The sequence below is a fragment of the Chitinophaga dinghuensis genome (assembly GCF_003259435.1).
GTDB lineage: Bacteria > Bacteroidota > Bacteroidia > Chitinophagales > Chitinophagaceae > Chitinophaga > Chitinophaga dinghuensis.
The window spans coordinates 1-115,343 of the sequence record NZ_QLMA01000011.1 but is presented as its reverse complement, the minus strand read 5'-3'; the positions used below and the strand labels follow the sequence as shown (position 1 = coordinate 115,343).

Genomic DNA, 115,343 nt, shown 5'->3' with positions numbered 1-115,343 from the left:
CAGCCACTGGGCTTCCTTATCTTCCTGATCTGCGCGTTCGCTGAATGTAACCGTACTCCATTCGACTTACCAGAAGCGGAGAATGAGCTCAATGGTGGTTATCACCTGGAATACTCTTCCATGAAACTGGGCTTCTTCCTGTTCGCGGAGTATATCAATATGTTTATCAGCTCGGCTCTGATTGCTACCTTGTATTTCGGAGGTTATTCCTTCCCTTGGATGGATAGCCTGGGATGGGGGGAGAATGCCATCGCACTGTTAGGCTTCTTCATCTTCTTCCTGAAAATATTGTTCTTCATATTCGTATTCATGTGGGTACGTTGGACAATCCCGAGATTCCGTTATGATCAGCTGATGCGTTTGGGTTGGAGAATTCTGATTCCACTGGCATTAGCAAATATGCTGATCACAGGCGCTTTGGTATTATTACGTCAACATTAATCATGTATTTTACCTGCCATTGGCAACAATGGCAGGACTTAAATAGCATTCATTATGCAAACTTTAACTAATAGGGCAAAACCAGTTGATCGCAGTCCCATGACTTTCATGGAGAAGATGTATCTCCCTGCTATCTTCACAGGGATGGGTATTACCCTGAAACACCTTTTCAGAAGAAAGGCTACCGTTGCCTTTCCGGAACAGAAACGTCAGTTCAGCCCTGTATTCCGTGGATTACATGTACTGAACAGAGATGAAGAAGGTCGTGAAAGATGTACTGCATGCGGACTCTGTGCTGTTGCCTGCCCAGCTGAAGCGATCACTATGGAAGCAGCAGAAAGAAAACCAGGTGAAGAACACCTGTACCGTGAAGAGAAATATGCTGCCCGCTATGAGATCAATATGCTGCGTTGCATATTCTGTGGTTTTTGTGAAGAAGCATGTCCTAAAGACGCTGTTTACATGTCTGAAACCTTCGCGCCAGCGAACTATCAGCGTAAAGGCTTTATCTATGGGAAACAAGATCTCCTGATCCCTAATCCTAAAGCTGATAAATAATTTCTTCCAAAAAAACACAATACAATAGTCAAACATAGCAGAGATGGGAATGAGTATACAACAAATAATTTTCATGGTGCTGTCGTTCGTTGCGCTGGTATCAGCGTTGGGCGTAGTATTGAGTAAAAATCCCGTTACAAGTGTATTATGTCTGATCGTGACATTCTTCGCGATAGCCGGACATTACATCATGCTGAATGCACAGTTCCTGGCAGTGGTTCATATCATCGTATATGCCGGTGCCATCATGGTATTGTTCCTTTATGTAATGATGCTGATGAACCTGAACTCAGACATTGAGCCTCATAAACGCAACTGGCTGAAATATGCCGGCGCTATCAGTGGCGGCGCGCTACTGGTAGTATTGGTAGCAGCATTGCGTGATGCAAGCGTACCTGCACTGAGCGAAACTGCCACTGAAATTGGTCTGATCCATAACTTGGGTAAACTCCTGTTTACACAGTATGTGGTACCTTTTGAAATCAGCAGCATTCTGTTCCTGAGTGCAATGGTAGGTGCAGTAGTAATTGGTAAAAAAGACTGATCCTTTCAGGTCAGTGTAATTCGTAAATCGTAATTCATTTATATGCCTGTTCAATATTACATATTCCTGAGTATCGCCCTGTTTTGCATTGGTGTTATGGGAGTGCTGATGCGCAGAAATGCCATCATCATTTTTATGTGCATAGAACTGATGTTAAATGCAGTAAACCTGTTGCTGGTTGCCTTCTCCAAGATGTGGGCAGATGCCGGAAAAGTAGATGCCGGATCAGCGCAGTTATTCGTATTCTTCATCATGGTTGTAGCAGCTGCTGAAGTAGCAGTGGGCCTGGCCATCATCACAATGGTCTACAGAAATACAAAATCCGTAGATATTAACATTCTTAACAGGCTGAAAAATTAATAATTCTCATCCTTCATAATTATTAATTTCTTCGACGTCGTAAATAGAATTGATAAATGATTAATCTAGTTTGGCTGGTACCATTTTTACCATTATTAGGTTTCCTGGTGAATGGATTGGGACGCAGATTTTTATCCAAGTCCATCGTAGGGTTTGTTGGAAGCAGTACGGTGTTGGCTGCCTTTGTGGTGAGCTTATTGATTTTTTTCCAGGTAAAAACGCCTGGATTTACTGCACAGGTAGTTAGCCTGTTCGACTTCATCTCTGTAGGATCGCTTCATATCCCCTTCGCTTTCCAGGTAGATCAGCTGAGTGCACTGTTCCTCCTGATTATTACCGGTGTAGGTACCCTGATCCATATCTACTCAACTTCTTACATGCATGAGGAAAGTAACGAGAGCTTCGCAAGATATTTTGCGTACCTCAACCTCTTCGTGTTCTCTATGCTGATCCTGGTTTTAGGAGCCAACTATGTGATGATGTTCATCGGTTGGGAAGGCGTAGGTTTATGTTCTTATCTCCTGATTGGTTTCTGGTTTAAAAATACCAGTTATAATAATGCTGCCAAGAAAGCATTTATCATGAACCGCATTGGTGACCTTGGTTTCCTGATCGGTATTTTCTTCATGATCATGCAATTTGGTACTGTTACTTTCCCTGAAGTATTTGCAAAGGCAGCGCCACTGGGCATGAACAGCCCTGTACTGGCGGCTATCGCTATCTTCCTCTTTGTAGGAGCTACTGGTAAATCAGCACAGATTCCGCTGTATACCTGGTTACCAGATGCGATGGCGGGTCCTACTCCTGTATCTGCCCTGATCCACGCTGCAACGATGGTGACTGCCGGTATCTACATGATTGCCCGCAGTAACGTGATTTACACACTGGCGCCTTGCGTACAGACCATCGTAGCGATTATTGGTGTGGCTACTGCACTTTTTGCAGCTACCATCGCCCTTAAACAAAATGATATCAAAAAAGTACTGGCCTATTCTACTGTAAGCCAGCTGGGTTATATGTTCCTCGCACTCGGCGTTGGCGCTTATGGTGCAGCAGTTTTCCACGTAATGACACACGCTTTCTTTAAAGCGCTGTTGTTCCTCGGCTCCGGTTCCGTCATCCACGCAATGGGCGGCGAACAGGATATCCGCAAAATGGGAGGACTGAAGAAATACATGCCCGCTACACATATTACATTCCTGATAGGCTGCCTGGCAATTGCAGGTATTCCTGGATTCTCCGGTTTCTTCTCCAAAGATGAAATCCTCGCGAGTGCATTCGGTGTAAATATTTCCTACTATGCGTTTGGACTTTTAGGCGCGCTGATGACAGCCTTCTACATGTTCCGACTGTATTATATCACTTTCTGCGGTCAGTTCCGTGGTACCCACGAACAAGAACATCACCTGCATGAAAGTCCTGCTGCTATTACTATTCCACTGATCATCCTCGCTGTACTGTCTGTTTTGGGCGGTTATGTAGGTATGCCGGAAGTATTTGGTACAAAGAATCTGCTGGCAGAATACCTGGAGCCGATCTTTGCACCTTCTGCTCCATTCGCAGTAGCGCATCATCTGAGCCACAGCACAGAATGGTTGCTGATGGGCCTGAGCAGTGCGTTGGTAATAGTAATGATCTTCGTAGCACGTTCCCGTTTTGTCAACTACCAGGATACTGGCGCCGAAAGCACAGGCTTAGGAAAAGTACTGGAAAACAAATGGTATGTTGATGAGATATATGATGCCGTAATTGTAAAACCTCTCTATGAACTGAGTCGTTTCTTCCGTGATACCATTGAAAAATCCGGAATCGACAGACTGGTAAATGGCGTAGGTCGTGGCGTGAAATGGGGTAGTCAGCAGTTCCGTCTGTTACAGAGCGGAAATGTTGGTTTCTACATCTTTGCCATGGTAATCGGTATGATCGTATTATTTGTGATCGGATTCTTATTATAAACCAAAAGCAGAAGTTACAAGCGCAGATAAATTATGTTGACAGTTTTATTAATATTGATTCCTTTCATAGCGGGCCTTATCGCATTTGGCCTGAAGGGGTCCGGGCCTAAAAAGCTGGCGATGGTAGCATCCCTGGCAACGGTGGCAACAGCAATCGGCGCATGGTGCCGCCTCGGTACTGCACCAGCAGATTTGAGCTTTGCAGCCAACTGGATTCCTCAGCTGGGCAGTCAATTCAAAGTAGGGTTAGATGGAATGGGCATGATGCTGTGTTTACTTACAGCCATTGCTTTTCTGCTTGTTTTCATCAACATTAACAACCGCGAATACGAATCTTCCAGTAGTTTCTACGGATTGATGTTGTTATCGCAGGCGGGTCTGACCGGCGTATTCACCGCGTTCGACGCCCTGCAGTTCTACATCTTCTGGGAACTGGCACTGATTCCTGTTTACTTCCTCTGCTCACTCTGGGGAGGTGAAAAACGTATAGCCGTTACCTTTAAGTTCTTCGTTTATACATTCCTGGGTTCACTGCTGATGCTGGTAGGTATTATCTACCTGTATTCTCAGACTCCGGATCATTCCTTCAGCTGGGAAAGCTTCACTACGCTGCATCTTGGCGCTGATCAACAAAACTGGCTCTTCTGGCTGTTCTTTGTTGCATTCGCCATCAAAATGCCGATCTTTCCTTTCCATACCTGGCAGCCAGATACTTACGAACAATCTCCGACTCCTGTAACCATGATCCTTTCCGGTGTTATGGTGAAAATGGGTCTGTTTGGTCTGATCCGCTGGTTGCTCCCGGTATTGCCAGAAGGCGCCAGCATGTGGACAGACGTCGCCATCGTATTATCTATCATCGGTATCATCTATGCTTCCTGCATCGCAATGGTACAGAGTGATCTGAAACGACTGATTGCTTATTCTTCCATTGCGCACATCGGTTTGATGAGTGCCGCTATCTTCTCCAAAACGGAGCAGGGTATGCAAGGTGCGTTGCTGCAAATGTTCAACCACGGTATTAACATTATCGGATTGTGGATAATCGTTGAAATTATCCAACAACGTCTGAAAGTGAAGAATATGGACGATCTGGGCGGTATCGCGCAGAAGGCTCCTCGTATGGCTATCTTCCTGGTAATTATCAGTCTTGCCAATATCGGCCTGCCACTGACCAACGGTTTTGTGGGTGAGTTCCTGATGTTTAGCGGACTTTTCCACTATAATCACTGGTTTATGGCTATTGCCGGACTGGGTATCATACTGGCAGCAGTATATACGCTGAATATGATTCAGAAAGTAATTTTCGGCAATACGAATGCATTAACAGAAACTACTACTGACCTGCAGCCTGGTGAAACACTGGCGCTGAGCGTGGTGGTTGCTATCATCCTGATCCTGGGTGTTTATCCAAAACCAATCCTGGATCTGGTTAGCAGCACAACAGCAGCGGTTCTTAAATTTTAAACGGGGTTTTGTAACGCAAAAATATGAATGCACTAATTTCTACTGCTTTATCGGGCGTTGTACTGATGTTTGTTGGTTTATTTGCACGAAATAAGCAGACCATTAAATTTTTTGCCATAGCGGCCATTATTATAGCTTTTATAGCCAACCTCGTACAGTATCCTTCTGTTGAGCTGGGCAGCTATATTATGTTTGGCATGATTGAAGTGTCTAAATTCAGTGTGATCTTCAATGCAGTAGCATTGGGGGCTACATTGCTATATTTCCTGCTGTCGGGTAGTGATTTTGAAAAAGTAGGAGAACATGTCGGAGATTATTTTGCGCTGATATTCTTCATTTTGGCTGGTATCTCCCTGGCAGCTACTTTCAACAATCTGTTGATGTTGTTCCTTGCCATCGAGATTATGTCCATTCCACAGTATATCCTGGCAGGTAGCGATAAAAAGAATCAGAAAAGCAATGAAGCTGCCCTGAAATATTTCCTGATGGGCTGTTTCTCTACCGGCGTACTCCTGATGGGTATTACCCTGATCTACGGTTCTGCAGGTACTTTCGAAATCAGCGCCCTCGGACTGGGAGCTGACAACGTTTCTCCACTCGCATTATGTGGTATCATCCTGGTGGCTTTTGCACTGTCTTTCAAAGTATCGGCAGCGCCATTCCACTTCTGGACTCCAGACGTATATGACGGCTCTCCAACCGTATTCACCTCTTTCATGGCTACTGTTGTAAAAGCAGGTGGTTTCATCGCTTTTGTAAGATTGTTCCATGTAGGTTTTAGTGGCGGTACGATTAGTCAGCACTGGATGCTGATTCTTTCCATCATCACTGCACTGACTTTGGTACTCGGTAACTTTACCGCAGTATTCCAGCAGAGCGTAAAACGTATGCTGGCTTACTCCAGTATTGCGCAAGCAGGTTTCATGCTGTTTGCGGTAATCGCCATGAATCAGACTGCCGCTCAAGGTATTATCCTGTATGCAGCCGCTTACAGCGTAGCTACCATCGGCGTTTTTGCAGTACTGATGCGGATGCACGACTATACCTTCGAAGGCTTCAATGGCCTGGCTAAGAAAGAGCCGCTGCTGGCTTTTGCAGTAACCGTTTTCCTGTTCTCTCTGGCAGGTATCCCAGTTACGGCAGGTTTCTTCGCGAAATACTTCGTACTGGCGGCAGCCATCCAGCAAGGACACCTCCTCTGGTTGGTAATTCTGGCGGTGCTGTGTGCTGCTATCAGCGTTTACTACTACTTCAAAGTGATTATCGCTATGTACTTCAAACAGGGTAGCCCTGTACTGGAGCCAGTTTCCAGCGGTTTTAAAGCTGGTCTGATCCTGACAGTAATCATCGTCCTGGCGCTGGGTATCTTCCCGCACGTGTTGATAGGTTGCCTCTAAACACATAGTAATACGATATAAGATGAGGGCCCGCGCTACCTGCGCGGGCCCTCTTGCTTTTAAGGAACCATTCATCCCAAATAAGCGAGTTTCGAATGTATTATTATATTAACTTTACTATTAACCCGTAATTATGCAATCCCGAGATATATTTTCACTGGCATATCGTTCCGTTACCGGTAATAAACTACGTACCGGGCTTACTGTAGCAATTATCGCTTTAGGTATCACCGTTCTGGTAGGTATTCTCACCGCTATTGATAGTATGAAAAGCAGCATTTATAGCAGCTTTGCTATGATGGGCGCCAATAGCTTCAGTATCAGGAACAGGGATATACAAGTGCGTATTGGGGATGATGGGGGAGATAAAGCCTCAAAAGGGAACAAAAACATCAAAAAAGTAAAGAAATCGAACAGTAATAAGGTGATTTCCTACCAGGATGCCATGGCTTTCAAGGAAAGATTCCATTTCCCTGCTGATGTAAGCATCAATGTCAGAGCCTCCGGGATAGCCACTGTTTATAAGGATGATAAGAAAACCAACCCCAATGTGACCGTGTTGGGAGGCGATGAGAATTATCTCCTCATATCCAATTATGAAATTGCCCAGGGACGAAACTTTAACTCCCTGGATGTTTCCTCTGGTAGAAATGTCGCAATTTTAGGAAAGGATGTTGCCGAAAAACTGTTTGGCAAGAAAATGAAGAACGTGGTAAACAACACCATCAGAGTAGGGGACGTGCGTTACAGAGTGATCGGTGTGCTTGCTTCAAAAGGTAGTAGTAGCCTGATGAGCGCAGATAATGTGGTCATTACTACGGTCAACAATACACGAAGAATCTTCAACAGACCCAATATTTCCTACCAGATCGGTATTGCCGTAAAAGATGTGAATCATATGGAACCCGCACAAGGAGAAGCTACAGGGCTTTTCCGTATTGTACGCGGACTGGCAGTGAATGAAGAAGATAACTTCGTGATCAGTAAGAGCGACAGCATAGCAGAAATGCTCTTTAAAAGTCTGAGCCAGGTGAACCTGTTTGCCGTAGCTATCGCCTTTATCACCCTCTTTGGCTCTGCGATCGGCCTGATGAACATCATGTTGGTATCTGTGGCAGAACGTACCCGCGAAATCGGCGTTACCAAAGCGCTCGGCGCCACCAGTAATGTTATCCGCAAACAATTCCTTTATGAAGCCATTATCATCAGCGTGATGGGAGGCCTGATAGGGGTAATAGCGGGTATGCTGCTGGGCAATATTATGTCCATTCTTCTCAGTTCTCCTTTCTATATTCCTTGGTTCTGGATCTTCATAGGCGTGAGCATTTGCGCGCTGGTGGGACTTATCTCCGGTCTTTACCCGGCTTTTAAGGCTTCCAAACTAGATCCAATCATTGCGCTGCGTTACGAATAACCAGCTTTACTTTACATCCGTTTTTTTATATCTTGTTCATTACCTAAAAAATGAGCAAGTATGCCATTACTCATTGTTATTGCTGCTATTCTGCTGCTGGTAATATTAGTTACCTGGTGCAAGCTGAATACCTTCCTCTCTTTCCTGATTGTTTCCCTGCTAATGGGATTGTCCCTGCAAATGAAAATGCCGGATGTAATCCAGTCTATCCAGACAGGTATCGGGAAGACACTAGGCTCTCTGATTGTAGTCATCGTTTTTGGCAGCATGTTAGGAAAGCTGGTGGCGGAAAGTGGGGCAGGCCAAAGAATAACGGGTGGATTAATGCAACTCCTGGGTCCTAAGTATGTACAGTGGTCGCTGATGATAACCGGTTTTGTAGTGGGGATTCCCCTTTTCTATAACATCGGATTTGTACTGATGGTGCCACTTATCTTTATGGTGGCAGCGCGAACAGGATTACCGGCTGTCTACCTGGGTATCCCTATGCTCGCTGCGCTCTCCGTTACACACGGCTATCTACCTCCTCATCCTTCTCCCTCTGCACTGGTTGAATATTTCCATGCCAGTATGGGACTGACTTTGCTATATGGTATACTGTTGGCTGTACCTGCTATTATTCTTGCAGGGCCGGTTTTTACCCGTTTGCTGAAAAACTATACCAATGCTCCTTCCAGGATGTTTGAGGCGAAAGAACTGCCTGAAAATGAGATCCCAGGTATGTTAGCCAGCATCCTTGCAGCTATGTTACCGGTATTGCTACTGGCGGTTACCGCGTTGGTGAAACTTCGGATGCCGGAAGGAAGTACCAGATACCAAATAGCGAGCTGGTTAGGAGAACCGCTGATAGTAATGCTGCTGGCGGTATTGAATGGCACATATCTCCTTGGATACCGCCGTAAAATGCCCGCGAAAAGAATATTAAGCATTATGGATGAGGCAGTGAAAGATGTAGCCGTGATCATATTGATTATAGGCGGTTCTGGCGCATTGACACAGTTGTTGCATGATAGTAAGGTGAGTATCTACATCGCTGATTCTTTACAACAGCTGCATTTACATCCGCTGGTACTGGCCTGGGGCATTGCGGCTATTATCAGGGTCTGCATAGGGTCCGCTACAGTAGCGGGACTTACTACTGCGGCCATTGTTGCGCCGATGATCCCCGCTTCAGGCGTGAATCCTAATCTGATGGTGCTCGCTACCGGGGCAGGCAGCCTGATGTTTTCCCATGTGAACGATGCCGGTTTCTGGATGTTCAAAGAATACTTTAACTTGTCTGTGAAAGATACGATCAAAACGTGGTCGGTAATGGAAACTATTGTGTCCATAACAGGACTGGCAGGCACTTTGGTGCTGAGCCTCTTCGTATAAACAATCAACTGAAAATCCGAGAACATGCATTGGTACGAATTAAGAAATGCAGCACAGGTAGACTCGCCTGCCATCGTAGTGTATAAAGACAGAATTATAGATAATATACGTCTGTTAAAAGGGATGATCGATGATGTACAACGGTTACGCCCACACGTAAAAACAAATAAGATTACGGAAGTAGTGCAGCTCATGCGGGATGCGCATATCGATAAATTCAAATGCGCCACCATTGCAGAGGCGGAGATGCTGGGAATTGCAGGCGCAAAAGATGTACTCATGGCTTATCAACCAGTGGGCCCTAAAGCTGTACGCTTGCTGGAGCTGGTGCAGAAGTATCATACTACTGTGTTCTCCTGCCTGGTTGATAATGTTGAGGCGGCTAATCAACTCAGTCATTTATTTGCTTCCATCGGCAGGAAATTGCCGGTGTATGTGGATTTGAATGTAGGTATGAATCGCACGGGTATACGTCCGGAAAAAGCGCTGGAACTATACGAATATCTGCATGCCTTACCAGGTATTATTCCGGTAGGATTACATGCCTACGACGGCCATCTGCATGATACGGATATGTATATACGTACCCAGCGTTGCGATGAGGCATATGCCCCTGTAGAACGGCTACAGGTGGCTATTGTGGCGGCAGGATTGAAAGCGCCTGTGATTGTTGCCGGCGGTTCTCCCACTTTTCCTGTTCATGCTCAGCGTAAAGACATTGAGTGTAGTCCGGGTACTTTTGTATTCTGGGATTTTGGATATGCCCGTAATCTGCCGGAGCAGCCATTTCAATATGCTGCATTGGTGTTGAGCAGGGTGATATCTGTGCTGGATGCGCAGCATATCTGTCTTGATTTAGGACACAAATCCGTTGCTGCTGAGAGTCCGCAGCCACGGGTAGAATTCCTGAATATTCCTGGTAAAATCATTTCGCAAAGTGAAGAGCATCTGGTGATGGAAGTAGAGGATGCGACTAAATATCCGGTGGGTACGCTCGGTTATGGCGTACCATTACATATTTGCCCTACAGTCGCACTCTATGAAAAGGCATATGTGGCAGAAAGCCATGATGTGATAGCTAATTGGAAAGTAATAGCGAGAGATCGACAGATCATTGTCTGATCCACAATAAAATTCGGTATCTTTATATGGCGCTGAATGGTGCGTATAAAGATACCGAATATGCATAGTGTAACCTCAAGAGTAATGACGTTCAACCAGGGGCGTATACCTGAGTTGCTGAATATGAAATATGCTGCTATGCGGGAAAACCCCTTTCGATTTTTTCGCGGCACCTGTCATCTCTTTTACGAAGATCTTCCTGCCAGAAGTCCTCTTTTAAAGTCGCCACTCACCTGGGTTTGCGGTGATCTCCATCTGGAAAATTTTGGTAGTTACAAAGCGGATAATCACATTCCATACTTTGATATCAATGATTTTGATGAATCGGTACTGGCCCCGTGCCTGGTAGATCCTACGCGGCTCCTTTGCAGTGTGCTGCTGGCCTCTGATGTATTAGGGATCAATAAAAAGGGTGCTAAGCAACTCTTTGATACTTTCCTGGATGCTTATGCCAATACGCTGGCTTCCGGATATATCCGTTCCCTGGAAAAGCAAGCCGCTACAGGTACTATCAAGCTTTTCCTGGATACCGTACGAAATAGAAAACACAAACCATTTATCATGAAACGCATGGAAATGCGTGATGGTAAACCTCGCCTGCTGATCGATAAAATTAAAACTTTAAAGGCGCCTAAGGAATCGAGGACAGCGATTAGAGAACAAGTACAAGCTTGGTTGTCTCAACATCCGCAAACCAAAGGCTATGTGATTATGGATCTGGCTTATCGTATAGCCGGTACCGGTAGTTTGGGCGGAACGAGATATGTGTTACTGGTCACGCATCCGGATGCACCTGGCGACTACTTTCTCCTGGATCTCAAGTTGGCGCTGCCTTCCTGCATATTAGATTATCATTCTTTTGCGCAGCCGGAATGGTCTGACGACGCATCCCGTGTAACAGAAGTACAGAAACGGTTTCAGGCGGCATCGCCTGCATTACTGCATCAGGTGGAAGTGGATGGTAAACATTATATCCTGAAAGTACTGCAACCTTCTGCGGATAAAATTAATTTTCAATCGTTCAACGGGAAAACGAGAAAACTGGAAGAGATTCTTTCTTCTATGGGACAGATATGCGCCTGGGATTGTTTGCGCTCCGGAGGTCGCCAGGGATCAGCGATTGCTGATGAGCTAATTGATTTTGCTGTCCAGGCTTCAAAATGGAAGGATACAGTATTTGAATATGCTTCTTCCTATGCGTTGCAGGTAACAAAAGATTTCAAAGCATATGCTACTGATTATGATACCGGCAAAGTAAAGGCTTGATATAAAATGAGTAAAAATCCCCACCCCGGTAGATCTCCGGAGTGGGGATTTTTTTATTTAGCGTAATTCAATACGCGGATATTATTGATTTCACCAGAGAATGCCTGACTATTGTCGCCAATATATTGCAATGGGAAGACGAGCGTCTGTATTTTTGCATTCTTGTCTTTCGTATTCGGGAATGTGATGAACTGTCCCTCCAGGCGCTCAATGAGCTGACCATTGACAAAAAGAGAAGTACCTTTGTTAGTGCCGGAAATCTCAACATGGGTCCAGGTATTGGCAGGAATGGCATAATTGAAATTGTAATGGTAACCTTCCCTGGAGAAGCCGAGTTTGCCAGTACTTTGCTGCAATAATTTTACTTGTGCATATGGCGAAGAAAAAATAACTGCATTGTTCTTATTGCCTGCATCCGGCTTAATATCGAAGCTGATCGTGTATCCGTAACCGATAGCTGTAACCGGCGTTTGGAAATAACTTTGACCTCCGTTCAAACGAAGATTTTGCCCAATAGCCGCGTTCTTCAGCTTGCCGGATGGCTTGTTTTTTCCAAATGATAAATGGTATAATATGGAATCCTTACTGTATAATTTGTGTTGGAGGTTAAGTCCTGGTCCTTCGCTGAGGCGTTGACTGTTTTTACTGTAAGTGTCGAAGTTGCTGGCATTGGTATGGCCGTTCCACATTTTTTCTGCGAGCACCTGCATGGCTGGGAATGCGCGGTCGTGCACATCATCAGCCGTGATGCCATTGCCCGGATGATCGTTCCAAACGGCAAATGCGCCGCCTTTGATTTTTGGATGTCCCATTGGAAACACCACTGCACCGATCACATTAGGCTCCCAGGTGTTGTATAATTTTTTGATGTTAAGATAGTCGTAATAATAACCTGCGGCAGGAACGATATATAACCAGCCATCCGGGGTGCTGATCAGGTCGTAGCCAAGTTTGATCATTTCCTTTGGTTCTGCGTAGCCATTGTACCAGGCATTCATGGTAATGCCTTCAGATTTCACCGGCGTTTTACCTTGAGCATGTGTCAGAGAGCCCCACATGCGCACTTTTTTCCCATAGCCTTCCACGAATCTGATTAAATGATCCGTAAAAGCCCTGAATTTCTCTGCTTCATGTTTATCATACTCATCTGTGCCTATATGTACTTCTGCGCCTTTAAAGACCGGATTAGGGCCTTCCAGGTACTCTTTAAAGATATTATCCACCATGGTCCAGGAGGCAGGATCAAGGTTCAGGTGATCGCGGCCATATTTGGCGCTGGCTACTTCCGGATTGGCTTTGCTGAGGGCCAGCGAGTGGGCAGGCACATCTATTTCAGGAATGATCCGAACGCCAAAGCTGTCGGCCATATCCTGCAATGCCATAAATTCTTTCTTAGAGTAGGAGCCATCTTTGGCGGTTAATCCGGGATAGGTATCATTTTCCAGCCGGAAAGCGGAGTAGGTGCTATCCCAGTTATCTCCGAAGAATTTGGCGAAGCCGTTATCATTCAGGTGAATATGAAAATCGTTCATTTTGTAGTAAGACATGAACTGCACGTAGTTCCGCAGAAACTCCATGGTAAAGAATTTCCTGCCATCGTCCAGTACAAAACTCCGCACCTCATATTTAGGATAATCCCGGGTGATTCCTTTTGGTAAATAGGAATGTGAGGAGTCCTGTTCAAGTATTTGAAGTATGGTGCGGGTGGCCCAGAATGCGCCTTGTTTTTGGGGCGCAGAGATGTTGGTGATATCGTTAATGTCTATACGATAACCTTCATTTCCTAAGCTGGTATCCGCTTTACTGATGTTTAGGAAGATGTCGCCTTTCGAAGGTTTCCCGGCGATGCTCTTGATACCGGCTTTGGGTATCACGAGGTTTAAGTCGGCCGCCAGCCGCGCAGCTACCGGTTCCAGGATAGCTTTATCAGCGGGGCTGAATACCACTTTTGTATTCGGAGATACTTTAAATCTGCCGTTAGCGCCATGCCATTCGCGTAATGCGGGAATAACAAAAGGTGCGGTATTATCGGGAGCGCCGTATTTGCCAGGGATTATCAGTTGCATGGGGGCGTCCATTTCTGCGCCATCTTGCTGACGTTTCAGTATGAAATAGAGGTTTACCGGAGCATCTGTCAGTGGCTGATGTATATTTCCCTGTGGATCGATCACAGGGTGCCTGTCGGTTCCTTTCAGCAGGAGTTCATAACCTTTAGGAGGAACGGGAATGGTAATTTTGGTTTGTCCGGGAGCATAACTGATGGCCGGAATGTTTTTCACCGCCTGTGCGAAACTGGCGGAGTCTGGAATTTGTTGTGCCTTTGCGATGGATACTGGGAGCAGGAATGCGGCCAGCAGCAAAGTACGGTTGTCTTTGAGCAGTTTCATTGCAAATAGATGTTCACTGTTTAAAAAAACGCTTCACTTGTAAGAAGTGAAGCGTTTATGGATAAATCCCAAAATAGGTATTTAAAATGAATTCTAATAGTATAGTTGTGTCAGCACGTTGGTAGCGTCTTCTGATGGTGGTTTCAGATGCATGAACTCGGTATACTGCGTGAGATTGAGCAGTGGTTTAAGTTTGGCGAGCATACCATTTTGCATGCTGTTTAATTTTGTCTTGTATGCTTTTTCGTTGGTACGTTGCAGTGATTGCATGTTTACTTTCTGCTGAAGGTAATTGGTGACAATACTGAGTAACCTTGGTTTTTGTTGTTCTGTAAGTATCAGTGATTTATCCAGTTTGCTGACAATGGAGGAGGCGGTGCCTTCTACATTCATGGTTGGATTTTGTGCATGAACGCACAACAGGATAAAACTGAAGCAAAAGAGCAGTAATGCAGGGATGGCCAGCTTTTTCATGTGACGTGGGATTAAGATTGAGTCTATCTAAATTCCTTATAAGTTACAAAAAAAAGCGACAGTCTGTCCACTATTGCATCACCAATTTTACATATTTCGACTGTGTATTTCCTTCTTCATCGATGGAAATATATTGGCAGAGAATTGTCTTTGGATCTACCCATTTTGTTTGGGTAGGTCCCCAGGTTTCCAGGTTGGCTTCTCCTACGTATTTAATCTTGTCTTTCTCAATATCATAGAGTTGGAATCCGTTGGGAAGGAATGCCGCAACGAGGTCCATGGAGGCGCAGAGGAAATGTTTTTTATCCGGAGAGAAGATAGGTTCTGTCCAGATATGCAGGGTATCGCCATTATGGTTATCTACCAGGAGGAAATCCTGTGATTCGTAATAGTAGACGATAACGCCTTTTTTGTTGATTTCCGGATAATTGGCAACGTACAGATAGTGGCCGAAGGTGGCTGCTGTGTCGTTGTCGTTATCAGTGAGCGTGAGTGTTTTCCCATTTTGCAGTTTGAACAGCAGGCTGCTACCATTGCGTTTAACGGTGGTATCTTTTGCAAGTGCCTGGGCTTCGCTGGTGTCTTGTGTTGGCAATTTAAATTTTTCGAATACAGCGGAATCGATAGTGTATACGAAGAAGGTTTTGTTGGCCAGGGAAATGGTATCGACAGGTGTTTCAGAAGTAGCTGGCACATCTGCCATTACAACGCCGGAGGAATCTTTTTCGCCCGACTTGTTGCCTTTCTGTTGTCCGCAGCTCCATAACAGGACAGCTACGGTCATCAGGTAAAACAGGTTTTTGTACATATTCATTTGAAAATTTCTGATCTACAAATGTAAGTAATTATGATATGGTCATTTCGTTTCGTCGGGAAGTTGGTTCCCGGCTGTATTGGATAATGTGAAATACAGGATATATCCTAACAGGATGCCGATACAAAATCCGGTCAGATGAGCAATATTATCGATTCCTCCGCTGAAAAAGGCCAGGATGATGTTGAGACCTACGAATAATGCGATAAACGCAAGTAATGGTTTCCGTATTGTGGGACGATATACCGTAGTTGTTAAAAGAGCCAGAAATGCGCCGTAAATCCCGAAAATTCCACCTGAAGCGCCGACGCTCAAAGTATCCTTGTGAAACCATATACTGGCAAAATCGGACATAATTCCTGTGCAGAAATAAACCAGGCACATCCTCGGTCCTCTGATAACTGGTTCCAGGAATAAACCAGCCATGAAGAGGCCCAGCATATTGGTAAACAAGTGCCACAGTCCTCCATGCAGAAACATACTGGTGAGCAGTCGCCAATATTGGTGAAGATCGATGGTATATGGCCAGTAATTGCCACCTGCATGTAATAGCGTGTCGGGATTTCCGGACCAGATATTTAGTCCGGAGAAGACCATCACAAAGAAAACAATGCAGTTGATTGCAATCAATGCGAGGGTGACAGGCATTTGTAGCAGATGCTTCTGGATTTGCATGCAAGATAAGTTACGACAATTCGCGCAATTCCGGCTAACAAATCGCTGTGAATCAGCTATTCGTAACTATAATCAACAGTGGTATTAGCTTCGGTGTCTAACTGCGTGTATCCTTGCGCGTGAAGGTATACTTTTGCCTTATTGGGATAGCCGTGACCGTTACAGGCGTACATATATTGTACGGTCGTCGAGCGGGATAGTTTAGCAATGCCCTTGACTGCATTGTTCTCCTGTTTATCTTCCAGTTTTATCCGGGAAGGGTTGTTGGTGCTGATATGAAGGAGGAGGCTGGTAATATCAGGCAGTAAGAAGGCAGGGTGGGCTTGAGGAATGGTGTCTGTCAGTAATAATTGATTGGCCATTTGTGCCATTGGATTATAGGTAGACATATCCCATTCGCAAACGGCTTTCGTGAAATAGGTGGTGTTATTGTCTGGAGAAGCGGTATCATGTAAGATATTCTTCCAGTCCGGGTTGCCTTCAATATAATTCCAGCTGGTAGCCTGACTGGCATTGGAATATTTGAGGGAGAGCGGTTTATTTCCTTGCCAGAGGACTTGTGCGGTGGTTACTTGTTGGTTCTGGTCAAAGAAATCAATTTTCCGGATGTTGCCGTTGATATCCCAATCAGTCACGGTTGCTTTTTTGGTGACTTTTACGGTATGATTGACATTGGATTCACAGATCATGCCGCTGAGGCGTTGGTAGGAATCGTAGACGAATTTGTAGGTGTTGGAGTCCTGCAGATTATTGAACCTGGTCATGGTGGTGAGTCGGCCGGCGGCATCATAACTGAAGGTGATACAGGGGGCTTTTTCTCCCTGGATGGTAAGGGCTTTAAGGCGGGGAACATTATATTTCCCTTTGTTGGAGCTGCAAGCCGTGATAAGGACAGGCAGAAGGAGTACATAGAGATATTTGAGCATACTTATGGCGGTAAGTTGCTATGAAAATACGTAATAAAAGTAAAAACCCCACGCTTTTAAGGCGTGGGGTTTTTACTTTTTCCAAGTAAGTTTGGATATTACTCAGCAACTACTTCGAATTCCATTTCAGTATCGTTTCCTTTACCGAAGTCGAGGCGTGCTTTGTAAGTGCCTAATTCTTTAACATCATCGAGGATGTGGATACGGCGACGATCGATTTCGTAACCTTTTTGTTCTTTAATTGCGCGAGCAATCTGAACACCGGTAACGCTACCGAAGATTTTACCGGAAGTACCGGTTTTAGCACCGATCTTAACAGGAGAAGCTTTCAGAACTTCTACTACTTTAGCGATTTCCGCCAGCAGTTTCTCTTCTTTCACTTTCTGTACTTTCAGGCGCTCCTGCAGCTGTTTCAGGTTAGAAGGGCTAGCTTCTACCGCAAACTTCTGAGGGATCAGGAAGTTCCTGGCGTAACCATTCTTTACGTTAACCAGTTCATTCTTCTGACCCAGGTTGTCTACGTCTTGTATTAAAATAACTTGCATAACTTCTTACTTTAAAAGGTCAGTAACATAAGGCAATAAAGCCATTTGACGAGCTTTCTTAATAGCCTGGGCTACTTTACGCTGAAATTTCAGAGAGTTACCTGTAATACGGCGAGGCAGCATTTTGCCCTGATCGTTCAGAAATTTCTTCAAAAACTCCGCGTCTTTGTAATCTACATACTTGATGCCCATTTTCTTAAAACGGCAGTATTTCTTCTGACGTTTTTCAGTTTTTACGGCTGTTAAGTATTTGATTTCTTGTTTCGGTTTAACTGCCATAATTTTAAGCTTCAGTGGTTTTAGATTCAGCATTAGCACCAAAGTTCTTACGGTTGTTATACGCTACAGCGTATTTATCAAGCGCAGTTACCATGTGGCGCAATACGTTTTCATCGCGGTTGAGCTGAATTTTCAGCTTCTCATTGAGGTCGGTTGGCGCAGTATATTCCAGAACCAGATACATTCCTGTAGTCTTTTTCCGGATAGGGTACGCCAGTGATCTTAATCCCCAGGGATTTTCGTGCGTTACATTTCCGCCGTTATCTTTAATGATATCAGCGAATTTTTTCTGAGCCGCTTTGTATTCGTCTTCAGAAAGCACAGGGGTAAAGATCACCATCAATTCGTAGTTCATAATTCCCTGTTTTTTGTATGGTTTAATAAAAAAAATTGGACCGCAAAGATAAAGAACTAATTCCAATTTCACGTGTTTGATGGGGTTTATTCTGTAATATTCTTTCGAATGATCATAAATTATTGATATTTAATTGATTATATATTTAACCCTTGTTTCAACCAGCGCCTTCGGCACTGGTTGAAACAAGGGTTTTCGTTCCGCGCCGGCGGCGCGGAACGAAAACTTTGACAGGGAATCTCTTCATTTCTGTTCGTTGGTAGCTTGGAACAAGGGGCTCCGTTGGGAGCTGCTGTGCAGGGTACCTGCTTAATTTCCGTGCGTTGGTGGTGGAGAACCCGCGCCTCCGTCAGGAAAACTGCTAACTACTCCATTTATGACCGGCCGCCAATGGGCGGCCGGTCATAAAAAAACACCCGAGCCGAAAATCACGCCGCAGGCGTGATTTTCGGCTCGGCAAAAACAATTCAACGCGCAGCAAAACCTAAAATGCAGTCAACTTGTCAGCCCACCACCACTGGCATAACCTTTGACTCCTTCCCTCCGAAATAAAAAATTAGTTTACCCATGCAAAAAGGTGCTATACGTGTACAAACGGAAAATATATTTCCGATCATTAAGAAATTCCTGTATTCCGATCACGAAATCTTTATCCGTGAATTGGTAAGTAATGCCGTGGATGCTACCCAGAAACTTAAAACCCTCGCCAGTGTTGGTGAATTTAAAGGAGACCTGGGTAATATCGATATTGAAGTACGCCTGGATAAAGAGAAAAAGACGATCACCATCGCGGATCATGGTGTGGGTATGTCCGCAGAAGAAGTAGATAAATACATTAACCAGGTTGCTTTCTCTGGTGCAGAGGAGTTCCTGAAAAAATATAAAGGCCAGGAAAATGGTACGAATATAATCGGTCACTTCGGACTTGGTTTCTATTCTTCCTTTATGGTGTCTAACCAGGTGGAAATCTTTACCAAATCCTGGAAAGAAAGCGCTCCTGCCGTTCGCTGGGAATGCGATGGCAGCCCTGAATATACCCTGGAAGAAACCACAAAAGAGGAACGCGGTACAGAAATCGTAATGCATGTAAATGAGGAGAGCGAAGAATTCCTCGACGAAGGACGTATCCGTTCTATCCTTACCAAATTCTGTAAATTCCTTCCTATCCCAGTGAAATTTGAAGGGGAGCAAATCAACAACCCTTCTCCAGCCTGGACAAAAAAACCAAGCGAACTCACTACAGAAGATTATCAGAACTTCTATAAAGAATTATATCCTTTCGCAGAAGCGCCACTCTTCTGGATTCACCTGAATGTAGATTATCCGTTTAACCTGACCGGTATTCTCTACTTCCCTAAAATCACGAAGAGCTACGAAATACAGAAAGATAAAATCAATCTGTACTCTAACCAGGTATACGTTACCGATGAGGTGAAAGATATCGTTCCTGAATTCCTGATGCTGCTGCATGGGGTAATCGATAGCCCGGATATTCCGCTGAACGTTAGCCGTAGCTACCTCCAGGGGGATCCAAACGTGAAGAAAATCAATGGCTATATCACCAAGAAAGTAGCGGATAAACTGGATGAAATGTTCCGGACAGACCGCAAAGGCTTTGAGGAAAAATGGGAATCCATTGGCCTCTTTGTGAAGTATGGCATGATGACAGACGATAAATTCCTGGATAAAGCCAATAAATTCCTGGTGCTGGAAGATGTAGATGGCGGTACTTTCTATACGCAGGAAGAATACCGTACTGCTGCTGCCGGTCTGCAAACCAATAAAGAAGGGAAACTGGTGGTGCTGTATGCTACCAATCCTGTTCAACAGGATAGCTATATCCAGGCTGCCAAAAAGAAAGGGTTTAAGATCATCAAGATGGAAACCCTTGTGGACGCTGCCTTTATTAACAATATCGAAATGAAATGGGAGAATGTTCAGTTTACCCGTGTCGATGCTGATATTGCGAATAATCTGATTGATAAAGATGAAAACGCAGATACCCTGCTTTCTAAAGATCAGGAACAAACCCTGAAAGATCTCTTCGGTAAAGAGGTAAATCAACCTAATATCAAAGTAGATATGAAAGGACTGACTGCTGACGTTCAACCTGTTATCGTTACCCGTCCTGAATTTATGCGTCGTATGAAAGATATGGCCAGCATGGGCGGCGGCGGAATGAACTGGTACGCCAATATGCCAGATGAAATCAACATGACGATCAACGCTAATCACCCGGTTTACCTGCAAATTCTGCGCGAAAAAGACAATTCGATTCAACAGAAACAAATCAAGAATCTGGCAGATCTGGCATTACTCTCGCAGAACCTGCTTACGGGCGCAGACCTCACCGCTTTTGTTTCCAGAAGCGTGGAACTGATGACCAAAGAAGAACAAGAAGCATAAATGAATATCTGTTACAGGTATCATCTGATATAGACGAATATTTATTCATAGTAAAAGGCGCCTTTCCGGCGCCTTTTCTATTTTTTTATGGCGGCGTTAAAAAAAATTATTCCACTCATTTTTAAACATTGGTAGCCTAGTATTCTGACGTCTAACAAAAAAAATATTTGTCTTTTTATTCACTTATAAAAAATTAAAATACATGCTGCTTTATGTGCTGAAATAAAATAGTTTAGGTCGCGTTATTGTACTTTATTTGCGTACCCCACTGCGGTCGTTTAACGCAGGAAATTATTGTAAAACCTGGTCTCGGCAATTGCCGGGACCTTTTTCATTTATAGGAGTTATATGAAAAAAAGAAGAATTAAAAATTTATGCCATGTCTTGGTGCTGTTAACAGCATTGTTTTCCTGCTCTAAAAAGGAAATGTCTACGCCTGACAAACCGGGAACCAATCCGCCCAAGGAGGATGTTTTTGATCCGCAAACGGAAGGTATGACGGCAAAGAAAGTAGTAAATGGTGGTGGTAACATTACCGATTATCTGCTCTATATCCCTGACGGATATAATACCAGAAAGGATTACAGATGGCCGTTGGTCATTTTCCTGCATGGGATTGGAGAAATAGGTACCAATGTGGATGTGCTCAGGAATGTGGCTTTACCGAGAGTGGTTAAAGGACAGCCATTTGTAATGATTGCGCCGCAATGTACCCGCAACTGGTGGAACGGGGAATCGTTACAGGCCTTGTATAAAGAGGTGTTGGCCAAATACCATGTGGATTCCAACAGGGTGATTCTGACAGGACTGAGTATGGGAGGAATGGCCACATGGGACTGGATCTGCGCGAATCCTAACAATTTTGCAGCAGCAGTGCCTATTTCCGGAAAAGGAGATCCTAATCAGGTATCCAAAATTAAGAAGATGCCGATATGGGCATTCCATTGTGCAGATGATCCAACTGTCAGCGTAGAAGGGTCAAGAGCGCCAGTAAAAGCGCTGCAGGCTATTGGTGGAAATATTAAATACACAGAATATCCGACGGGAGGCCATGATGCATGGACAAGAGCTTATGCAACACCGGAATTATATACCTGGATATTGAGTCAACATAAATAACCAACAAGTCTTTTCCTGCCATATCATGAACCTAATATCCGGAGCCCTTTAAAGCAAGGGCTCTATCCCTAAACCATAAAGGCTCCTAGCGGAGCCTTTATGTATTTTATATCATTTGTTTTATCGGATATCTATGACTTTCAGTTGTAATGTTGTCTGCCCATTCCACTCATTTTCATCCAGCGTAAATACCATATCAAAAGGTTTCTTACCACTGATGATTTCAAACTTCTCAGACATATAGAAGCCTATACCAGACATGGTTGGGCCGCCATTACCCTGACGCACAGAGAACTTAATATGCTCCTCTTTTACAAGTTTGGAATATCCTGTATCCCGGAGGTTTCTGGCCAGGAATACCGGACGTAGATTCTCTGGGCCTAAAGGTTCGAATTGTTTGAGAATATTATAAAATGCAGGGGTAATATCACTGAACATAATTTCAGTGTCTATCACTATTTCAGGCACCAGCATATCTGCGGAAATGGTGTTTGACACTACTTCTTCAAATTTATCCTGGAATGCTTTTACATTTTCAGGTTTCAGCGTCATACCTGCTGCATAGAAATGGCCACCATAATTCTCAAGCAGGTCTCTGCACTGGTGCACCGCTTCATATACATTGAATCCCATCACAGATCTGGCGGAACCGGCCACCATATCGTTGGATTGCGTAAGGATCACGGTAGGACGGTAATAAAACTTATCGATGAGTCGGGACGCAACGATTCCTACTACGCCTTTATGCCAGTGTGCCTGGAAAAGTACGGTTGATTTCCTGGCGGCCATGGAGGCATCATTTTCAATTAATGAAATGGCTTCCTGGGTGATGGTATTATCGATTTCCTTACGATCGAAATTATCTGCATGAAGCGCTTCAGCAATGGCTTTCGCTTTCTCAGGATCATTTTCTATGAATAGGTTCACCGCTTTGCGGGCGTCATCCATACGTCCTGCCGCATTTACCCTTGGGGCTATTACAAATACCAGGTTGGCAATAGTTAGCTTGTCGGGTTGCGCACTTAGCTGGATCAATGCTTTTATACCAGGGAGTGGATTATCGTTAACTTTTTTCAATCCATGATAAGCCAGCACTCTGTTTTCGCCTGTCATCGGAACGATATCCGCAGCGATGCTGGTGGCGACGAGGTCCAGGTATTTATTGGGAGCGCTGTCGGGAAGTCCTCTTTTCAGTGCAATGGCGCTGATGAGTTTATATCCGATGCCGCAACCGCTTAATTCCTTATAAGGGTAAGGGCAATCGTATTGCTTAGGATTCAGAATGGCGATTGCGGGAGGGAGGATAGCATCAGGGAGATGATGGTCACAAATGATAAAATCGATCCCTGCTTGCTTGGCCTCTGTAATCAAATCAACGGATTTAATACCACAGTCGAGTGCAATTACGAGGCTGAAATCATTTTCTTTTGCGTAGGCAATGCCTTGTGTGGAAATACCATATCCTTCGCGATAGCGGTGGGGGATATAATATTCTATATCTGCATAAAGCTGATGGAGGAAATCATATACGGTAGCTACTGCTGTAGTGCCATCCACATCATAATCGCCGTAGATAAGTATTTTTTCATGGCGAAAGAAGGCCAGTTCTATTCTGGCGATGGCTTTGTCCATATCTTTCATGAGCCAGGGATCGTGAAGATCGCCTGGAACGGGTCTGAAAAAAAGCCGGGCAGCCTCGTAGGTATGAACATTTCGTTGCACCAGCAGTCGGCATAGCAATGGATGTATGCGGAGGGATGATTGCAGCAGATGTTCCTGATTTGGTTGATAAGCTTTTACTGTCCAGCGTTTTTGCATTATAAGTTCAGGATTCTTTAAGCGTTATGTAGCATCCGGCGTAGGTATCAGGAGCTTATTGCAGTTTACATTTATTATTTTATATTTTTTGAAAATTCTTTTAGTAGGTGCGGTCAGTGGTATAACGGACCATGGCTTCGAGGCCTTTTCTGATATCGCTTTCCGGGAATTGGTGGAGGATTGCGAGGGCTTCATCCCTGTACTCGAACATTTTCTGGCGGGTATATTCAATACCGCCGGAGGCTTTTACCATTTCGATTACTTCTTCTACTTTGTCCTTATCTGTATTGTGATTTTTTACAATATAGATAATTCTGCGACGAACTTCCGGAGATGCATGTTGGAGGGTATAGATAAGTGGGAGGGTCATTTTTTTCTCCCGGATGTCTATTCCTGTTGGTTTTCCGATTTTTGCGGAGCCATAATCGAAGAGATCATCTTTAATTTGGAATGCAATTCCTACTTTTTCTCCGAACAACCTCATTTGTTCAGTTGTTGTTTCATCGTTGGTAGAGCTCCATGCGCCGGCGGAGCAGGCGGAGGCTAACAGGGATGCGGTTTTGCGTTTGATGATTTCGAAGTATATATCCTCTTTGATATTGAGTTTCCTGGTTTTCTCTATTTGGATCAGTTCACCTTCACTCATGGCCTGAACAGTGTCAGATATAATTTGCAAAGTTCTGAATTCGTTGTGGTTAAGGCAAAGGGAGAGGCCTTTGGATAGGAGATAGTCGCCCACCAGTACGGCGATTTTATTTTTCCATAGTGCATTGATAGAGAAGAAGCCTCTTCGTTCATTGGCATCGTCTACTACATCATCGTGTACGAGGGTTGCAGTATGGAGTAATTCCACAAATGCGGCAGCGCGGTAGGTACTTTCCTGGAGATCATCTCTGAAAAGTTTGGCTGACAATAACACGAACATGGGACGCATTTGCTTCCCTTTTCGCTTAACAATATAATGCATAACGCGGTCCAGTAGCGGAATATTGCTTTTTACTGAATCTGCGAATTTGCTCTCAAAATCTTGTAATTCCTTACCTATCAGGTGTTTAATATCATCCATGGCCTAAATCAAAAGGATTGCTAAGCTAGGTTTAAAATGTGAAACTTTAACATTTTGGCCTCTAATTTGTATAAGGAGTATAACAAACCTTTAACAGCAGCTAAAGGTTTTGTTAACACGAGGATGGCAATACTTTAACTTACGTGGATTTAAGGTATATAAATACTTTCGATTACGCACTGCTTTTTAAGCAGTTATCAATGAAAATAATATTGCAAGAAAAATTTGTATATTGATAAAGGATTTTTACCTTTGCTTGGTAAAAAACGGGTTATTAGTAAATTTTTAACAGTTTTTAAATAAAAAACAATTATGGCAAGCAAAAAGTACTTTTTACTGGCAGGCGCTGTGAGTTTATTAGCCGCGTCTTCTGGTTTTGCACAGGTTCAACCAACCGGCTATGATGCTTTGGATTCTTCCAAAGTGCCTAGCAAGAGAATGGTACAACAGAATAACTTCCAGAACCACACTTCCAATTTCCCTGCTAAACCTAGGGATATGTGGGAACTTGGTTTCCATGGCGGTCTTCACCTGATCGACGGAACTGTTCCTCCAAGACCAGGTTTCGGTGGTGGTGTTTCTATCAGAAAATCTCTGGGTCATACCTTCTCACTGAGAGCAGAATACACCGGTTCATTCGACTACGGTCAGGATTATAAACTGCGTCCGGTTCCTTATACTGCTGATGCGGTTAACCCTTGGGGTCCTACTGCAGCTAAGAACGGCGGTATGATCGTTCCTAACTACAAATCAGCGAACCATCAGCTGTCTTTGGACGTGCTGATGTCTCTGAGCAACATCATGTTCTACAAAGCTGAACCTAAAGCTAACTGGTACGTATTGGCTGGTTACTCTATCGTAATGGCTGACGTAGACGTTGACGCTCTGGATGGTAACGGTAACGGTTACGACTACTCCAGCGTTAACTTCGGTGGTAAACGTAAAGACATCATCAACCAGATCAGATCTATCCAGGATAAAAAATACGAATCCAATGCTCCTGCACAGGGTAACCGTATTGCTATCGGTCGTCACGATGACAACCAGCTCCTGCGTCACGCACTGGACCTGGGTACTGGTGTAGCGTTCAAAGTAACTAAACGCTTCAACATCGGTATTGAAGAAAAAATCACCATGCCATTTGATGCTTACCTGGATGGTTATGCAGGCCCTGGTGGTTCTACTAAAGATTTCTACTCTTACACTAACGTTCGTCTGAACTTCAACCTGGGTAATCCGAACAAACGCGTTCAGCCATTATGGTGGATCAACCCACTGGAATACGCTTACAGCGAACTGTCTAACCCACGTCACATGAAACTGCCAGTTCCAGTTTTACCTGATGCTGATGGCGACGGTGTAACTGATCAGTTCGACCGCGAACCTAACACTCCAGCAGGCGCACCAGTTGATTCTCACGGTGTTTCCCGCGATACTGACGGTGACGGCGTTCCTGATTACAAAGACAAACAACTGATCACTCCTACTTACTGCCAGCCAGTTGACGCTGACGGTGTTGGTAAATGCCCAGATCCTGAGTGCTGCAAGAATATAGCTCCAGCTAATACTTGCTCTAGCCTGGTTCTGCCTAGCGTTTCCTTCAAAGGCGCTGCTACTAAAGTTTCTAAAGATCAGGAATCTATCCTGTCTTCTGTAGCATCTACTCTGAAAGCTAACCCATCTTGCAACGTTCTGGTTACCGGCCACGCTGGTGCTAAAGGTAAAAAAGGTGGTGTTGATCTGAGCAGCCGTCGTGTTGACGCAGTTATCGACTACCTGGCTGATAAACAAGGTATCGATCGCGGCCGCTTCATCAAACAAAACACTCCTGGTGAGTCTGCTACTGTTGACTTAGCTCCTGCTAACTAATCAGTATCTCTCCCAAAGATGATAATGCTGAAAAGTCCTCCGGCCACAATCGGAGGACTTTTCCTTTTTATCCATTCTTTCCCTGTCCTCTCCCATAGTTGACACCTTAAGTCCATTTTTTCCTTTCCTTTGCTCCGTATTCCAAAATCATATAATTTTGGGGGCTTTTTTAACAAATTTTATTTTGTGGGTATAAACATTAACAGGGTCTCCCTGGCAGGTTTAGTAGTAGCGCTTGGTATTATCTACGGCGATATCGGAACCTCTCCGCTCTATGTGTTTAAAGCCATAGTCGGCGGAAATCCCATTAGCGACCTACTCGTTATAGGTGGTATTTCATGTATCATCTGGACACTGACACTGCAAACAACAGTTAAGTACGTTATCCTGACGCTCCGCGCAGATAATAAAGGGGAAGGAGGTATCTTTTCCCTATATGCCCTCGTCAGAAGACATGCCAAATGGACGGTAATATTTGGTATGATCGGAGGCGCCGCCCTCCTTGCCGACGGGATCATCACCCCGCCCATCACTGTAACCTCTGCCATTGAAGGCCTTCGAACGCTGGAAGTCTTTAAAGATCTTAGCCAGTTAACTATCGTCAAAATAGTACTGGCCATTATTACAGGACTGTTTATCATGCAACAATTCGGAACCGTATCCATTGGCCGTATGTTCGGCCCTATCATGGTACTCTGGTTCTCTATGCTCGGTATTCTCGGGATCACCCATATCGCCGACGATATGAGCATCTTTAAGGCATTCAGTCCCCATTATGCCATCGAATTATTAACCACCTACCCTAAAGGATTTTTAATCCTCGGCGCCGTCTTCCTCTGTACGACGGGAGCGGAAGCCCTATACTCGGACCTGGGCCACTGCGGTCGTGGAAATATCCGCGTATCCTGGATTTTTGTGAAATCCTGCCTCATCTTAAACTATCTCGGTCAAGGCGCCTGGCTCCTGACCCAGAAAGGACAAATCATCCCCAAAGATCAGAACCCATTCTTTACCATTATGCCAGAATGGTTCATCATCTTCGGGGTATTGATCGCTACAATGGCCTCTATCATCGCCAGCCAGGCGCTGATTTCTGGTTCGTTCACACTCATTGCAGAAGCGATGCGACTGAACCTCTGGCCTAAAATGAGAGTCAATTATCCTACAGAAATGAGAGGTCAGCTCTACATCCCAGGTATTAACGTAATGCTGTTTGTAGGTTGCTCGGCCATCGTACTGTTATTCCAGGAATCCTCCCATATGGAAGCTGCTTACGGGTTGTCTATTACTATATGTATGTTGATGACATCCTGTCTGTTCGCTTTCTATCTCTATACGCGGCGAGTGTGGATAGGCTGGATAATGTTGTATCTCGTCGTCTATTTCACCATAGAATTCTCCTTCCTCTTCGCTAACCTCGTGAAATTTGCACACGGCGGTTATGTGACAGTGGTAGTCGCAGGCGCCCTCTTCTTAGTGATGATGGTGTGGTTTAAATCCAGGAAAATCAAAAACCGCTATGTGGAATTTGTACGCCTGGAAGACTATCTCCCCATCATGCAGGAACTCAGTAATGATACTACTATTCCTAAATATGCCACTCACCTGGTGTATATGAGTAGTGCCGATAATCCTAAGGAGATTGAGCATAAAATCATCTATAGTATTCTGAATAAGAAACCTAAACGGGCCGATATTTATTGGTTTGTACACGTAGATGTTGTCGATGAACCGTATCTCAGCGAATATTCTGTACAAACGATCATCCCAAATGAGGTGATCCGCGTGGAATTCCGCCTCGGTTTCAAAGTGGAGCAGCGTATTAACCTGATGTTCAGAATGGTAGTGGAAGATATGGTGCGCAACAAAGAAGTGAATATCACCAGCCGTTATGAATCTCTCAGTAAGAATAATGTAGTAGGCGATTTCCAGTTTATTGTAATGGAGAAATTCCTGTCGCACGATAACGATCTGCCACTCTATGAAAGAATGATCATGAAGATGTACTTCTTCCTGAAGAAAATCAGTCTGTCTGAAGAGAGAGGTTTCGGACTGGATTCCAGCTATGTAACCATAGAAAAATATCCGTTGGTAGTGGCGCCGGTGACCAACCTGCAACTCAAACGGATTGTACATAAGTTCTAAGATTTCCATGAACGGAGATCTCCAAATTGCCCAATATCTTAGAAAAACCGGTTTTTTTTAAGATATTGGGCAATCTTCTTTGGTAGATGGCGGTCATTTTCCAAAGACACAATGGAAATCTCTTATTATGGTGAACAAATTTTTTGGCATGCTGGTACTGCTGGCATTGCAACAAAACGTATGGGCGCAGTCGCCAGTTACCCGCGACTATACAGAACTTCCTGATCCACGCCCAGTAAATGCTGCTTCCTGGCAAAGTAATCCGGAAGGTATTGCATTCGGCAACACAGATACCCGTTATGAAAAACGAAATTCGCCGGATGCCTCTCAAATTTCGCAGACCTGGAAAGGCCATGCATGGAGAGGGGAACGCGTCTCCCTACAGCTACTCATTTGGACCTCCAAACCTATTCAACAGCTTTCTGTTCATGGCGTTTCCTTACAAGGGAAAAACTATACCTTCCCTGCTAGTGCAGTTAAAACTGGCTTTGTTCGTTATGTAATGACAGATGAACTGAATAAAAATGGAGGTGGATGCGGTTACAGAAAACCACAGGATTTCGATTCTTCCCTGGTAGCAGATGGTATTGATTTACGCAGTTCCAACGCTGTAGCAGCCCGAAATACGCAACCTGTCTGGATCAGTATCCAGGTGCCGCAAAATGCGCCTGCAGGCCTCTATAATGGTACTGTACAGATTAATGCGGATGGTGTGAAAACGGTGAAAAAATTTGAATTGGAAGTGCAGGCGCGTACGCTGCCAACGCCCGATAAATGGGCTTTCCACCTGGATCTCTGGCAAGGGCCTGACGCAGTAGCCAGAATGTATGATGTAAAACCCTGGAGCGAGGCACATTTCCAGGCAATGAAACCATACATGCAAATGCTGGCAGCTGCCGGACAAAAATGTATCACTGCCACATTGATTTATGATCCATGGAATAGTCAGACACAGGATGTTTACAGTGGAATGATCAAATGGACCAAAAAGAAAGATGGCAGCTGGAATTATGATTACAGCATTTTCGATAAGTGGGTAACTTTTATGATGGATTTAGGCATCAGAAAGGAAATCAACTGTTATAGCATGATTCCATGGAATCTGAAATTCTACTATTATGATGAAGCTGCCGCTAAGGATACTTTTATAGTGGCCAAGCCTGGTACTCCGGAGTATGCTGCGCATTGGCAGCCGATGTTGAACAGTTTTGTGAAGCATTTGAAACAAAAAGGCTGGTTTGATATCACCACCATCGCGATGGATGAGCGTCCGATGAAAGATATGCAGGAAGCGCTGGCAATTATTCGTAAAGCGGATAAGCAGCTGAAACTCTCGCTGGCAGGTAGTCATCATGCACCGCTGGTGAATGAAATCTATGACTATTGCATTGCTTCCGGCGAGCAGTTCACTAAAGAAGAAATGGCAGCCAGACAGAAGAAAGGATGGCCTACCACTTTCTATACCTGCTGTACAGAAGGTTATCCAAATACCTTCACGTTCTCGCCTCCTGCGGAAGCCACTTTCATGGGTTGGTTTGCAGCAGCAAAAGGATATAATGGTTATTTACGCTGGGCATTTAATTGTTGGGTAAAAGATCCACTGACGGATAGTCGCTTCAGAGCCTGGGCGGCTGGAGATACCTATTTCGTATATCCGGGACCGAGATCCTCTATTCGTTTCGAAAGACTGGTTGAAGGTATACAGGATTTTGAGAAAATCAGGGCTTTAAGGGCAGAATTTGAAAAAAGCAAACAAACTGCAAAGCTGCAGCAATTGGATGAAATCCTGAAGACGATAGAAATCAGTACGTTGAAAAATACGCCTGCATCTACTATTATCAATTCGGCAAAAGCGCAATTGAGTAAATTATAAGCAGGCAGTTCTTATAAGATTTGTAACTCCCGTCCTATGGCGGGAGTTTTTTTATGTAGCTAATGGCAATAAAAAAATCCTCCGGAGAGCCGGAGGATTTTCTTAACACAACTAAAAAACAATCAAATTATTACCGAAAAAGATACACTTTATGTGATCAATCGGGTTTTTTCCCATCTAAAAAGGTATTTATAGTATTTATTTCTGTTGGATTATTTTGGCCAGGTTCGCCGCTTACAGTGTAATTGGAATAGAACTGTTCAGCAGATCCTGCGCCATTGTCCAGTGCCACATTACGACGCAGATAAGCGGGAACGTTTTCGATTTCAGCATTGTTATCCATGTTTTTCACATTGAAGCTGATGCTGCGCAGTTTTGCTACGCGTTCTGCCTGTTTGCGTTTTTGTTCTTCCAGTTCTTCGTATGCGTTATGCATAGGAACTTCCGGTGGCATAGGAGTGTGGTTATGTTCCTCTTCCTTGTATACCATCTTCATTTCCTGTGAAGGAGTGGTGCCTGGTTCCACGTAGATGTGTGCTGGTCTGTTCATATAGCCGTTAGCGTTACCTGTCTGCGGTTGAATAACGTTGATGTTATTCTGTGCATTGTTTACCGGAGCAGATTGCTGCAGGGGTTGAGCAGGTTGTATTGGCTGCACCTGTTGTACTACTTGTTGAATAGGTTCCTGAACGGGTTGTACAGGCGTTTGTTGAATATTCAGTACGTAGTTCTGACGGGAAGGCGCGATAGGCGCTTGTTGTCCGGCAGGAGGTGGAGTTGGTTGTGAATAGGGCATAGCAGGTTCTGGATGGTCCATCAATCGTGGCGCCATCAGGTCCTGTGGTTCCTGGAAGAGTAGACCTTGGCTTTGGCCCATATTCATTTTTTTCTCATCGCCATCTTTGCCCAGTTGCATTACGATTTTAGGTTCAACTCTTTCAGGGTTGGAGGGAGTTGTTTTCATCTGCTGGATGGGTTTCTGTTCGAAACCGGTAGCGATGATAGTAACGCCCAGATTCCTGTCGAGTGCCTGATCGTAGCCCACACCGAGGATCACGTCGCAATCCTCACCGGCCTGGCTTTGAACATAAGCCTGGATGATATCCATTTCATCGAGGGTGTGTTCGAATTCACCTTCAGAAGAAGAGATATTGATAAGGATCCATTTCGCGCCACGGATATCGTTGTCGTTCAGGAGCGGAGAAGTGAGTGCGTCCTCGATTGCGCGCTGAGCACGGTTTTCGCCTTCAGCGAGTGCGGAGCCGAGGATGGCAACGCCACCATTACGCATAACGGTGCACACATCGGCAAAGTCCACGTTGATCTGACCGGTGGAGTTGATCACATCGGTGATACATTTGGCAGCCGTAGCGAGTACGTTATCCGCTTTTTCGAATGCGGCCTTGAATTTAAGGTCGCCGAATTTCTGGCGGAGTTTATCATTTGAAATGATCAGGAGGGTATCTACGTATTCTTTCAGACGGGAAATACCTTCATCTGCCTGACCCATTCGTTTTTTTCCTTCATAAGAAAATGGGGTGGTAACAATACCAACGGTGAGGATACCCAGCTCTTTACATATACGTGCGATAATAGGGGCGCCACCGGTTCCGGTACCACCGCCCATACCAGCAGTAATGAATGCCATTTTGGTATTCACCTCCAGTATTTTTTTGATTTCTTCAAAGGACTCTTCTGTAGCCTGTTTGCCGATTTCGGGGTTAGCGCCGGCGCCTAATCCTTGCGTGAGATGGGGGCCCAGCTGGATTTTATTGGGGACAGGACTGTTTGCAATAGCCTGAGCATCGGTATTGCAGATAATAAAATTCACGCCTTCAATGCGCTGGCTATACATATGATTCACCGCATTGCTTCCGCCACCACCAATACCGATGACTTTGATGATAGAAGATTTTTCCTTAGGAAGATCAAAATGTATCATGACTCTGTCTCATTTATGGGTTAGTACGATTTGTTAATAATGAACTACTAAGAATTAAGTGTGCTTTTACTATGTTGTTACTATGGTTCATTTATCCCTTCATTATTAACGATCGTTCTTAATTCTTATTTATTATATCCGTTAGATCTAGCGCAATAGTTACCCGGAAGGCTACTAACAGCAACAATTGCGCCATCTCTGCTTATAGTTTTGCGTCTTCTTCTTCTGTGAACATATCAATGATCTTTGTTTTCATTTTATCAAGGAAATTTTTCAAAGATGCATTTCTTTCTTTTGCCTTTCTATCCTGTATTTCCTGGGAAGAAGGCGTTTGCTCCTCTGTCCAGGTTTCTTGTTCTGCCATGGTTTGTGCAGCTTGTTCTTTTGCAAGATAGCTGGTATTAATTTTCACATAATTCTCTTCCATTGCTTTACGATCATTTTCATAATCGTTATAGCCTTTGAGAATTAACCCAACGCAAGTAGCATACATTGGTTTGGTCAGTTCATCGATATGACCGCTGGCCAGATGTTCGTTCGGGAAACCGATGCGAGCACTTACGCCAGTGGTGTATTCTGTTAACTGGATCAGATGTTTCAGTTGAGAGCCTCCACCAGTGAGGATGATACCGCCATTCAGCATTTTGTTATCCATGCCGATTTGTTTCAGGTGGTATACCACGAAATCCAGAATTTCACTCATACGTGCCTGGATGATATGGGCCAGGTTTTTCACAGAAATTTCTTTCGGGCTCTGGCCACGCAGTCCCGGGATCGTGATATATGCGTTTGTTTTAGCTTCGTCTGCCAGGGCGTAGCCAAATTGCACTTTCATCTGTTCTGCTTGTGTTTTCAGTACACCCAGACCGTTCTTGATGTCGTTGGTGATATTCTCGCCACCGTAAGGAATCACTGCAGTGTGTTTCAGGATACCTTCATAGAAAACAGCCAGGTCGGTAGTACCGCCACCGATATCTACGATGGCAACACCTGCTTCAAAGTCCATATCGCACATGACTGCAGCGGCAGAAGCCAGTGGTTGTAATACCAGATCTCTTATTTTGAGACCAGATTTTTCCACACTGCGGTTAATGTTACGGATGGCGTTTTTATCGCCGGTGATGATATGGAAGTTCGCGCCCACCTTCACCCCCGACATACCAATGGGGTAGGTGATATTCTGCAAACTGTCCACTATATATTGCTGCGGGATCACATCAATGATTTGATCACTTGCAGGAATGACGGTTTTATACTGATCGTTGATCAGTTGATCTATATCTTTCTGGGATATTTCAGCATCGGTATCGTTGCGTACAATATCACCGCGGGTTTGCAAACTCTTGATGTGATGTCCGGCGATGCCAACATACACTTCATTGATTTCCAGGTTGGGGTTGGATGCATAACAATTTTCCAGGGCTTGCCTGATTGCCTTTATAGTCTGGTCTATATTCAGCACCATACCGTGCTGAACGCCAAACGATGTGGCTTTACCGAATCCCAGGATTTCCAGTTTCCCGAATTCATTCTTCCGTCCTGCTATGGCAGCAATCTTCGTAGTTCCTATGTCGAGGCCTACAATGATGGGAGCTTCCTGATTCATGGCGTGTTTTGTTTTTTTGATGTGTTAACAGATTTATTCCCTGGCTTATACACTGCTTTAGGTTGTGGCTTTGGCTTTTCTGTTCGGGCTTTTTCCTTCGTTTTCGCTTTCTCTTTTTCGGGCTCCCTTTGCTTTGCTGCCTTTGCCTTGGCATCCGGAGTTGGTTTGGTGGCTGGTTTGGCCGCTGTTACCGGTTCCGGTTTTTTTGTTGCATGTGAAGTGGAATCCAGGTCTTCGTATTCGGGCACTTCATCTGCGCCGTTTACTTTAACGCTGTCGGTTGTTACAACGGGTTGCAATGGTGGCACTCCGTCTTTCCTGGTACATACAACCTGATCTTCAAATGCAATGTTGATGCGTGAATAATTATTCCAGCCTACTTTATTCAGACCTTCCTGATAAAAAGCCAGTAGTTTGGTGAATTTTTTATCGATGTCGTTGCCATCTCCGAATGCGATTACCTGATCGCCTAATTGCGGGATGAACTCAAATCTGCGTTCAGGCGTAATCATCAGCTGGGCTACCTGTGCCATCCAGAAAGGATGCGAGATAATATAGCTACCCATTTGTACGATTTGTACGTTAAGCAGACTATCTGGCTGTTGCAGTTTTTCCGCATCTGTTGGAAACCCTGTAAACACAGGTACCTTGGCGGCATACTTGGTAGAAACAGGAATACGTTCTCCTGATTCGTCCAGGTAAAAGCTGTTACCAGAAAAGGTGAAAACCCTGGCTACCGGCTCTCTTTGGGTAATCTTGATATTCAGCTGTTGCTTATTATCAAAATACAGTTCTGCATTTTTTACCCATGGATCGGAGCTGATAATTTTTTCCAGTTGCGCTACATCAATACTACCAACAGGTTTGCCGACAGGATTGATGGATTTGTCTTTGTTGATCAATGATTTGATATCTTTTGCTTCGATGAAAAAGTTGTCGTCTTTTCCTTCCAGCTTTACATTGACTTTTTTGCAGACGGTTTCGCTTCTGGCGTTATTGGCGGCTACCATCAAAATGACAAAGCCTGTCAGTACCGCCGCCCAAAGGGTGACGATTCCGAGTCTTTTCAATATGGTGGTAGTTTTAGACATACTATAATTACTGAACGATATTTTTTATTGGTTCTTTTAACTGATCAATATCTCCGGCTCCTGCTGTGATGAGCAATGGAGAAGGATTTGATTGCAGCCATTTCAATACTTCTTCTTTTGGCATTACCTGTACCGGCGCGGTGATTTTGTTTGCAATCATCTCGCTCGTTACGCCTTCAATTGGCAGCTCGCGTGCAGGATAGATCGGCAGTAAGATCACTTCATCAGCAATCGACAGCGCTTCTGCAAAACCATCTGCCAGATCGCGGGTGCGACTAAACAGATGCGGTTGGAATATGACAGTTGTTTTTCTGCCTGGGAAGAGCGCCTTTGCACTGGTGATCAGTGCTCTGAGTTCTTCCGGGTGGTGTGCATAATCATCAATGTATACCTGACGATCATTTTTTACCACATATTCAAACCTGCGTTTGATGCCTTTGAAGGAGGCCATTGCTGCGCGGATCTTGTCAGCGCTGATACCCAGTAAATGTGCTACTGTGATAGCCGCCACTGCATTTTCCACATTATGCATACCGCCGATGTGCAGTTCCAGGTTGTCTATCATCCAGTCCTGTTGCATTACATCGAATTCATAACCGCCATTCTTCATGCGAATATTGGCAGCATATGCATTGGCTGCATCATTTTGTAAACTGTACAGCAATTTTTTCGTTGCATTCAGTTCTCTATCACGATGAAGGCCGAACCGAGCAATCAGCGTGCCATTTGGTTTAATATTGTGCGTATACTGAATAAATGCCTCTTCCATTGCTTCCGGTGTGCCATAAATGTCCAGATGGTCAGCATCCATAGCCGTCAGAACGGCAATGTCAGGACTTAATTTCAGGAAAGAGCGATCATATTCATCCGCTTCAATTACTGCTACTTGTTTATCGCTGCTCCAGAAATTCTTATTGTAGTTCACACTAATACCGCCCAGGAATGCATTACAACCATAACCACTGTCGGTCAACAGATGTGCAATCATGGTGGAAACGGTGGTTTTACCATGGGTGCCTGCCACTGTAATTGCAAAGAGGGTACGTGTAATTTCCTGTAAAACATCGCTGCGTTTTACCACTTCATAACCATGTTCACGGTACCAGCCCAGTTCTGTATGATTGGCCGGAATAGCCGGCGTATATACGACCAGGTTAGCTGCTTTATCCAGGAGATTGATATCGTCTGTGTAGTGGATTTGCATACCTTCCTCTTCCAGTTGCTTTGTCAGCACTGTTGACGTACGGTCGTACCCGCTCACTTTTACGCCTTTCTCATTGAAATAGCGTGCAATGGCACTCATTCCGATACCGCCGATGCCAATAAAATAAACCCTATGTATGTTGTTCAAATCCATATTCTCACTATAAAGACAGTTATCTTCTGATAACTGTTTGAAATTTTTCTGAAGAAGCGTTATCAGTTTTTTCTTCAGATTGCGTTTCTGTATGTTGAAGCAGATTTTTTGTTCTGCTTTTAAAATAATTTTTATCGAATGATAGCCAGTACTTCGTTTGCAATGTCCATATCAGCGTTTGGATGGGCCAGCGTACCAATGTGCTGTTCCATTTGTTCCATCAGCGCTTTGTTTTGCAGGAGGCTGAAGAGTACACTTTCCAGCTCCGTTTGCACTGCATCATTCTTGATAATCAAGCCTGCTTTCTTATTTACGAGATTCATCGCATTGGAGGTTTGATGATCTTCTGCTGCAAATGGGTATGGTACGAAGATGACAGGTTTTCTTACCACACAAAGTTCAGCAATGGCCAGTGCGCCTGCTCTTGATAATACTACATCTGCCGCTTTGTAAGCGAAGTCCATTACGTTGATGAATTCGTATACTTTCACATGTGAAGCGTAAGGCGCTGCTGCCGCTTTCGCTGTTTCATAAAACGGCTTACCTGTTTGCCAGATCAGCTGGATATTCTTCTTCACTAAAGTCTCCAGCAGTGGTTGCAGCGCTTCGTTGATGGATTTTGCACCCAGACTACCACCTACTGCAAATACAGTTTGTCTGTTTTCTGACAGTCCGAAATGTTGTACCGCATCTTGTTTGGTAACGGCCGACTGTGTAATATTATTTCGTACAGGGTTGCCTGTTAATATGAGTTTATCTGCCGGGAAGAATTTATCCATGCCGTCATATGCCACACATATTTTCCTGGCTTTTTTCCCCAGTATTTTATTGGATTTGCCGGCGAATGAATTCTGTTCCTGGATCAGGGACGGGATATTCATTTTTTGGGCAGCTCTCAGGATGGGGAAACTGGCATAACCGCCAACGCCCACTACTGCGTCTGGTTGGAAGTTCCGGATAATGGACTTCGCGTCTCTCAAACTTTTCCAGATTTTAAATGGCAGCAAAATGTTTTTAAAGAGATTGCTGCGATTGAATCCTGCTATTTCGAGACCTTCAATTTTGTAGCCTGCCTGTGGCACTTTCTCCATTTCCATTTTGCCTTTGGCGCCTACAAAAAGAATCTCCGTATCGGGCTGAATCTTCTTCAACGCATTGGCAATGGCAATGGCCGGGAAGATATGTCCTCCGGTACCGCCGCCTGCTATGATAATTTTGCGTTGCATTTGCTATAGTTCTTTTGTTTATCTGAATATTATTAAGCTATTGCCTGATCTTCTCTTGCTGCCATTACTCTTTCGAGTCTTTCTTTTTCGGCTTGTTTACCTTCCATTTCTTCCACATTTCTCGCCACACTCAGTATAATACCGATGGCTAAACTGGTAAATATCACGGAGGAACCTCCCATACTTACCATTGGGAGCGTCACCCCTGTAACCGGGAACAGGTGCACATTTACCGCCATATTGGTCAGTGCCTGTATGACCAGTGTGACGCTTAGCCCTACTGCTAGGAATGCGCCGAAGGCGTAAGGACATTTTCGATATATCCGAATACATCGCAGTAGTAGTAACATATAGGACGCCAGTATCAGAAATGCCCCTACCATACCATATTCTTCAATGATCGTTGCATAGATATAATCCGAATAGGCGTGTGGCAGAAAGTTACGCTGGGTACTATTGCCCGGGCCTTTCCCCAGAAAGCCTCCACCTGCGATAGCAATATTTGCCTGTTGCACCTGGTAGGGCGTTTCGGTGTGATCATCATGCAGGAAGCTGTCGATACGTTTTTGCCATGTTTTGGTACGCATCTCTTTTCCTGTCAGTTTGGCCAGCATGAACATCATGACTACCAGAACCATTCCGGCGGCTATCATGGCTGCGAGGAAGCGGATAGGTACTCTGCCGATAAAGCAAAGCAACATACAGCTGGCGCCCAGCAGGAGGGCCGTACTCATATTGGCCGGCATGATGAGCAGGCATATAACGCCTACTGGTACGATGATCGGAAGGAAACCCTTCTTGAAATCGTCAATAATGTGTTGTTTTCTCGATAACTGCCTGCTTACGTACATGAATATGGCCAGTTTTGCCACGTCCGATGTTTGGAAGGTCAGGTTAATGATCGGGAGTCTGATCCATCTGCTGGCATCGTTGATATGAGAACCGAAAGCCAGTGTATAGACCAGCAGCGGAATCGATATCAGGAAGCCTACCTGTGCCACCCTGGAGTAAATCGTGTAATTCACCCGGTGAGCAAAGTAGATGATCAGCAGACCCATGACCAGTACGGAAAGTTGTTTAAGGAGATAATACTCCGTGTGTCCACCTCTTTCCCTGTAGGCCAGCGAGCCTGTTGCACTATATACCGCCAGCAAGCTAACCAGCGATAGGAAAATCACTATCGTCCAGATAACTTTATCGCCTTTGGTTCTATAGAGCAGATTATTCATATTCGTTTATTCGTGACCGTTACAATACCTTTAACCCAATTATTATAGTTCTCTTACCGCGTCTTTAAACTGTCGGCCTCTGTCTTCATAATTTTTAAACAGATCGAAGCTGGCGCATGCAGGGGAGAGCAGTACTACATCTCCTTTATCTGCTAGTTTCAGCGCGGTGGTAACAGCTTCTTTCATGCTGATAGTGCTGACCATCACGGGCGTATCCTTAGACAAAGCTTCTTCGATAGGTTTATTATCCACACCCAGGCAAACGATCGCTTTCACTTTTTCCTGTACCAGCGGGCGGATAGCGGTGTAATCGTTTCCTTTATCCACACCTCCCATAATCAGTACGACTTTCTTCTCAATGCTTTCCAGTGCGAACCATACGGAGTTTACGTTGGTAGCTTTGCTGTCGTTGATAAAGTCCACCCCTTTTACCGTGGTTACGTATTCCATGCGATGTTCCAGACTTTTGAAGCTGGTAAGACTTTCGCGGATTTTTTCCTTACGAATGCCCATGGTTTTGGCAGCGATACCTGCGGCCATGGAATTGTAGAGATTATGTTTCCCTTTCAGGGCCAGGTCATAGATGGATACTATTACCGGGTCCTCGTCTACCTTTATGTGCAACTGGTCGTTGTCGACAAAGCCGCCTGCTTTCAATCGTTTCATGATGGTAAAAGGTATTGATGTTGAATAAATGGGTTGCTGCGTAAGGTGTTGCGTGATCTCAGGATCATCCATGCAGTAGACGAATTTATCGTCGCCAGTTTGGTTCATGGTAATTCTGAATTTGGATTTGACATAATTTTCCATTTGGTAATTATATCTATCCAGGTGATCAGGCGTAATGTTCAGGAGGATGGATACATCGGGTTTGAATTCCTTGATGTCATCCAGCTGAAAGCTGCTAACTTCAATCACATAATACTCCGCTGGTGCGGTGGCCACCTGGCGGGCATAGCTGATACCGATATTTCCTACCATGGCCACATCATAACCTGCGGTTTTAAAGATGTGGTAGGTGAGGGCGGTGGTGGTGCTTTTGCCGTTGCTGCCGGTGATGGCAATAATCTTTTTACCTGTCGAAAAACGGTAGGCCAGTTCTATTTCGGAAATGACAGGGACGCCTTTTTCGCGTACCTTTTTCATCAGATCTGATTTCTCAGGGATGCCTGGGCTTTTCACGATTTCATCCGCGTTCAGTATAATATCCCAGGAGTGATGTCCTTCCTCAAATGGTATCTGGTTTACCGCCAGTTCCTGCTTATAAATGTCTTTTATATTGCTTCCGTCTGACACAAAAACCTCATATCCCTGCTGTTTTCCCAGCAAGGCTGCGCCGATTCCACTTTCTCCCGCTCCCAATATGATTAGTTTGTGTGCCATTTCGTTTAACCTTCTACGTTAGTTTTAATGAATTGAATCTTTTTACTATCTCATTTTCAGTGTTGCAATGGCGAAAACCACACACATGATGGTTACGATCCAGAAGCGCACTGATATTTTACTTTCGTGATAACCGATTTTCTGATAATGGTGGTGAAGTGGCGACATTTTCAGCAGTCGTCTTCCTTCGCCGTATTTCTTTTTGGTGTATTTAAAGTAGGATACCTGTATCATTACAGATAGCAGTTCTACCAGGAATACGCCGCAGAATATGGGGATCAGCAGTTCTTTACGAACGATGAAGGCCAGCGATGCGATGATACCGCCGATGGCCAGCGAGCCCGTGTCTCCCATAAATACTTGTGCCGGAAAGGCATTATACCAGAGGAATCCTACGCAGGCGCCTACGAATGCCGCAATGAAGATGGATAATTCGCCCAGGTTGGGGATATACATCACATTGAGGTATTCTGCGAATTGGATATTACCGGAGACATAAGCAAAAATGCCGAGGCCTACCCCTATAATCGCCGAAACGCCCGTTGCCAGGCCGTCAAGTCCGTCTGTTAAATTAGCGCCATTAGATACCGCCGTAATTACAAAGATTACAATCAGTATATAGATGGCCCAGGTATACTTTTCAGCGCCTGGAATCCATGAGATGAGTTTAGAATAATTGAACTCATGATTTTTTACAAACGGGATGGTGGTGATAGGCGTTTTCACATCCGCAAAGCGGTGACCATCGCGGGTTACTCTTTCCGGGTGGTTCTTCGCCATGTGTTCATAAGGAGCGATTTTTTTTGCGCCCATAATTTCACGGGAAACCACTACATCATTATTGAAGTAAAGGGTACAGCCTACAATCAGTCCGAGTCCTACCTGGCCCATGATTTTGAATCGTCCGGCCAGACCTTCTTTATTCTTTTTAAATACTTTGATATAATCATCCAGGAAGCCGATTAATCCCAGCCATATGGTGCTGAGCAGCATCAGCCAGATATAAACATTGGCTACCTGAGCGAATAATAATGTTGGAATGACAATGGCAGACAGGATGATAAGGCCGCCCATGGTTGGGGTACCTTTTTTGGAATTTTCACCAGTGAGTCCCAGTTCGCGGATAGTTTCCCCGATCTGACGGCGCTGGAGCGTTCTGATAATTCTTTTACCCAACAACAGGGATATTACCAATGACAGCAATAGAGCCATGGTAACGCGGAAGGTGATAAACTGGAACATGCCACCACCCACGATGCTGATGTTGAATTGAGATTTCAGATAATTTAAAAAATAATATAACATATAGTTTTAGTAGTACCTGCCTGGCCTGCCATTGATGGCGAAGCAGGTGTTTAAGTCATTGAGTTATTACGATATTTTACATCAACGTCACGTCGTTCCGGTTTTCACACGGTGTTATTTTTCCAGCATTGTCATCATGTCGTGTAATACCTGTTTATCATCGAACGGATGTTTCACGCCGTGAATTTCCTGGTATTTTTCATGGCCCTTTCCGGCAACGAGAATGATATCGTTTTTACCGGCGAGGGTTAAAGCCGTTTTGATGGCTTCTTTTCTGTCAACGATGGAGATGCATCTTTTTTTCAGATGCACGGGGACGCCTTTTTCCATTTCAGCGATGATGGCTGTAGGGTCTTCAGAGCGTGGGTTATCCGAAGTAAGGATAACGCGATCGCTGTTTTCCACGGCTACATCTGCCATAATAGGGCGTTTTGCGGTGTCTCTGTCGCCCCCGCAGCCGACCACAGTAATCAGTTGTTCGTTTCCTTTACGAAGGTTCTGAATGGTGGCTAATACATTTTTCAATGCATCCGGGGTATGTGCATAGTCCACAATAGCGATGATCTGGTCTTTATCTGAGATAAAGTAATCGAATCTGCCTTCCGCGCCTTGTATATCGCTCAGGGCCTGGAGGACAGTGGCTTTATCTTCGCCCAGTAATCTGGCGGCGCCATAAACGGCCAGCAGATTGTAGGCATTGAACTCACCGATCAGACGGAAATGTACTTCTGTATCATCGATCATCATGATGAGTCCTGTCAGGTTATTTTCCAGGATTTTTCCTTTGAAATCTGCCAGGGTATGGAGACTGTAAGTTGCCTTACGGGCTTTGGTATTTTGCAGCATCACGTTTCCTCTTTTATCATCGAGGTTGGTGAGTGCGAAAGCTGATGTAGGCAGGTTATCAAAGAATGATTTTTTCACGCGGATGTACTCATCAAAAGTTTTGTGGTAATCCAGGTGATCATGGGTGATATTGCTGAACAGTCCACCTGCAAAGCGGAGGCCTGCGATGCGTTGTTGATGGATGGCGTGTGAGCTCACTTCCATAAACGCATAGAGGCAACCGTCTTCCACCATTTTAGCCAGCAGGGCATTCAGACTAATAGGGTCTGGGGTGGTATGGGTAGACGGGATAACGGTATCGCCTATTTGATTTTGTACGGTAGATAACAATCCGCAGTGATAGCCCAGTTTCGAATACAGGCGGAACAGGAGGGTAGCGATGGTTGTTTTACCATTGGTACCGGTTACGCCTACCAGTTTGAGTTGGTGGGAGGGGTTATCAAAGAAATTGCCAGCCATTATGCCGCTGGCGGCAGCACTGTCTTTCACCTGTACATAGGTCACTTGATCATGCATTACCTCTGGCAGGGATTCGCAGATGATAGCGGCTGCACCTAGAGATACAGCTTTCTCGATATATTGGTGACCGTCCGCATGTACGCCTTTTACAGCGATGAATGCGTCCTGATTACCGATATTTCTGGAATCGATAGCCAATGCGTTCACGGGGATGCCTGCATCTCCGTGGACAGCGATGATGCTTACGTTGTATAATATGTCGCGCAGCGTCTTCATCTAGCTCAGTTCAATTACAATTGTTTGTTCGTTTCCAATTTTAGTTCCGCCGGGGAGTGATTGTGTTTTCACTTTACCGGCTCCTTTTATTACTACACGTAAGCCTGCATTTTCCAGCAGGTATAGCGCATCTTTGAGTCCCATTCCGGTAACATCCGGTACAGCGCCTTTAGGTTGGCTGACTTGTTGGAAGGTTACCTTTTGGTTATCTACCTTGGCGCTTACCCAGCTGGAAGCCGTAGCGTTACCAGCGGGGAGGTGGAGTGTTTGAAGGATTTCATTCCATTCTGCTCCTTTTCCATTTTTCATGGCCAGGGTAGAGTCAATTTTCAAAGTAGCCTGCATGGGCGCTTGTTTTTCCACTGCCAGAGCGAAGAGGCGATCGGCGACTTCCCTAAACACAGGACCCGCAACACTGGCGCCATAGAAGCGCAGTGCATGCGGTTTGTTTTTGATGACTACCACGCAGGTATATTGCGGATCATTTGCGGGGAAATATCCTGCAAATGAAGCCTGGTATATTTTATCGGCATACCCTCTGCTGCCGTTGGCAACGAGGGCGGTACCTGTTTTTCCAGCGAAAGAGTAGTATTGGTTTTGCAGTTTTTTGGCGGTACCGTTGGTAACGACGCCTGCCAGCATTTGCTGCACCTGTCTGAGTGTACTGTTAGAACAGATGCTATCCATTACTATCGTTGGTTCAAACTGTTTTACTACCTGGCCATATTCCATAATAGAATTGACGAGGTAGGGTTTCATCATTTTACCGTTGTTGGCCACTGCGTTGTACAGCATAGCTGTTTGCAGTGGGCTGATCAGTACTTCATAACCGAATGCCATCCAAGGGAGGGAGGTATTGGACCAGGTGCGGGAGTTGGTGGATTTAATCACCGGGCGTCCTTCGCCGAGGAGGTCAATACCTGTAATTTGGTCGAGTTTGAGTTTCCTCAGGTGTGCGACAAAATTATTCGGTTGTTTGCTGTAGTACTGTACAGCGAGTTTGGCCATACCTACATTGGAGCTGAGCTCGAATGCATGTTTGATGGTTACGTTCTGTGGGCCCGGGTGGGGTTCAGAATCGTATACCGTTCTACGGCCAACTTTCCATTTACCGCCGTCCATGTTTACCATTGTATTCATGGTAGCGTATTTATCTTCCAGTACAGAGATGACGGTGGCCAGTTTAAAAGTGGAACCTGGTTCGCCAACCTGCAGTGCATAGTTCATATTTTCCCAATAGCTACCATCTTGTAGATGGCCGATATTGGCGAGTGCTTTGATTTTTCCTGTTTTCACTTCCATCAGGATACAGGTACCGTGATCTGCTTCGTTTTGCACCATCATATTCATGAGGGCCGTTTCCACGATATCCTGCATGTTTACATCGATGGTGGTAACGATATCGCGGCCATTTTCTGGTTCGATATCGTATCCTTCTACGGGAACGTAGGTTCCACCGGCGATGCGTCGCATCAGGCGTTTACCGGTAACGCCGCGGAGATAATCGTCGTAGGTTCTTTCGAGTCCTACGCTTTGAGCGTTCTCGCGGGCGAGGCCGATTGTTCTGTTGGCCAGCAGTTTAAAGGGGTTGATGCGTTTACTTTTCGTTTCCGCGATCATGCCGCCTTTGTTTTTGCCGAGACGGAACATTGGTAATGTTCTCAGGGTCTGGTATTGATCGAACGGTACATCTCTTTTGAGGAGAAAGTAGCGGTCTTTCGATTTATAGCCTTCCTGCAGTAATTTTTTATATTCTGCCTGTGAGCGGTCGTTGAACAGCTGTGACAGGCAGAGGCTGAGGGAGTCCAGGTTTGTTCTGAACACCAGGCCTTTTTTATCGGTGAGGCCGTCGGCGGCGAAATCTATTCTGATATCGAAATATGGAATAGAAGTGGAGAGCATTCTCCCTTCTTCAGAATAGATGGTGCCTCTGTCGGCATCGAGGGCTACGTAGCGGGTATGGAGACTATCAGCCATGCTTCGCCAGTAGGAGCCCTGGATATTCTGGATATAGAAGACTTTGGCGAGGATAGCGACGCCGAAGAGCGCCATGCCGATCAGGCACAGATACACACGCCACAATATGTCTTTTTTTACATCCACTGCTAAGTTATTAGTTGCTCCTTTGGAGGGGAGCTATTAGGTATGATACCTGACACTGGCGGTTTTATTGAGATGCTTGCCATATAGTATTTACCAGCATCCCCGCCGGTATGGTAGTACAGGCGGGCAGTATCAGGTATCAATGTGTTATTCATTTTTTATCTGTTTCGTTTTTCAGCAGTATTTTCCGGGGCGGCGAGCTGAGTTGTTTAAGTCCCAGTTGTTCGACGGATTTGCTGACTTCGCTCATTTTGCTTCTGAACATGAGCTCACTCTTCACGTTGATATATTCCCACTTGAGCTCTTTAATTTCTTTACTAAGCTGATTGATACGGCGTATTTTCTTTTCAGCGAGGTGGCTGTTGGCGATATAGATAAGTGCCAGGGCAGCAAGAAACAGGATACGGGGCATGTTCTGTACCAACATGGAATAGTTGATACGGAGCCGCCACTCTTTTTTAGGTTCCAGCGTTTCGGAGTTATCCTCGACGGCTTGGTTTTCCTGGTTTTTTTCGATTATTTCTTCCTCTAACACGCGCTATGCTTTAAATAAGAATTACGAAATGGATATTGCGTTAGCCATCATCAGATAAGCAATCACAGTGAATAGGAATGATAGGATTGAAGCCAGGTTTTTTTAGGACCGGGCTACATGTTTTTTTCGGCTACGCGCAGTTTGGCGCTCCTGGATCTGCTGTTGCTTTTCAGCTCTGCTTCGCTGGCGCTAACCGGTTTTTTCGTGATGAGTTTGAACAATTTAGGGGGTGTTTCCAAGCCAAACGGATCGTCCTGTGCTTCCTCGAAACTGCCAGATTTCATAAAGTTTTTCACCATTCTGTCTTCCAGCGAGTGGAAGGTGATAATGGCGAGTCTGCCTCCTGGTTTCAGCACTTCTGCTGATTGTGTGAGCAGATCTTTCAACGCGCCCAGTTCATCATTAACGGCTATACGCAGTGCCTGGAATACTTGTGCCAGGTATTTCTGCGGATTCCCCTTTACGATTGGCTGAATTACAGCTTTGAAGGCTGCAATGGTGCGCATGGGGTGAGTTTTTCTGTTCTTCACGATGGTTTGTGCCAGTGTTTTGGCGTTGGTTACTTCTCCATATTCCTGAAACAGGAGGTGTAGCCTTGCTTCGGACCATGTGGCCAGCAATTGTGCCGCGGTGAAGTCGGTTCTGGTATCCATCCTCATGTCCAGATCGGCATCGAATCGGGTACTGAAACCTCTTTCTGCCGTATCGAACTGATGGGATGAAACGCCGAGATCGGCCAGAATGCCGTCTACTGGTTCCGCTTTATGCAATTTCAGGAATCGTTGCAGGTGCCTGAAATTCTGTTGTACAAAAGTGACGCGATCGTCTATAATCCTGTTTTTGTATGCATCTTCATCCTGATCAAATACAATCAGTTTACCGTTTTCGCCCAGTTTTTCCAGTATGGCTCTTGAATGTCCTCCGCCTCCAAACGTAGCATCCACATATGTTCCTGAAGGGTTGATATGTAAAAGCTCCGTTGTTTCCTGCAGCAGAACGGGTAAATGATATTGCTGTTCGCCCATATGCTACAGTTTTAAATTGTGATGTTATTATCTCCCCCTCCCATTACCTGTTGTGCCAGATCACTGAAGGCTCCTGGTGAGAAATTTTCAAAGAACTCCTGGTATTTTGCACTGTCCCAGATCTCGATTTTATTGGTGGCCGCGGCCAGTATAATATCCTTGTCAAGATTGGCATAAGAAAGCAGGTTTTTCGGAACCAGCAATCTCCCCGCACTATCCAGCTCCAGTATGGTAGCTCCATTCAAAAAGTAGCGCCTGAATTCCCTTACCTTCGGGTCAAAGTCATTCAACTTGCTTATACGTTCGAAAATGGGCTGCCATTCATTCATCGGATACAGGGACAAACATTTCTCAAACCCTCGGTTAATCACAAACTGCCCCCCGGCGCTTTCTTGTAACTGCTTTTTGAATCCGGCAGGTAATAGAAAGCGTCCTTTTGCGTCGAGCGTTGCTTCATATTCACCGAGAAATCCAGTCATACCATGGGGTAAAGTCCTTGAAATCCATTTTCTAACACAAAATAACACTTTTTCCCACTTTTTTACGAAAAAATACCTGCTAAATTTTTTCCACAGAAAAGAATCCCCTCTTATATTGAGTTTCACCCCTGTTATGAACCCTTTAGTGTGTATTACTTGTGGATATATGTGGATAATGTGTTAATAATATTAGAGGGGATGTTTACAAGGGGTGAATAGCCCTCCAGTCCTTCACTTTCGCTTCTCTCCCTAAGTGGGAAGTTTTCCCTCAAACCAGATTTATATGTTGATTTTTATTCTAATTTGTGCCCGCGCTACCCCCGGATTTTTATCTCACAAAAAAAATATTTGAATATTTCATTTCTTTTTCTATCCAATCCCCCTTTCTTGCCCTTTCGTCGATTTAATCGCCTCTTTTGCAAAATTTTAACAGCATCGAAAATCTCCCTACCTTACATTTACATTTAATTCTTAATTTTGCCACTCTTTTATGCGGAAATTTTTATTGTACTTTAGTCTCCTTACAATTAGTGTAATTGCTTTCTCCTCCTGTAACAATGAGTTACGTAGGATAGAAAAAAGCAATAACTTTGAAAAGAAGCTGGCATACGCCGATAAAATGTACCAGAAGAAAAAGTATAACACTGCACTCACCCTCTACAGTGATCTCATGCAGGTATACAAGGGTACCGATAAATTCGAAGGACTATACTACAATATGGCCTATTGCTCCTACAATCTGAAAGATTATGTACAGGCAGCTTTTAACTTTAAAAACTACCTGGACCTCTTCCCTAACAGCCCAAGAGCAGTAGAAGTAGATTATATGCAGGCTTATTGCTATTATAAACAATCGCCAAAGGTATCCCTGGATCAAACCAATACCATGAAAGCGATCGCTGCCATGCAAACCTTCATCAATAACTACCCTTCCGCACCTAAAGTAGCAGAAGCCAACCTCGTAATTGAACTCTGCCGCCGTAAACTGGAAAAGAAAGAATTCAATGCCGCTGAATTATATTATAACCTCGGTTACTTTAAAGCAGCAGGTATCGCCTTCAAAGGACTGATGCGCAACTACCCCGATTCTGATAAATCGGACAGCTATAAGATAATGGCTATCAGAGCTTATTATCAATATGCTAAAAACAGTGTGCAGGATAAACAAAAAGAACGCTACGAAACCGTGGTTACCGAATACCTGGATTTCGCCGATCACTATCCAAACAGCAAACTGAAGGCAGATGCCGAAAAATTTTATACCTTAGCACAATCAAACATTAAAACTCTGGAAAATGAGCAAAATAAAGCGAAGTCTAACCAGTAGTCTTAATCCATGGGTAGAAACCAAAAATACTACCGATATTAAGAACAGAACTGGCAATTTATATGAATCTATTGCCGTGATTGCAAAACGCGCCAATCAGATCAATATTTCCGTGAAAGAGGAGCTCCATTCCAAACTGGAAGAGTTTGCCAGCCATACAGACAACCTGGAGGAAGTTCACGAAAATAAAGAACAGATCGAGATCAGCCGCTTCTACGAAAGAATGGCTAATCCCGCGATTCAGGCTACTCAGGAATTCCTGGATAACAAGATCTATTTCCGTAAAAATGATGATGACCTGTTCAGCTAATGTTGGACATGCTTTCATTTAAAAATACTATTTTCATAGCGGCAGATATTTCTCTGCCGCTTTTTTATTCTCTATGATGTCCATGGACAATACCAAAATGCTGCAAGGCAAAAAAATACTGCTGGGCGTAACCGGCAGTATCGCCGCCTATAAGGCCGCTACTATCGTTCGCCTCCTCGTAAAAGAAGGCGCCCAGGTGAAAGTAGTGATGACCCCGGCTGCTGCTGACTTCATCACCCCTCTCACCCTGGCTACCCTGTCCAAAAATGAAGTGCCACTCAATATAAGTGACCATAACAGCTGGAATAATCACGTAGAACTAGGCCGCTGGGCCGATGTCATGCTGATCGCTCCCGCCTCTGCCAATACCATCTCCAAAATGGCACAAGGCGCCTGCGATAATCTCCTGATGGCAGTATATCTCTCCGCTGTCTGCCCCGTGATCTTCGCACCCGCCATGGATGAAGATATGTGGCATCATCCCGCTACCCGCAGAAATGTCCAAGACCTTATCTCATATGGTAATATCCAAATCCCGGTAGACTCCGGCGAACTGGCGAGCGGACTGATTGGCGAAGGCCGCATGGCAGAACCAGAGAAAATAGTAGCCTTCCTCCGCCGACACTTCAGTACGGTGGGTGGCCCAAAACCCCTGGCCGGAAAACTGGCAGTGGTAACCGCCGGTCCTACCATCGAACATATTGACCCCGTAAGATATATCAGCAACCACTCCAGTGGTAAAATGGGTATCGCCATCGCGGAATCCCTCGCAGACGCCGGCGCCCAGGTGAAACTGGTACTTGGCCCTACAAATCTGGGTACCCATCATGCAGGAATTGAAACCATCCACATCCAGACAGCAGAGGAAATGTTCCATGCTGTAATTGCGGCCTACCCATTATCAGATATCGTAGTGGCTGCCGCTGCTGTGGCAGACTATCGTCCGGTACATGCGGCAGATAAAAAAATCAAGAAAGGAGAAGACCAACTCAGTATTGCGCTGGAGAAAACCCATGATATCCTTCGTACTTTAGGGAACAACAAAGGCCCTCAGCAAATGCTGGTAGGATTCTCCCTGGAAACCAACAACGAAAAGGAATACGCGCTGAAAAAACTGCGGGAAAAACATCTGGATATGATTGTGATGAATTCCCTCGCAGATGCCGGCGCCGGCTTCAACTATGATACCAACAAAGTTACCCTGTTTGATCGCAAAGGCCGTGAACGCAGTCTCCCCCTGAAATCCAAACAGGAAGTAGCTAAGGATATTGTTTCTGCTATAATAGAACTGCAACATGCTTAAACGCTTATCAGTATTGGCGTTACTGTGTACCTTGCTGTACACCGGCGTCAGCGCACAGGAACTGCGTGCCAACGTTACAGTGGTAGCTAGTCAGCTCCAGGGTGTAGACAAAAAGATTTTTACTACCCTCCAGAATTCCCTGAAGGAATTTATTAATAATCGCCGTTGGGCGGATGATTCCTATGCTCCTTCAGAAAGAATTGAATGTAACGTGATGCTGAACCTGACAGGGATGCCCAGCTCCGACGTTTATCGCGGCACCCTCACCATTCAGGCCACCAGACCCGTCTACAACAGCAGCTACGTCACCAGTATTTTTAATTTACAAGACAATAATGTGCTGTTTCGTTACACGGAATTTCAACCACTGGAATTCAATGATAACCGCGTAGGAGGCAGCGATCCGCTGGCAGCCAACCTGACAGCCATCATGGCCTATTACGTGTATGTGGTACTGGGAATGGATGCAGATTCCTTCTCTCCCCGCGGAGGCGACGGTTTCTTTAAGAAAGCCCAGAATATCGTGATCAATGCGCCCGATGGCAAAGACGTTTCCGGATGGAAAGCATTTGAAAGTCAACGTAACCGCTACTGGCTCACGGACAACCTACTGAACGTGAAGTTTAACAACTTCCACGATGTGATGTACCAGTATCACCGTATGGGACTGGACCAGATGTATGATGATGTGAACGGAGGCCGTAGCGCTATCATGAATTGTATTAACCTGCTATACGCTATTTACCAGGATGTTCCGAACTCTATGCTGATGCAGACTTTCTACTCCGCCAAAGGAGATGAACTGCTGAAGATTTTCTCCAAGGCCATGCCTCAGGAAAAATCACGCGCCGCAGAAATGCTGGCCAAAATGGATATTCCCAACGCGGGTAGATACCAGCAAATGCGTTAGTAAGCCCGTATTATTTTATCAGCAAATGTTGATAGCTTTACGCTTTGGCAAAAAGCTACAATTGACAAGCTAACATGAACTATTTCAAGAAACTCAGTGCAGCGGCCTGTATGATTTTTTTATTCGCCTGCGGAGACGCAGACCGAACGCCTAAAGGTATTATGCCGCCAGATAAAATGACCGTTGTACTGAGAGATCTAACCATTGCAGAAGCATATGGCAACAACGTGTCCAGCGATCAACCAATTATGTTTGATTCGCTGCGCCAGGAAAAAATTAAACTGTATTCCAAACAGGTGCTGGACCTGCATCATGTCTCCGTAAAAGAATTTACGACCAGCTATGCCTGGTATGAAGCACATCCCGACCGACTGAGGGATGTACTGAATAAAGTTCAGGACGATATTGTTGCCCGCAAAAACAAAGCGCCGGATATGGGCGAAATGTCGGCCCCCGCAGCATACAGACTGCGTAACATTTTCCCGAATGCGGAAAAAGCACTCCTGCTTTCAAACGGTACAGATACTATCAAACCATTTATCAGGCATCAGAAATAATAAGCTGATATATATATAAAACACCAAAACATGAACAAAGTATTCGCAAATGCAGATGAGGCCATTCAGGATATCACTGATGGTACTACATTAATGCTGGGAGGGTTTGGTTTGTGTGGTATTCCTGAAAACAGTATTGCTGCGTTGGTAAGAAAAGGCGTTAAAAATCTGACCTGTATCTCCAACAATGCCGGTGTGGATGATTTCGGGCTGGGACTGCTGCTGAAGACGAGACAAATCCGTAAAATGATGTCCTCCTATGTAGGAGAAAATGCAGAGTTTGAAAGACAATTACTGGCAGGTGAGCTGGAGGTCGACCTAATTCCCCAGGGCACACTGGCTACCCGTATCCAAATGGCGGGTATGGGCATTCCTGCATTTTTTACCCCTGCTGGCTACGGTACCGAAGTAGCGGAAGGCAAAGAGATTCGCGTATTCGATGGTAAACATTATCTGATGGAAATGGCGCTGCATGCAGATTTCGCCATTGTGAAAGCCTGGAAAGGCGATACCATGGGTAACCTGGTCTTCCGTAAAACTACCCGCAATTACAGTGTGCCAATGGCAAAAGCCGGTAACATCACTATTGTGGAAGTAGAACACCTGGTTCAGCCAGGAGAGCTGGACCCAGACCAGATCCATGTTCCCGGAATATATGTACACCGCATCTTCCAGGGTAGTAATTATGAAAAACGGATTGAACGCAAAACGGTAAAAATCTAAACTATGGCCCTCGATAAATATGGCATCGCCAAAAGAATCGCACAGGAATTACAAGACGGTATGTATGTAAACCTGGGCATAGGTATTCCCACACTTGTTTCCAATTATGTTCCTCCTGGTATCAGTATCATGTTGCAGTCCGAAAACGGTATGCTGGGCATGGGACCATACCCTACAGAAGAAGAAATCGACGCTGACCTGATCAATGCAGGAAAAGAAACCGTGACCATCATTCCCGGTGGCAGCTTCTTTGATTCAGCAGAAAGCTTCGGTATGATCCGGGCCGGAAAGGTAGATCTGACCGTACTCGGCGCTATGGAAGTTTCTGATACGGGAGACATCGCCAACTGGAAAATCCCTGGGAAAATGGTAAAAGGAATGGGAGGCGCTATGGACCTGGTGGCCGCTGCACGGAATATCATCGTTGCCATGATGCACACCAATCCTAAAGGAGAAAGCAAACTCCTGCCTGCATGTACTTTACCACTCACTGGTGTCCAATGTGTTCGCAAGGTAGTCACTGAACTGGCGGTACTGGAAATCACACCAGACGGATTCCTGCTGCTGGAAAGAGCTCCAGGCGTTTCTGTGGAAGAAATTAAAGCAAAAACTGCAGGCCGACTCACCATCAAAGGTGATGTTCCTGAAATGAAATTATAACGCTTTCGGCTATACGCTGAACGGTAAATATTTATACCTGAAGCCTTCTGCACTCGCAGAAGGCTTTACTTTTCTAGTGAAATTAATCCGTTATATATACTTGAATATTTGAATATTTATTAGAACTTGTGCCCCGAAATAATTATCCTAAACCTAAACCTAACCTATGAAGAGAATTTCTACACTCTTTTTACTGGTATGCAGTACTATAGCTGTTAAATCCCAGGATCTTCCCGGTTTCCGTTCCAGCAATTATGCAGGTATTTATGGCGTATATGGCAACCCTGCTAACATCGCTGATAGTCGCTATAACTGGGATGTAAACATTATTGGTGTCAATGCATCTGTTGGTAACAACCAGGTGAAATACAAACTGAGTAACATCGGTACTGCCTTCAGCGGCGATACTTTGAAAAGCCAGCTTTTTGGCCAGAATAATGGTACCGTTAAAGCGCTGGCAAACGTGCAGGTATACCTTCCTTCCTTTATGTTTAAAGTGAAGAAATTCACTTTTGCATTTACCAGCAGAGCGAGAGTGATGGCAAACGTTTCTGATGTAGATGGAAAACTGGCAGATAAAGTTTCTAACGACTTTACCAACAACGATCCGGATTTACCTTACACTATTGCTTCCAATGATAAAATGCGTGTAAGTGTAAATGGTTGGGCGGAATATAATGTAACGGTAGCCAGAGAAATTATGCACATCGGACCACATTACCTGAAAGGAGGCGTAACGCTGAAATACATGACTGGCGTGGGAAATGCCAGCGTGCAAATCGATAACCTGAAAGGTACTATCGTTGCGGACGAAGCTAAACAAGATGCTGCACTGACCAACGCAAGTGGTACCATCGGAATGAACTTTGCCGGCATCAATTTCTCAGGAGAAAATAATGACGATATCAAATTTGTAGGCCATGGTGTTGGTTTTGAGCTGGGTGCGGTGTACGAATATCGTCCTAATGGTGGCAATGATTACAAGTTCCGTTTGGGTCTTGCACTCACTGACATTGGAAGTATCAAATATGAGCGCGATGTTACCAGAAGTGGAACTTTCGCTATCAATATTCCTGCCGGACAAAACTTCTACCTCAGCAGTCTCGACGGTGTTGGGATCGATAACTACAAATCTGAGCTGAATAAATATCCTCAATATTTTACGGCCGACAAACAAAATGATAAAGCCACTTATAATGTTGCTCTGCCAGGCAGATTACAACTGGATGGCGATTATCACATCAAGGATAAATTCTTTGTAAATGGTAACGTACAGTTCTCTCTGACTACCCTGAAAAGCAAAGCATTTAACAGTCAGTATTTCGGAGGCTTCTCTGTAACGCCTCGTTATGATGGTCGTATCTTCGGATTCTTCCTGCCATTAAGTTACAATACGCTGACTAAATTTAACGCAGGCGCTAGTTTGCGCGTTGGTCCGCTCTTCCTCGGTAGCGGTAGTGTGTTGACGGCACTGAGTGGTGCTCATCAAGCGGATTTCTTTGTGGGAGTACGTTTCGGCAGACTATCACATAAATAATTTTATACAGAGATGCAGCTTTTTTGTAGCTAATGGAAGACATTGGATATTAACAAAAAAGCTGCATCCTGGCTTATTTAAATCGGAAAAAAGGGGGTAACTTACAACTTGCTAAAAGTGTTTGAAGTGCAAGTTGGATACCTTAGTTATAACGGCAAATTTATTCCAGCCGGAGAGCCTGTTTTTACAGCTGATAATCGATCTTTCCGCTATGGAGACGGATGCTTTGAAACGCTGAAAGTCTACCAGGGGAAAGTGTTACTGGCCGATCTGCATTATGAAAGATTGATGGCCACCCTACACCTGCTTCATTTTGATATCCCCGCTGCCTTTACCAAATCTGCCTTTATTAAGTCTATCACAGATTTATGCGAGAAGAATAAAATGACGGATCTTACGCGAATCAGATTCTCTGTATTTCGCTCTGATGGCGGCTTGTATGATCCTATTAATAATCTTCCCAATTTTGTAATACAATCCTGGCCGCTCGCTAAATCTGTTTTGGAACTGAATGAAAGTGGGCTGATAACGGATATATTTCCGGATGTCAAAAAGAGCTGCGATAAACTCTCTTCCATCAAATCCAATAACTGTTTGCCTTATGTAATGGCAGCCATGTATGCCCGTCAGCATCAGCTGAATGAAGCGATTCTTCAGAATCCATATGGCCGTATTGCAGACAGTACAATAGCGAATGTGTTTATTGTTAAAGGCAAAGAAATCTTTACGCCGCCTTTAACGGAAGGCCCTGTGTGTGGCGTTATTCGCAAGTATTTATTACAAGCAGAATTGCCATTCAAAGTGAAAGAGAGTTCCCTTGAAATAGAGGATCTGGAAAACGCGGATGAAATATTTCTCACCAATGCCATTTATGGTATACGATGGGTAGGTACTTTCCGCGATAGTAGTTATGGGAATGCAACCGCCGTTGTGCTGCATGAGTTACTACATGAAAACATCCTCTGATATGGCTGCTCCTATCGTTAATATCTGCTGGCTCCGCCGTGATTTACGGCTGAATGATCAAGCTGCGCTCTATCATGCGCTCCGGTCGGGAATGCCCGTGCTGCCTGTATTTATCTTCGATACCAATATTTTGGATGATCTGGAAGATAAGGCAGATAAAAGGGTATTGTTTATTCATCACACCCTGGAACAACTGAATAAACAACTGAAAAATTTCGGTTCCACTATCGTTACATTTCATGGTACGCCTGTAGAAGCTTTCCGGTATTGGACGCAAAAATACCAGGTAGGCGCCGTATATACCAATCACGATTACGAACCTTATGCTCGTCAGCGCGATGCTGCAGTGGCTAAGGAATTAGAGCTGCAGGGAATAGGATTTTTCACCTCCAAGGATCAGGTGATTTTTGAGAAGAATGAAGTGCTGAAAGATAACGGTGAACCATATACGGTATTTACGCCTTACAGTAAAAAATGGCGGGCTAAATTGACGCCTTTTTATTTGAAGTCGTACCCCGTTGATAAATATCTTTCTCATCTGTTCAAAGCAAAAAGTGAAGCCATCCCATCATTGGCATCATTGGGCTTTAAGAAGCTGGAGAATGCCGAATTTCCGTCTGCAGAACTGGATGAGGGTATTATCAGCGATTATAAGGAGACACGTGATTTTCCATATTTAACGGGTACTACAAGGATTGGTTTGCATTTGCGTTTCGGAACGGTTAGTATCCGGGAAGTAGCGCGATTGGGATTGGAGTTGAATGATACTTTCGTCAATGAACTCATCTGGAGAGAGTTTTTCCAGATGATACTCTGGCATTTTCCACATGTAGTAGGCCATTCTTTTAAACGGGAGTACGACAGTATTCCATGGCGGAATAATGAAAAAGAATTTCGTTTATGGTGTGAAGGGAAAACGGGTTATCCTATAGTAGACGCGGGTATGCGGGAGTTGAATGCCACCGGGTTTATGCACAACCGCGTACGTATGATTACGGCTAGTTTCCTGGCCAAACATTTACTGATTGACTGGCGTTGGGGCGAAGCGTATTTCGCCGCTAAGTTATTGGACTATGAACTCGCCAGTAATAATGGAAACTGGCAATGGGCGGCAGGTTCCGGCTGTGACGCGGCTCCTTATTTCAGGGTGTTTAATCCTAGTCTGCAAACAGAACGATTCGATAAAGAACTTATTTACATCCGCAAGTGGGTGCCGGAGCTGGATACATTTGATTATCCTCCTCAAATTATTGCGCATGATATTGCGAGGAAGCGAGCGTTGGAAGTGTATAGCGCGGCGCTGAAGAATAAATAAAAAAGGTCCGGAACTACCGGACCTTTTTTGCAGGTATTAGTTTCTTGCTTTCTGTGCAGCGCTCATGAGTGCATCTACAGCCGCATGTCCTTCTTTACCAAGATCCAGGCTGAAGTTATTCACATAGAGATCAATATGTTGGCGCATCACCTGTTCATCCATTTCCTGTGCATGTGATTTTACATAGGCAGATAAGGCTGGATATTCGGTGTAGGCGTGTTGCAGACTTTGATGAATCAGTTGATCGAGTGCAGCGCGTTTTTCGGCACTGATATCTTTCTTGATGAAAATACCGCCCAATGGTATTGGATTACCGGTAGTTTGTTCCCAGTATTCGCCCATATCCATGAGTTTTTTCAGTCCTTTCAGCTGATAAGTAAAGCGGTTTTCGTGGATGATTACACCCGCGTCGGCTTCTCCGTTGAGTACGGCGTTTTCGATATCGGAGAAGACCATGATTTTCTTGTTCTTCGCTTCCGGGAAGGCGATAGAGAAGAGCAGGTTGGCAGTCGTATTTTCTCCAGGGATGGCAATGGTTTTGTTTTTGATATCATCCAGGGAGATATTGTCTCTCGCGATGAGCAGTGGTCCGCAGCCACGACCAAGTGCGCTGCCGCTGTTCAGTAATTCGTATTGATCCCTTACTTTCAGGAATACGGCAAAGGAGAGTTTGGTGACATCCAGTTTGCCTTGAATAGCCCAGTTGTTGAGGGTTTCTACGTCTTCCAGGTTGGTGTCGAAAGTAAAGCCGTTCGTATCGATCTTATTATTCACCATGGCATCGAAGATGAAGGTATCATTCGGGCATGGAGAAAAGCCAAGCGTTAAATGCATATATCAAAAGTTTTTAATTGCAACAGAATAGTGTTCCGCCAGTTGCTGAACAGTGTGTGTCAATGTTTCATTGAGACTTTTTACCGCCTGGGGGATTTGCCATTTGCTTTTATCCCTGATTTCCACATAGTTGGAGAGGCTGCGCAGTTGGAGGAATGGAATATTTTGTTCCAGGCAGGCATAATGAAATGCGGCGCCTTCCATGCTTTCCACTTCCGGTTGGTATTTGGCTTCCAGTCGCGCAATGGTAGGGGCGCTGCCGCTAACCAGGTTTACAGACACTCCTGTGGCGGCGGGTAATTCTACTGGCAAGGGCCAAGCGCAGAAGTTGTTTACCAGGCTGATCCCTGTAAATGGAGTCTGGTCTGGCTGCCAGAGGTTTATATCAAATAAATCTTTAAACTGATCATTGTCTTCAGCGCCGAGGTCGGCGAGGTATTCTTTTTCGATAGCTACTACGCTGCCCAGGGGCCAATCTTTCCGGAAGGTGCCTCCAATACCCGCCTGGATGGCGACATGGGGTGTGTGGAGCGACAGGTATCTCCCTAAACTATAGGCCGTATGCATCATACCTATTCCGGCAATGAGGACGTCTATCTCACAGACAGATAATCGGTATTTATGATTTGAAACGCGTTGGCTATTATGCTCCAGGAAATGCAAAAATGGCTGGATTTCCAGTGTGGTAGCCGCTGTGACCAGTATTTTCATGGGATAAATGTACGTCAAAAAAGAATGGCTGAAGTGTAAAACAATTGACAAGAATTGTGGTTATTTGGATACACTCAAGGAATAGTGGTAAATTTGCGCAAAATTTATTTGCAATAATGATTTATTTAACGCGAGTAGAGAACTTTAATGCAGCGCATAAGTTGTCTAACCCGAACTGGAGTGCAGAAAAGAACGAGGAAGTTTTTGGAAAATGCGCCAATGTAAACTGGCACGGGCATAATTACGAACTGCATGTCACTATAAAAGGCAATCCTGATCCTGAAACGGGGTTTGTTTTCAATGCCAAAACATTGGGAGTAATCATCAGGGATGTAATTATTGAAAAGATCGATCACCGAAATCTGAATCTGGATGTGGATTTCATGGCAGGTAAGTTTACTTCTGCCGAAAACCTGGCTATCGCTATCTGGGATCAGTTAGCGTTACATCTGCCTTCTGAAATAGAGCTCCATTGCATCAAGTTATATGAAACTCCACGTATATATGTGGAATATTTTGGTGGTAAGTAATCAGTACCAGCCAACAGGCCTAGCATTTTCGAACTAAAACATATAAGGATGGCGTATCATAAGAATGACAGCTATGACGAGCTGACAACCACAGGACTAATGGCTAATTACAAAGAATGCCTGGAATTGTTGGGAGAAGACTCGGAAAGGGAAGGTCTGGTGAAAACTCCTGAGCGTATGGCGAAGGCTATGCAGTTTCTCACGCAGGGCTACCAGCAAGACGCGAAGGCTATCCTCCATGGCGCTAAGTTCACGGAAGCATATAGTGAAATGGTGATTGTGAAAGATATTGAGTTGTATTCCATGTGTGAGCACCATATGTTGCCTTTCTTCGGTAAAGCGCATGTAGCCTATATTCCTAATGGTTATATCACCGGTTTGAGCAAACTGGCCCGCGTAGTAGATGTGTTCGCACGTCGTTTACAGGTACAGGAGCGCCTGACACACCAAATCCTGGATGCTATCCAGGAAGCCCTGGAGCCACAAGGCGTGGGTGTTGTCATCGAAGCGCAACACCTTTGCATGATGATGCGCGGTGTGCAAAAACAAAATTCGGTAACCACCACTTCCGCTTTCAGCGGCCAGTTCCTGGAAGGTGCTACCCGCGCAGAATTCCTCAAACTGATAGGCAAATAGGAATATCCCTCCTAACTTTTTATTAAATGAACGCCCTACCGGCGTTCATTTAATTTTTTAATGCTACCTGTTTTTCTCTTTTATTTGCAGTCTGAAAAAACCAATTCGACATCCAATCTATAGATTTCCATTAAAATTTAATAGATTGTATATTTGAAATATTTTTTATTTGAAATTCATCTTAATACGATAACCAAAATGAAGCATGCTTTCGTATTTCCCGGACAAGGTTCACAGTTCCCGGGGATGGGCAAAAACCTGTATGACACCAACGCAAAAGCTAAAGAGCTGTTCGAGCGTGCCAATGAAATCCTGGGTTTCCGCATTTCTGATATAATGTTCTCTGGAACAGAAGAAGATCTGAAGCAAACCAAAGTTACTCAGCCAGCAGTATTCCTGCATGCGGTAATTGGTTTCCTTTGCACTGAACATGGTCAGCCAGAAATGGTAGCGGGTCACTCCCTGGGAGAATTCTCTGCCCTGGTAGCAAATGGTACCCTGTCTTTCGAAGAGGCCCTGAAACTGGTAGCCATCCGTGCTAATGCCATGCAAAAGGCATGTGAGCTGCAACCTTCTACAATGGCGGCTATCCTCGGTTTGGAAGATGCAAAAGTGGAAGAAATCTGTGCTGCTGTTGCCGCTGAAACCGGCGAAGTAGTAGTAGCTGCGAACTTTAACTGTCCTGGTCAGCTGGTAATTTCCGGTTCTGTAAAAGGCATTGAAGTTGCTTGCGAAAGAATGAAAGCCGCTGGTGCAAAACGTGCGCTGGTACTGCCTGTAGGTGGCGCTTTCCACTCTCCGCTGATGGCTCCTGCTAAAGAAGAACTGAAAGCTGCAATCGAAACTGCTACTTTCAACACACCTAACTGTCCTGTATACCAGAACGTAGTGGCGAAAGCTGTTACTGAACCTGCTGAAATCAAACAAAACCTGATCGATCAGCTCACTGGCGCTGTTAGATGGACACAATCTGTACAGGCAATGGTGGCAGACGGTGCAACTGAATTTACTGAAGTAGGCCCTGGTAAAGTGTTACAGGGACTGGTACTGAAAATTCACAAAGAAGCCGTTGTAAACGGAATCGAGAATAAATAAGACAAAAAAAATCGAACCTCTGAAGGTTCGATTTTTAGGATATCATTGAAGGCGACATTTTTGATGTCGCCTTTTTTGTGCTTAAATAGAAAGGGTCATTTCATATTGGTTCAGGTAATTGGTCATACCTGCTTTTTCCAGGAAAGCGGCCATTCCTTCTACATTTTCTTCAATATTGATGATAGTGAATGTGCCCTCAAGGGTAGTAGCCACATGTTGCAGTAAAGCGCTGGCAACGCCCTGGCGTCGGTATTTACGGGCTACTGCCAAATTGCGAATACGTTTTGTGGGCGTATTGACGCTGATAAATCCTGCAACTTCGCCATTGATATGTGCTTCCCAGGTAACTGTCGTCACTTCCCGCTGAATGCTCCCCGGAAGATTACTCCAGGAGGGCTCCATATCCATAAACAAGGAATATAATGCCCAGTTGGGCTCCGGCTGCTGGACGATTTCGATGGCATTCAGCGGCCTGTTCAGGGTGATGTCTCCCTTAAAACATTGGAAAAAACGTTTTTTTTCAAAACCGGTCTTTTCGTAGGTTTTAACGGCAGTTGTATTGGCCACAATCACTTCCAGCTTTAAAGTGCGAATTCCCTTTTCCTGGTAGCTGGGAATAAAGGCATCGTACATTTTTCTGACGAGCTGTTGTCCGCGGAACCCGGGAATAACGCCGGTGCCGCCATTATAGAGCACTTTGGGATGGTGATTGTCGTCTGGTCCTTGCAGGATAAATCCTGCCAGTTCATTGCCATTAAAGGCGCCTATGGAATAATGACGCTGGAGGTTTTCCAGTTTCATTTTCTCTTCCAGTACGGCATTGGTTAGGTGAAACGGAACAACGTAGTCGCTGAAAGCCAGATTGAAAGTATTACAAATCTTGTCAGTAGGTTCGTCATTCAGGTTTCTGAAATCATTGAGTATGTTCATAACAAAATGGATATTCCCAATATTAACGATGAAACATATACGAAAAGCGTGGATTGTTATGAGCGGGATGATTGCTGCATTTCAATGCTGACATTAATCCACTCCGGATCGAATTTCGCCTGGAATTTTTTATAGAAATTAATAGCAGGTTCATTCCATTCCAGCACCTGGAAAGTGATGCCACTAAACTGTTTCTCTTTGGCTTCCTGGAAGAGTTGATTAAACAGCATCTCCCCAATTTTCTTTCCTCTCCATTGTTCTGTAACAATGAGATCTTCCAGGTATAAGCGGCTGCCTTTCCAGGTGGAATAACGGATATAGTAGAGCGCGAAACCGGCAATGAATTCCTTACCATCCACTTCTGTAACAGCTACAAATGCCTTCCACACTGGGTTAGCGCCGAAACCTTGTTCTTCAAAATGGTCCAGGGTAACTGTTACTTCCTGCGGCGCATTTTCATATTCCGCCAGTTCCCGGATGAGTTCCAGTAAACGTGGACAATCTTCTTTTCGTGCAACCCTTACCGTGATATTTTCCATATACTTTAATTTTCCAGTGTATCTGCAATTTGTTTGAAGAGTTCGGGCCACCAGTCTATCTTTCCCCATTGCTTTCCGAAACGCACAATAACAGCCTGTTTACGGGGACAAACATAAATAAACTGACCTTTGACGCCCATCGCAAAGTAATCAAAATTGTGCGGATCGATCTGATATCCCCACCAGAGATAGCCATAGTAGCCATGTGGGGCCGCACTCCACTTACAAAGAGGCGGCACCATCCGGCTCATAAACCGGGCAGTATCTGCCTTTTCTGCCGGCGCTTTTACGGAAGCCTGTATCCAATCGGCCGGAATAATCTGTTGGCCGTTCATGTACCCCTGCTGCAGGTATAATTGTCCGAATTGTGCAAAGGAGCGGGCGGTAGTATTAATACCACTTTCCATTTTTGCGAAGTGGGATGGGCGACTGTCGGTACTCCAGCTGGCTGGCATTTCTGCGCCCATCGGCTGCCAGACGCGTTCGCTGAGGTATTGTGCCACTGGCATTCCGGTGGTTCTTTCCAGTATCATTCCCAGGAGCAGCAGGTTGTAATTGCAATAGTGATAAGCGGTTCCCGGCGTATATTCCAACCTGGCTTTGAGGGCTTGTTTACGGAGATCCAGGCCATAATAAACGAGTCCGTCGTCCGACCAGGGAGTGACGCCTTCCCTATATGCAAGTCCGGATCTCATTTGCAGTAAATGTTCTATAGTGATATCGCGGTATCCCTGGCGGTCAAATTCAGGCAGGTAGGCCGCCATACTATCCTGTACGCTGCCAATGGCTCCTTCCCGGATGGCAATACCCACCAATGCGGAAGTGATGGATTTGGCAACAGAAAAGGAAGTATTAACAGCGTCGGCATTATACCCATTGAAGTACTGTTCCTCAATGATTTTACCATGTTGTAAGATCAGGAAGGCGGTAGTTCCTGTGTCGGTGAGAAAATTGGTGGGAGAACCGGCAACAGGGAGGCCCCGGTGTTTCCATTGCCATTGAGCGGGCAGCGGATAGGCCGGACCATATTCCAGCGGAGTTGTATTGGGGCCGTTATTAACCGGAGCAGAAGGAAACCGCTGGTAGTCGGTGATACGGGGGATATTCCAGCATAAACACCTGTACAAGTAGGTTAGGGAGTAAGGCATAGTGATGATTGTTTTGTAAATTGTTCCCGTTTTCTTGCATCTGAAATCACGCAATAAAGATGAAACAACTCCTGCAAAAATATACAGCCTATAATCATTGGGCAAACAATGAAATAGTGACAACTTTGTTAAAATTGACTCCGGAGCAGTCGGAACAGGATCTGGGCGGTAGTTTCGGAACTCTAAGAGATACGGTATTACATGTCTGGAATGCGGAGAGTACCTGGTATCAGCGTTTGTTGCTGGTAGAAAAGCCAATAAGACCGGGAGACGACTACATAGGCGCCTTCCAGGATGCTTGCTCTGCATGGGTTCGGCAGTCGAAGCAACTGGCAGAATGGGTGGTTGCGGCTACTCCGGCCAGACTTGGTCATGTAGTGGCTTTTACCCGTCAAAAGAATGAGCATTACAAGATGCAGGTAGAGGATATCCTGATGCATGTTTGTAACCACAGTACTTTTCACCGGGGTCAGATGGTCCATATGTTGCGTCAGTTGGGAATAAAAAAAGTACCTTCTACTGATTTCAATCGTTATACTAATAAGAATTAGTTCATTTTAATATTCATTATATTATTTTTGAACACATATTTTCAGGACAATCGTATAGTATATGAATGCGGCTTCTTTTTATAGTAAAGCACCCAGACATCTGGTAGCAGTAGACTGTATCATTTTCGGCTTCGATGAAGGCAAGCTGAAGTTGCTGGTCATAAAGCGTAAAGTAGCGCCAATGGCCGGAGAATGGTCTTTGGTAGGCGGATTTGTGCAGGCAGACGAAAGTACCGACGATGCGGCGGCCCGTGTATTGAAACTGACGACAGGGTTGGACGATATTTATATGGATCAGTTGCACTGTTATGGCGAAGTAGGTCGGGATACCGGCGCCAGGGTAATTTCCGTGGCTTATTACGCGCTGATTCGTATCAAGGATCATGATAAGCCTCTGGCCCAGGAACATGGTGCACACTGGCTGGAGCTGGAAAATATGCCTGAACTTATCTTCGACCATAAGAAAATGATTGAAGACGCGCTCGTGAAACTCCGCGATAATGCACAGTTCCATCCGATTGGCTTTGAACTGCTGCCGGAGAAATTCACCTTGTCTCAGTTACGTAGTCTGTATGAAGAAATTTATGGTCGTACACTGGATAAGAGAAACTTCCGGAAAAAGATTTTATCACTGGATGTAATGGAGAAACTGGAAGAGAAGGATAAAACGTCCAGTAAGAAGGGGGCGCATCTGTACCGCTTTGATGCGGATAAATATGACCAGTTAAAAAGAAAAGGTCTCGTTTTCGAAATTTAATTTTCGTTCTCGTTTTCATTTGTTCATTATCTTCTTCAGCTGTTCATTTTGTTCATTTTTACTTCAATGCAAATGAACAGCTGTGTCTACTGCGATTTTCGCGATTTTTTAATTATTTTGAGTCATGCAATATGCATGCATGATTGAGTTGTTTCCATATCTGAAGAAAATTCCGATTATACTTTTGCTACTGCTGCCAGCCTTTTCATCAAAAGCGCAGACAGCTGATATTGCCAGGCTGCGTAAGGCATTGGAGCAAACAAAGGATAGCAAAGCCTACGTGGACGGACTGAACAGGCTGGCTGTTTTATACCAGGCTTGTCAGCTGGACAGTTGTGGCGAATATGCCAATAAAGCCGTTAAAATGGCTGGAAATATCAACTATGATGCGGGCTTGATAACTGGATTGAGAAACCTGGGTAGCTATTATGCCTTTAAACCCAATCGCTACCTCTCCTACATTTTTTACAATGAAAGTCTTACTGCCGCCCGTGAAGAAGGCGATTCTGCCAGTGTGGCCATGAGCCTCATGAACATCGCCATTTATCATCAGTTTCTTGGGCAGCGACAGGAAGCATTGAGTATGATAGATATTGCGCTGGAACGTATAAAAGAAGCGCAAAACGATTCCCTCCGGGCATTGGTGCTGGCCAACTATTATATCATGCATGCCGCAGATACCAGCGTGAGTAGCCATGTGGCAGCCGTTGCCGCATTATCGGAAGCTGCTGAAATAGCCGTCAGATATCACGACTTCCGGGAGATATTATACGCACGTTTATTGCAGGCGAATGAAAAAGCGCAAGGCGGACAATTGGAGGAGGCTTTTCATAGTATTGATAAAGTAATAGATACTGCCGCTGCAACAGGACTCAATTACATGGCCTTGTATGGTAGTTTGCAAATGGCAGGATATAAATCTGCCCTGAAACAACCCGATAGCCTGCTATATTATCATAAGGCATTGGATTATGCATTAAAAGGCGGTTATGGTGGACTGATGCGACAAACACTCATCAAATTGTATGAGCATAGTATGCATCGGCAAGATACTGTTCATGCAGATTATTACGTTGGTTTGCTGAAGCAGATACTCCTTCAGGACGATGATACCAGGAAATCAGGCGCTGCTATTTTCATGGATTTTGCAGCGGCAGATCATCGGCTCGATTCTCTGAAACTACAACATCTCTATCAACGAAGATTATTGGAAACAAAGAGTACAGAAAATATCTACTGGCGATACTTTTTGATATTCCTGCTAGTGATGTTAATTCTCCTTACCTCCTTACTGATACACATTTTCCAGGCATATCGTATATCCCGGAGTAATTCCCGCAAGCTGGCATTAATGCAACGGGAACTGAAGGAAAGAGCAGAGCAGTTGAAAATAAATGATGATTTTAAAAATAAACTGATATCCCTGATTGCGCATGATTTTCGCAGTCCTTTGAATAATATTATCAGCATCAGCAATTTTGTAGAGGAAGACGCGATTCCGCTGGATACAGCCAAAGACATGATTCTGCAAGTGGATGTGCGGGCGCAAACCACCTTGCAGGTGTTTGATGGCATATTACGTTGGATGCATACTCAGCTGAGTGGTTTTGTATATCAGCCGAAATCCTGTGTAATAAAGGATCTGATTAACGCTACTATACCGGCAGTTCATCTGCTGGCAGAAAAACAGATACAAGTGAAAATCAATATGGATGAGACGATCAGCGTGCTGGCAGACTATGAAATGTTGCAGTTTGTACATCGTAATTTTCTCCATAATGCAGCCAAATTTTCGCAACAAGGAGCAACGATAACAGTGACGGCTATACGTAAGAATGAGGTGATTTCAGTGTCGGTATCAGATGAGGGAAGTGGAATCGATACGACAGTTTTACCTAATCTGTTTTCGGTGGAACAAACCACCACTGCGAAAGGTCGTAAGAATAAAGGAGCTGGCATCGCGCTCATTATTTGTAAAGATTTTATAGAGAAGATGCATGGCCATATAGGCGCAGTGAATAACACAGAAAAAGGCGCGACCTTTTTCTATAGCTTACCGCCAGCGCCTTCAACCTGATAATTATGGGATTGTCTGTAAAATATAAATATGTTTTGTGTATTTGGTGTTGTCTGATATACAGCATGCAGGCAGCCTATGCCGAGAAGCCTCGTCTATCCAACAAAATGACAAGAGAGGAAATATACCAACTGGCGAAAACCCCTGATACCTCTAAGGATAGTATCAATTATCTGGAGTACTTGTTGAAACAAAGAACAGGCGAAGCGCTTGCCATGAAAAACAAGCTGCAGCAGGAGGCCATTCAGCAAAAAATACAGGAGAAGAAAAATACGCAGTTACTCACAGCCGGCGCTATCATTGTTACCATATTGATGTTGATACTGATACTTAGCCGGTATCTGCATTTCCGCAGGTCCAGAAGGCAGGAAGAGGAACTGACAAAAGGTTATGCAGATATCTCTGAAAAAAATGCTACGCTTAAATCGCTGGACGAATTTAAAAACAAACTGATTTCTATTATTGCTAACGACTTCAGAGAACCCTTGCAACAGATAACAGTCGTAGCAGATCAGTTGAGTAGTGGGACTATGACCCGGGAAGAAATGCTGACGGCAATGCGGCGTATTGGAGAGTCATCTCATAGAACGCTGGAGGTATTTGAAAATGTATTACGCTGGATAAAATTGCAATTGGCTGGATATGTCTATATGCCTGTTGCATGTGACATGGGAGAACTGATGCAGCATATGATACCCAGCATGTTTGCTGCAGATACATCTCCCACATTATCAGTAGTAGATAGAATTCCCGATGGTACCGCAGTGATGGCAGATAGTGAGATGTTACAGTTTGTTAGTCGACATATATTGCTGGCGGCACAACGCAATGCTGTAAAAGATAGCCTGATCATCATGGATGCATGGCCGGATGAGCAACTGATATACATATCGGTTGCCATAGACGCCGGGAAGAACGGGACAGATATTGCAGAAGGAATGTTTGCCTGGCAGCGGGATATACGTGCATTAGGGATGGCGGTGAGTCGCGATTTTGCCATTCGTATGCGTGGGGATATTCAGGCGGAAGTGGGAGGTGACAGATACATCACTATTACATTGGCTTTGCCCGCAGCCGTATAATTTTTCAAATGAATAATATACTGATTATCAGGACCCCGAATTAATAAAGTCAGGGGTGTGGTAATTGTTTTAATTTATTGTATTTTTATTGATATCGTTCCTCGTACCCCCGTAACAGCCATATCTACTGAGTTGGATTCCGTATTCACGTAATCACTCCATTTTTATGCGTAAGTCGTTATTCCTTTTTGTACTGTCGCTGGCATTAATTTTTACATTGCTGGTTGCCCTGTTTTTCTACGGATACAAAGTACACCGAACCAGCGCACATCGATTGTTGAATGCCACAGACACCTTGATGTTGGAGAATCCTGGTATACATTTAATGGATTCGGCCTTGTTTGTATTAAATGATGCGGAAAGTAATTTTCGGTTGTATACGGTCATGTATAACCGTCAGCATCTGGCGTCTTTTTCTTCGGAATTGGGAACTGTTCTATCTCTTGTAGATTCCATCAGTCATAGTTTTGCTACATCTGGGCCGGATGCTCATTTTGATTCGCTGATTCAGCAAAAGCAGGATATTTCCGGCAGGATCGGCGATTTAAAGAAAACCACAGATGCTATGCTGGCTGGCACATTAAAGAATGATTTACTGGAGCGTTTGCTCAATGGCATTCGTCGGTATAAGGTGAACCAGGTGAAGAAAGAGAAGGTAACAATGGATACAGTCAATACTGCTCAGCCCCAGGCACAGGTAGCGAAGAAAGGACTGTTTAAAAGATTAGGCAATGCGCTTTCCAACAAGAAAAACAGCGATACTATTAAATCGCAGGTGAAGATACTTGTCAAAACGAAAGATGGTCGCGTCATTGATAAAGAGAAATATGATGCCGAGCAATTGAAAAATGTAGTGACGGGCGTAAATGATTATTACAAGAACATGTTACGTAAGCAATTGGCCAACCGGTTGCAGATCAATCAGCAGGAGTCTGCCTTAGTTACCACCAATGTGGCTATGATGAATGAGATGAAGCAATTGCTGATATCCTTACGTTCATTTGCAGAAAAACAAGGAAGAGAGAAGAAGTCTATGGCCCACGGTATTGTAGCTGGTAGTGCGCAGCAGATGATTTCGATTGTATGGTTTGGGCTGATTGCTTTATTGCTGTGCCTTGCGGCGATTGCCGGTGCGGCATGGTTCATCCGGAAAAATAACCGCTTGTTAAAGCAGGGAAAATTATTGGCAGAAGAGCAAACCCGTATTCGTACTGACTTCCTGAATAACATGAGCCATGAAATGAGAACGCCACTCAACTCTGTAGCAGGTTTCACCGAACAATTAACCTTTACACAATTAACAGGAGAGCAGCAGCGTATCGTACATTCCATTGAAACGTCCACCAATATGCTGATACAGGTGGTAAATGACGTACTGGACTTCTCCAAGTTGGAACAGGATTATATTCCCCTCACATTGCAGCATTTTATGCCTTATCAGGTATTTAATGAAGTCGCTGATATGATGCGTATACAGGCCATGAAGAAGCATTTGGAGTTCAATGTCAGTTTTGAAGGAGATAAAAATGGACAGGCAAACGGAGATGTGTTCCGATTGAAACAAATTATGCTTAATCTGATCAGCAATGCGGTGAAATATACTGATAAGGGGACTATTACTTTATCTGCCACATTGGGGCCTCAGGATGATAAGCACTGGTTGTTTGAAATGCAGGTAACAGATACGGGAGAAGGTATTAGTGCAGCAGCGCAGCAGCATCTCTTTGAACGTTTTTACCAGACAGACAGCGCTCGCCGGAAAGGGAAGGGGACAGGACTTGGGTTGGCTATCACCAAACGGTTGGTGACCATGCAGGGAGGAGATATTTCCGTTTCCAGCGAGGAGGATAAAGGAACCACGTTCGTTTTCAGGGTTCCGTATGAAAGAGTAGAAGTACCGTTAATGGTTTCCAATAATATGAAAGATGTGAGTGAGGCTACTGGCGCCACTATGGAAGGACGTTATGTATTGGCTGCGGATGATCAGGAAATGAATTTGTTACTGCTGAAAATGATACTTACCCGTTGGAAATGCAGGTTTGATATGGCTACGAACGGAGTGAGCGCATTGGAATTATTCCGGCAATATCGTTATGATCTGGTATTACTGGATTTGCAGATGCCGGAGATGAGCGGGTTAGAGGTGATAGAAGCCATTCGTAAAGATAGTGATCCGGAAAAGGCAGCAGTAAAGGTATTTGCGCTGACAGGAAATATCAATCCAGAGGATGAGATCCGGTTTAAAAAGGCTGGTTTTAATGGCTGGTTATTGAAGCCATTCCGGGAGAAGGATATTTATAAAGTGATTATTGAATCGCCAGGGATGAGTACAAAATGATCTGGTGGCGGCAGGCATGAAAAAAATGGAAGGGATGCTTTGAGCATCCCTTCTGTATATTGAAATCAAACATTTTTTCTGAACGTCGGCTTAGATTTTATCTCCGTCGTAGGCCCATTTAATGTAGCTGGAGCCCCAGGTGAAACCGCCACCGAAAGCGGCAAGAATCAGGTTATCACCTTTTTTCAGTTGTTTTTCGTAATCCCAGAGGCAGAGAGGAATAGTTCCTGCAGTGGTATTACCATATTTGTGAATGTTCATCATCACTTTCGCATCTGGCAGATCAATGTACTGAGAGGTAGCATTGATGATACGTTTGTTTGCTTGGTGAGGAACGAGCCATGCGATATCGTCTGCGGTAAGGTGATTACGGTTCATGATATCTTTGGCAGCTTCGGCCATGTTGGAAACGGCATATTTAAATACCATTTTACCTTCCTGGTATACATAGTGTTCGCGGTTGGTTACCGTTTCAATGGAAGCTGGTTTAACAGAGCCACCGGCTTTCATGTGCAGGTATTCTCTACCATGGCCATCGCTTTTCAGGATGCTGTCTACCAGGCCATAACCTTCTGTATTTGGTTCGAGCAATACACCGGCAGCGCCATCACCGAAGATGATGCAGGTAGTTCTGTCAGTATAGTCGATAATGGAACTCATTTTATCTGCACCGATAACCATTACTTTTTTGTAGCGGCCGCTTTCGATGAAGCGTGCGCCAGTATCCAGGGCATAGAGGAATCCGGAACAGGCAGCGCTGATATCGAAGCCAAATGCATTTTTAGCGCCGATTTTATCAGTAACTACGTTGGCTGTAGCAGGGAAGGTCATGTCTGGAGTAACCGTAGCTACAATGAGCAGATCAATATCTTCAGGAGTAATGCCTCGTTTTTTGCAGATTTCCAGCGCCACAGGTACGCACAGATCAGAAGTACCTTTGCCTTCACCTTTCAGGATTCTTCTTTCAGAAATACCTGTACGGGTAAGAATCCAATCATCTGTTGTGTCGACTAATTTCTCCAGCTCCTTATTGGTAAGAACGTAATCAGGAACATAGCCACCCACCGCTGTAATAGCGGCCGTAATTTTATTCATATGAATTAAATATGTGTTTAAATCGAGGCGTAAAAATACGACATCTGCGAATATTTCCTAAAAAAGTCGAATATGATGCAATCTAAGGGATTGACAATCCGTTAAAAGTTAGCATCTTTGCCGGTATCCGGGAAATTTGAATTTTAAATATTTTCCGTAAGTTTTACTAAATTACTGAACCTTTACCTTCTATGATTGCTTATTTGTCTGGAAAATTGGCTTACAAATCCCCTGCTCTGGTGTACATTGATGTAAATGGGGTCGGTTATGAAGTCCAGATAAGTTTGAATACATATTCCCGTATTTCGGACCTGGAATCCTGTAAATTGCTCACCTGGCTGCATATTAAGGAAGATGGTCATACCCTGTATGGCTTTTTTGAAGAATCTGAGAAAAGTCTGTTCCTACTGCTGATAAGCGTTTCCGGAATTGGCGCCAACACTGCCCGCATGATGTTGTCTTCTCTTCAACCGGAGGATATTACCCGGGCTATCTTAATGGAAAATGAGAAAATGCTCGAAAGCGTCAAAGGTATCGGCGCAAAAACTGCCAAGCGTGTCATTCTCGAGCTGAAAGACAAAGTGAAGAAAGGAAAAGAGAATCCTATACATTTATCTCTGCCTGTAGACAATACAATCCAAGAAGATGCGTTAAATGCACTGGTTACTTTGGGTATTGCCCGAAACATGGCGGAATCGGCAATCACGAAAGTGATGAAAAATGAACCACTATTGCAAAACTTGGAAGAGCTGATAAAGAAAGCCCTGAAAAGTTTATAATTTATGTTAATACCTCTATAAAAACCTATTTTTCTTGGCAAGTAAGAAACCTTTGGGTGTTTTTGCAGTAATAGGAATTGTATCTTTTATCATTGTTGACACTGCCGCCAGGGACCGAAAAGGAGGAATGCATTTGTCTGCAGCTGTAAACGAAACCCGGGCGCCGGAAAGGGATACTCCCCCTCCGGCTGTAACACTCCCGGATTCAACCAAGTCGAAAAAAGATACCTTGAAATATCCCTTGCAGGACAGACGTGGCCCCAGTATTACTGATCCTACGTCCAAAAATGCGCTGGATCTCAAGGACCCTGCTAACATCAACAAAACAGTCGAGTACGACCCCGTTACAAAACAATACACCGTTACCGAAAAAATCGGTAACCAGTATTATCGTAACCCCACTTATATGAGTTTTGACGAATTCTATAAGATGCAGGCTGCGCAAAGTGAACAGAACTACTGGCAGAAAAGAGCCAGTACACTGGGAAATTTGAACCAGAAAGGTAACGGCCCCACTATGTACAACGGAAATAACCTGTTCGACAGGATTTTCGGCGGCAGTAAAGTCGATATCATCCCACAAGGTAGCCTCGACCTCACCTTCGGATACCAAGGCCAGAATATCAAAAACCCCGTTCTCGTAGAACAAGCCCGCAAAAATGGGGGCTTCAACTTCGATATGGGTATCAATATGAACGTGACAGGTAAAATTGGCGATAAACTCAAAATTATCACCAACTATAACACCCAGTCCGCATTCGATTTCGAAAACCAAATTAAACTCGAATATACCGGCTACCAAGACGAAATTATCAAGAAAATTGAAGCCGGTAATGTCAGCTTCCCCCTCCGTAGCTCCCTCATCTCCGGAGTGCAATCACTGTTTGGGGTGAAAACACAATTACAGTTTGGCCGACTGACAGTAACCTCCGTTCTGTCCAACCAGAAATCCCAGAAACAAAACCTTCAACTGAAAGGCGGGACCATGGTGCAGGACTTTAACATAAGAGCCGATGAGTATGAAGACAACAGACACTTCCTCCTCTCACAGTTCTTTAGGGATACGTTCAATTACGCTATGGCCAAACTCCCTATCATCCAGTCATTAGCAACCATCACCCGATTAGAAGTCTGGGTAACCAATAAAACAGGTGTTACAACACAAACCCGCGATATCGTGGGCCTCATGGATTTAGGCGAATACAAACCTTTCAACTCCGGCATCGCAGTACTCACCAGTTCCCATCTGCCAGACAATGGCGTCAATGACCTCTACCCGCGGTTAATCAATGACCCCAGTAGCAGAGCCACCGGAACTGCCGTCTCGCGATTGCTGGCATTAGGACTGCAACCCGTCTCGGAATTCGAAAAAACATTTGCCCGTAAACTCGATTCTACAGAGTACACGGTGAATAAACAATTAGGTTTCATCTCCCTAAACCAACAACTACAGCCAGACGAAGTCCTGGCTGTCGCCTTTCAATATACCTACAACGGTAAGGTATATAAGGTAGGGGAGTTCTCCCAGGACGTACCGCCAGATCAAAACAACTCTGCCAACCAGCCAGTACTCTTCCTGAAACTCCTGAAAGCTACTTCCGCCAGACCAACGCTCCCTATCTGGGACCTGATGATGAAAAACATCTACAACACCGGCGGATATGCGTTGAATAAAGAAGATTTTAAACTGGACGTCTATTATAAAGACCCTGGCGCAGAAGGCAGACCTCCAAGCGATAAACGTTATATCCCTGATGCACAAGGCTCCTACGCCGGCGCACCAATCATCACCATACTGAACCTCGACCGGCTCAACAACCAGGGAGACCCTCAGCCAGATGGGGTATTCGACTACGTGGAAGGGTATACGATCAACTCCATGAACGGCCGCATGATGTTCCCAATGCTGGAACCTTTCGGCGATGGCCTCAAAAAAGCCTTCAACGGAGACGTAAACCTGGAAAAACAATACCTGTACAAAGTACTGTACGACTCCATCAAAGTAGTGGCGCAACAGTTCCCTCAATTGAACAGGTACGTACTGCGCGGCTCCTATAAATCTGCTACCTCCTCGGAAATCAGCCTGGCGCCTAATATCCCGCCAGGATCAGTAACCGTTACCGCTGGTGGTCAGTTACTCCGTGAAAACGTGGATTATATCATCGACTATAACCTCGGCCGACTGAAAATCATCAATGGCGGCGTACTCAATGCTGGCGTTCCGATCAATGTGCAGTATGAAAATAACTCCCTCTTCGGACAACAAGTCCGAAATTACTTCGGAACACGCTTCGACTACCTCGTAAATGATAAACTCAGTGTAGGCGGTACCGTAGTCCGGATGAGCGAAAGACCATACTATCAAAAGGTGAACTACGGCGACGACCCTATCAAAAATACCATGGTAGGCTTTGATGTGAACTATAACTCAGAATGGAAAGGACTCACCAAATTCCTGAACAAACTGCCAAACTTCCAATCCAAAGCGCCGTCCAATATCATGTTTACCGGAGAGGTGGCCCGCTTATTCCCTGGCCATAGTAAACTGATCAACCAACCCGGAAGTAAACAAGGCGTTAGCTACATCGACGACTTCGAAGGGGTGAAAAGCGGTTATGATCTGAAATTCCCTGCTACCAACTGGGCATTGGCATCTACTCCGAAAGGCGCTACAGACGCCTCCGGACAAATACTTTTCCCAGAAGCAGAATACAATAACATCCTGGATTACGGTAAAAACAGAGCAAAACTGGCCTGGTATATCATCGAGCCAACCCTGCAACTACCACAATCCCCTAATCTGCCTGCCGGTATAGACAAAGACCAACAGTCAGATCCCCGCGTACGCCTCGTGTACCAGAATGAAGTTTTCAAGAATAAATCTACCGACTTCGGTCAGAGCCAGCTCAGTACCCTGGATTTGGCTTACTATCCAAAAGACCGCGGCCCGTATAACTTCACCAACAGCCCGCTGGCTATGGACAGAAACGGTAAACTGCTTCGGCCAAACACCCGTTGGGGCGGTATTATGCGCGCCATCGATAACAGCGACTTCGAAACAGCCAATATTGAATACATTGAATTCTGGATTCAGGACCCATTCAACGCAATGACCAATCCTGCCGGCGGTCAACTGTATTTCAACTTGGGTAACGTGTCTGAGGATATCCTGAAAGATTCCAAGAAATTCTTCGAAAACGGTCTGCCTAATCCGAAAGAAACCAATAAACTGGATTCTTCCAACTGGGGCCGCATTCCTAAATTCCAACAACAGATCACACAGGCATTCGACAACGACCCCGCTATCCGTGCCTTCCAGGACGTCGGTTATGATGGTCTGCAAACAGCAGATGAACAGGTGTTCTTTAAAAAATACCTGGATAGTATTGATATGAACTTCGGCGCCGGTTCCCCAATTGGACAACTGGCTCACTCCGATCCTTCAAACGATAACTACAAACATTACCGGGACTATAGCAATACTACTATCCTTGGAAGATATAAGAACTATAACAACCCGGAAGGTAACTCTCCGGCTTCCACCGGTAACTCCACCTATTCTTCTGCGGCTACAAATATCCCTGAGTCAGAGGATCTGAACAGAGATAATACGCTGAATGAAACAGAAGAATATTTCCAGTACCGCATCGATCTGAAACCAAACATGGAAGTAGGTAAAAACTTCCTCGTAGATAAGATCATCGCAAACGTTAAACTGGCCAACGGAGCAACTTCTGAGGAAACATGGTATCAGTTTAAAGTGCCCATCAACCAGTATGATACCAGAGTAGGTAACATTCCTGACTTCAAGTCCATCCGCTTCATGCGTATGTTCCTGACCAACTTCCAGGATTCTATCGTGCTTCGTTTTGGTAAACTGGAACTGGTGCGCAGCCAATGGCGTAAATACGATTATGAACTGAAACCAGGCGATCCTGTTCCATTAGATAACAGCACTACTTTTAATCAGGCCGCGGTAAATATCGAAGAAAACTCTTCCCGTGAACCAATTAACTACGTACTGCCAAATGGCGTGGTGCGTCAGAATACCATCAGTACCAACAATACTACCCTGCAGCTGAATGAACAATCACTCTCCCTGCAGGTCTGCAATCTGAAAGACGGCGATATCCGCGCAGTGTACAAGACCCTGAATATGGATATGCGTCAGTATAAGAGAATGCAGATGTACATTCACGCGGAAGCGATGCAAGGTTCCGGCGCCCTCCATGATGGCGATGTACAGGCAGTTATCCGTTTTGGTAGCGACTTTGTAAGCAACTATTACGAGTATCGTATTCCACTGAAAGTAACCGATCCGCTGGTATCCGGAGGTAAAACAAATCCAAGTCTCATCTGGCCTGATTCCAATAGCCTGGATGTAGTACTGGCTAACCTTACCCGACTGAAACAACAGCGAAATATGTGCGACTCCTGTTCGCCATTACTGCCTTATCCGCTCACACCAGTAAAAGATGAGCATGGAAACTTTATGTCGGTAGTAGGTAATCCTAGCCTGGGCGATGCGAGAACCATGATGATCGGTATCCTCAATCCGAAAGATGATGGTATGCCGAAATGTGCAGAAATCTGGTTGGATGAATTACGATTAGCAGATTTTGATGAGAAAGGAGGGTACGCTGCCCTCGGTAGGGTAGACATCCAGTTATCAGATCTGGGTACCATTTCCGTCTCGGGTAACATGCATACTGCCGGATTCGGAAATATTGATCAGCGCGTGAACGAAAGATTCAGGGATAACTTCCTGCAATACGACGCCGCTGCCAATCTGGACTTAGGTAAACTGCTGCCTAAAAAAGCGGCCATCTCTGTACCCGTCTATGCCGGTTATTCACAATCTGCCAGCAATCCGGAATATGATCCATATGACCTGGATATCAAGCTGAAAGATAAGCTGGACCTGGCCAGAAATAAACATGAAAGAGATTCTATCCGCAAAAATGCGCAAGACTTCACTTCCATCACGAGTCTGAACTTTACGAATGTAAGAAAGCTGAAAACCAGCAAAGGAAAACGGCATCTCTGGGATATTGAAAACTTTGATGTGAGTTATTCTTTCTCTCAGATCAACAGACATAATCCACTGATCCAGAACGATGTGCTGACCAAGCACAGAGGCGGTCTGGGATATAGTTATGCCGGCGAACAACGTTATTGGGAGCCGTTTAAAAGGTTGATAAAAACCAAAACCCACTGGCTGGATCTGGTGAAAGATTTCAATATCAACTATGTACCTAGTATCCTGAGTTTCCGTGCAGATGTGTCCCGTCAGTTTGGAGCTACGAGAGTGAGGAACGTAGGCGGAGATGTGAAATATCAACTGCCGGAAACCTATAATAAGTATTTCACTTTTGACAGATATTATAACTTCAAATGGGATCTTACCCGCAGTATCAACATCGAGTTTAATGCGGTGAACAGAGCCCGTATTGATGAACCAGATGGCCGCATCAATACCACTGCGAAGAAAGATACCGTGTGGGGCAACTTCTGGAAAGGCGGACGTACCACTACCTACATGCATCAGGCAAACTTCACCTATACTTTGCCTACCGCTAAGTTCCCGGCCCTGAACTGGACAAACGTAGCCATCTCTTATGGTACGGAATACCACTGGAATGGCGCTTCCCAGCTGGCGCTGTATTTGGGTAATGCGATTGAAAACTCCAATCAGAAAACCCTTACTGCCGAGCTGAAATTCACAGAGTTATATAATAAGTCGAAGTTCCTGCGCTCCATCAATATGCGCAGACCAAGCTCTTCTTCCAATAATAATCAGAATAACAAACAAGGCGCTAATAATTCGAAGGACCCCAAAGCAGCTGGCAATAACCAGAATAACAACAATGCAGAAGAAGTATCCGATTTTGTGCGCGCTGCCTTCAAAACCTTGATGATGTTGAAACGCGTAAGCTTCAACTTCAATGAAAATGCAGGTACGCGTATGCCGGGTTATTTGGATAGTACCAAGGTATTAGGTATGAACTGGGCAACCATGTCGCCGGGACTGAACTTCGTATTGGGATATCAGCCAGACAGAGCATGGATGGATCGCTTTGCGGCAAAAGGTATCATTACGCCAGATCCGTTACTCAACCTCCAATTCCAGCAACAGTTTACACAACGTTGGGATTTACAGGCACAGTTGGAACCAGTGAATGACCTACGTATCGATTTGAATATGACCAAGTCATTTACCAAAACGCATGCAGAGTTGTTCAAGAAAGTGGATGATACCACCGGATTCCAACACTTGAGTCCATATGATGCTGGCGGTTTTGAAATTACCTACATCGCAGTGAAAACCTTGTTTGGTAATATCAATACGGCTGATGGCGTATCAGAAACATTCAGAAGGTTTGAAAGTTACCGTAATATCATTTCCAACAGACTGGGTGCTGCAAACCCTTACAATAAGGACCCTAACGTTCCTTACTACGATCCGAAAGATCCTACTTACCGTTATGGTTATACCAGGTATGCGCAGGATGTGTTGATCCCGGCCTTCATGGCGGCTTATACGGGTAAGAGTCCGGAAAATATCGGGTTGTTAAAACAGGGTAATGATAATGTGAAAAGTAATCCGTTCAGCAATTACTTCCCGAAACCAAACTGGGCGCTCACTTACAATGGTCTGGCTAAATTAGAACCGTTCAAAAACTTCCTGACTAACCTGACCTTGACCCATAAGTACACTGGTACTTTGAGTATGAGCTCTTTCAATACTTCCATGTACTTTGAAGATCCGCGACTGGCAGGATATCCGGCGTTCAGAGATACCATCTCCGGCAACTACTATCCATATTTTATGGTGCCGAATCTGACCATGACAGAGGCTTTCGTTCCTTTGATCGGTATTGATATGACCTTCAAGAGTACCCTCAATGCCAGGATCGAATTCAAGAAGTCCCGTAGCCTAAGTCTCAGTCTCATCGATTACCAGCTGACAGAGCTGCGTTCTACTGAAATTGCGATTGGTGGCGGTTATCGTATACGTGGTGTGACGTTGCCGTTTGCAATTAATAAAGATGGTAACAAACGCCTCCAGAATGACCTGAATATCCGACTGGACCTGAGTTTACGTGATGATAAAACCGTGAATAACCGACTGGATGCCGATCAGGTGATCCCTACGAGTGGTCAGAAAGTACTCAGGATTGCGCCTTCGATCGACTATGTGGTGAATAACCGTCTGAACCTGCGCTTCTTCTACGATCGCTCGCAGACGATTCCGGCGATATCGTCCGCATATCCGATCACCAATACAAGAGGCGGTATTACCTTCCGCTTTGTATTATCCCAGTAACATTTATTGTTAAACCTTCATATGAAAAGGATGCCTTACCAAAAGGCATCCTTTTTTATTTTTATGTAGGGAGACAGCCAGCTATCGTATGGCCAATACTTATATATGATCCAAGAGATTTCTCCTAACTATTTTTCAATTTAGATCCTATCTTTGCGGGGATTTGAAATACTTTGTAATCATATTAGTGTTCGCCGGACTGTTGCTCGAGAATTGCAGCAAAGGGCTTATTGTGCTGCAATACTGGACGAATCAGTCCTTCGTGGCACAGAACCTTTGTGAGAACAAAGACAAGCCTCAAATGCACTGTAATGGTCGTTGTTATCTTCGGAAGGAACTGGAGAAAGATGCTCAGCAGGAAAAAAATGGGAACAGCGGGAAAGAACGTTTCGAAGTGATGTTTGTCAACGACCTACAGAACTTCCTGGAACATCCTGAACCCAGTATTGTAGCGCATTTCGGATATTATAATAATCCTCATCTTCCTACACCCGTATTTGCTATTTTCCACCCCCCTCAGTGGCTCCTCAGCTAATCAATCCACTAACTACATTCTTATTTTACCTGATTAACCATCATCGGGCTGAACAAAAAATTTCATTTGCATCAGCGTAGCATCGTCCTGCTCCGCAAGGTCATGTGATTGCGCTGTATTGATATTTGTCAGTACCGACTACATTATTGTATCCATATGAAACAATGTTGTTTACTCATCATTGCGTGTGTGGCTGCCTTGTACAGTCATGCCCAGCAAATACACGGACGTATTGCTGATAATTCTACCAAAGAAGCATTGCCAGGCGCTGTTGTCAGCGTACTACATAATAGTAAAGGATGCGTATGCGATGAAAAAGGCGCATTTTCACTGGCAACAGGAACGGCAGATTCTGTGCGTATTTCCTGCGTAGGATACATTCCCCGGCAGCTGCCAGTGGCGGCAATGGGGAGAGCGACTGTCGTCTACCTGGAACCGCTGGCAGCCAACTTAAATGAAATCATTGTGTCTTCCTCCCGAGATAAGCAATATCGTACCGATGCGCCAGTGGCCATCAGCACCATATCTCCGCAAACCTTGCAGGAAACAAAGGCTACCACTTTGGATCGTGTACTGAATAAAGTCAGTGGCGTTTACATGGTAGACCTGGGAAACGAACAACATACCATGGCTATTCGTCAGCCGATTGGTTATAAAAGTTTGTTTTTATATCTGGAAGACGGCATTCCCATTCGTACGGTGGGCGATTTTAACCACAACGCTCTTATCGAAATAAACATGGCGGCCCTCAGAAATATAGAGGTGATCCGTGGTCCGGCATCTTCTCTTTACGGCAGTGAAGCTGTTGGCGGCGCAGTGAATTTTATCACACTGTCGCCTACACTGGTACCCACCGCTAAAGTACAGGCAGAAATGAGCAACTGGGGCTATAAACGCACAGATTTCAGTGCCAGTGGAACCAGCGGTAAATGGGGGGCAGTCATCTCCGGATATTATGCCAACCAATCCAATGGCTATATGGATCACAGCGATTTTCACAAGCTGGGTCTGAGCCTGAAAACAGTGTATCAGGCAAGCCCAAAAACAAAATGGACCAACGCCGCTACTTTGATCAACTATCATACAGATCAGATCGGCGGACTCGATAGCGCTCATTTCTATAGCAAGGATTACCGCAATTTCCAGACATTCACGTACCGCGATGTACAGGCACTGCGCATCCGCAGCACGCTGGAGCAAGATTGGAATGCGACCAACAGCACTTCTTTCACCGCTTTTTATCGTCATAGCGATATCGGACAGAATCCATTCTATTCAATCAAATCCACCAGCAATCCGCTGAAGGCGAATGGTCAGATCAACAGCGATGCTTTCCACAGCTATGGCCTGATTGTACAACACAAGAAACGCTTCTCCTGGAAAGATGCCGCTTTCATTGCCGGCGCCAGCCTGGATTATAGCCCCGCTACCTATCATGCCGGATTTATCACGATCGATAAAAATGCTGCCGGATATTATACCGGCTACCAGCAAACAGATTCTGTGCTGACGGATTATAAAGTAGGACTCCTGAATACTGCTGCGTATGCACAGTTTGAATTGTCGCCTGTCAATAATATGAGAGTCGTTGCGGCTATGCGTTACGATCGGATGGATTATAATTTCGTGAATCACCTGACCCCGTCTGCATATACAGGCGCACCTAGTGAACGCAATAACTTCAATGCGCTGACACCCAAATTGGGTCTTACTTACAACCTCGGTCGTAACCGCGGACTGTATGCGAATTACAGCAGAGGATTTGCACCGCCGAATATATCAGATCTCTACCAGGGAGTGAAAGTGCCGGTGCTGCAACAGGCTACTTACAACAACTATGAAGTAGGTGGCTGGTTTGGATTTGGACATAACAAAGGTTATGCAGATATCAGTCTGTATAGAATGACCGGTACCAACGAAATCATCAGTGTGCAGCAGGCAGATGGCAGTTACATGAATCAGAATACCGGTGCTACTTTGCATCGGGGTATTGAATGGAATGTGAAATATAACCTGTTGAAAAGCCTCTTTATACGCACCAGCGGTACTTATGCGTTGCATACCTTCGATGCCTATTTTGATGGTAGTAAAACCTTTGATAACAATCGCATGAATGGTGCGCCACTTTGGATTACCAATAGCGAGATTACCTGGAAACCCGCTTTGCTGAAAGGTTTCAGACTGGGAGGCGAATGGCAGCATATTGGTAGTTACTATATGGACCCGGCAAATACAGCTATGTATGGCGGCTATGACCTGTTCAATCTGCGTGCAGGATATGGTTACAGAAGCTTTGAATGCTGGATTAACTGTATGAATGTGGGCGACAGATTATATGCTACCACTGCGGAAAAATCTGCTTATGGCGTTACTTATCGCGTAGGACCCCGACAAACATTCAACTTCGGTATTGCATATACGTTCACTGGAAAAAAGTAAAAGGATGAAATCGCATTTATTCAGATATATCCTCGCGATGGGGCTGATAGTATTGCTGGGGGCTTGTCAGCGAGGAAAAGAGGAAAAATCGGGAATCCGGTTTTTATCGCATGGAACCAATGCTTCCTGTCCTTATATCACTCGCGACACTGCAGGAAATACTGTGGTGAGTTGGGTGGAGAATGACAGTATTTCCAATAAAGGCGTCATGTATTATGCAGTTACTAACGATGACGGTTATACGTTTTCAGAACCGAGGAAGATCGGCGCTACAATGGGCGTTTATCCGCATGATGAGAACCTGCCTAAGCTGTTGTTTAAACCCAATGGTACCATCATTGCCTTGTTTGGTATGGAGCAGCATGATGCTAGAAATAAATATGCCGGCAAGGTGATGTATGCGCAATCCTTCGATAACGGTTTACATTGGGAAGCGCCGATGCCTTTAGTGACAGATACCACCGGGTATGATCAGCGTTATTTTGATATGGCGTTGTTGCCCGATGGAGAGGCGGCGGCCATTTGGCTGGATAATAGAAAGGAAACTGCTGCAGAAGGATCTACGCTGTATTTTGCCCGTACCAGTGGCAATGCAGGATTCCAGGCGGCAAAGCCAGTGGTGGAAACTGTATGCCAGTGTTGCAGAACGAAACTGCTGGTTGATAAGAAAGGAGTTATTCACATTGTATATAGAGATATTATCAACGATTCCATCCGGGATATGGTGCATCAGACATCTGCAGACGGAGGTAACAGCTTTTCAGCGCCTGTCCGTATCAGTGCCGACAACTGGGTGGTGAATGGTTGTCCACATACAGGACCTACCCTTGTGGCAAACGATCATGGACTTCACTTTGCCTGGTTCACTATGGGTCATGGTAAAGGTGTCTTCTACTGTCAGTCTACTGATAACGGAAACACCTATACGCAGAAGGAGTCCCTTAGCACAGCCCCGATGGCCAAGCATCCGCAAATGACTATCGACAAAAAAGGCGAGGTGTATATCACCTGGGATGAACCTGTGAAAGTGGGTAATGATTTTAACAGCCGTATTGCATTTCTGCATAAATCTGTTGATGGTCGTACGCTGGATAGTCAGGCTATCACCGCCGATTCTACCTGGTGTAGTTATCCGGTGCTGGGGGCTTTGCAGGAAGGAATTCTGGTGGTATTCAAGCAACGTGTGGGGAATGGCACTGCTATAGCCTATGGTATAATGGAACATTAGTCTCCCTAAAAATCACAACGCGGAGCCTACTACTGCTCCGCGTTGTTCAATTCACTTGGCTGTACAACAAAACATCAGCTGTAACCGAAAGAAAACCCTTTCTGGCCAGCCCAATCTTTTCCAGTAACCCAACGGCCATAATTGCCTTTTCTGGTATTACCGAAATAGAAGCGCCATTGCTCTTTCCACCTGGGATAGTACAGGCGCATTAAGTACATTGTTAGAAATGTAAGCATAGGGATATGGTTTTCATTAAATGAACGGATAGTCAAGCTAGTCTTGCATTGGGCTCGGGACTTACATTTTTCCGGTGCAAAGAACACCCAGAAGATATAAGTATTTTCAAATATAAAAATCTATACTAAATCGTTATATCCCACGTATGTGTTAATTTTTATCTATGTAGTAGGCGTTGGCTTGTTGTAATGGCGTGAGCACCAGATCGTTGATGCAAACATGTGCGGGCAGGGTGGTTACATAGTATACAACGTCCGCCACATCTTGTGCGCTTAACGGAATAAAGCCTTCATAAAAAGCTTTCGCTCTGGCCTCATCCCCTTTGAAACGTACGATGGAGAATTCGGTTTCAGCAGCCCCTGGATGAATAGCGGTTACTTTAACGCGATAAGGCAGCAGATCAATGCGCATACCTTGGGTGATAGCATCTACGGCCGATTTAGTAGCACAGTAAACGTTGCCTTTAGCATATACATTTTTAGCAGCAGTAGAACCGATGTTGATAATATGTCCGGAAGTACGGGAACGCATCCACGGCATAACGATCCTGGATACATACAGTAAGCCTTTTACATTGGTATCAATCATGGCATTCCAGTCGTCGAGGCTGCCTTCTTCAATGCTGCTCAGTCCTGCCGCAAGTCCGGCATTATTCACCAGCACATCAATAGCGCGCCATTCTTCCGGGATATTTCCCAGTACATCAGCCACTTGTTGTTCATCTCTCACATCGAAATGAAGTGGTAAAACATTGGTACCATATTCTTGTGTCAGTTGTGTTTGCAGGGCTTCCAGTCTTTCTTTACGTCGACCAGTAATGATAACATCATATCCTTTTGAAGCGAATGTAATAGCGCAAGCCTCACCAAATCCAGCTGTAGCGCCTGTTACGAGAACAATACCCATGAGATGTAGTTTTAAGATAAGCAGAGAATGCAAAAGTAACAGATTTTACAAAGCTTTCACCTGACAAGGGTAACAGTTCCTTTTCGTTGAATCTGGTTGCCGTTCAGATCGGTAGCATCCAGTATCCAGATGTAAGTATCCACAGGAGCGGGTTTTCCTTGAATAGTGCCATCCCAGCCGGTATGGAAATCTGTGGAAGCATATAATTCCTGGCCCCAGCGATTATAGATCCTGAAATATTTATAGCTGATCATACCCACAGGAATAAAGCGGAAACGATCATTCACACCATCTCCATTCGGTGAAAAAGCACTCGGAATATACATTTCCGGCCCGGCATAAAATTTTACATGCATGGTATCATATCCGCTACAGCCCTGGATATTGGATACTTTCAGGATATAAGTCGTATCGCGGTCCGATAACAGTACGGGATGGGCAATATTCGGATTATTCAATCCATATGAGGGCGACCAGCTGTAAATATCCCCACCACTTCCCTGCATGGTAAATGGCAATCCTTTTACAAGGATGGTATCATTGCCAGCAAAGGGTTTTACGGCATATACCTGTATGTTTTTCGTGACTGTTTTTTCACATTGCGTATTGGTACTGACAGTCAGCGTAACTGCATAGGTGGCGGCTGCGGGAAAGGTATATTTTAATATGGTGCTAGTGGTTGAGCCCAGCGTACTATCAATGTTGATAATCCATTTGCGGGAGGTAATTCTGCCATACTGATAGGTTGAAAGATCATCAAACTGTATCGGTGTGCCTTTGCAGAGTCCCACGCTATTAAAATCGGCTTTTAAGCCGGGATAATTCGCTACAAGTCCCGTCATGCTGTCTGTACATGCCAGGCCGGGATTCACAATCAATTTTACCTTATAAACGCCCGTATCGGGGAAGTTATGATTGAATACGGTGCGGTCGGTGGTGGTGGTATCGGTACCATCGCCGAAGGCCCAGTAATAGGTGGAAGTGAAGCCTGCATTGCTGTAATTGGCCATTGGAACAGAGAGGCTAGGTTCGTCTGTGCAATTACGTAATATAGATGGAATGCTGGCTGTAATTTTTGTCGTACAATCGAAAATGGTGAGTAGTATATCCTTGCTATGCGTACCCAGAAAGACTTTGGTGGTCCTGTCGTATTCATTGACACATACTGTTACTACATATTTGCCTGGTCGGTCTGGCGTACAAGATATCATCCCTTTACTGTCTATCGCTATAGCAGGATTGCCTCCCATAGGATTGCTACCGCTATAGGGTGCAATGTATCGGACAATATTGTTATAGGGCGGCGGCGTATTGGAACTGCGATCGACGCTGGCAGTACCGTCTGTGAGCGCACTGCAAAGGCTGTAGGAGAGACTGTCGCCATCTTCATCATAGGCGGCATAGTCAATTTTAAACGGCATGGCATTGCAAATAACAATTGCCGTATCCTTGTTGAAATAGGCGCTATTGTTGCCTGGCTTGACTTCTAGGCCAGGAATAACAGTATAGTAAGTAGAGCCTTCATGTTCGGAGTCATATATGTTGGTGAGTTTTTCGCCTCTGCAACAACGCTGAGAGGAAACATAATAGCCGCCGGTAATGGGTGGTAGCTCAATAGTAGCTTCATAAAAGGCTACTTCCAGGTGCTGTGCCTGAGGGGCAAGACAAGGATTTTTGAGCGTATCAATCAATGGCTTGACCGTTTTGATATATAGATATACGGAAGACAACACTCTGGTGCCACTGGCATTGTACACATTAGCCACAGAGGGGTTTTCAAACCGGTCAATACAGCCTTGCCGGTCGCCGCAGGTGAAATCCGCGTCGCGATAGAGTTTGAGTGTAATGAGATAACGGTAGCGGAGGTTATCTGCACTCATACCAATGGTTCTGTAATAAATCTCGCCACCAATAATATGATAGCCAGCTGCATCGAGGAATAACAAACAGCAGCCAAGTACCATGTAAATGACTCTCTTCATAATTGGGGTACTGCTAAGTTAATTTAAACAATTAACCAGCAGTTCCGGTTCACTGAAGCGTCATTATCGTACTAGCGTTACCGTACCTTTTAAAGTAATAGTTTTTTGATTGATATCTACCCCTTCCACCATCCAAACATACGTGCCTACTGGGGCCTGTTCACCCCGGACGGTACCATCCCATCCCTTCATATATGCTGTAGATGAATACATTAGCTTTCCCCAGCGATCATATACCCGGAAATAATTCATGGCAACGATGCCAACAGGGATTGGTCGGAATAAGTCATTTACGCCGTCTCCATTGGGAGAAAATGCATTAGGTATATAGATTTCCGGCCCTTTAATGAATCTTATGAAAATATCATCAGTGCCGGTACAACCTTCTTTCGTATAGGCTGTAACGGTATAGGTCATGTCTTTATCATAAAGCGCAATAGGGCTTGCGCTGCGGGTATCGCTCAGGCCATTCGGTGGTGTCCAGGTATATCGGATTCCTCCAGTGGCATGTAGCTGAAAAGGCGTACCCAGGATAACGATGGTATCATTTCCTGCAAAAGCATGCACAGGTGGCACTACGGCCACAAAAGCTGTATCCCTCACCTTTTTGGGGCATCCCAGTGTATCCGTTACTGTTACAATAAACAAAGTAGTGTCTTTAGGCGTGGCCCAGGTAATAGAATCCTTTGGCGATTTGACATAATAACTGGGAGACCAGGTATAATATGCGCCTCCGGAAGCCCTCAGTAATACGGGGCTGCCGCTACAGATACTCGTATCGGGCACTGCCTTTACATTGGGTGGATTTACTACTTTCAAGGATAATGTATCTGCAGTATGACACTTACCCAGTTGTGCCAGGATCGCATATTGCGTGCGGGGTGGCGAGGGCATTACCGTAGGATTTAATGTAGTGCCAACCACGGTATTGGTTTGCAGATCTGTCCAGGTGTATGCATAATTTCCATCCGTGGTGGCAGTGAGTTGTACCGGGTCGCCGGTACAGACGGTACTGTCGTTCATGGTATGTACAATCAAAGAGTCTCTAACGTCAATGAATACACTTTTTGTATTGATACACTGTTGATCATCTGTGAAGGTAACGGTATACGTGGTATCCTTCAACGGAAAGATAATGGGATTGGGGGTATTAGGTTGTAATATCTTATAATCATTCGGCATCCAGCTGTAGGTACCTGTAGAAGTACTGGAGGCCTGCAATTGCAGGGAATCTTTACTGCATAGCAGGGTATCAGATGTGCTGAACAACGGCGGTTTATCGTAGATCCTTACCAGTGCGGTATCATATTGCTCGCAGCCAAAGCTGGTTCTGGCAAACATGATTACCTGGTATTGACCGGGTGATTTAAAGAGGAAAGAGGGATTCGGACTATTAGAAGTATCCGCAGATATTCCTGTACCGAAATACCACTTGAAATAGGTCATGGTGCCCATGTCGGTGGTACTGGTATTGGTGAACAGTGCCGGTTTCTGTGTGCAGCTACCTTGATAGGTGAAATCGGCTTTGTATACAGGGAATACATATACTTTGGCAATGGCACTGTCTCCGCAATTGCTTAGTTTGTCTACATACAATTTAGCGGTATAGAGCCCTGGTGTGGTATAGGTATGTTGTACCGGACTAGGATCATCCGTATCCAGGGTAGCGCCATCTCCGAATTCCCAGTGATAAGGCTTGCCCAGGGTACTGTTATTGAGGAACGTAATGGTCATGCTTTTACATTCCGCATATTTATCTGGCATAGAAGCCACTACCTGTTTTACGCAGGTGGTAACATTGATATGGAAATCTTTACGCAGGGTACCAATCAGTTCATTATTGCGATATTCATTCACACAAACGGTTACTACGTATTTCCCTGGATTAGGAGCAATCCCGGAAATGATACCTGTATTAGGATCTATTGATACGTTAGGCCCTAATGGGGAGGAACCGGAATAAGGTGATATGTAGTTTACAGAATAATAGGGGGGAGGGTCGGACTGTGCCGGGATGCCCGACTGGTCGGTCGTTCTTCCGCCTTTGTAGGCATCGCAGAAAGCGTAAGTCAGTTTATCGCCATCAGGATCGGTGGCGGAGAAATCGTACGTAAATTTTTTATTGGCACAAACGAGTGTGGCTTCTTCTTTATTAAAAGTGGGACTTGAATTTCCCAGCTTTCCTTCTTCTGTACCTGGTAATTCTGTGAAATAGGTAGCGCCGGTACCATAACCTGTGCTGGGATATGGGAGCGGATCTGCCTCAATATTCACCATGAAGTTATCCCGGCAGCAACTTTGAAAGGAGATGATATATCCCTTTTTATTAGAAGGTACGGTAACATCTGTTTCATAGATCCCTACCTGGAAGCATACCGGGGGCGGATTCACGATACAAGGATCTACTTGCCCCAGGTTCTTGGTGGTGAAGCCTAATCGGGATACAAAGTAAACTTTATATTCAGCGTTATTGTCTTTGTTGAAAGCGGTAAGGTAAACGGCATTCGGCATTTCAGCTATATTATTACCACTTTCACAGATGCGGTAAAGACGCATTGTTACATGATAAGTATAGTCTCCATTGGGCGTACTACTAACAAACTTGTAATAAACTTGTCCACCTATGATGTGTTTGGCAGAAACAGTTAAAGTGCCCAACATCCATAGGAGGAGGAACAGTAGTTTTTTCACAACCGAAAATGTTTGTCTGCACAACCTTACACTTGGCAGAATGAAATAAATTGTTTCAGTAAGTGATTACTTGCTTCAATTTTTTCCCACATTCCCATGTGTCCAACATCTTCAAAAATATAAACGCTGCTTGTTTTTGGTAACATCACCTGTTGAATAACATTGGTAGGTGACACAGCATTATCATCTTTCCCGATCACAAATAACATGGGTGATGCAACTGAAGGGAGCAACCCTGTAAGATCTGGTCTTTGTATCATTGCCTGGGTATAGGCAATCATTGATTCCTGGGGGCATTGAATGCACATGTTGATGCAAGCTTCCACCAGTTTGGGCCGTTGCGATTTGGTTGTCGGGCTAAACAGGTTAGGGATTGTTTGCCTGATAAATAATTCGCTTCCGTATTGCTGCATGAAAGCTATGGATTTCCTGCGTGTTTCTTTTTTCTCTTCCGTGTCTGCGGCTGCAGTGGAATGAAAAAGCCCCAGTCCTTTCATCACTTCGGGATGTTGTTGCTGCAACGCAAGCGCCACATATCCACCCATGGAATGACCAATAACTACCGCTTCGCGGATATTTTCTGCTAACAGTATAGAATATACGTAGTCTGCCATGGCAGCAATGGTAAGCCCCTCTGTCAAATTGGATTTACCGGAACCTGGTAAATCGGGTATAATCAGGCGATAATCATTCTTTAAAAACTCCTGCTGGTTGATCCACAGGGCACTATTCTCTGAAAAACCGTGTATAAGTACTACCGCCGGACCTTGTCCTATGTCCTGGTAGCTGCCATTTCCATTATTGATTGTTTTCCACATTCTTTATACCTGGAATAAACCGTGAAAAAATAGCATGTACCAGCAACAAGATACAAAATATTATTGCTCCGCGGGAAATAAGATCTCCATATTTTACGTAAAACGTATAGTCTTCTCTGGATGTTACAGTCGCCTTAAAAGCCGCTTCTTTCCAATAGGGCTGCGGTTGGTAGACATTTCCAGACGGATCTACCACTGCTGAAATACCGGTGTTCGCACTGCGGGCAATCCACCTCCGTGTTTCTATTGCTCTTATTCTGGCGTACTGCAGATGCTGACGATGTCCTTCTGTATTTCCCCACCATCCATCGTTGGTGATGATTACCAGGAAGTTGGCGCCCGCTCTTGTATGTGAGGCTACATAGTTACTAAATACAGATTCATAACAAATAGTTGGAAAGACATTGATGCTATCGGCAGGATTTGTCAACAGTTCCCGCGCAGGTGCGCGGCCATAACTACCGGTTATACCTCCCATATCAAGGGCAAGCGATTGCATAAATGATAAGTACCGCACATATGGAATTAACTCCACGCCAGGTACCAATTCATATTTATGATATACTTCCACTGCGGTGGAAGTGTCTATCTGTATAGCGCTGTTAAAAGCATCCCAGCGAGTGCCGTCACTCATGACTCTAGCCGTCACTGCTTCCGGATCATCTGCTGCATATGCACGCATCGTTAGTGCGCCGGTGATAATTTTAGCTTTGGGGAATTGATGTAAAAACTCCCGTATGGCTAGTATTTCAGGTGTATAATTCAGCTGCGTTTCCCATGCTGCCTGAGGAAATAAGGCAGTTTCCGGCCAAACGATATAACGGGTATTACTATCCGTTTTTGAAGCGGTGAGTCGCAATAACTTGTGTACCTGATTCATAGAATTGCCATCGGCATACTTTTCATCATATGGGTCCACATTCGGTTGTACTACTACTACTTCAAACTTCTTCGCCGGATTATCCGGAACAGGATGAATAAACTGTGAAAGGAGTATGGGTACAACGGCGATCAGTAAAGGCTTCCAGCCTGTTTTGACGATCGTCTCCCTAAAATTATAATCATACATACGCACCTGCTTCCAGGCTGCATAAAAGAGAATGTTAGTAAGCAATACCCAAACAGTTCCGCCACTGGCGCCTGTGAATTCATACCATTGTATCCAGCCTGGATGCATGGCGAATGCATTTCCCAATACCAGCCATGGCCAGCTCAGCTCCCAGGTCTGATGAATATATTCGAAGGTGAGCCAGTATACAATCAATGCTAAATAACTACCCGCTGCGGAAAGACGCTTCCGGCTATTCTTATACATGAGCCAGGGAATCGTCATCAGGAAAGCGTTGAAACTGTTGGCAAATACGCCGCTGGCTGGTACGGGCGTATTGCCTACCCACCAGGTACTACCTACATTCCAAATCAGAAAAGAGAGAAATATCAAACCAAAATATGCACCCCTGTGCCTGATCTTTTCCGTCAGATAGAACAACGGTGTCAGTGCAATGAAAATCAATGGGGTAAAGGGCATCGTTGGCCAGGAAAGCCATAATATTATACCGCTTATGATACTTAGAATGATGGAGCGCAGCTTCATTTTGTAACCTGAAAATTGACGGCAACGAAGATAAGTTTGCTTTGCCGTAAAACAAAAAGGGATGCTATCGCAGCCCCTTTATAAATATATTATTTTTGATGATGTGATATGATTACTTAGGCGGTGTATAGGTCATGTTAAAGTATTTCACATATTCCTCAATGGGCTGTAATCCAACAGCGGCGCGCCTTTTATTCACATCTTTTTCCTCTTTGATTGGGAATAGCACTGTTTTGCCATCAATGGTTCTTACCTGACTGCCATATATCTGATAACCATATTTCTTAACAGAAATTCTGTCTTCCATCAATGCAAGATCCTCTGGTCGGGCTTTTTGCAGCTTCACCGCTTCCCGTAATAAAGGGATATACTTTTCTTGTATGGGCAAGGGGGCATGTTGAATCACCAGGAATAAAGTGCCAGCGCCTTTCATACCCACTTCGTCAGGGCCTACCCATCCATGTTGATCTATGAATTGGCAGATGTACTGTTGATTTTTTTCATCCGTGAGATGCAGTTCTTGCACGGCGGCATTTAGCGTAGTACTATCCGGATTGGTGTTGACGATGTCAAGGTATTTTTTGCGTGCTTCCTGGTCTGCATCAAAAATGGCATTCAGGCTGTCTGCCCATTGCTGATTCATTTTCCCGGATGAATGTGCTTGCATAGATGTAAGTTGATGAGTAACAGATTTGCGCGTTTGTGCATGACCGTTATAGGCGCAGCTACATAGGAGGATTAGGGAGAGACACGCGTCAGCAATTCTTTTCATGTTGAAAAGATAATAAAAACGGGGTTTAGAATAATCAGGATAACTTGGTGCTAAAACAAGCAACCGCAGCAAATAACTGGTATCTGCTGCGGTTGAATTATATTTAACTGTTTTACAGTTTTATCTGCTATAGTTAGGCGCTTCCTTAGTGATTACCACATCATGCGGGTGGTTTTCTTTTACAGTAGCAGCAGTGATTTTCACGAACTGGGCAGCCTGTAAAGTTTTAACATCTTTAGAGCCAGTCAGACCCATACCAGCGCGAAGACCGCCTACGAACTGCTGAATCACTTCAGAGAGGTAGCCTTTGTAAGGTACGCGACCTACGATACCTTCCGGAACCAGTTTCTTGATATCGTCTTCATCCTGGAAGTAACGATCTTTACTACCTTCCTGCATGGCTTCAATAGAACCCATACCACGGTAAGATTTGAATTTACGTCCTTCGTAGATGATTGTTTCTCCAGGGCTTTCTTCCACACCTGCGAAGATAGAACCAGCCATGATGCAAGATGCACCAGCAGCGATGGCTTTCACCATATCGCCGGTATAACGGATACCGCCATCAGCGATAACAGGAATACCTTGTTTTTTCAGTGCTTCTGCAGCGTCCATAACGGCAGACAGCTGAGGGAAACCAGCGCCTGTTACGATACGGGTAGTACAGATAGAACCAGGACCCACACCTACTTTCACCGCATCGGCGCCAGCAGCAGCCAGTGCCAGTGCACCTTCTGCAGTAGCTACGTTACCTGCGATCACTTGTAATTTAGGGAATGCTTTTTTCAGTTTTTTCAGCGTGTTGAGTACTGCAATGGAATGGCCATGAGAGCTATCCAGGCAAACTACATCCACACCTACATTGATCAGTGCCTGTGCACGATCCAGCACATCTGGTGTAATACCCAGCGCAGCGCCTACCAGTAAACGACCAAATTCATCTTTCACTGCATTAGGATAGCTGGTCAGCTGGAGGATATCACGGTATGTGATCAAACCTACCAGTTTACCTTGCTTATTCACTACAGGCAGCTTTTCAATCTTGTATTGCTGGAGAATTTTCTCTGCTTTTTTCAGGTCTGTACCTTCAGGAGCAGTAACCAGTTTTTCGCTGGTCATTACTTCTTTTACCAGACGCTTTTTATTTTTTTCAAAACGCAGATCTCTGTTGGTTAAGATACCCACCAGTTTATTCGCGTCGTCTACGATTGGAATACCACCAATGCCGTTTTCCTTCATGAGTCTTAAAGCCTCGCCAATAGTAGCGTCCGCCTTTAAGGTAACAGGGTCCATAATCAGACCGCTTTCGCTACGCTTAACGCGACGAACCATTTCAGCTTGTCTTTCAATACTCATGTTTTTGTGGAGAATACCAATTCCACCCTCTCTCGCCAGGGCGATAGCCAAATTGGCTTCGGTAACAGTATCCATAGCGGCAGATACCATCGGTAAATTGAGCCGTATGTTTTTTGTTAATTGCGTAGAGATATTTACATCTTTCGGATGAACTTCGGAGTAGGCCGGAACGAGGAGTACATCATCAAATGTCAGTCCGTCAGCTACAAATTTGGGTTTAGATTTTCCCGCAGGCATGATGCAACTATTTGTCAGTTAAAAAATAATTGCACGCAAATATACACCTATTTGCGCAATAAATAAAATTTCAACGTTAAGCAGATGTGAATCTTCTGAATCATGACACCGGGCTGACAGGCTCATATTGCTGACCAGGCAAACATTTTATTAACTGCTGCATTTCCAGATTAAACACTGCTGTGGCCACCTGACTACCGCTTAGCCGACTCAGTATATATATTTCCTCTAAATGCAATCTCGACTTATTATTAAAAAGTTGCATGATTGTTTGCTCGGCTGGGTCCAGTGTATGAAACAAGGATGACTGAACGGCCATTTTCGAAGAAGTCGCTTTTTCTTCCCATCTCATAGCCTGGATGATATCGGCCGCTTCTGTTACTAATACTGCCTTATTTTGGCGGATGAGTTCGTGGCATCCCGTTGCATGCCAGTCGCCCACATGGCCTGGTACAGCAAAAACATCCCTGTTATAGCCTCCTGCCAGCTCAGCCGTAATGAGCGACCCTCCTTTCTGACCGCTTTCTATCACCACTGTAGCATCTGTCAATCCTGCTACAATCCGGTTTCTCCTGGGGAAGTTCTGCCTGTCGGGCAAAGTTTTGCTGGGATAATCTGTTAGCAACCCGCCGCAGTTCATCATTTCCTTAGCTATTTCCATATGGGCAGGCGGATAGATCCTATCCAGTCCATGTGCAAGTACGCCGATAGTAGGGCATCCCAAATCCACTGCCGTTCTATGTGCCAGGATATCGATTCCATATGCCAGTCCGCTCACAATGGTAATCCCTGCTTTACAAAGCTCCTGTACCAGTTGTACGCATACTTTACTGCCATACGGGGAAGGTTGCCTGGTTCCCACTATACTCACCATCCTGGAGGTATGCAGTGGCGAACTTCCTTTGTAATAGAGGAGAGAGGGCGCATCTGCGCAGTGTTGCAGCCGCATAGGATAACGTTCGTCTCCATAAAAAATCACTTGTATAGCATACTTTTCTATGAAGGTCAACTCTTGCATTACCTTGTCATAATCCCGGAAATGCTTGATAGCCGTAGCTTTCACACTACCTACCTGCTCAATTCTTTCCAATTCCTGCTGCCTGGCCTGGAAAATGGCCGTAGCGCTCTGAAAATGGTCCAGTAACTTCCTGATGGTAACGTCCCCGATCATAGGGACCTGGGTTAATGCAATCTGATACATTAATTCGGAGGGCATAACAAACAATTTAGCCTTTTAAATTACAATTTATCAACGGTAGTTTTTTCTTCTCCAGGTGATTTATTTTTGCAGTAACTAACAGCCAATAAAATGATGATGAAAAGGTTTTGGGGTGTTGTACTGCTCGCTGGAATGATGGCGTGCAAGTCTACACAAACGACTACCGGCCACACTGCTGCCGGCAATACAACACTGACTCCGCAAGGTGCGGCATGGGCTGCGCTGTGGCAACAACAATCAGGCGAATACAAGGCGCTCTGCCTCCAGGCTTATCAACTGGCAACATGGAAGCTGGATCAATACCTCGCTGCCAAAGGCGATAAACCACTTGCAGTAGTTACTGATATCGATGAAACAGTGCTGGATAACAGTCCTTATTCAGTGCATCAGGCACTGAACCATAAAGGATATGATGAGAAAAGCTGGTTGGAATGGACCGCGAAAGCCGCTGCTGATACGGTTCCAGGCGCACCTGCCTTCTTTAAATATGCCGCTTCCAAAGGGGTAAAAGTATTTTACATCACTAACAGACTGGAATCAGAAAGAGCCGTTACCCTGGCTAATCTGCGTAAGTATAATTTCCCGGATGCAGATGATCAGCACCTGTTGCTGAAAACCACCACTTCTGGTAAGGAACCTCGCCGCCAGCAAGTGTTACAGCAATATGATATCGTACTGCTTTTTGGGGATAACCTGAGCGACTTCTCCAATATCTTCGATAAGAAACCTTACGAAGAGAGAAATGCCGCTGCACTGAATGCCGCTACCAACTTCGGTTCCAGGTATATCGTGCTGCCTAATCCTATGTATGGCGATTGGGAAGGGGCATTGTATAATTTCCAATACAAACTGACGGAACAACAGAAAGATTCCATCATGAAATCGAAACTGAGAAATTACTAGTGCTATAAAAGCAAATCCCCGCAGATCCTTGATTTGCGGGGATTTTTTATTGGGAGCAGTTGTCGTCTCACAAACTAATAACTTTGAAAACTGTTCTTCTGTTGGTAGCTCTTCCTTCTTCTGTATCGTTCGTTGCAACAGGTTGGGATTTGCCATAACCCTTACTACTTAAGCGTTTGGCATCAATGCCATGTTGTACGAGATAAGTCACAACCGCTTTTGCTCTGTTCTCAGAAAGCAACTGGTTATCTTTATCCGAACCCACATTATCCGTATGCCCTGCGATCTCAATTTTCAACGTCGGATTTTCATTTAATAATTTTACTAATCTATCCATCTCCAGCATAGACGCCGGTTTTAGCTCATACTGTTTGGTGTCGAAGAAAATATTATGCAACACAATACTGGCATTGGCTGCGAGCGGTTGCAATGGGATATTTTTCTCAAAGGGATGATCGGGATTATGATCTTTCAAGGAAAAATTATCAGAGTAAAACAGGTATCCTTTCTTGCTCACATGAAATGCATAGTCCTTTCCTACTGGCAATGTGGCGAGGAATTCGCCGTTTCCACCTGTGGCGAACCGCGCTACCTGTGTGCTACCTTGTAGTTCAATAACGTCAATATTGGCGGGCAGTCTTTGTTGTGTTACGCTGTCATACACGAACCCTTTCACATATAACGTTTGCAGTGGTCTTGCTTCCGGATATAATTCAAAACTGTAAATATCCAGGGAGCCTTTGCCTTCCGCTCTGTCGGAAGCAAAGTAGGCGGTCTTTCCGCTGGCATCTACAATCAGGGAGCCTTCTTCGTCAATAGTATTGATAGGGTATCCAAGGTTTACAGCCGGCCCCCAGCTACCATCGGATTGTTTGCGGGAATAATAAATATCGAGTCCGCCATAGCCAGGTAGTCCGTTCGATGCGAAATACAGCGTTTGTCCGTCAGCGTGAATAAACGGAGTGGTTTCTCTGCCTCTGGTATTGATATTGGGACCAAGACCTTCAGGGTCGCTCCAGCGGCCACTTGGCAGCAGATGTGAAACGAAAATATCAGAGCCGTTGGTAGGCGTTTCGCGGGCAAAATAAATAGTTTGGTTGTCGGCAGTCAATGAAGGCTGGGACTCCCAGTCGCGCGTATTGATAGGTGCGCCGAGGTTTTGTGGTTTAGTCCAGCCGCTGTTTGTTTTATAAGAAATATAGAGATCGCAGCTTCCTCTGCCTTCCGGGAAATCACAGCCGGTGTACAAAAGGATGGTACCATCTTGTGAAATATGTTGTGCTCCTTCGTTAAATGAAGTGTTGATAGGTTCTCCCATATCTTTAGCGGGGCTCCATCCGGTACTGTCGCGGTGAGTGATATAAAAATCCTCATTGCGACCGTTTACTCTTCTGGTGAATACCAGTGTTTTACCATCGATAGTGAGAGATGGAAAGTACTCGGGATCGCTGCTGTTGATGTGATCACCGAGGTTTTGCGGATGAAAGGGGATTTCCTTTTGGTGGGTCACTGCAAATTCATAATTGGCTTTCAGTTTCTCGGCGTTTCTGGTGCCTGTTTTAGAACCGGCGATATATTGATTTACCATTTGCAGCGCGCTCTGGAAATCGCCTGTACCGGCGAATGCGCGGGAATAGGGTACCATTACCTGACGTAAGCTGGAGCTATCCAGTTGTTTATATTTACCAAACGCGGCCAGGGCGTCTTTATAGTCTTTGGTTTCCAGGTAGCACATACCTAGTTGTCCGTATGCATCGAGGTAGTTAGGAGCGATGTTAAGGGCCTCTTTCAGGAAAGGAATGGCCTCTTGGGTATTGTAGGTACTGATGGCGGCCTGCGCTTTGTCGAAGGCTGCTTTAGCCTTTTTAGGGGCATTCTCAGACGTTACGAACTGAGCATGTAGCTGCAGGACCGAAAAGAAAGCTGATAACAGCAGAAAGGATTTTTTCATAGCAATAATACAACGTGTAAAATAGGATGTTTATTTAAAAGAAAAATCCCCGGTGTTGAACCGGGGACTAAACTTTTAAGGAACGTTGATATACTTGTGGACTTGTAATGACAGTTGCCATTGTGGGTTGTCCTTGATATAATCGATGATGAGCGGGAGCATTTCCGCGCTTTTGCTCCATTCGGGCTGCAGGTAGAGGCGACAATTTTTGCCGACCATTGCAGCATGTTTTTCTGCCCAGGCGAAATCAGATTTGTTGAAGATAACCACCTTGAGTTCGCTGGCAGCTTTACATACTTCCGGGAGGGGAGCTTTGAATTTTTTTGGCGACAGCGTAATCCAGTCCCAGTTGCCACTGAGAGGGGAGGAGCCGGAGGTTTCCATATGTGTGCGGAAACCTTGTTTGTGTAAGGCCTTGGTAAGGCCGTCCAGCTGGTGAAGCAGCGGTTCTCCACCGGTAATAACGGCTATACGGCCAGGATAGGATGCCGCTTCACTGACGATATTGTCTATGGTCAGCTGCGGGTGTTTGTCCGCATCCCAGCTATCTTTTACGTCGCACCAATGGCAGCCTACATCGCATCCGCCAAGACGGATGAAATAGGCGGCTCTGCCCTGATAGAGACCTTCTCCCTGAATGGTGTAGAAGCGCTCCATAACGGGCAGTGTGTTGGCGATATTTGAAGTAATTACTGACATTGTTCTAACCCTGCAAAGGTCCGTCTTTTTTCGGAACCTGTTAATTCATACTACCTTTCTGACCGATACAGGCCTGATAGGTATTTTTCAGCAACGCCGCAATGGTCATTGGGCCTACGCCACCTGGTACCGGGGTGATAAAGCTGCATTTAGGGGCAACTTCATCAAATTTCACGTCACCGATGAGGCGGAAACCACTTTTCTTGCTGGCGTCTGCTACGCGGTTGATACCAACGTCCACAATTACGGCGCCTTCTTTTACCATATCAGCGGTAACGAAGTTAGGCTTACCGATAGCGGCTACGATGATATCTGCCTGGCGGCAAATTTCAGGCAGGTTATGTGTCTGGGAATGGGTGAGGGTTACGGTGCAGTTACCAGGGTTGGTATTGCGACTCAGCAGAATGCTGATAGGCGTACCAACGATGTGGCTGCGACCGATTACTACCGCATGTTTTCCTTTAGTAGGCACGTTATAATGTTCCAGCATCAGCATGATACCATAAGGGGTAGCAGGAATGAATGCAGGCAGGCCACTTACCATTTTACCCACGTTCATGGGATGGAAGCCGTCCACATCTTTGCTGGGATCAATGGTATTGATCACCAGTTCTTCGCTGATATGCTTAGGTAAAGGCAGTTGCACCAGGATACCGTCGATATCCGGATTTTCGTTGAGCAGGATGATCTGGTCCAGCAGGTGCTTTTCAGAAATTTGCTCATCAAAACGCAGGAGGGTGGAGTTATAACCGCATTCTGCACATGACTTTACTTTGGAAGCAACGTAGGTCTCACTGGCCGGATTATTTCCTACCAGGATCGCTGCCAGGTGCGGAACCTTTTTGCCAGCAGCCTTTAATTCAGCCACTGATGCAGCTAATTGGGCCTTGATAGCCTCTGAAACATGTTTACCGTCTAAAATTTGCATGCGCAAAGGTATGATTTTGCCGGGAATTTTTCTCGCAAAGACGCAAAGAGAATCGCAAAGGCGCGAGGAGGGCGCCTGCGGCGCTATGGGGATTTTTTTGCTCGCAAAGCAGCAGGGCAGCAAAGCAGCAAAGAAAAATGATGAATAAATTATAAATGATTGATTGTTGATTAATAATTGATTAATTATTAATAATGTATATGAATCGGAAATGCTATAAGATACTATTGGGGAAAAACGAAGGGGGCAAAACGAATAGAGGACAGGAAGCCATAAAAGCCAAAAAAACAACAAAACACCTTTGCTGCTTACCTTGCTTTGCTGCTCTGCGAGCAAAAACCTCCTCTCAGCGCCGCAGGCGCCCTTAGCGCCTCTGCGCTTCTCTTTGCGAACTTTGCGAGAAAAAACGCGAGCTGGTTCTGCAAAACAGGCTTCTGAGGAAACCTGTTTTGCGAAGACAGAATGTCTTATACGAACCGTTGATTGTTGTGGAAATTATAAGGCAAACAAAGACGGTAATCAGTTAGCAAAAGTTTGAAATCGGTATTATTGATTTCCTGAATATCTTTTGCGTGATTTATTGATCACAATATATTTAAATTTTTGGAGCTGAAGCAAGAATTTCTTGATCAGCGGCGCCAGCATATTTCTGGAAGTTGCGGATGAACTGGCCAGCCAGGTCTGCAGCTTTCGCATCGTAGGCTGCTTTATCAGCCCATGTGTTGCGTGGGTCCAGGATATCGGTAGGTACTCCAGGAACGGTTTCCGGGATAGCCAATCCGAATACTGGTGTGCTGCGGTATCTGACATGTTCCAGTTTACCGTCGATGGCAGCAGCAATGATAGCGCGGGTATAAGCCAGTTTAATACGGCTACCTACGCCATAAGGACCGCCAGTCCAACCGGTGTTGATCAGCCACACGTTTACATCATTTTTGCGCATTTTTTCGCCCAGCATCTGTGCATATTTTGCAGGATGCAGTGGGAGGAAAGGTGCGCCGAAACATGCGCTGAAAGTAGATTTAGGCTCTGTAACGCCAGCTTCGGTTCCGGCAACTTTAGCGGTATAACCGGAAATGAACTGATACATAGCCTGGCCTGGCGTCAGTCGGCTGATAGGCGGTAAAACGCCATAAGCATCTGCTGTCAGGAAGAAGATATTTTTAGGAACTGCTCCCACAGAAGGTTCCAGTGCATTCGGAATAAATGTCAGCGGATAAGATACACGGGTATTTTCCGTGATGCTTTTATCTGCATAATTTGGCTGATTGGTGCCAGGGAAGAAAGTGATGTTCTCCAGTAATGCGCCAGGGCGTACTGCCTGGAAGATTTCTGGTTCTTTCTCAGCACTCAGATCAATACATTTTGCATAGCAGCCACCTTCGAAGTTGAATACGCCGGTGTTTGTCCAGCCATGTTCATCATCTCCAATCAGCTTACGGTTAGGATCTGCGCTCAGCGTGGTTTTACCGGTACCGCTCAGTCCAAAGAAAATAGCAGTATCACCTTCAGCGCCCTGGTTGGCAGAGCAGTGCATGCTGAGAACTTGTTTGTCCTGTGGCAGAATGTAATTGAGAATGGTGAAGATACCTTTTTTGATTTCTCCGGTATAAGCTGTACCGCCGATCAGAATTATTTTGCGGGTAAAACTTACTACCGCAAAGTTATGCTGACGGGTGCCATCTACGGCAGGATCAGCCATGAAACCAGGAGCCTGGATCACTGTCCAGTCGGTATGCATGTACTCCAATTCCTCATCGGAAGGACGCAGGAACATATTGTAGGCAAACAGACTTGACCAAGGTAATTCAGTAATTACTTTCACACCAATACGGTAGCTGGTATCTGCACAGGCAAAGCAATCGCGTACCCATACATCTTTACCTGCAAAGTAAGCAGTTACTTTGTCGTACAAACGATCAAAATTTTCTGTAGTAAAAGGAATGTTAAAATCATTCCAGTTAACCGTGTTGGCAGTGATCTGATCTTTTACAATGAATTTGTCTTTAGGTGAGCGACCGGTAAATTCTCCGGTGTTTACTGCAAGCGCACCTGTATCGGATAAAACGCCTTGATTGCGTTCCAGTGTTTGTTTTACCAGTTGGGCTGGTTCAAGCTGGTAGTATACGTTTGACGCGTTCTCTATGCCCAGTTCCCGTAAGTCAGCAACAGGATTCCTTACGCTACTCATTTGCATAAAAGCAAGATTGTTTTGGTGTAAAAGCAAAACTAGGCATTTTTTGATATCGTCTAATTTCTTTGGTGTTGAACCATTGAAATTTAGAAAATTGATGCCTCTTTCTTGAATTTGTTGACAGATCTTCAAAATGTTCAGAAATCCTTGCAGGTTATCAAAGGGAAATTGTGTGAATAAAACATTAAGTAATAACACATAAGTATCATTGCAGCAGATGTAATGTGGTATTGTATTTTTTACGTTTCCTGTAAGCTTTGGATTACCTTTCCTACATTCTGCTCTCTTCAAATAGGGAAATTTTCCCTAGGTTTGAAGCCTCATTTGAAAATTACAGATATGAAGAATCTGCCTTTGGATCCGCAGCTGTTTGTAAAAAACCGCCAGCGTTTTTTGGCTAAGATGAAGCCTAACTCAATAGCTATTATCAATTCCAACGATGAACTTCCGACGAATGGCGACGCACTGTTTAAATTTAAACAGAACGCGGACCTGTACTGGCTTACAGGCATAGACCAGGAAGATACCATGGTGGTTTTATACCCGGATAATCCGGACCCTAAATACCGTGAAGTATTAGTGCTGGTTCGCCCGAATGAGCTGAAAGAGAAATGGGATGGGAAGCGTCTGAGAAAAGAAGAAGCTACTGCTATTTCTGGTATGACTACCATCGTGTGGCTGGATACGCTGGATGCATTATTGCAACAGTGGGTGCATGAAGCAGAAAATATTTACCTGAACACCAACGAGAATAATCGTAAATCCAACTATGTTCCTGTTCGTGATTACCGCTATGCGGAAGCCATGAAAGAACGTTTCCCACTGCATAATTACCTGCGTGCCGCTGTTATTTTCAAACAAGTGCGCGCTGTGAAAACTGAAGAAGAAATCAAGGTAATGCAGGTGGCCATGGATATCACGGAGAAAGCTTTTCGTCGTGTATTGAAATTCATCAAGCCTGGCGTTTATGAGCATGAAATTCAAGCGGAAATCCTGCATGAGTTCCTGCGTAATCGCTCTGCTGGTGAGGCTTACGGGTCTATCATTGCCTCTGGCGATCGTGCCCGTACCCTGCACTATGTATTCAATAACCAGGAGTGTAAAGATGGTGAACTCATTTTGATGGACTTCGGCGCGGAATATGGCGGATATAATGCTGACCTGACCCGTACCGTTCCGGTAAATGGTAAATTTACTGCCCGTCAGCGTCAGGTATATGACGCATGTCTGCATCTCCACAGATATGCTGCTTCCATCCTCCGTCCGGGCATTACCCTGGCTAAATACCATGAAATGATGGGCGAAGAGGCAGGAAGAGAATTCGTGAAACTGGGTCTGCTTACTGAAGCAGATATCAAAAACCAGGACCCGGAAGCTCCTGCTTACCGCAAATACCTGTATCACGGTATTTCCCATCACCTGGGCGTAGACGTTCATGATCTGGCTCCTTCAATGGTGCAGCCTATTCCAGAAGGCGCTGTACTGACTATAGAACCTGGTATCTATATTGAGGAAGAGCAAATGGGCATACGTATCGAGAATAACTACTGGATTACCGCTTCCGGCAATGTTGATCTGATGAAAAACATCCCGATCACTGCTGACGAAATTGAAGCTTTAATGAAATAACTTTCCGGCCCCTCACCCAGTGGGGGGCTTTTTTTCGTCAACATAAATATTCGAATGCGACAGATTCCCAATATTATTACCCTATGTAACCTTTTTTGCGGCGCACTGGCTATCATCTGTGTGCTACATGCACCGGAATTCAGAACTGAATTTAACGGTACTGAATATACGATCGTTACGCCCGAGCCTATCTATTGGGCTTCTGCACTGGTAGTGCTGGCGGCCATCTTCGACTTTTTTGATGGTTTGGCAGCGCGTCTGCTCCGCGTACAATCTCCAATGGGCAAAGAGCTGGATTCCCTGGCCGATGTCGTTACTTTCGGCGTAGTACCAGGTATGATGCTGTATCGCCTGTTGCGCAGCGCCTACTTCCAACAACCGGACGTATTTGACGTATCGCTGTTCAACCTCGCTCCGGCCTTGCTGGTGCCTTGCTTTGCAGCTTATCGCCTGGCCAAGTTCAACATAGACACCCGTCAGTCTGAAAACTTCATCGGTGTGCCTACTCCGGCTGTGGGACTGCTGGTGGCCTCCTTCCCGCTGATCGTACTGTATAATCCTTATAACCTGGGCCATTGGTTTCAGAATATCTGGGTACTGTACGTGATCATTTTCCTGCTCAGTTACCTGATGGTGGCGGAAATCCCTATGATCAGCCTGAAAGTGAAGAAGAAAACGCTGAAAGATAACTGGACACGCCTCTTACTGGTAGTACTCACCCTGGTTAGTATACCGTTCCTGAAGTTTGCAGCAGTTCCTTTTGTATTTATCTGTTATGTAATTTTATCGTTGCTGTTCCCGCCAATGAAGGCAGAAAAAGCCTGAAACACCCGGCAGGAGCACATCAATCGTCAATAAACCATTGCAAATCTGCAAGTACGAGTTCATAATTCGTAATTTTTAATGTAGGTTTGCGGCAAAATTTAAAGCACAATGACTTTTACTGCACATATCAATGTGATGCCACTGAAAGAATTATTGGACCCTCAAGGGAAAGCGGTAATGGGTGGCCTTAAAAACCTCGGTATGAACCAGGTGCACGATGTACGCATAGGCAAACACATTACCCTGCAAGTTGAGGCTGCCAGCAAGGAAGAAGCTCAGCAAATCGCTGAAAATGCTTGCCAGAAGCTGTTGGCTAACCAGGTAATGGAATACTTTGAAGTACACATTCAATAAATAATTTCGAATTACGAATTACGGATTTGCGGAGCATTTTGCATGAATCCGTAATTCCTGATTCGTAATTCGACCTTTCAATGAAGTTATATATCGTTCCTTCCCCTATCGGCAATCTGGCCGATATCACTTACAGAGCTGTTAAGGTATTGGAAGATGCCGAGCTCATCCTGGCTGAAGACACCCGTACTTCCAGCGTGCTGCTCAGGCACTATAATATCAACAAGCCAATTACCCCTTATCATCAGCATAATGAACATAAAGTAGCTCAGCATCTGGTAGAACAACTCCAGGCCGGTAAAGTCATGGCTTTACTGACAGATGCAGGCACTCCCGGCGTTTCCGACCCAGGTTTCCTCCTTGTCAGAGAATGTATCCGTCAGGGTGTTCCGGTAGAATGCCTGCCCGGCGCTACGGCCTTCGTTCCTGCATTGGTTAACAGCGGCATTCCCATGAACCGCTTTATGTTTGAAGGCTTCCTTCCCCTCAAGAAAGGCCGCCATACCCTCTTTACACAACTCGCTACCGAAGAAAGATCCATCGTTTTCTATGAATCGCCTATGCGATTGGTACGTACCCTCGATGACCTTATCCAATACTTCGGACCAGATCGCCCATGTTGCGTAAGCCGCGAGCTTACCAAAATGTTTGAAGAGAACAAACGTGGTACCCTCCAGGAAGTGGCCGACTACTTCCGCGAAAAAGGCGTGAAAGGCGAGATTGTAGTGGTAGTGCAAGGCGCTGAATAATTTTTCCTGCTCCTGACATAGGGCTGTCATCTCCCTATTGTTGCTTTGTTTTTCAAATATGTTATATGCAGCTATCTGATATTGCAAGGCTTCGCTTACATGCGCAACAAGTTTCTAAACATACCTGCAAAACGCCACAGGCACTGGTTTCCTATATGGGCGCCCTCCAGGCCCAGGATTTCCCTGCCAGCAAGTATGCAATAGGCGCACGACTCCAACATACGCCCCTGCAGCAGGTGGACAAGGCCATCAATAAAGGAGAAATCATCCGTACATGGATCTACCGCGGTACCCTTCAGTTGGTAACGCCAGCGGATATACGTTGGATGATAGCGCTGGTGAAAGACAGGCTGGAAATGCGTTTGAAGTCTACCGAGAAAGTCCTCGGAGTGGATGCTGCCATCTATCCCCGCGTATTTAAATTACTGAAAGAGGCCCTCCATGGCGGAAATCGGCTCATGCGCAGCGAAGTGGAAGCCTTACTGCAAAAACATAATATCGGCCCGGAATACATGCGCTACAGCCTTTTCAGGGCTTCCCTGGAAGGTATTATCTGTCATGGCCCCATGAAAGGCAAACAATTTACCTTCACCCTGCTGGATGAATGGTGCCCTCCACAACCTTCTTATTCAAAAGAGAAAGCCCTGGAACTCCTGGCGGAACGCTATTTCACCAGCCACGGCCCCGCTACAGTGGCAGATTTTACCACCTATGCCGGCATTACCCAGAAAGAAGCAAATATAGGCCTGGAAGCGGCTAAACCCCGACTGGACCACATCACTATCGCTGATACTAGCTGGTGGTGCGGAAAAGGACTCTTAAACACTAAAACAAGTGTGCCTGATGCCCTGGTACTCCCCGCTTTCGATGAAATAAATGTGGCCTATAAGGACCGTTCCCCCATGATCGCCAAAGAACACGGACATAAAGTAATGACTGTCAATGGGATATTTCACCCCATTATGCTGAATGAAGGCCAGATATGCGGCCTCTGGAAAAGAACAATTGCCAAAGATGGCCTGGAAATTTCCTTTGAACCGTTTATAAGTCTGCCGAAATCCCGAAAAAACGCATTTGAAACGGCAGTTCAGCACTACGCCGAATTTATGGAGCTGCCCATTAAAACGTTGAGTTTTGTGTAACCACTCATCCAACTTATCAACACCTTATCGGTAATTGTTTATTTTCGCAGCTTGAACAAAATCTAACAGAATGAAGCACCCGGTTATCGGAGGCTGTCTGGCCATGACCCTTCTGGCAGGCAGCTGGTTACAACTAAATGCACAGTCTGACCGCTGGCAGCAGAGAGTGAAATACACCATGAACGTAGATGTTGATGCGCCAGCGAATAAATTCAGCGGTAAACAACACCTGGAATACTATAATAATTCCCCCGATACACTGAAGAAAGTCTTCTATCACCTGTACTGGAACGCGTTTCAGCCAAACAGTATGATGGATGTGCGTAGTCGCGAATTAGGTAAAATCGTGATCGGTAAAGATAAAAATGGTAACAATGTGTACGACTGGGATAACCGTGTACGCGACCGTATATCCAAACTGAAGCCAGATGAAATCGGCTACCAGAAAATAATTTCACTGAAAAGAGATGGTAAAACACAAAGTTTCAAAACAGTGGAAACCATCCTGGAAGTGGATCTGGATCAACCTATCATGCCGAATTCCAAAGCAGTATTTGATATGGAGTTTGAGGCACAGGTGCCAGTTCAAATCCGCCGCAGTGGCCGCAATAACTCGGAAGGTGTGGACTTCTCCATGGCGCAGTGGTATCCTAAAATGGCAGAATATGACTATGAAGGATGGCATCCTACTCCATACATTGCCCGTGAGTTTTACGGCGTGTGGGGAGATTACGATGTGACCCTGAATATGGATAAAAAATATGTGATTGCGGCTACTGGTTATTTGCAGAATCCAAATGAAATTGGCCATGGTTACGAGGCTGCTGGCGTGAAAGTAAAACGTCCTGCCGGCAATAAACTGGCATGGCATTTCATCGCGCCAAATGTGCACGATTTCGTATGGGCGGCTGATCCTGATTACAAGCATATCACGCAGCAGGTAGATGGCTTCACGGCACATTTCTTCTATATTGAGAATGATACTACCCGTAAAACCTGGCCAGCACTGGCTAAATCCATTCCTAACGCATACGCCTATATTAAAAAACACTATGGCGCTTACCCTTATAAGCAGTATTCCTTTATCCAGGGTGGAGACGGTGGTATGGAGTATCCAATGGCTACGCTGATCCTTGGTAATGGTACTCAAACTGGCTTATATGGTGTGGCTATGCATGAATGGATGCATAGTTGGTATCAGGGTATGCTGGCTACTAATGAAAGTCTGTATCCATGGATGGATGAAGGTTTCACCACTTTCGCAGAAGAAAATACCATCTACAATACAACTGATAGTCTGAAAGGCAAGTGGCCTTTGGAAGATACCTATAAAGGTTATTTCCGCCTGGCGAAGAGCGCATTTGAAGAACCTGCTACCACCCATTCCGATCATTACAATACCAACTACGGTTATAGCAATAATGCCTATCGTAAAGGAGCTGTATTCTTAGAGCAACTTGGTTATGTAATCGGTGCAGAAATCCGCGACAGCGGCCTGATTCGTTACTACAATGAGTGGCGTTTCAAGCATCCGAATGCCAACGACTTTGTGCGTGTAATGGAGAAAGAAAGCGGTATTCAGCTGGATTGGTACAAACAATACCTGATTAATTCCACCAAGCATATTGATTACGGTATCGATGGCGTTACTGATAATGGTAACAAAACCACTGTACGTCTGCGCAGAATCGGGGAATTCCCAATGCCTATTGATCTGATGGTAACCGATAAGAAAGGCAACCAGACAATGTATTATATTCCGTTGTCTATCATGTTTGGCGAGAAGCCCAATGAGAATCCGGCTATCAAGCGTATAGTAAAATCTCCTTGGTTCTGGACGCATCCTACTTATGAAGTAGAGGTGGAGCTGCCTTTAAACGATATTCAGTCGGTAGAAATCGATCCTAGTCAGCGTCTGGCGGATATAGACAGAAGCAATAACAAAGCAGTGGCAAAATAAGCTGTTGTGAATATTATAAAAGGAAAAGCCTGCGTATCATACGCAGGCTTTTCCTTTTAATGACTTTTTGCATTCAACTTAGCGTGAGTAACTATTAGAAAATCAGCTGTTGTAGCTGGTTTTCCCATGTATGAGCAAACTGTTCCTGATGGATCAGTTTTTCCAGGTGGTGCTGGTTATGATAAGCAGTGAAATACAGCATTTCCCGAACGGTGATTTTCCCTAAAATCGGATGAGGTAGTCTGTACCTGTCCAGGTCATTTTCAGACCAGTTCCTGATTTTGTCATCCAGTTTTAGTTTCTGGGTGAGGAAGCTCTGGATTAATACCGGCCGTTGTGCGTTGTAAATAACGCCTGGCTGGTAGGGGATGGTGGCGGTTGCACCATCATTCAGTTTTTGCTGATACTGCAATACTAACAGATCATAGGACCTGGAGGGCAGTTGACTGACGCCAAAATATCGAAGTGCAAATTTAGGAAACCCCATTGCGCTGCTAACGGGGCGTACGGATTTGATCAGGTGATCCAGCTGTTGGCCGGCTGACCATTTACCGTAAGGAGATGCGGTAAACCGATGATCTGACAGCGTGTTTACATAGTCGACCATATTGTCGAAACTCCTGTTTAACAGAGATCGAATCTCATGCTGGTTCAGGTACATAGGAATTCATTTTAAAGGGTGCGAAAATAACACAAAACCTGGCGCCTTTAGTTGAGAATACCCGGGCCATTGCATACTCTTTGAAGTTACACCAGTTTTTGCAATCAGCCAACATATTTATTTAATAAATATGTGAGGTTTTTCGGGCATACATGAAAGAATAACGGCAATGGATGAAAAAAATCTTAGTTATTTCTGATAATTGTAATAATTAGAGTGATGTAGAGGGATTATTCCCTGGATTTTGTGCAGGGTCATCCTTTTTTTCATCGCGATCATTCCAGAACCTATCGAAATGACGCTCGAAATGTTCAGAACCCCCACAGCGGTTGCGAAGTTTTTCACGGAGGTGTTCCTGTTCTTCAGGGCTGAGGTGGGCCATTTTGTTCCTGATACGCTCTTTCCAGTCGCCCCCGCGCCCTTTGAATCCTTTGCCGTTATTATGCCAGCCGAACAGCAGTTTGCCGAGCAGCAGTAGTCCAAAGGCTTGCCAGTAGGTAATGCTAGGACCATGGAATATTTCTGGTATTAACCAGTTCCAGAGTATCATGGTTAAGAGGGTGACAGCTGCTATGAATGCAATACCACAGCAGATCATCAGGAATATTTTTCCGGCGGATTTTTGTCTGAATCGTCCCATATCTATTAGTAAGTTTAATCAGTTGTTGAGAATTTCTTGATACAGTTCTCTCAATCTTTCTCTCAAAAACAGTACAGCATAGCGTTTGCGTGAAAGCAACGTGTTGACGCTAACGCCCGTTTCGGCACTCATCTCCTTAAATGATTTTCCCAGGATTTCATGACTGATAAATACCTGTTTCTGATCTGCAGGGAGGTCTTCAATGGCGGCGGTAATGGCTTCGGAAATGATTTTCTGCATCATGGGCGTATCCGCATCCATAGCGGAATCAGCGATGATTTCGGGAAGGAAAAGCACTTCTTCTCCTTCTATTTCCCGCGTATATTCTGCAAAAGGTGTTTCTTTCTTTTTTCTGAACCAATCTGTGATCCTGTTTCTGGCAACGGCAAACAGCCATCCGGTGATGGAGTCTACCTGGCTGCCCAGTCGCAGATATTCTGTAAACTGGTACAGTACATCCTGCAAAATATCTTCAGCGTCCGACACATTGCTCACCCGCTGACGGATAAAGTGGAGCAGGCGCCTGCTCTCTTGTTTAACCGCCTCCTGTATACGCTCATTTTGCTCTTGGGCCATAACTGTATTTGATAGGAGCAACTGTTTCATCTTACTATTGAAGACGAATCACTATTGCGGATATTTTAGCTGTTACAGAAAAAATATGACAGCGCCTCCCCAAATACAGCCTAGTTTTTGGCCATCAATATATATTTATCTTTGAAACTCTCTTCAGGGAAGATGTCGTAGATGTCGATCATTCTGGGTTTCAGTCCACTTTCAGAGATTTCCTGGGCCAGATCGCCGCCTTTTAGGCAGATCAATCCTTTATCAAATTGCTTTCCAGGAACGGTGGATTTCTTCATCAGGTGTTTGCTCCAACGCCAGAGATCTCCCAGAGGAGCCACTGCACGGGATACCACGATGTCGAACTTACGGTTCTTAATATCTTCTATACGGGAATGGGCAGCAGTAACGTTTTTAAGCCCGAGAGACTCGGCCACACCTTCCACTACCTTAATCTTTTTGCCAATGGAGTCTACTAAATGGAACTGTACTTCAGGGAAGAAAATAGCCAGCGGAATGCCAGGGAATCCTCCTCCGGTGCCCAGGTCAATAATCTGGGTACCAGGTGCAAAATCCGCAATGGCAGCAATACTTAATGAATGTAAAACATGTTTTTCGTAGAGGGAATCAATATCTTTCCTGGAAATAACATTGATTTTCTCGTTCCACTCGCTGTATAATCCCTGTAACGCTTCAAACTGAGCCAGCTGTGCCGGCGTGAAGTCGCTGAAGTACTTTAAAATAATATCCATGCTGCAAAAATAAACTTATTCAGCAATGAACAAGCTTACCAACGGTTTTTGGACTTCACCATTAACGCAGGTGTAAAGATGATGTAGTAAAATAACATGAAAATATCCATGAACCAGCTGTATACAAACAGATCTTTCTCATCCAGTTTGCGCATGGCAGACCAGGTGATAACAGATTGAACCAGCAGCTTGAACCCGAATACGCCCAGTACATACCACAAAATCGGAGGAGTGGTGGTAAATAATGCCAATATTAAGGCAGGGTAGAAGAGGAAATGTGTCAGAGAGAAGATCCCTAATACAAACTTATGCCCGAACTTATAATGCTTGCCAGTGGTCATATGCCTTGTTTTCTGGCGGAACCAGCTGCTCCAGCTGTTTTTAGGCTCGGAATAAGTAAATGCTTTTTTATCAATGACTACCGACACGTTTTTACGAGTGGCAGCTGTGTTTACAAACAGATCGTCGTCTCCCCCAGCCAAATGCTGATGACTGGTAAAACCTTTATGACGGTAAAAGAGCTCCTTTTTATAAGCCAGGTTACGACCCACGCCCATATAAGCCATACCACTCATGGCAAACGACAGGAACTGCATCGCACTGAAGAAGGTTTCGTAACGAATTACTTTATTCAGAAACCCCGGTTTCTTATGATAAGCGCCATAACCCAGTACAATCTCCTTGTTTTCCGTAAAACCCTGACTCATCAAAGACAGCCAGTAGGTACTTCCTGGTTTGCAATCGGCATCCGTCAGGAGAATGTTATCGTGTATGGCTCCACGAAGACCCATCGACAAAGGAAATTTCTTTCCAGGGATGAATTTCGCAGGCTGCTTAATTTCTATAGTGCGGTAATGTGGATAACCTGGTTCGATAGACTGCAGGTAATACCGGCTTTCATCTTCTGAGTTATCATTTACCACAATCACCTCATATTCAGGCTTCAAGTGATCATGATAACGTTGCTGCAATACCCCGGGGAGATTGCGTTGCAAATTCAGTTCCTCATCTTTTGCACAGATGATAACAGAAAATTTCTGTTCCGGCGACTGATCAGGGTCAAATTTCTTACGGTAGAAGGCTAACCGTGAGAAAATGAACAGATAATAACATATCTGGATACCAGCGATGGTAGCAAAGGAGTATAAGGCAATTTCACCTAGGTGGTCAAGCATAATGGACGCAAAAATATAATATTTTTAATATCTGTAAAAAGATAAATTATGGACGAAGGTACTATCTGTTTTTACTAATTCGCAAATCGAATTGCATTTCGGTATCTTTGCACGCTGAAATGGAAATCTCGTGAATTTTGAACTTATAACTAAAGATAATGGCAGTAAGGCCAGGGCAGGGAAAATCACCACTGCCCACGGGGAAATCGAAACGCCTATATTCATGCCGGTGGGTACCGTTGGCAGTGTAAAGGCGGTTACCCAGGAACAGTTAAAAGAGGCCGTACAGGCCCAGATCATTCTGGGAAATACCTATCACCTGTACCTGCGTCCGGGATTGGAAGTACTTTCCAAAGCCGGCGGTTTACATAAATTTAATGGATGGGACAGACCTATTCTGACAGATAGCGGCGGATATCAGGTATTTTCCCTGGCAGCCAACCGTAAAATCAAAGAAGAAGGCTGTGTATTCCAATCACATATAGACGGTTCCCGTCATTTGTTTACACCGGAAAACGTAATGGATATCCAGCGTACTATTGGCGCGGATATTATTATGGCGTTCGATGAATGTCCTCCATACCCTTCCGAATACCGTTATGCCCGGAAGTCGATGGACCTGACCCATCGCTGGCTGGACAGGTGTATTCAACGCCTGGCAGACACAATGCCTGCCTACGGTCACGAACAAACGCTGTTCCCGATTGTACAGGGTTCTACTTTCAAAGATCTCCGTAAGGCTTCTGCGGAATATATCGCTTCCCGTGGCGCCGCTGGTAATGCGATTGGCGGATTGAGCGTAGGAGAACCGGAACAGGATATGTATGAGATGTGCGAACTCGTATGTGATATTTTACCTGTAGATAAGCCAAGATACCTGATGGGCGTAGGTACCCCATGGAATATCCTGGAAAATATATCCCTGGGCGTAGATATGTTTGACTGCGTGATGCCAACCAGAAATGGCCGCAATGGTATGCTCTTCACCTGGAATGGCGTCATCAATATCCGTAATAAAAAATGGGCGGATGATTTCACTCCGATAGATGAAAACAGCCCATGCTTTGCCACGAATACTTACAGTAAGGCTTACCTGCGCCACTTATTTATTGCAGGAGAGATTTTGGGCATGACACTTGCCAGTATCCATAACCTCGCGTTCTACCTGGAACTGGTGAAAGAAGCCCGTCGGCAGATTCTGGCAGGAACTTTCAGCGCCTGGAAACCGAAGATGATCAGTCAGTTGAAAACGCGTTTATAAAATCAGCAAATCAACAAATAATCCAATAAACTAATATCTTTGGGTTCATGCCGAAATTCCTGACAAAAATAGACTGGTATATATTACGTAAGCTGATAGGTACCTTTATTTATTCACTGGCGATCTTCCTCCTGATCTCCGTGGTGATCGACATTACGGAGAAAGTGGATGATTTTATGAAGAATCATCTGACCTTGCGCCAGATTGTAGTGGATTATTACTTCGGCTTTATCCCGCATATCCTGGCATTGTTGTTCCCGTTGTTCATCTTTCTGTCGGTAATCTTTTTTACCTCCAAGATGGCCTATCGTTCGGAGATCATTGCCATATTGAGTGCTGGTGTGAGTTTCCGTCGTTTCCTTCGTCCTTACTGGGTAGGGGCTTTGCTTTTCGGCGGTATCCTCTGGCTGGCCAACTTCTGGGTAGTACCCAATGCGAACCGCATTCGTACCACCTTTGAGAATAAATATTTACATAGTCACGATAACCAGAACACCCAGTTTGAACGAAGTACGCGTATCGACAGTTTCACCTATGTGACCTTCGGTACCTATGATCCCAATTATGCCAATGGTTCCTCTTTCATTTTGCAAAAGGTGCATGGGCAGGAGATCAACTATCGTTTGAAGGCAGACCGTGTTTCATGGGATTCTACTTCCAAAAAATGGCGACTGGACTATGTGACCATTCGTACCATGGATGGTTTGCATGAAAGCTGGAGAAGTTTACAGGATACGTCCATTAAAATTCCGCTGGTGCCGAAAGATCTGGTGGATGAAAAGAATATGCAGGAAGCCCTTACCACACCGGATCTCAGAAGGTATATCCTTCGGGAGTCGATCCGTGGCTCTGAGGGGTTGAATACTTATTGGGTAGAGTATTACCGGCGTACTGCAGCAGCTGCCGCTGTGGTAGTACTGACGTTGATCGGAGGGATTATTGCCGCCAAGAAAGTGCGTGGCGGAAGCGGGCTCCACCTGGCCGTGGGTATTGTTATCTCTGCCAGTTATATTATTGCCTTGCAATTTGCCACCGTATTTTCTACCAAGGCAGACCTGAATCCGCTGGTAGCAGTATGGATACCCAATGTGATCTTTGGAGGACTTGCTTTCTACTTGTACAAGAAGGCGCCTAAGTAATTTTACTTTTATGGAGGTCGTTCCTGCCCGCAGGATAAGAACGACGAGAAAATAAAAAAGGAAGTGACGTCACAGTGAAGTGCCCCCAAAAGTTTAGACACTTTTGGGGGCATTTTTATGAGTGCAAGAAAGAAACACAGTTTTGCCTTTAAGGTAAAAGCAATCAGACTAGTGGAAAAGGGTCAGAGCATTATGTCCACATCGGATGACCTGGACATAAGCCCTTCATTACTATTAAAATGGTGGGATTACTAT

At 44.9% G+C, this 115,343-nt stretch carries 97 protein-coding genes (1 of these 97 running past the window's edge); 50 read left to right on the top strand and 47 right to left on the bottom strand.

Annotated elements, in window-relative coordinates; genetic code table 11:
* From nuoH to CLV59_RS26890, 11 genes are all read left to right on the top strand, one after another.
* Positions 1–441 carry the final stretch of an NADH-quinone oxidoreductase subunit NuoH gene (gene nuoH / locus CLV59_RS26940; RefSeq protein ID WP_211324035.1) on the top strand. It extends 603 nt beyond the left edge of the window, so 441 of the gene's 1,044 nt are visible here — the last part of the coding sequence; its start codon lies beyond the left edge, outside the window; its stop codon occupies positions 439–441.
* A gap of 54 nt (positions 442–495) precedes the next feature.
* Positions 496–999, top strand: coding sequence for an NADH-quinone oxidoreductase subunit NuoI (gene nuoI / locus CLV59_RS26935; protein ID WP_111595208.1), 504 nt, complete (start codon positions 496–498; stop codon positions 997–999).
* 49 nt (positions 1,000–1,048) lie between these two features.
* Positions 1,049–1,543: an NADH-quinone oxidoreductase subunit J family protein gene (locus CLV59_RS26930; RefSeq protein ID WP_111595292.1), complete on the top strand. Its 495-nt coding sequence runs from the start codon at positions 1,049–1,051 to the stop codon at positions 1,541–1,543.
* A 42-nt stretch (positions 1,544–1,585) separates the two neighbouring features.
* Positions 1,586–1,903, top strand: coding sequence for an NADH-quinone oxidoreductase subunit NuoK (gene nuoK / locus CLV59_RS26925; protein WP_111595207.1), 318 nt, complete (start codon positions 1,586–1,588; stop codon positions 1,901–1,903).
* A 56-nt stretch (positions 1,904–1,959) separates the two neighbouring features.
* On the top strand, positions 1,960–3,858 hold the full coding sequence (gene nuoL / locus CLV59_RS26920) for an NADH-quinone oxidoreductase subunit L (protein WP_111595206.1): 1,899 nt from the start codon (positions 1,960–1,962) through the stop codon (positions 3,856–3,858).
* 33 nt (positions 3,859–3,891) lie between these two features.
* Positions 3,892–5,325 carry a complex I subunit 4 family protein gene (locus tag CLV59_RS26915; protein WP_111595205.1) on the top strand — a complete coding sequence of 478 codons (1,434 nt, stop codon included), beginning with the start codon at positions 3,892–3,894 and terminating at the stop codon, positions 5,323–5,325.
* Between the two features lie 23 nt (positions 5,326–5,348).
* Positions 5,349–6,722: an NADH-quinone oxidoreductase subunit N gene (locus CLV59_RS26910; protein WP_111595204.1), complete on the top strand. Its 1,374-nt coding sequence runs from the start codon at positions 5,349–5,351 to the stop codon at positions 6,720–6,722.
* 133 nt (positions 6,723–6,855) lie between these two features.
* Entirely contained in the window at positions 6,856–8,136 is a 1,281-nt protein-coding gene (locus CLV59_RS26905) for an ABC transporter permease (RefSeq protein WP_111595203.1), read from the top strand.
* Positions 8,137–8,196: 60 nt separating this feature from the next.
* Positions 8,197–9,510, top strand: coding sequence for a gluconate:H+ symporter (locus CLV59_RS26900; RefSeq protein ID WP_111595202.1), 1,314 nt, complete (start codon positions 8,197–8,199; stop codon positions 9,508–9,510).
* Positions 9,511–9,534: 24 nt separating this feature from the next.
* Positions 9,535–10,632 (top strand): D-TA family PLP-dependent enzyme, encoded by a 1,098-nt coding sequence (locus tag CLV59_RS26895; RefSeq protein ID WP_111595201.1) that lies wholly within the window; start codon positions 9,535–9,537, stop codon positions 10,630–10,632.
* A gap of 60 nt (positions 10,633–10,692) precedes the next feature.
* Positions 10,693–11,898, top strand: a complete 1,206-nt coding sequence (locus tag CLV59_RS26890; RefSeq protein WP_170137938.1) for a DUF2252 domain-containing protein — start codon at positions 10,693–10,695, stop codon at positions 11,896–11,898.
* A 53-nt stretch (positions 11,899–11,951) separates the two neighbouring features.
* Here the strand turns inward: CLV59_RS26890 and CLV59_RS26885 are convergent, their stop codons facing one another.
* From CLV59_RS26885 to rpsF, 8 genes are all read right to left on the bottom strand, one after another.
* A complete protein-coding gene (locus tag CLV59_RS26885; protein WP_211324034.1) occupies positions 11,952–14,285 on the bottom strand; it encodes a family 20 glycosylhydrolase in 2,334 nt (777 codons plus the stop codon).
* Positions 14,286–14,378: 93 nt separating this feature from the next.
* Positions 14,379–14,759, bottom strand: a complete 381-nt coding sequence (locus CLV59_RS26880; protein WP_111595199.1) for a hypothetical protein — start codon at positions 14,757–14,759, stop codon at positions 14,379–14,381.
* A 70-nt stretch (positions 14,760–14,829) separates the two neighbouring features.
* Positions 14,830–15,567 (bottom strand): hypothetical protein, encoded by a 738-nt coding sequence (locus CLV59_RS26875; protein ID WP_111595198.1) that lies wholly within the window; start codon positions 15,565–15,567, stop codon positions 14,830–14,832.
* Between the two features lie 48 nt (positions 15,568–15,615).
* Complete coding sequence (locus tag CLV59_RS26870) at positions 15,616–16,248, bottom strand: rhomboid family intramembrane serine protease (protein ID WP_111595197.1); 633 nt, start codon at positions 16,246–16,248, stop codon at positions 15,616–15,618.
* 56 nt (positions 16,249–16,304) lie between these two features.
* On the bottom strand, positions 16,305–17,174 hold the full coding sequence (locus tag CLV59_RS26865) for a hypothetical protein (RefSeq protein WP_111595196.1): 870 nt from the start codon (positions 17,172–17,174) through the stop codon (positions 16,305–16,307).
* Positions 17,175–17,272: 98 nt separating this feature from the next.
* Entirely contained in the window at positions 17,273–17,719 is a 447-nt protein-coding gene (rplI, locus tag CLV59_RS26860; RefSeq protein WP_111595195.1) for a 50S ribosomal protein L9, read from the bottom strand.
* A gap of 6 nt (positions 17,720–17,725) precedes the next feature.
* A complete protein-coding gene (gene rpsR, locus CLV59_RS26855; RefSeq protein WP_073077706.1) occupies positions 17,726–17,998 on the bottom strand; it encodes a 30S ribosomal protein S18 in 273 nt (90 codons plus the stop codon).
* Between the two features lie 4 nt (positions 17,999–18,002).
* Positions 18,003–18,353, bottom strand: coding sequence for a 30S ribosomal protein S6 (gene rpsF / locus CLV59_RS26850; protein ID WP_245950963.1), 351 nt, complete (start codon positions 18,351–18,353; stop codon positions 18,003–18,005).
* 567 nt (positions 18,354–18,920) lie between these two features.
* Between rpsF and htpG the strand changes: the two genes are divergently transcribed.
* Positions 18,921–20,759, top strand: a complete 1,839-nt coding sequence (gene htpG, locus CLV59_RS26845; protein ID WP_111595194.1) for a molecular chaperone HtpG — start codon at positions 18,921–18,923, stop codon at positions 20,757–20,759.
* A 348-nt stretch (positions 20,760–21,107) separates the two neighbouring features.
* Complete coding sequence (locus CLV59_RS26840; protein ID WP_111595193.1) at positions 21,108–21,878, top strand: carboxylesterase family protein; 771 nt, start codon at positions 21,108–21,110, stop codon at positions 21,876–21,878.
* Between the two features lie 120 nt (positions 21,879–21,998).
* On the opposite strand, the gene recJ is transcribed toward CLV59_RS26840, so the two are convergent.
* Both recJ and CLV59_RS26830 read right to left on the bottom strand, forming a co-directional pair.
* Positions 21,999–23,696, bottom strand: coding sequence for a single-stranded-DNA-specific exonuclease RecJ (gene recJ, locus CLV59_RS26835; RefSeq protein ID WP_111595192.1), 1,698 nt, complete (start codon positions 23,694–23,696; stop codon positions 21,999–22,001).
* Between the two features lie 100 nt (positions 23,697–23,796).
* Entirely contained in the window at positions 23,797–24,762 is a 966-nt protein-coding gene (locus CLV59_RS26830) for a polyprenyl synthetase family protein (protein ID WP_111595191.1), read from the bottom strand.
* Between the two features lie 312 nt (positions 24,763–25,074).
* Here CLV59_RS26830 and CLV59_RS26825 point away from each other — a divergent pair, with 312 nt between their 5' ends.
* From CLV59_RS26825 to CLV59_RS26810, 3 genes are all read left to right on the top strand, one after another.
* Positions 25,075–26,631 (top strand): OmpA family protein, encoded by a 1,557-nt coding sequence (locus CLV59_RS26825; protein ID WP_111595190.1) that lies wholly within the window; start codon positions 25,075–25,077, stop codon positions 26,629–26,631.
* A gap of 186 nt (positions 26,632–26,817) precedes the next feature.
* Positions 26,818–28,776 (top strand): KUP/HAK/KT family potassium transporter, encoded by a 1,959-nt coding sequence (locus CLV59_RS26815; protein WP_111595188.1) that lies wholly within the window; start codon positions 26,818–26,820, stop codon positions 28,774–28,776.
* Between the two features lie 127 nt (positions 28,777–28,903).
* Positions 28,904–30,649, top strand: coding sequence for a DUF4091 domain-containing protein (locus CLV59_RS26810; RefSeq protein WP_111595187.1), 1,746 nt, complete (start codon positions 28,904–28,906; stop codon positions 30,647–30,649).
* Between the two features lie 157 nt (positions 30,650–30,806).
* On the opposite strand, the gene ftsZ is transcribed toward CLV59_RS26810, so the two are convergent.
* The 13 genes from ftsZ to mraZ form a co-directional block, all read right to left on the bottom strand.
* Positions 30,807–32,591 (bottom strand): cell division protein FtsZ, encoded by a 1,785-nt coding sequence (gene ftsZ, locus CLV59_RS26805; protein ID WP_111595186.1) that lies wholly within the window; start codon positions 32,589–32,591, stop codon positions 30,807–30,809.
* Positions 32,592–32,793: 202 nt separating this feature from the next.
* On the bottom strand, positions 32,794–34,197 hold the full coding sequence (gene ftsA, locus CLV59_RS26800) for a cell division protein FtsA (protein WP_111595185.1): 1,404 nt from the start codon (positions 34,195–34,197) through the stop codon (positions 32,794–32,796).
* A complete protein-coding gene (locus tag CLV59_RS26795) occupies positions 34,194–35,267 on the bottom strand; it encodes a cell division protein FtsQ/DivIB (protein ID WP_211324033.1) in 1,074 nt (357 codons plus the stop codon). Before CLV59_RS26795 ends, ftsA begins: the two co-directional genes overlap by 4 nt.
* A gap of 28 nt (positions 35,268–35,295) precedes the next feature.
* Positions 35,296–36,645, bottom strand: coding sequence for a UDP-N-acetylmuramate--L-alanine ligase (gene murC / locus CLV59_RS26790; protein WP_111595183.1), 1,350 nt, complete (start codon positions 36,643–36,645; stop codon positions 35,296–35,298).
* A gap of 131 nt (positions 36,646–36,776) precedes the next feature.
* Positions 36,777–37,871: an undecaprenyldiphospho-muramoylpentapeptide beta-N-acetylglucosaminyltransferase gene (murG, locus tag CLV59_RS26785; protein WP_111595182.1), complete on the bottom strand. Its 1,095-nt coding sequence runs from the start codon at positions 37,869–37,871 to the stop codon at positions 36,777–36,779.
* Positions 37,872–37,903: 32 nt separating this feature from the next.
* Positions 37,904–39,100, bottom strand: coding sequence for an FtsW/RodA/SpoVE family cell cycle protein (locus CLV59_RS26780; RefSeq protein WP_111595181.1), 1,197 nt, complete (start codon positions 39,098–39,100; stop codon positions 37,904–37,906).
* Positions 39,101–39,142: 42 nt separating this feature from the next.
* Positions 39,143–40,483, bottom strand: a complete 1,341-nt coding sequence (gene murD / locus CLV59_RS26775) for a UDP-N-acetylmuramoyl-L-alanine--D-glutamate ligase (RefSeq protein WP_111595180.1) — start codon at positions 40,481–40,483, stop codon at positions 39,143–39,145.
* 45 nt (positions 40,484–40,528) lie between these two features.
* Positions 40,529–41,788 (bottom strand): phospho-N-acetylmuramoyl-pentapeptide-transferase, encoded by a 1,260-nt coding sequence (gene mraY / locus CLV59_RS26770; RefSeq protein ID WP_111595179.1) that lies wholly within the window; start codon positions 41,786–41,788, stop codon positions 40,529–40,531.
* A 114-nt stretch (positions 41,789–41,902) separates the two neighbouring features.
* Positions 41,903–43,369: a UDP-N-acetylmuramoyl-L-alanyl-D-glutamate--2,6-diaminopimelate ligase gene (locus CLV59_RS26765; RefSeq protein ID WP_111595178.1), complete on the bottom strand. Its 1,467-nt coding sequence runs from the start codon at positions 43,367–43,369 to the stop codon at positions 41,903–41,905.
* Positions 43,370–45,472: a penicillin-binding protein gene (locus CLV59_RS26760; protein WP_111595177.1), complete on the bottom strand. Its 2,103-nt coding sequence runs from the start codon at positions 45,470–45,472 to the stop codon at positions 43,370–43,372.
* 151 nt (positions 45,473–45,623) lie between these two features.
* Positions 45,624–46,007 (bottom strand): FtsL-like putative cell division protein, encoded by a 384-nt coding sequence (locus CLV59_RS26755; RefSeq protein WP_111595176.1) that lies wholly within the window; start codon positions 46,005–46,007, stop codon positions 45,624–45,626.
* A gap of 113 nt (positions 46,008–46,120) precedes the next feature.
* Positions 46,121–47,032 carry a 16S rRNA (cytosine(1402)-N(4))-methyltransferase RsmH gene (rsmH, locus tag CLV59_RS26750; protein ID WP_111595175.1) on the bottom strand — a complete coding sequence of 304 codons (912 nt, stop codon included), beginning with the start codon at positions 47,030–47,032 and terminating at the stop codon, positions 46,121–46,123.
* 11 nt (positions 47,033–47,043) lie between these two features.
* Positions 47,044–47,511: a division/cell wall cluster transcriptional repressor MraZ gene (gene mraZ / locus CLV59_RS26745; RefSeq protein ID WP_111595174.1), complete on the bottom strand. Its 468-nt coding sequence runs from the start codon at positions 47,509–47,511 to the stop codon at positions 47,044–47,046.
* Positions 47,512–48,001: 490 nt separating this feature from the next.
* Between mraZ and CLV59_RS26740 the strand changes: the two genes are divergently transcribed.
* From CLV59_RS26740 to CLV59_RS26695, 10 genes are all read left to right on the top strand, one after another.
* The gene (locus CLV59_RS26740; protein WP_111595173.1) at positions 48,002–48,838 is read left to right on the top strand and encodes an outer membrane protein assembly factor BamD; all 837 of its coding nucleotides are present in this window, start codon (positions 48,002–48,004) and stop codon (positions 48,836–48,838) included.
* Positions 48,807–49,148, top strand: a complete 342-nt coding sequence (locus CLV59_RS26735; RefSeq protein WP_111595172.1) for a DNA-directed RNA polymerase subunit omega — start codon at positions 48,807–48,809, stop codon at positions 49,146–49,148. The genes CLV59_RS26740 and CLV59_RS26735 overlap by 32 nt, the downstream gene beginning before the upstream one ends.
* Positions 49,149–49,230: 82 nt before the next feature.
* A complete protein-coding gene (coaBC, locus tag CLV59_RS26730; protein ID WP_245950962.1) occupies positions 49,231–50,451 on the top strand; it encodes a bifunctional phosphopantothenoylcysteine decarboxylase/phosphopantothenate--cysteine ligase CoaBC in 1,221 nt (406 codons plus the stop codon).
* The gene (gene porD / locus CLV59_RS26725) at positions 50,444–51,361 is read left to right on the top strand and encodes a type IX secretion system protein PorD (RefSeq protein ID WP_111595171.1); all 918 of its coding nucleotides are present in this window, start codon (positions 50,444–50,446) and stop codon (positions 51,359–51,361) included. Before coaBC ends, porD begins: the two co-directional genes overlap by 8 nt.
* A gap of 74 nt (positions 51,362–51,435) precedes the next feature.
* Positions 51,436–51,918: a DUF4296 domain-containing protein gene (locus tag CLV59_RS26720; protein WP_111595170.1), complete on the top strand. Its 483-nt coding sequence runs from the start codon at positions 51,436–51,438 to the stop codon at positions 51,916–51,918.
* Positions 51,919–51,948: 30 nt separating this feature from the next.
* Entirely contained in the window at positions 51,949–52,641 is a 693-nt protein-coding gene (locus tag CLV59_RS26715) for a CoA transferase subunit A (protein ID WP_111595169.1), read from the top strand.
* A gap of 3 nt (positions 52,642–52,644) precedes the next feature.
* Positions 52,645–53,301, top strand: coding sequence for a 3-oxoacid CoA-transferase subunit B (locus CLV59_RS26710; protein WP_111595168.1), 657 nt, complete (start codon positions 52,645–52,647; stop codon positions 53,299–53,301).
* Between the two features lie 166 nt (positions 53,302–53,467).
* On the top strand, positions 53,468–54,838 hold the full coding sequence (locus tag CLV59_RS26705) for a DUF5723 family protein (RefSeq protein WP_111595167.1): 1,371 nt from the start codon (positions 53,468–53,470) through the stop codon (positions 54,836–54,838).
* Positions 54,839–54,964: 126 nt separating this feature from the next.
* On the top strand, positions 54,965–55,804 hold the full coding sequence (locus CLV59_RS26700) for an aminotransferase class IV (RefSeq protein ID WP_170137937.1): 840 nt from the start codon (positions 54,965–54,967) through the stop codon (positions 55,802–55,804).
* Positions 55,788–57,119, top strand: coding sequence for a cryptochrome/photolyase family protein (locus tag CLV59_RS26695; protein WP_245950961.1), 1,332 nt, complete (start codon positions 55,788–55,790; stop codon positions 57,117–57,119). The genes CLV59_RS26700 and CLV59_RS26695 overlap by 17 nt, the downstream gene beginning before the upstream one ends.
* Before the next feature lie 36 nt (positions 57,120–57,155).
* On the opposite strand, the gene CLV59_RS26690 is transcribed toward CLV59_RS26695, so the two are convergent.
* Both CLV59_RS26690 and mqnB read right to left on the bottom strand, forming a co-directional pair.
* Entirely contained in the window at positions 57,156–57,953 is a 798-nt protein-coding gene (locus CLV59_RS26690) for a 1,4-dihydroxy-6-naphthoate synthase (protein WP_111595164.1), read from the bottom strand.
* A gap of 3 nt (positions 57,954–57,956) precedes the next feature.
* Positions 57,957–58,664 carry a futalosine hydrolase gene (gene mqnB / locus CLV59_RS26685; RefSeq protein ID WP_146616333.1) on the bottom strand — a complete coding sequence of 236 codons (708 nt, stop codon included), beginning with the start codon at positions 58,662–58,664 and terminating at the stop codon, positions 57,957–57,959.
* A gap of 116 nt (positions 58,665–58,780) precedes the next feature.
* Between mqnB and CLV59_RS26680 the strand changes: the two genes are divergently transcribed.
* The 3 genes from CLV59_RS26680 (at position 58,781) to fabD (ending at position 60,925) form a co-directional block, all read left to right on the top strand.
* Positions 58,781–59,194 carry a 6-pyruvoyl trahydropterin synthase family protein gene (locus CLV59_RS26680; RefSeq protein ID WP_111595162.1) on the top strand — a complete coding sequence of 138 codons (414 nt, stop codon included), beginning with the start codon at positions 58,781–58,783 and terminating at the stop codon, positions 59,192–59,194.
* 48 nt (positions 59,195–59,242) lie between these two features.
* A complete protein-coding gene (gene folE / locus CLV59_RS26675) occupies positions 59,243–59,830 on the top strand; it encodes a GTP cyclohydrolase I FolE (protein ID WP_111595161.1) in 588 nt (195 codons plus the stop codon).
* Positions 59,831–60,028: 198 nt separating this feature from the next.
* Complete coding sequence (gene fabD / locus CLV59_RS26670; RefSeq protein ID WP_111595160.1) at positions 60,029–60,925, top strand: ACP S-malonyltransferase; 897 nt, start codon at positions 60,029–60,031, stop codon at positions 60,923–60,925.
* Positions 60,926–61,006: 81 nt separating this feature from the next.
* Here fabD and CLV59_RS26665 read toward each other — a convergent pair whose 3' ends face one another.
* From CLV59_RS26665 to CLV59_RS26655, 3 genes are read right to left on the bottom strand one after another with little or no spacing between them, the layout of a single operon-like run.
* Positions 61,007–61,855, bottom strand: a complete 849-nt coding sequence (locus tag CLV59_RS26665) for a GNAT family N-acetyltransferase (protein ID WP_111595159.1) — start codon at positions 61,853–61,855, stop codon at positions 61,007–61,009.
* Between the two features lie 56 nt (positions 61,856–61,911).
* Entirely contained in the window at positions 61,912–62,394 is a 483-nt protein-coding gene (locus CLV59_RS26660) for a GNAT family N-acetyltransferase (protein WP_111595158.1), read from the bottom strand.
* 5 nt (positions 62,395–62,399) lie between these two features.
* The gene (locus tag CLV59_RS26655; protein WP_111595157.1) at positions 62,400–63,542 is read right to left on the bottom strand and encodes a serine hydrolase domain-containing protein; all 1,143 of its coding nucleotides are present in this window, start codon (positions 63,540–63,542) and stop codon (positions 62,400–62,402) included.
* 59 nt (positions 63,543–63,601) lie between these two features.
* Here CLV59_RS26655 and CLV59_RS26650 point away from each other — a divergent pair, with 59 nt between their 5' ends.
* The 5 genes from CLV59_RS26650 to CLV59_RS26630 all read left to right on the top strand — a co-directional run bounded on the left by CLV59_RS26650 (position 63,602) and on the right by CLV59_RS26630 (position 70,347).
* Positions 63,602–64,093 (top strand): DinB family protein, encoded by a 492-nt coding sequence (locus CLV59_RS26650; protein WP_111595156.1) that lies wholly within the window; start codon positions 63,602–63,604, stop codon positions 64,091–64,093.
* Positions 64,094–64,154: 61 nt separating this feature from the next.
* Positions 64,155–64,850: an NUDIX hydrolase gene (locus tag CLV59_RS26645; protein ID WP_111595155.1), complete on the top strand. Its 696-nt coding sequence runs from the start codon at positions 64,155–64,157 to the stop codon at positions 64,848–64,850.
* A gap of 124 nt (positions 64,851–64,974) precedes the next feature.
* Positions 64,975–66,927, top strand: a complete 1,953-nt coding sequence (locus CLV59_RS26640; protein ID WP_111595154.1) for a sensor histidine kinase — start codon at positions 64,975–64,977, stop codon at positions 66,925–66,927.
* 5 nt (positions 66,928–66,932) lie between these two features.
* Positions 66,933–68,009: a sensor histidine kinase gene (locus tag CLV59_RS26635; protein WP_170137936.1), complete on the top strand. Its 1,077-nt coding sequence runs from the start codon at positions 66,933–66,935 to the stop codon at positions 68,007–68,009.
* A gap of 166 nt (positions 68,010–68,175) precedes the next feature.
* A complete protein-coding gene (locus tag CLV59_RS26630) occupies positions 68,176–70,347 on the top strand; it encodes an ATP-binding protein (RefSeq protein ID WP_111595152.1) in 2,172 nt (723 codons plus the stop codon).
* 90 nt (positions 70,348–70,437) lie between these two features.
* On the opposite strand, the gene CLV59_RS26625 is transcribed toward CLV59_RS26630, so the two are convergent.
* A complete protein-coding gene (locus CLV59_RS26625; RefSeq protein ID WP_111595151.1) occupies positions 70,438–71,442 on the bottom strand; it encodes a beta-ketoacyl-ACP synthase III in 1,005 nt (334 codons plus the stop codon).
* Positions 71,443–71,633: 191 nt separating this feature from the next.
* Between CLV59_RS26625 and ruvA the strand changes: the two genes are divergently transcribed.
* The 5 genes from ruvA (at position 71,634) to CLV59_RS26600 (ending at position 83,750) form a co-directional block, all read left to right on the top strand.
* Positions 71,634–72,221 carry a Holliday junction branch migration protein RuvA gene (gene ruvA / locus CLV59_RS26620; protein WP_111595150.1) on the top strand — a complete coding sequence of 196 codons (588 nt, stop codon included), beginning with the start codon at positions 71,634–71,636 and terminating at the stop codon, positions 72,219–72,221.
* Positions 72,222–72,255: 34 nt separating this feature from the next.
* A complete protein-coding gene (gene sov / locus CLV59_RS26615) occupies positions 72,256–79,548 on the top strand; it encodes a T9SS outer membrane translocon Sov/SprA (protein ID WP_245950960.1) in 7,293 nt (2,430 codons plus the stop codon).
* A 163-nt stretch (positions 79,549–79,711) separates the two neighbouring features.
* Complete coding sequence (locus tag CLV59_RS26610) at positions 79,712–80,083, top strand: hypothetical protein (protein WP_146616331.1); 372 nt, start codon at positions 79,712–79,714, stop codon at positions 80,081–80,083.
* 156 nt (positions 80,084–80,239) lie between these two features.
* Complete coding sequence (locus CLV59_RS29370) at positions 80,240–82,522, top strand: TonB-dependent receptor (protein ID WP_111595148.1); 2,283 nt, start codon at positions 80,240–80,242, stop codon at positions 82,520–82,522.
* 4 nt (positions 82,523–82,526) lie between these two features.
* Positions 82,527–83,750 carry a sialidase family protein gene (locus tag CLV59_RS26600; RefSeq protein ID WP_111595147.1) on the top strand — a complete coding sequence of 408 codons (1,224 nt, stop codon included), beginning with the start codon at positions 82,527–82,529 and terminating at the stop codon, positions 83,748–83,750.
* Positions 83,751–83,824: 74 nt separating this feature from the next.
* Here the strand turns inward: CLV59_RS26600 and CLV59_RS29055 are convergent, their stop codons facing one another.
* From CLV59_RS29055 to dprA, 9 genes are all read right to left on the bottom strand, one after another.
* A complete protein-coding gene (locus CLV59_RS29055; RefSeq protein ID WP_170137935.1) occupies positions 83,825–83,986 on the bottom strand; it encodes a hypothetical protein in 162 nt (53 codons plus the stop codon).
* A 151-nt stretch (positions 83,987–84,137) separates the two neighbouring features.
* Positions 84,138–84,893: an SDR family NAD(P)-dependent oxidoreductase gene (locus CLV59_RS26595; protein WP_111595146.1), complete on the bottom strand. Its 756-nt coding sequence runs from the start codon at positions 84,891–84,893 to the stop codon at positions 84,138–84,140.
* Positions 84,894–84,949: 56 nt separating this feature from the next.
* Positions 84,950–86,875 carry a T9SS type B sorting domain-containing protein gene (locus tag CLV59_RS26590; RefSeq protein ID WP_111595145.1) on the bottom strand — a complete coding sequence of 642 codons (1,926 nt, stop codon included), beginning with the start codon at positions 86,873–86,875 and terminating at the stop codon, positions 84,950–84,952.
* Positions 86,876–86,938: 63 nt separating this feature from the next.
* Positions 86,939–89,566: a PKD domain-containing protein gene (locus CLV59_RS26585; protein WP_146616330.1), complete on the bottom strand. Its 2,628-nt coding sequence runs from the start codon at positions 89,564–89,566 to the stop codon at positions 86,939–86,941.
* Positions 89,567–89,592: 26 nt separating this feature from the next.
* The gene (locus CLV59_RS26580) at positions 89,593–90,384 is read right to left on the bottom strand and encodes an alpha/beta fold hydrolase (RefSeq protein ID WP_111595143.1); all 792 of its coding nucleotides are present in this window, start codon (positions 90,382–90,384) and stop codon (positions 89,593–89,595) included.
* On the bottom strand, positions 90,365–91,978 hold the full coding sequence (gene lnt, locus CLV59_RS26575; protein ID WP_111595142.1) for an apolipoprotein N-acyltransferase: 1,614 nt from the start codon (positions 91,976–91,978) through the stop codon (positions 90,365–90,367). Before lnt ends, CLV59_RS26580 begins: the two co-directional genes overlap by 20 nt.
* A gap of 112 nt (positions 91,979–92,090) precedes the next feature.
* Positions 92,091–92,750 carry a DUF6624 domain-containing protein gene (locus CLV59_RS26570; RefSeq protein ID WP_146616329.1) on the bottom strand — a complete coding sequence of 220 codons (660 nt, stop codon included), beginning with the start codon at positions 92,748–92,750 and terminating at the stop codon, positions 92,091–92,093.
* 120 nt (positions 92,751–92,870) lie between these two features.
* On the bottom strand, positions 92,871–94,343 hold the full coding sequence (gene guaB / locus CLV59_RS26565; RefSeq protein WP_111595140.1) for an IMP dehydrogenase: 1,473 nt from the start codon (positions 94,341–94,343) through the stop codon (positions 92,871–92,873).
* 100 nt (positions 94,344–94,443) lie between these two features.
* A complete protein-coding gene (gene dprA / locus CLV59_RS26560; RefSeq protein ID WP_111595139.1) occupies positions 94,444–95,559 on the bottom strand; it encodes a DNA-processing protein DprA in 1,116 nt (371 codons plus the stop codon).
* Positions 95,560–95,658: 99 nt separating this feature from the next.
* Here dprA and CLV59_RS26555 point away from each other — a divergent pair, with 99 nt between their 5' ends.
* Positions 95,659–96,465: a 5'-nucleotidase, lipoprotein e(P4) family gene (locus CLV59_RS26555; protein ID WP_245950959.1), complete on the top strand. Its 807-nt coding sequence runs from the start codon at positions 95,659–95,661 to the stop codon at positions 96,463–96,465.
* Between the two features lie 67 nt (positions 96,466–96,532).
* Here CLV59_RS26555 and CLV59_RS26550 read toward each other — a convergent pair whose 3' ends face one another.
* From CLV59_RS26550 to folD, 3 genes are all read right to left on the bottom strand, one after another.
* Positions 96,533–98,416, bottom strand: a complete 1,884-nt coding sequence (locus tag CLV59_RS26550; protein ID WP_111595137.1) for an OmpA family protein — start codon at positions 98,414–98,416, stop codon at positions 96,533–96,535.
* 75 nt (positions 98,417–98,491) lie between these two features.
* On the bottom strand, positions 98,492–99,073 hold the full coding sequence (locus tag CLV59_RS26545) for a 7-carboxy-7-deazaguanine synthase QueE (RefSeq protein ID WP_233180585.1): 582 nt from the start codon (positions 99,071–99,073) through the stop codon (positions 98,492–98,494).
* Positions 99,074–99,155: 82 nt separating this feature from the next.
* Positions 99,156–100,043, bottom strand: coding sequence for a bifunctional methylenetetrahydrofolate dehydrogenase/methenyltetrahydrofolate cyclohydrolase FolD (gene folD / locus CLV59_RS26540; protein ID WP_111595135.1), 888 nt, complete (start codon positions 100,041–100,043; stop codon positions 99,156–99,158).
* Here folD and CLV59_RS29050 point away from each other — a divergent pair.
* Positions 100,042–100,191: a hypothetical protein gene (locus CLV59_RS29050; protein WP_170137934.1), complete on the top strand. Its 150-nt coding sequence runs from the start codon at positions 100,042–100,044 to the stop codon at positions 100,189–100,191. The two genes, folD and CLV59_RS29050, sit on opposite strands and share 2 nt — an antisense overlap.
* Before the next feature lie 447 nt (positions 100,192–100,638).
* On the opposite strand, the gene pckA is transcribed toward CLV59_RS29050, so the two are convergent.
* Positions 100,639–102,240, bottom strand: a complete 1,602-nt coding sequence (gene pckA, locus CLV59_RS26535; RefSeq protein WP_111595287.1) for a phosphoenolpyruvate carboxykinase (ATP) — start codon at positions 102,238–102,240, stop codon at positions 100,639–100,641.
* A gap of 336 nt (positions 102,241–102,576) precedes the next feature.
* Here pckA and CLV59_RS26530 point away from each other — a divergent pair, with 336 nt between their 5' ends.
* From CLV59_RS26530 to CLV59_RS26505, 6 genes are all read left to right on the top strand, one after another.
* Positions 102,577–103,866, top strand: coding sequence for an aminopeptidase P family protein (locus CLV59_RS26530; protein ID WP_111595134.1), 1,290 nt, complete (start codon positions 102,577–102,579; stop codon positions 103,864–103,866).
* 54 nt (positions 103,867–103,920) lie between these two features.
* Positions 103,921–104,691, top strand: a complete 771-nt coding sequence (gene pssA / locus CLV59_RS26525) for a CDP-diacylglycerol--serine O-phosphatidyltransferase (protein ID WP_111595133.1) — start codon at positions 103,921–103,923, stop codon at positions 104,689–104,691.
* Positions 104,692–104,799: 108 nt separating this feature from the next.
* Entirely contained in the window at positions 104,800–105,045 is a 246-nt protein-coding gene (gene purS / locus CLV59_RS26520) for a phosphoribosylformylglycinamidine synthase subunit PurS (protein WP_111595132.1), read from the top strand.
* An 80-nt stretch (positions 105,046–105,125) separates the two neighbouring features.
* A complete protein-coding gene (gene rsmI / locus CLV59_RS26515) occupies positions 105,126–105,794 on the top strand; it encodes a 16S rRNA (cytidine(1402)-2'-O)-methyltransferase (RefSeq protein WP_111595131.1) in 669 nt (222 codons plus the stop codon).
* A gap of 65 nt (positions 105,795–105,859) precedes the next feature.
* Positions 105,860–106,936, top strand: coding sequence for a winged helix DNA-binding domain-containing protein (locus tag CLV59_RS26510; RefSeq protein ID WP_111595130.1), 1,077 nt, complete (start codon positions 105,860–105,862; stop codon positions 106,934–106,936).
* Positions 106,937–107,006: 70 nt separating this feature from the next.
* The gene (locus tag CLV59_RS26505; RefSeq protein WP_170137933.1) at positions 107,007–108,896 is read left to right on the top strand and encodes a M1 family metallopeptidase; all 1,890 of its coding nucleotides are present in this window, start codon (positions 107,007–107,009) and stop codon (positions 108,894–108,896) included.
* Positions 108,897–108,990: 94 nt separating this feature from the next.
* Here the strand turns inward: CLV59_RS26505 and CLV59_RS26500 are convergent, their stop codons facing one another.
* The 5 genes from CLV59_RS26500 to CLV59_RS26480 all read right to left on the bottom strand — a co-directional run bounded on the left by CLV59_RS26500 (position 108,991) and on the right by CLV59_RS26480 (position 112,688).
* The gene (locus CLV59_RS26500; protein ID WP_111595129.1) at positions 108,991–109,557 is read right to left on the bottom strand and encodes a DinB family protein; all 567 of its coding nucleotides are present in this window, start codon (positions 109,555–109,557) and stop codon (positions 108,991–108,993) included.
* Positions 109,558–109,768: 211 nt separating this feature from the next.
* Entirely contained in the window at positions 109,769–110,197 is a 429-nt protein-coding gene (locus CLV59_RS29130) for a hypothetical protein (protein WP_211324032.1), read from the bottom strand.
* Positions 110,198–110,215: 18 nt separating this feature from the next.
* Entirely contained in the window at positions 110,216–110,773 is a 558-nt protein-coding gene (locus tag CLV59_RS26490; protein ID WP_111595285.1) for an RNA polymerase sigma factor, read from the bottom strand.
* 110 nt (positions 110,774–110,883) lie between these two features.
* Positions 110,884–111,513 carry a 16S rRNA (guanine(527)-N(7))-methyltransferase RsmG gene (rsmG, locus tag CLV59_RS26485; protein WP_111595128.1) on the bottom strand — a complete coding sequence of 210 codons (630 nt, stop codon included), beginning with the start codon at positions 111,511–111,513 and terminating at the stop codon, positions 110,884–110,886.
* 35 nt (positions 111,514–111,548) lie between these two features.
* A complete protein-coding gene (locus CLV59_RS26480; protein WP_111595127.1) occupies positions 111,549–112,688 on the bottom strand; it encodes a glycosyltransferase in 1,140 nt (379 codons plus the stop codon).
* A gap of 130 nt (positions 112,689–112,818) precedes the next feature.
* On the opposite strand from CLV59_RS26480, the gene tgt reads away from it, so the two are divergent.
* The 3 genes from tgt to CLV59_RS29530 all read left to right on the top strand — a co-directional run.
* Entirely contained in the window at positions 112,819–113,949 is a 1,131-nt protein-coding gene (gene tgt / locus CLV59_RS26475) for a tRNA guanosine(34) transglycosylase Tgt (RefSeq protein ID WP_111595126.1), read from the top strand.
* A 47-nt stretch (positions 113,950–113,996) separates the two neighbouring features.
* Positions 113,997–115,088 carry an LptF/LptG family permease gene (locus CLV59_RS26470; RefSeq protein ID WP_111595125.1) on the top strand — a complete coding sequence of 364 codons (1,092 nt, stop codon included), beginning with the start codon at positions 113,997–113,999 and terminating at the stop codon, positions 115,086–115,088.
* A gap of 117 nt (positions 115,089–115,205) precedes the next feature.
* Positions 115,206–115,343: transposase (locus tag CLV59_RS29530; RefSeq protein WP_146616177.1), on the top strand; the 138-nt coding region annotated here is incomplete at its 3' end.

Excerpts from the sequence above, each read along its gene's own strand:
- CLV59_RS26480 (WP_111595127.1), bottom strand. The coding sequence starts at position 112,688 with ATGCTTGACCACCTAGGTGAAATTGCCTTATACTCCTTTGCTACCATC.
- CLV59_RS26660 (WP_111595158.1), bottom strand. The coding sequence starts at position 62,394 with ATGGAAAATATCACGGTAAGGGTTGCACGAAAAGAAGATTGTCCACGT.
- CLV59_RS26635 (WP_170137936.1), top strand. The coding sequence starts at position 66,933 with ATGGGATTGTCTGTAAAATATAAATATGTTTTGTGTATTTGGTGTTGT.
- CLV59_RS26915 (WP_111595205.1), top strand. The coding sequence starts at position 3,892 with ATGTTGACAGTTTTATTAATATTGATTCCTTTCATAGCGGGCCTTATC.
- CLV59_RS26765 (WP_111595178.1), bottom strand. The coding sequence starts at position 43,369 with ATGAAGACGCTGCGCGACATATTATACAACGTAAGCATCATCGCTGTC.
- nuoL (WP_111595206.1), top strand. The coding sequence starts at position 1,960 with ATGATTAATCTAGTTTGGCTGGTACCATTTTTACCATTATTAGGTTTC.
- CLV59_RS26625 (WP_111595151.1), bottom strand. The coding sequence starts at position 71,442 with ATGAATAAAATTACGGCCGCTATTACAGCGGTGGGTGGCTATGTTCCT.
- CLV59_RS26885 (WP_211324034.1), bottom strand. The coding sequence starts at position 14,285 with ATGAAACTGCTCAAAGACAACCGTACTTTGCTGCTGGCCGCATTCCTG.
- CLV59_RS26510 (WP_111595130.1), top strand. The coding sequence starts at position 105,860 with ATGCAGCTATCTGATATTGCAAGGCTTCGCTTACATGCGCAACAAGTT.
- rplI (WP_111595195.1), bottom strand. The coding sequence starts at position 17,719 with ATGCAAGTTATTTTAATACAAGACGTAGACAACCTGGGTCAGAAGAAT.
- CLV59_RS26680 (WP_111595162.1), top strand. The coding sequence starts at position 58,781 with ATGATTTATTTAACGCGAGTAGAGAACTTTAATGCAGCGCATAAGTTG.
- CLV59_RS26825 (WP_111595190.1), top strand. The coding sequence starts at position 25,075 with ATGGCAAGCAAAAAGTACTTTTTACTGGCAGGCGCTGTGAGTTTATTA.
- rsmG (WP_111595128.1), bottom strand. The coding sequence starts at position 111,513 with ATGGATATTATTTTAAAGTACTTCAGCGACTTCACGCCGGCACAGCTG.
- murD (WP_111595180.1), bottom strand. The coding sequence starts at position 40,483 with ATGGCACACAAACTAATCATATTGGGAGCGGGAGAAAGTGGAATCGGC.
- pssA (WP_111595133.1), top strand. The coding sequence starts at position 103,921 with ATGCGACAGATTCCCAATATTATTACCCTATGTAACCTTTTTTGCGGC.
- rpsR (WP_073077706.1), bottom strand. The coding sequence starts at position 17,998 with ATGGCAGTTAAACCGAAACAAGAAATCAAATACTTAACAGCCGTAAAA.
- fabD (WP_111595160.1), top strand. The coding sequence starts at position 60,029 with ATGAAGCATGCTTTCGTATTTCCCGGACAAGGTTCACAGTTCCCGGGG.
- purS (WP_111595132.1), top strand. The coding sequence starts at position 104,800 with ATGACTTTTACTGCACATATCAATGTGATGCCACTGAAAGAATTATTG.
- rpsF (WP_245950963.1), bottom strand. The coding sequence starts at position 18,353 with ATGAACTACGAATTGATGGTGATCTTTACCCCTGTGCTTTCTGAAGAC.
- CLV59_RS26505 (WP_170137933.1), top strand. The coding sequence starts at position 107,007 with ATGAAGCACCCGGTTATCGGAGGCTGTCTGGCCATGACCCTTCTGGCA.
- CLV59_RS26590 (WP_111595145.1), bottom strand. The coding sequence starts at position 86,875 with ATGAAGAGAGTCATTTACATGGTACTTGGCTGCTGTTTGTTATTCCTC.
- CLV59_RS29050 (WP_170137934.1), top strand. The coding sequence starts at position 100,042 with ATGCGCAAAGGTATGATTTTGCCGGGAATTTTTCTCGCAAAGACGCAA.
- CLV59_RS26780 (WP_111595181.1), bottom strand. The coding sequence starts at position 39,100 with ATGAATAATCTGCTCTATAGAACCAAAGGCGATAAAGTTATCTGGACG.
- CLV59_RS26555 (WP_245950959.1), top strand. The coding sequence starts at position 95,659 with ATGAAAAGGTTTTGGGGTGTTGTACTGCTCGCTGGAATGATGGCGTGC.
- ftsA (WP_111595185.1), bottom strand. The coding sequence starts at position 34,197 with ATGAATCAGGAAGCTCCCATCATTGTAGGCCTCGACATAGGAACTACG.
- CLV59_RS26710 (WP_111595168.1), top strand. The coding sequence starts at position 52,645 with ATGGCCCTCGATAAATATGGCATCGCCAAAAGAATCGCACAGGAATTA.
- CLV59_RS26930 (WP_111595292.1), top strand. The coding sequence starts at position 1,049 with ATGAGTATACAACAAATAATTTTCATGGTGCTGTCGTTCGTTGCGCTG.
- nuoK (WP_111595207.1), top strand. The coding sequence starts at position 1,586 with ATGCCTGTTCAATATTACATATTCCTGAGTATCGCCCTGTTTTGCATT.
- CLV59_RS29370 (WP_111595148.1), top strand. The coding sequence starts at position 80,240 with ATGAAACAATGTTGTTTACTCATCATTGCGTGTGTGGCTGCCTTGTAC.
- murG (WP_111595182.1), bottom strand. The coding sequence starts at position 37,871 with ATGCAACGCAAAATTATCATAGCAGGCGGCGGTACCGGAGGACATATC.
- CLV59_RS26890 (WP_170137938.1), top strand. The coding sequence starts at position 10,693 with ATGCATAGTGTAACCTCAAGAGTAATGACGTTCAACCAGGGGCGTATA.
- CLV59_RS26740 (WP_111595173.1), top strand. The coding sequence starts at position 48,002 with ATGCGGAAATTTTTATTGTACTTTAGTCTCCTTACAATTAGTGTAATT.
- coaBC (WP_245950962.1), top strand. The coding sequence starts at position 49,231 with ATGGACAATACCAAAATGCTGCAAGGCAAAAAAATACTGCTGGGCGTA.
- guaB (WP_111595140.1), bottom strand. The coding sequence starts at position 94,343 with ATGCCTGCGGGAAAATCTAAACCCAAATTTGTAGCTGACGGACTGACA.
- CLV59_RS26695 (WP_245950961.1), top strand. The coding sequence starts at position 55,788 with ATGAAAACATCCTCTGATATGGCTGCTCCTATCGTTAATATCTGCTGG.
- CLV59_RS26690 (WP_111595164.1), bottom strand. The coding sequence starts at position 57,953 with ATGCATTTAACGCTTGGCTTTTCTCCATGCCCGAATGATACCTTCATC.
- murC (WP_111595183.1), bottom strand. The coding sequence starts at position 36,645 with ATGGATTTGAACAACATACATAGGGTTTATTTTATTGGCATCGGCGGT.
- CLV59_RS26595 (WP_111595146.1), bottom strand. The coding sequence starts at position 84,893 with ATGGGTATTGTTCTCGTAACAGGCGCTACAGCTGGATTTGGTGAGGCT.
- CLV59_RS26550 (WP_111595137.1), bottom strand. The coding sequence starts at position 98,416 with ATGAAAAAATCCTTTCTGCTGTTATCAGCTTTCTTTTCGGTCCTGCAG.
- CLV59_RS26570 (WP_146616329.1), bottom strand. The coding sequence starts at position 92,750 with ATGAAAAGAATTGCTGACGCGTGTCTCTCCCTAATCCTCCTATGTAGC.
- htpG (WP_111595194.1), top strand. The coding sequence starts at position 18,921 with ATGCAAAAAGGTGCTATACGTGTACAAACGGAAAATATATTTCCGATC.
- mqnB (WP_146616333.1), bottom strand. The coding sequence starts at position 58,664 with ATGAAAATACTGGTCACAGCGGCTACCACACTGGAAATCCAGCCATTT.
- CLV59_RS26470 (WP_111595125.1), top strand. The coding sequence starts at position 113,997 with ATGCCGAAATTCCTGACAAAAATAGACTGGTATATATTACGTAAGCTG.
- CLV59_RS26500 (WP_111595129.1), bottom strand. The coding sequence starts at position 109,557 with ATGTACCTGAACCAGCATGAGATTCGATCTCTGTTAAACAGGAGTTTC.
- CLV59_RS26810 (WP_111595187.1), top strand. The coding sequence starts at position 28,904 with ATGGTGAACAAATTTTTTGGCATGCTGGTACTGCTGGCATTGCAACAA.
- porD (WP_111595171.1), top strand. The coding sequence starts at position 50,444 with ATGCTTAAACGCTTATCAGTATTGGCGTTACTGTGTACCTTGCTGTAC.
- CLV59_RS26840 (WP_111595193.1), top strand. The coding sequence starts at position 21,108 with ATGAAAAAAAGAAGAATTAAAAATTTATGCCATGTCTTGGTGCTGTTA.
- nuoI (WP_111595208.1), top strand. The coding sequence starts at position 496 with ATGCAAACTTTAACTAATAGGGCAAAACCAGTTGATCGCAGTCCCATG.
- CLV59_RS29130 (WP_211324032.1), bottom strand. The coding sequence starts at position 110,197 with ATGGGACGATTCAGACAAAAATCCGCCGGAAAAATATTCCTGATGATC.
- CLV59_RS26640 (WP_111595154.1), top strand. The coding sequence starts at position 64,975 with ATGCAATATGCATGCATGATTGAGTTGTTTCCATATCTGAAGAAAATT.
- CLV59_RS26735 (WP_111595172.1), top strand. The coding sequence starts at position 48,807 with ATGAGCAAAATAAAGCGAAGTCTAACCAGTAGTCTTAATCCATGGGTA.
- CLV59_RS26910 (WP_111595204.1), top strand. The coding sequence starts at position 5,349 with ATGAATGCACTAATTTCTACTGCTTTATCGGGCGTTGTACTGATGTTT.
- CLV59_RS26645 (WP_111595155.1), top strand. The coding sequence starts at position 64,155 with ATGAATGCGGCTTCTTTTTATAGTAAAGCACCCAGACATCTGGTAGCA.
- ftsZ (WP_111595186.1), bottom strand. The coding sequence starts at position 32,591 with ATGATACATTTTGATCTTCCTAAGGAAAAATCTTCTATCATCAAAGTC.
- CLV59_RS26715 (WP_111595169.1), top strand. The coding sequence starts at position 51,949 with ATGAACAAAGTATTCGCAAATGCAGATGAGGCCATTCAGGATATCACT.
- CLV59_RS26580 (WP_111595143.1), bottom strand. The coding sequence starts at position 90,384 with ATGTGGAAAACAATCAATAATGGAAATGGCAGCTACCAGGACATAGGA.
- CLV59_RS26490 (WP_111595285.1), bottom strand. The coding sequence starts at position 110,773 with ATGGCCCAAGAGCAAAATGAGCGTATACAGGAGGCGGTTAAACAAGAG.
- CLV59_RS26880 (WP_111595199.1), bottom strand. The coding sequence starts at position 14,759 with ATGAAAAAGCTGGCCATCCCTGCATTACTGCTCTTTTGCTTCAGTTTT.
- mraY (WP_111595179.1), bottom strand. The coding sequence starts at position 41,788 with ATGTTATATTATTTTTTAAATTATCTGAAATCTCAATTCAACATCAGC.
- rsmH (WP_111595175.1), bottom strand. The coding sequence starts at position 47,032 with ATGGGCGAACAGCAATATCATTTACCCGTTCTGCTGCAGGAAACAACG.
- CLV59_RS26895 (WP_111595201.1), top strand. The coding sequence starts at position 9,535 with ATGCATTGGTACGAATTAAGAAATGCAGCACAGGTAGACTCGCCTGCC.
- CLV59_RS26630 (WP_111595152.1), top strand. The coding sequence starts at position 68,176 with ATGCGTAAGTCGTTATTCCTTTTTGTACTGTCGCTGGCATTAATTTTT.
- pckA (WP_111595287.1), bottom strand. The coding sequence starts at position 102,240 with ATGCAAATGAGTAGCGTAAGGAATCCTGTTGCTGACTTACGGGAACTG.
- ruvA (WP_111595150.1), top strand. The coding sequence starts at position 71,634 with ATGATTGCTTATTTGTCTGGAAAATTGGCTTACAAATCCCCTGCTCTG.
- CLV59_RS26545 (WP_233180585.1), bottom strand. The coding sequence starts at position 99,073 with ATGGAGCGCTTCTACACCATTCAGGGAGAAGGTCTCTATCAGGGCAGA.
- CLV59_RS26655 (WP_111595157.1), bottom strand. The coding sequence starts at position 63,542 with ATGCCTTACTCCCTAACCTACTTGTACAGGTGTTTATGCTGGAATATC.
- CLV59_RS26720 (WP_111595170.1), top strand. The coding sequence starts at position 51,436 with ATGAACTATTTCAAGAAACTCAGTGCAGCGGCCTGTATGATTTTTTTA.
- CLV59_RS26705 (WP_111595167.1), top strand. The coding sequence starts at position 53,468 with ATGAAGAGAATTTCTACACTCTTTTTACTGGTATGCAGTACTATAGCT.
- CLV59_RS26870 (WP_111595197.1), bottom strand. The coding sequence starts at position 16,248 with ATGCAAATCCAGAAGCATCTGCTACAAATGCCTGTCACCCTCGCATTG.
- CLV59_RS26865 (WP_111595196.1), bottom strand. The coding sequence starts at position 17,174 with ATGCTCAAATATCTCTATGTACTCCTTCTGCCTGTCCTTATCACGGCT.
- CLV59_RS26875 (WP_111595198.1), bottom strand. The coding sequence starts at position 15,567 with ATGTACAAAAACCTGTTTTACCTGATGACCGTAGCTGTCCTGTTATGG.
- CLV59_RS26530 (WP_111595134.1), top strand. The coding sequence starts at position 102,577 with ATGAAGAATCTGCCTTTGGATCCGCAGCTGTTTGTAAAAAACCGCCAG.
- rsmI (WP_111595131.1), top strand. The coding sequence starts at position 105,126 with ATGAAGTTATATATCGTTCCTTCCCCTATCGGCAATCTGGCCGATATC.
- CLV59_RS29055 (WP_170137935.1), bottom strand. The coding sequence starts at position 83,986 with ATGCTTACATTTCTAACAATGTACTTAATGCGCCTGTACTATCCCAGG.
- CLV59_RS26600 (WP_111595147.1), top strand. The coding sequence starts at position 82,527 with ATGAAATCGCATTTATTCAGATATATCCTCGCGATGGGGCTGATAGTA.
- CLV59_RS26900 (WP_111595202.1), top strand. The coding sequence starts at position 8,197 with ATGCCATTACTCATTGTTATTGCTGCTATTCTGCTGCTGGTAATATTA.
- lnt (WP_111595142.1), bottom strand. The coding sequence starts at position 91,978 with ATGAAGCTGCGCTCCATCATTCTAAGTATCATAAGCGGTATAATATTA.
- CLV59_RS26650 (WP_111595156.1), top strand. The coding sequence starts at position 63,602 with ATGAAACAACTCCTGCAAAAATATACAGCCTATAATCATTGGGCAAAC.
- CLV59_RS26905 (WP_111595203.1), top strand. The coding sequence starts at position 6,856 with ATGCAATCCCGAGATATATTTTCACTGGCATATCGTTCCGTTACCGGT.
- folE (WP_111595161.1), top strand. The coding sequence starts at position 59,243 with ATGGCGTATCATAAGAATGACAGCTATGACGAGCTGACAACCACAGGA.
- CLV59_RS26665 (WP_111595159.1), bottom strand. The coding sequence starts at position 61,855 with ATGAACATACTCAATGATTTCAGAAACCTGAATGACGAACCTACTGAC.
- dprA (WP_111595139.1), bottom strand. The coding sequence starts at position 95,559 with ATGCCCTCCGAATTAATGTATCAGATTGCATTAACCCAGGTCCCTATG.
- recJ (WP_111595192.1), bottom strand. The coding sequence starts at position 23,696 with ATGCAAAAACGCTGGACAGTAAAAGCTTATCAACCAAATCAGGAACAT.
- mraZ (WP_111595174.1), bottom strand. The coding sequence starts at position 47,511 with ATGACTGGATTTCTCGGTGAATATGAAGCAACGCTCGACGCAAAAGGA.
- CLV59_RS26830 (WP_111595191.1), bottom strand. The coding sequence starts at position 24,762 with ATGGATGATATTAAACACCTGATAGGTAAGGAATTACAAGATTTTGAG.
- folD (WP_111595135.1), bottom strand. The coding sequence starts at position 100,043 with ATGCAAATTTTAGACGGTAAACATGTTTCAGAGGCTATCAAGGCCCAA.